The following is a 105,354-nucleotide window of genomic DNA, read 5'->3' as shown; positions in this document are numbered from 1 at the left end:
CCGAACTCAGAAGTGAAACGCGTTAGCGCCGATGGTAGTGTGGGAGGTCCCATGTGAGAGTAGGACATTGCTAGACTTCTAATTCAAAAAAACCAGCGACTGCTGGTTTTTTGATGTCCGGAGGGGTTCCCGAGTGGCCAAAGGGATCAGACTGTAAATCTGACGGCTCAGCCTTCGGTGGTTCGAATCCACCTCCCTCCACCATCTTTTCTTTCTATTCTTTTAGGCTTCCGCCTAAACAAATCATAAAATATATTTTTATAAAACAAGCGATTAGCCTTGTTGATTGGCTGTACCCGGTATTTTTGATACCCGGTAATCTTATACCTATTTTATTAAATATCTAACCATCTTCGATGGTCTAAATCTCCAAGTCCTGCGTTGTTTTCAATCACAATAGCTTGCTATTGCTCAATCAAACGCCTCGCCTACATGGATGCAGGTGCTTAGCTTTAGTCTGGAACGATAAAGCTGTGTTCTTGAAAATTTATCCTCACCGAATTTTGCTCATCTACTTAATGCAATTGGTATTATTCCATCATCTGTTCGTATAACTGGTTGTATTTCTCTTTCAGTTTTTCAAAACGTATGTAGGCACTGTCACCTTCACTAAGATCATCCAGGGCGTCTATGATGATTTCAGCCTGCTGTAAATGGGCGGTATTGCCCGGGTTGGTTTCATAAGAAACCAGCAGCACCTGCAACAGGTTTAATTTAATGCCCTGATGGGTTGGGAACAGTTTAAATGCGTCGTTCAGCTTCTCTATTGCCAGAGAGTAATTCTTCTCTTTATAGAGGCTGACACCCACTTCCAGCGCTTTTTGTGCTTCTTCTTTGTCGTCCTTGTTCATGGGCACATCTGAGAACTTATCGACTTCATTCATCAGTTCCAGATCTTCAGGATATTGTTGACTGAGCACTGCCAGCACACTTTGTGCTTTGTCCTTTTTATTTAACTTAACGAAGGACTTGGCGATTTCCACCATGCTATCGGGAGATATTTCTTCCAGCTTCTCTTCCAGCAAGGTTTCGGCTTTTTGTAACATATCCCGTGCCGAGGTCTGTTCTTTACTGTTGGTAAACAAACAGGCTGAAAGTAAATGAGACTGGATTTTAAATTCGCTTTTGGTGAACTCTCGGTTCATGACCGCCAGGGCTTTAAAAGCCTTGGTATTCATCTTTTTAATATCATGAGGCTCGAGCTCTGATGAATACTCCACCAGGGAGCGGGCAAGCTTTAAGGCATTTTCCGGCTTATGATGAATGGAATGATAAGCGAGATCATTGGTTTTTTGATAGGCATCGGTGGCCTTGTCAAAATGCTCATTCTCAAGGCATAAATCGGCATATTCTTTTAACCGTCCGACAGATCTCGGCGAGATCAATAATGCCCTTTCCAGTATCTCTTCGGCTTTTTCATATTGATGCTGTTTTTGATAGGTCTTCGCCAACCAGTCATAAGTTGACAGGTAGCGGGGACTTTCTTCTATCACAGCTTTGAAATATTGTTCGGCAACATCGAGTTCATCTTCCATCAGGGCTATTTTACCCAGGCCTATGGTGGCCCATTGACAGTTGGGACTGTTTTGCTGCGCCTGGTAAATTTCTTTTGCTTCTTCGTACTGCCCCAGTTCGAAATGTTGCCTGGCTTTAATGCCCAGACATTCTGAACGGTAGGAAAGGCTGCTGCGTAAGGTGAGCTCACATAATTCTATGACTTTTTCCGGCTCTTCATTATCCAATGCCGTATAGATATTTGCCATGGCCCGTTTCTTCAGGAAACAGCGATGCAAACGCTTGAGTAATTCACTCATGGCGAAGGGCTTGGACAGGTATTCGTCGGGTTTGTGCTCTAATGCTGCCAACACCATGGCCTGTGATACTTCGGCGGTGACTATGATCACTATGCATTGTCTGGAGATAATGTCGTTAACCCGTAACTCTTCCAGGATCTGCTGGCCGTTTCTCTGACCCTCGCCGAGATCATAACCGAGCAGGATAATGTCATAGTCCATGTTTTTACACATACTGACGACATGGCGTGGATGATGGCTGGTATCGGCCCGGGCCGCATTCAGACTTTGCGCCAGGTGTTTTAAGGTATCTCTTGATGGTTTGACATTATCAACAATCAAGAAACGTTTGTTTGAGTAATCAACTGCAGCCATGTCTTCCTAGTGCTTTAGTGAAAAGCAATTTAGTGTTGGAATGAATCTCACTCTTTGATCTTGAGCTTATGTTTTTAATGATTATATTGTACAACTTAATTACATTTAACCAAAACATAAGCGTAAAACAGTAAAAGATATATTAACCTGGTTTTGTTGGATATCATCTACTGAACAAAGCTGACGATTTGTTATTGTCTTATCCAGGCAGTGAGCACTGATTTCGCTTTGTTTTTTGCTTTATCCTTATATAGGCCTATGTGGTTAGTATAGGTGTTAACTATCTAAAAGATCTCGGAGAATTATCATTGAATTGGGATGACCTTAAGTACTTTTTAGCCGTGTGCCGTATGGGTTCCATCAGGGCCGCTGCCGCTGAGCTTAATGTTAATCACGCTACCGTATCAAGACGTATCAATAATTTTGAGAACTCGCTCGGACAGAGATTATTTGAGCGTTCGGCAAAAGGTTATATCCGGACCAAGATAGCCGATGAAATTTACCAGGAGTCTTCACATTTGGAGGAAAGGCTGAGCACGGTAGCGCGCCAGATTGCCGGCAAAGATACTTCCCTTTGCGGAGAGATCCGCATTACCTTACCCGAGCTGTTTGCCCGCGGTTTGCTAATGCCGGCTATTGCTGAGTTTTGTAAACAATACCCTTTGATCCAAATTGAAATAATCGATTCGGCAAGATTACTCAATTTAGCGAACCGTGAAGCAGATGTGGCTTTTCGGGTATGCGATCAACCGCCGGAATATCTGATAGGCAAGAAGTTAGCGGTTATGCACCGCTCTTGTTATATGGCAAGAAAGCTGCTGCCGGAACTGGCGCAAGAAGGCTGGCTGGAACAGCAAAACTGGATCGGCTGGAACGATAAAATGCGCCGACCCGTAGGCCAGATTGCCAGGGAGTATCCCAGGTTCGATTCAAAACATAAAATTACCAGCGCAATAGTCCAGGCAGAAGCCTGTAAAAATGGCATGGGGATCGCTATCCTGCCTTGTTTCTATGGTGATCTGGATCCTGAGCTGGTACGTGTGCCTCCATATCATTCAGAGGCTAAATATAATTTTTGGTTAGTCTATCATCCGGATCTCAGAAAAAATGCCAAAATTCAAACCTTTGTAAGTTTTATGCTTGAACATATGCGGATACAGCAGCCGTTAATTGAAGGTGAAAAACCTTTACCGGTTACCAGCTGAAGCAGCCAGGCTTAAAAAGCCGGCAGTCCCTGTATCGGTCCCAGGCTCTCCAGAGTCGCCTTTATTTTATCTTTGAGTTTCCCCCGGGTAAGTTCCGGGATCCGGGTTTGATCTGTTTGGTAATTGGCTTGCTGAAAATGTTCCGCCAAGTTTGCATTGTCCCTGATAGCACTATTATTGCGTAACCGGGAAGAAAACTCGGCAATGGCAAACACATTGACTTGCTGACTGAAACGGTTGAACTCCCGATAGCTAAAAAACTCATCGACATGACGATCACTTAATAGCAACAGCTTTTCAAATAGGCGATAGACAAGTTCATTAGCCGTTAGGCTATCAAGTTGCAGTAACAATGACTGCTCTGTGATTTCAGGAAGCTGAGTTTCCTTGCCGGGAGTAAGCAGGATATCCGCCAGATAAAGTCCCGATTGATGTTGTTCTACATGCCGCAAGGTAAATTGGGCGTGGTCATAACTGACAAAGTTCAGGCAATTTGCCAGTTGCTCTTGGTCATGTGCTGTTGATGTTAGTCCCGGCGTTTGAGCTGAGAATAAATCACTTTGTTGTGCCATCAGCGGCAGATCGTGATGATTATTAAAAGGCGTGGTAATGCTCCCCTGGTAGTTCAGGCGAAATAACTCCCTGACTTCATGCTCCCTGGCTTTTTTAATGGCCAGAAAAGCCGTCTGGATAATTTCAGATGTCGGTAGCTGCGGCTCTACCCGCCATTTTCTGCCGTAGACAATTTTCATTTCCCGGTCGGCTATTTGCTTATAGTTGTCATAACCGACTACGCCAACCTGAAGATAGATGCCGCTGTTATCCTGGCTGGCAAAGATCGGGTAACGGCTGGAATACTCGATATCCAGGATAAGCTGCTCCACCGACGCCAGGCTGTGCTGGTATAACAGGTAGTGCTGGGGAATACATAATGCTCCGTTGCTTAATTCAACTTTAGGGGCGTACTCAATTGCTGTTTCCCCCGGCTGCAAGTTAATAGGCTTAGTCATTAAAGGTTTTACTGGTTTAAACTTATTTGCCGATAAGTTAACGGTAAAATTAACCGCTGAGAAGTGGCAAAATTTGCAACCCGGCGTCACATTTTTGCACCACCTCGGTACTAAGGCAGAGATAGAGATAAATTTAAGCCGGCTTTAGCTCAGGATTTAGCGCCATCTCTGGTACACTGCGCGCTACAGTGTTTGATACATGTTTTATGCGTATTTTAGGGTGAGTTATGGGGTTTTCTTCTTTAGGTTTGCAAGCCACTCTGGTGAAGTCTCTTGCCGAGCAAGGGTACCAAGAGCCGACACAGGTGCAACAAGCCGCCATTCCGGTTATTCTCAAAGGGCAGGATATTATGGCGGGGGCGCAAACGGGCACGGGTAAAACTGCGGCTTTTGCTTTGCCGATATTGCAGCTCTTGTCCCAGGAGGAAAATAGCAAGGGTGACAGCACTCAATCAGCAGCGGCTGGAACAGCTACCCCGTCACCACGTGCGTTAGTGCTTACTCCTACCCGTGAGTTGGCACAACAGGTACATGCCAGTTTTGAAAAATACGGTGTTCACTTGCCTTTCTTTAGCCGACTTGCCTATGGCGGGGTCAGCATCAATGCCCAGGTTGAAGGCTTTAACGCCGGGCTTGATATCCTGGTGGCAACACCGGGGCGTTTGTTGGATCATCTTGCCAAAGGCTCCCTGACCCTGGCACAACTCAAATACCTGGTCTTTGATGAGGCCGACCGCATGCTGGATATGGGTTTTATCGATGATATCAGGCGTATTCTCAAACAGCTGCCGGAGCAGCGCCAGACCATGTTGTTTTCGGCAACCTTTGATGCTGCCACGCTTGGTTTGAGTAAAAAACTGTTAAACCAGCCGGAAATGATCCAGGTGGATGAAGCCAATAGCGCGGCGGAACAAGTGGAGCAGATCGTTTATACCGTAGATCCCGACAGAAAGCGGGAGCTGATCTCCCATGTGATCGGCGCCAGGAACTGGCATCAGGTATTAATCTTTACCCGCAGCAAGCAAAGCGCCGATATGTTAGCGGCGCAAATGAGTAAAGACGGCGTCAAGACCCAGGCCATCCACGGCGACAAATCCCAGGGGGCAAGAGAAAAAGCGCTGGAAGAATTTAAATCCGGTCAAACCCGGGCCTTAGTCGCCACGGATGTTGCTTCTCGCGGCCTGGATATCCGGCAGCTGCAATATGTGATCAACCATGAATTGCCTTTTAATCCAGAAGATTATATTCACCGCATTGGTCGCAGTGGCCGTGCCGGCAATAGCGGGTTAGCGATTTCCCTGGTATCGACAGAAGAAGAATACCTGCTGGCGGAAATCGAAGCGGTATTGGGACAAGCCTTGCCCCAACAATGGCTGCAAGGTTATGAGCCTGATTTGGATCGGGAAATAAAAAATAATAAAAAAACCAGCCGCTCGGGACAAAAGCGCAGGGCTAAGCAAAGAGCTGGCGGCGGTCGTAACCGCAGACGCTAGCCGGTTTTTTGTTCCCCCGGCTGTGATAAAACAAAGCGGGTTTCAGATAAGACCAGATACTAAGATGTTTCTTGATACATTAGGGCTAATCAGCCAAGGCTTGATTTAAACGGGGCAAATGTGTAAACAATCAGCAAATACGCTGATATCTATGGCTATTTTATCTTATTTACATAAGAATTATTGACAACCTTTACTTTTAAGCCCAGTTTGTTACTTTAACTGTACTGGCACTAAATCTAAAGCCGTATCAGATAAGAATAATTATTGTACAGCAGGGACTAATGATAGAGTATCAAGATTTATTACAGCCAATTTCACCCGAGTCCCCGACCGGAATCTATTTAAAGAGTGATCGGGCGGTATATCGCAACCTGCGTAACATTTTCAATGCCGCGCAGTCGTCCTTCAGGCGCCTGATTGAAACGCCTGATTCGTCGGAAGATGAAACCCTGTTTGAAGAAAACCAGCAGAACTGGCAAAAACTGTCTGATATTTGCTGGCAAACGCTGCAAGAAACCAGTAAGGATATTGAAGTTTATTGCTGGTGGCTGATGTCATTGTCTTTCCAGCGGGATTCCATCGCCAAGATCGCCGGCGGCCTGGAAACTTTAGTCCCCTTTATGGAAACTTTTTGGCCGGATGTACACCCGCGTATTCCCGATGAAAAACTAAAATCATCCGAGGCGCAGGAACAGGCCAAAGAAATAGCCGAATTACAGCTCAGACCTTTTATCCAGTTGCTGGGGGAAAGCGATAATAGCGGTTTGTTGTATATGCCGCTGCAAATGCTGTCTCTGGTGGGGGAAATCGACCATGGCGCCTACTTGTCTGCCAATAAAGGCGGCAAGTTGGCAGAATTAAAAGCCCAGGCCCAGCAAGTCTTTTCCGGGGTAAAAAATGACGTGACTGCCACCATCAAAGCCCTGGGCCTGGCCCTGGACTCGGTGGAAAAACTCGATGCCTGGATCGGCAAAACCTGTGGTGAACTTGCTATTCCCGCGGTGACTTGCCGTTTCCTCAGGGGCAACTTAAACGACTGCCTGAAAGCGATAAAATATCTGGTGGGCAATAACTACCAGGTATGGCCTTTGGATGTTGCCAAGCAGGAACAAATGCCGGCAGAACAGGCAAATCCGGGGCAGGCGGAAGAAAAAACAGAAAATTTAGCAAATAATAGCAACCAAAAACCGGCAGAGGTTACTCACTTGGTAAGCAATGTTGAAACCGTGCAGCAAGTGATGATCACCAATGAGCAAATTAACAACCGGGATCAGGCTTTTCAGGAGCTGCGCCGCCTTGCCGATTATTTTAATAAGGCTGAGCCCCATAGCCCGGTATCCTTCTTGTTGGAAAAAGCGATACGCTGGGGTTATATGTCGCTGCCTGAACTGATGCAGGAGCTGGTGGCGGGCAACGACAAGGTGTTAAGCCAGATTGCTATGGTCACCGGCATGGACGGTGAGAAAACCCAGTTACCGGAGAGTGCACCTGTTGCAGTTGCTCAGCCGGTAGCAGCAGCGGCCAGTAAGCCGCAGCAAGAAACCGCTTCAACGGCTGTAGTTTCTACCGAAGTAGAAAAGCCCGCTGAAAAAGAAGAAAGTAAAGTAAGTAAAGAAACGGCAGCCGATTCCGGGTTCCAATGGTAATTCGGATCGAAAGTTGATTTAAACGATAAAAATGGAGAAAAACTATGGCTTCAATTTACATGAGAATAGACGGCAACGACACAATCAAAGGTTCGGCAACCGTTACAGATATCGGCGGTAAGAAAGGATTTTTTGCTCTTGATTCAACGTCATGGAGCGCCATGCGTAATGTTAGCGTTGATATCGGTAATGCCGATAACAACGATGGCGGTATGGTTGCCTTGGGTGAAATCCAGTGTTCCAAGCAGTTAGACGGCGCCAGCCCATTCATCACCACCTTTTTATTCGCTCCGGGTGAAGAAGGTAAAACGGTTGAGATCGTTTTCACTAAGCCGAACCGTGCCGGTAAAGGCCTGATCCCTTATTTAATCGTGACCCTGGAAAATGCCCGTATTTCCAGCTACAGCGTTTCCGGTAGTGACGGCAGCCAGCCGGGTGAAAACTTTGCCATGACTTATGCTACTATCGCGCAAACCTACTATGTAGAAGCCGAAGGCGGTAAAGTTGAGAAAGCAGCTGAAGTTGCCTTTAACACCACCACGGCTGAAATTACTTCACAAGCAGATCTGAAGTAACTCCCGATAAAATGAATTCAGGAATATAACAATGGCTTTAAACTCACAACACAAACGAGTCAGTAAGAACCGCGTCAGTATTACTTATGATGTGGAAACCAATGGCGCTTTGGAAACAAAAGAATTGCCTTTTGTCGTCGGTGTCGTTGGTGATTTTTCGGCAGATAAGGAAGACAAGGTAGATGTTGCCGATCGCGAGTTTTTTCAAATAGACAAAGATAACTTTGATACTGTGATGAAACGTGTCGGCCCTGAGTTAAAACTTAAGGTAGACAATGTTTTAGCGGATGATAACAGTCAGATTGAAGCGAACTTAAGCTTTGATTCAATGAAAGACTTTACCCCGGAAGCCATTGTTGAAAAAGTTGATGCCTTGAAAAAACTGGTTGATACCCGTAATCAGTTAAAAGTGCTGCTTAGCAAGGCGGATCGTTCCAGGGATCTGGAAAAATTGTTAAAAGAAGTATTAACGGATGCCGAGACGATTAATTCTCTATCGGCTGAGTTAGGTGTTAATAGCGAGGGGGATGCGTAATGAGCACTGAACAAGAACAAGGTGCAGCACCGGAAGGTGAAGCGCAGGAGCTGAGTTTCCTTGATCGCGCCGTCGCCGCAACTACGCAAACGGCACCGGATACCACCAAAGAGCTGATGTCTGTATTGATGGACCAGGCACTTGACGGTACCGTTACCTGGGACAAAAACCTGACCAAGACCATAGAAAATGCCATTGCCGCCATTGACGGTAAGTTGTCCAAGCAGTTATCCGCCATTATGCAGCAGGATAAGTTCCAGAAGCTTGAAGGCAGCTGGCGTGGTCTGAACAAGTTGGTGAAAGAAAGTGAAGTTGGCGCTGATTTAAAAATTAAGATGGCTGACTTTAACCAGGATGATTTACTGGAGCAGTTTGAAGATGCCCCGGCCATCGACCGCAGCCCGTTATTCAATACCTTGTACCAGCATGAATACGGTACTGCCGGTGGTGAACCTTATGGTTTATTGCTGGGTGATTACCAGTTTGATGCCAGTGATGAGAGTGTTTCTCTGCTGCGCTACATGGGTGAAACGGCAGCGGCCTGTCACGCACCATTTGTGGCAGCAGCTTCGCCGAAAATGTTTGAATTAGACAGCTTTGATGTCTTTAACGAAGGCAAGCCGGTTGCACCTGCGTTTGACTCCCCGGCTTATGCCGCGTGGAATTCTTTCCGTGAAAGTGATGATGCCCGTTATGTGTCTCTGACCTTGCCACAAACCATCGCCCGTTTACCTTACGGTAAAAAAGGCGCTTCGGTGAAGTCGTTTGATTTTGAAGAGCTGGATCTGGATGCCGAAGGCAATCCGAGACCAACCGGCAATGATCAAATCGTCTGGTCAAATGCCGCTTACGACATGGGTCTGAAAATGACCCAGGCTTATACGGCGACCGGCTGGTGTACTTCTATCCGCGGCCTGGAAAACGGCGGTAAGGTGGAAGCCCTGGCAAACCTGACCTATAAGTCGGATGCCGGCGATATCCAGCAGCAATGTCCTACCGAAGTGAACTTAACCGATGAGCGTGAAAAAGAGCTCAGCGACTTAGGTTTCTTACCTTTGGTACATTACAAAAGCTCGGATTATGCGGTCTTCATCGGCGGTCAAACGACCCAGAAGCCAAAAACCTATACCGATCCGGATGCCACGGCTAACGCCGCCATTTCGGCGCGTCTGCCATTTATTATGGCCAGCAGCCGTATCGCCCATTACCTGAAAATTATGGGACGCGACAAGCTTGGCTCGAACCTGGAAGCAGCGGATGTTGAACGCGATCTGAACATGTGGATCAGCCAGTTCACCAACCCGGGTGCGATCGGTAACGAGCAAAGAGCGAAAACGCCATTGGCGGAATCTGCCATCAAGGTGGTAGAACAGCCGGGTAAACCGGGTGCCTACTCGGCCGTGGCTCATTTAAGACCTTGGTTACAGATGGAAGCGTTAACGACCTCTGTACGTATGGTTGCCAAAATACCAGGTTAATCCTGCGACGGGTGGCCTGACGGCCACCCGATATTCCTTATGACGATATCTATCAATTGCCTGAAAGAGTTACTGGCTTTAGACAGTAATAAGCCGGAATTTTTACACCAGGCGACGGCAATATTGATTAACACCGCCAGTGACAAGGCCGGTGACAGTCATTGGGATGTTCCAAAATTAACGGCATTGCTGATCAAGCTGATTTCCGTGATCGACCAGAAACTCAGTGAACAAATGTCGTTAATTTTGCAACATCCGGATTATCAGGATCTGGAAGCACGCTGGAGCAGTATCAGTAACCTGATCTCCGTGCCCTTTAATAAAAACCGTGTCAAAGTCAAATGTCTTGATTATGACTGGAGCGTTGTTTCTGCCGACGTCAACCTCTCACCCGGGCTGAAATACAGCCAGTTATACAACAAGATAGGCAATAACGAACTCAATACCTTAGGGGGAGAGCCCTTTGGCTTAATGCTGGTGGATCATCAGGTATCCGCCGAGTTGAATGACTTTTCCGAATATGACGATCTCTATACCCTGGAATTGCTCGGCGCCCTGGGACAACATTGTCTGTGCCCGATTATTATGTCGCCGGAAGATAATTTCTTCGGCGAAAGCGATGCCAAGTGGTTAAGTGATACCAGCCGGGTAAACAAGGTGATCAATGGCCCGGATTATCTCAGCTGGCAGAAATTACGCCGGGTGGACTCCAGCCGTTTTCTTGGCCTGACCCTGCCGAAAATGAAAATCCGCGAGCCTTATCAAAATCATACCTGTGGTTTTGTCTTTAACGAGGTGATGCCGGAAAATCCCGACCATTACGGTTTGTGGGGCAATGCCCATTTCGCCTTTGCCGCCACCAGTATTCGCGAGTTTAACCGCATCAGCTGGTTCGGCTTTTTAAAATCCCGCTGGAACGACAGGTTGCAGGGGGCCGTGGTTAATATCCCGGAATTGGCGACCCCTCATTGCTGGCAATACCCGGAGGCGAAAACCCGTTTCTTCGGCCACCTGGCGCAGTTTTATGCCGAGCAGGGCTTTATCCCCTTATCTCACAGCCCGCTGACGGATAAGTATTATTTTATGGACAACCATTCGGTGTGGCAGGGGCCGGGCAGCAACGATGACAAGGTCTTATCCTTAATCCAGACCACGCTTATCTGTTGCCGTGTTGCCCATTACCTGAAAGTGCAGATACGGGAGTTGCTCGGCAGTTTTGTTTCTGCGGTGGAGTGCGAGCAGTATCTGTCGAAATGGCTGAGTAAGTATGTTTCCAATGTCTCTTCCGGCAATGATGAAACCCTGGCGAAATATCCGCTGCGAAGTGCCCAGGTCAAGGTCAGGGAAGCGAAAACGTCGCCGGGGGAATATGTCTGTGAAGTATCGCTGCAACCCCAGTATCAGTTTGATATGTTTGCCGGACAAATCATGTTGACTACAGATCTGGCGGAGTCTGCCTGATGGTTTTTATCCGTACCTTTATCAAAGATCAGCAAGGGGGCGAAGACAGCCCCTTGCTGAGATCGATTAAATATAATTTAAAGCAGCTGCTGGAAAGCGAAGCGCCGCTGATGGTGCTGGACCGGGATCTTAAAGGGTGCCAGCACTCTATCCTGGCTTATGGCGTTGAAGATATCCAAAGCCTGAATTACCAGTTGGGCAAGGGCATTTTTATTACCCGCATCAAACAGCTGATCCAGGACTTTGAGCAAAGAATAGAAAACCTGGAAATTACGATTCTGGCCAATGAAGAAAAACAAAATGCCATCCGCTTTATCATTGCCGGCGACTTGGTTAACGGCCAGGATTTTCAGCTTAACAGCCTGCTTAATATCAGTGATTTTAGTATCACCCTGGAGGATGAACTTGTCTGAGTTGCTGATGCTATTAACAGATAAGCATGGAGAATTGATTTGTCTGAATTGCTAAACCGTTATTTCGAGCGGGAGCTGGCGCTGGTCAGGCGTTCCGGTGATAAATTTAAAGCCCGCCATTCGGCTGCGGGCAACAGCATGCACCTGAATGAAAAGCGCTATGAAGACCCTAATATCACAAGGTTGTTGGAGTCGGTGGCGCTGTTAAGCGCGAAAAACGAGATGAAGCTGGATCAGCAGCTGCCGCATTTATCCAATGCCTTATGCTCGGTGTTATATCCTTCCTTTAACCAGTTATTGCCCTCGGTGATGAGTGTCACTTTTGACGGCGAAGAAGAATTTGTTGAAAACATCCGTCTGAAAAAAGGCGAAGCCTTCAGTGTCGATAACGACAAGGGCCAGCCCTGTCAGTTCCGCTTATGCAACGATACCCTGCTTTCGCCTGTGACCCTGAAAGAGGTTTCCGCCCGTTTTGCGCCTTTCCCTTTTGATTTACCGGTGGCCCATGATGCCAATGCCGTGATCCAGCTGACCCTGGAAGCCAATGATGTCGAGGCGGTTATGGCAGAGCTGGCGCCGGAAAATTTAAGCCTGTATTTGCATGGCTTTGGCCAGGGGGCGGCGGGCCTGATTGAGCTGTTATTGTCCCAGCTGACCCTGATTTCGGTGTCGGACGAGCATTTTAGCGAGATGCAACTGTTGCCGGTGGAGAGTTTCCAGCCCAGGTGCATAGACGAGGACTTTTCGGTATTAACGCGCCAGGGCAATGAATTTTCCGCCTACCAGATGATGCTGGAATATTTTAACTATTCCGAGAAAAGAAAATATTTCCATATCCGGGACTTTAACAGCGCCTGTCAGGGGATCAGTGGTAATAAACTGGTGCTCAGTCTGTTTGTCAAAGATATCCCGGCGGAATATATCGGCCTGTTTGATACCAGTGTCTTTAAGCTCAATACCGCCCTGGTGATCAATCAGTTTACCAACCGCGCCGAGCCGATACATTATAACCATAAGCAATTATCTGCGCCCTTGGTGGCGGATGCCGTCAACCATAACGCCGATATCGATATTATTTCCATTGAAAGCGTCAGTGAAGTCAAACCCGACGGTGAATATCCGTTGCAGCCGTTATTTGCCAAGCGCTATTTCGATGAAAACAACGGCCTGCTCTGGTTCAGTGAAAGCCATGTCAATGATAAGAAAAAGTTCCAGCATCACCTGGTGCTCAGTTTTGAACAGGCAGCGGCGCACCAGCTGCAAAACGGCCATGAGCATTTATTAACGGCGCAGTTAAACTGCTGTAACGGCCGGGCGCCTTGCTCTATCAGTGCCGGCAGTGCGATGAAGCTTTCCGGGGCGCTTGAATTGCCGGGCAAACTTGTCAGCCATAATATTCCCACCGTGCCTTATTACCCTAACGAATCCCAGGCGATTCACTGGAAACTGGTGGAACTGTTAACCACTAACTTCAGCGCCTTGATCAATAGCGACAATCCGACGGAGAAATTAAGAAACCTGCTATCGGTTTTCAGCCGCTCTTCCCAGCAGCAGGTATTAACCAGCTCGATACAAAAGGTGTCCTACCAGAAAAAAGTGGCCCGTTTGTATATCGACGGGGTCAATATCTTTACCTCAGGTACTTTGGTGAGTTTGGATATTTCGGTGTTTGACAAGAAAAACTCCATGAATATCTGGCTGTTCACCCATTTGCTTAATCAGTTTTTTGCTGCCTTTTGCAGTTTTGACCGTTTTGTCGAGCTGGAAGTTAAGCTGTTAACGGGTAAAGGGCCGCGGGTGATCCACTTTGAAAAATATCATGGTAGCGGCCAATGTCTATAGTGCAGCAGGCGTTAAGCAGACCTGAGCAGTTTGACCTGGTGCAGCTTATCCGCATCATCAACCGCTATACCCAAACGGCGCAGCAGCCGTTTGAGCTGGTGCTTGAAGCCGATCCCATGCCTAACAACCGTTATGCCCAGATCAGTGACTTTAGCCTGTCAGGCAATCAGGCGAAGATCACCAGCTGTGAAACTTCCCTGAGTTCCGGCAATGCCGTGGTGCCGGTTTATATCTATGAAGAACTGCTTAAGGCGTTTCACAATGAAGAATATGCCTTATATGACTTTCTCAATATTTTTAACGACAGGTATTTCCACCTTTATGCCCGCACGGTGGAAAAGTCCTATTTACTGTTAACGGAAGAAAGCGACCGCTTTTTTGCCCGCGAGCGCCATAATGCCACCCGGCAGCAGGAACAGTTAGTAGATTGCATCGCCGCGTTAAGCGGACTACCCGCCGGCGAACAAACGAAAAAATGGCTCGGTTACGGTCTGATGCTGGGTATGCCGAACCGCTCCCGTCAGCAGTTGCAGCAGGTATTGCAGGATTATTTTGCCTTAACTTTGTCGGTGCGCAGCAAAGCCCTGAGTAAACACCAGTTAGCGGAAGAAAGCTGGACCCGTATCGGCGGCGATAAACCGCAGAATAACCGGCTGGGGCAAGGCTTCTTACTGGGGCAGAGATGTTACCTGGCGCAGCAGCGGCTGATCATCACCATAGAGCCGGAAAGTGCCGGGCAGCTGGCGCAGTTGTACCAGGATAATGTCTGGTATCTGGAAATGGCGGATATGGCCCGTTGTTATCTGCGGGATAAAACCGAAATAGAAATTTATTTAAAAGCACCGGATAACTGGTTTAAACGTATGGCCCTGAGTCCTGTACCGGGGGAGAGTGTCCGCCTGGGCATGGGGTTCCATATAAAAAGTTCGCAGCAACACCATGCTGTTGTTTATTTGATTCACCTAGTAAAGGATTAATTTTATGCCACAGGTAAACTTAACCAATTTAATTGCCAAACTCGATCCTGCTGCTAAGCGGGCATTAGAAATGGCCGCCGGCGATGCCATGAACAGCCACTGCCCGGCGATAGAAATTGAGCATTGGTTAATCCAGTTAGTTTATAAACCCGACGCCGAACTGAGCCAGTTTCTCCAGAGCCAGAATATCACCCCGGATCAGCTGGTGGCGGAATTATCCACCAAGCTGGAAAAACTCAGCAAAGGTTTTGAAGGTCAGCCGACCTTAAGCGGCGATTTAACCGAGTTGGTGAAAAATGCCTGGCTGATGGCCACGGTGGACTTTGGCCACAGCCAGCTGACTCCTTTACATCTGTTGCTGGCGAGCCAGCAAAAGAATGATTTTGGCGCGACGATTATGCCGTTAAAGGCCCTGGAAAATTATTCCGAGTCGGCATTAAAGGCGCAAATCTCGAAATTAAAAGTGGCTTCAGGCAGCGGCACGGTTGCCGGGCCTGCGACTGCCGGCGCCGTTTCCGGCGATGCCCTGGACAAATATACTTCCAACCTGACCGAGCTGGCGCGTAACGGCCAGCTGGATCAGGTACTGGGACGTAACCAGGAAGTACGCACTGCGATTGATATCTTATGCCGTAAGCGGCAAAACAACCCTATCCTGGTGGGTGAACCCGGGGTCGGTAAAACCGCGGTGGCGGAAGGCTTGGCAATACGTATTGCCTCCGGGGAAGTGCCGGCGGTGATCCGCGATGTCGAAATTCACAGCCTGGATCTGGGTCTGCTGCAGGCGGGCGCCAGTGTCAAAGGTGAATTTGAAAACCGCCTCAAGGATGTCATCAATGAAGTGAAAAACTCGGAAAAGCCGATTATTGTTTTTATTGACGAGGCCCATACCTTAATTGGTGCCGGTGGCGCCGAAGGGCAGAATGATGCTGCCAACCTGTTAAAACCGGCACTGGCCCGCGGTGAGTTCCGCACGGTTGCCGCAACGACCTGGGCGGAATATAAAAAATATTTTGAAAAAGACCCGGCACTGACCCGACGTTTCCAGGTGGTGAAAGTGGAAGAGCCGGGGGCGGAAGATGCTATCCAGATGCTCAGGGGCGTTGCCGAATCCCTGAAAAAACATCATAAAGTCTATATCCGCGAATCTGCGGTGGCGGCAGCGGTTAACCTTTCTATCCGTTATTTGCCGGCACGCATGTTGCCGGATAAGGCCATCAGTTTGCTTGATACCAGCTGTGCCCGTATCGCCCTGACCCAGGGGGCCAAGCCGGAGCCGATCGAGTCGCTGGAGCAGCAGCTGATGTACCTGAACAATGAGCTGGAAGTGATGGGGCGGGAAAATGCCATTTTTGACAATGCCGACTTTGAACTGGAAAAGCTCAAAGACACCATCAAAGATACCGAAGCGCAGTTAACCGCCTTAAACGAGCGCTGGCAGCAAGAGCTGGAGCTGGTGGATGAGGTGATTTCGCTGCAATCCGAAGTCAGCGACAATCTTGAGAACGGCAGCGAGGACGGCGAAAAGCATGCCCTGCTCAACAGCAAGTTGTCTGCGCTTGAAGCCCTGCAGGCGGGAGAGCCGCTGGTGAATGCCATGGTGGATGATATTACTATCGCCCAGGTGGTTGCCGCCTGGACAGGCATTCCTGTGGGCAACATGTTACACGATGAAGTGAAGAAGTTGCTGACCATAGAAGACGAACTGCATAAGCGGGTGATCGGTCAAAGCGCCGCCATCAGCGAGCTGGCCAAGAGCATTCGTATTTCCCGCGCCGGGCTGACCGATAGCCGTAAACCTATCGGCGTGTTCCTGATGTGTGGCCCGAGCGGGGTCGGTAAAACCGAAACCGCGGTTGCCCTGACCGACTTATTGTACGGCGGCAGCAATGATATGACGGTCATCAACATGACGGAATTCAAGGAAGAGCATAAGATTTCCATGCTGTTAGGGGCGCCGGCGGGTTATGTCGGTTTCGGCAAGGGCGGGGTACTGACCGAAGCGGTCAGGCGCAATCCTTATTCTGTGTTGCTGCTCGATGAAATGGAAAAGGCCCACCCGGGTGTGCATGATTTGTTTTATCAGATCTTTGATAAGGGCAGCATCCAGGACAGCGAAGGCCGCAGCGTTGATTTTCGCAATACCATTATTATCATGACCTCCAATGCCGCCGACCAGGCCATCTGTGATGTCTGCGACCAGGAGGAAGAGCGCCTGCCTAACGAAGAGCTGGTCACCCGGATACGTCCGGCGCTGCAGCAGTACTTTAAACCGGCTTTCCTTGGCCGCGCCACTGTGGTGCCTTATTATCCGCTCAATAACGAAGAGTTAAGCAAAATTTGTGATATTGCCCTTAACCGCATCCGCAAAAAACTGGCGGAGCAGTATAAGGCGAGCTTCAGCTATGACGAAAATTTTGTGCAATATGTCATCAGTAAAAACAGCGATCCGACTACCGGAGCCCGGGGTATAGAGCAAATTATCAACCGCTCGCTGATGCCGCGCCTGGCGGAGCAGTGTATTACCTTGCTCAGTGAAGGCAAAGCCATTAACTCGGTGCAAGTTAGCTGCTCTGATGTCGATGACTTTGAAGTGATAATCAACTAGTTGAGAAAACTATGGCCCAAAAAATATTTTTTAACATGTTAAAATTTACCCCCCTGTTGTTATGGCTGCACTCCCAGATGGCATGGGGGGTTGGGCCTGACAGACTGATGCTGAGCACCCAGGAGTGGCCGCCATACCAGAGTTATTCTGAAGATCAGATTTCCGGACTGGCGGTAAGTCGGGTAAAATGCGTGCTCAGGCAAATGGAGCAGCCGTATCAGCTGACCATGACCAATTGGGCCAAGGCGCAGCTGAACGTGCAAAATGGCGTTCAGCACGGTTTTTTTATTACCGAAAAAACGCCGGAGCGTGACCGTTATGCGGTATTCTCCAAGCCGATGATCAGCCATCATTGGTATTGGTATTATTCCAATGCCTTAACGGATACCAGTATTTCGGATATTAATAAGCTGAAATGGAAGGTCAGCGCCAAGTTTGGCTCGCAAAAATGGTTTTACCTGCATAACAATGGTTATGACGTGGTTAAAAAGCCACGTAATATGAAGAATTTACTGGATATGTTGTTACATAACGAAGTAGATGCCATTTTAGTGGACGAGCTGGCGATGCAAGTGGAATTAAAACGTAAGGGTATGACCCCCAACAGTTTTCGTAACCGCTTGGTAGCCACTAAACCTATGGGGGTTTATTTTAATAAACGCTTTGTCAATCGCTACCCCGGGTTTATGGAAGAATTTAACCAGGCGGTTGGCAGCTGCTCAGAACAATAATAATTATGGCAATTACAATACAACTGACAGAAGTCCCCGAAAACGAACAGGTCCCGAGCCGGGTCTTTACCGTACCGAAAACCGGCGGGGACTTTGGTAGCGCCTTTGATTGCGTATTACAACTGCCGGACCGTACCGGTAAGGTGGCCCCGAAACACGGCCTCTTTATCCCGGGAAAACATGGCATTTCACTGGCGGCAGTGAACGGCCATGCCCTTAAGGTGAACGGCAAAGCGCTGGCGTCCGGCAGGAATATCAAACTTGAAGACGGTTTGATGATCGAGGTAGCGGACTATATGTTACTGGTCAGTGAGCCGCTGGAGCAGGTAAACGGGCAGGCAGAAGATGACAGCAATCCTGAGCCTGTGGCGGCGAAGCAGGCGGATGTGCATTTTTCCCTTGAAGACGACTGGGATAACGACTTGGATTTAGTGATGGCGGATGACAACAAACAAAACCAGGCGGGACAAAAAGAACAGGCGCATTTTGCCTTTAACGGTGTGCTGGTGGATGATCCCTTTGATGAAGATCCCTTTGCCGATGCCGAACTGAGCCTGCAGGGTGAAAGTGACGGTTTAGTTTTTGAAGAAAGCGAGCCCGAGCCAAAAGTGGAAAGGGTGGCGCAACCGGACGACAGCGCGGATTTAGTGTTGCAACCCCTGGGGGAAGCACCCGCCAATGGCCAGGTGGACCGCCTGATGGCCTTGCTGGAATCTCAGGTGGCCAGTGCCAATGAGCAACAAAGCCGGTTGCAGCAGGCCCTGGATAAGACGCTGGATATCTTTCTTGAAGAGTTTTCCCCTTTACACCTGGAAGAAGGTTACAGTGATTTTGCCACGCCGCTGTTTACGCAAAAAGAAGCGCAATACTGGCGCCAGTACCGTAAATCCTTTAACCGCCGTTTAAATAAAGGAGAGTACCACCGTTTGTTTAAGGCTATCCTGCTGGAAAATATGCAGGGAGATATGAAAGATAATATGCAGGATTCTATGCAAAAAAGCAGGTCTAATAATATGCAGGGAAACAAAAGTTAATGTTCAGGAAAACCTTATCTTCTTATGTTGCTTTAACCTTTGGTTTGCTGGCGGCGGTCGTTTTGACCAGCGGTTGCAGTTCCATGTTTGGCTCGGACGAACCCGAAGTGGTGACTTATCCGCTGAACATAGTTGCCGGGGACGATATTAATCCGTCTGATTTGAGTCCGGCGAATCCGGTGATCCTGCACTTGTATCAGCTGAACAATTTGGAGCCGTTTCAAAGTGCGGAAGTGATCGACTTATACCAGCAGGATGCGACGTTACTGGCCGACAGCCTGGTTCATAAAACCTCTTTAGCCAGTGTCTTGCCGAAAGAAAACCGCAAGCTGGATGTCAATATTTTACCCGGCACCAAATATTTAGCCGTTTTTGCCGAGTTTGCTAGTTATGGCCAGGCGAAAACCCGGGCCTGGGTCGATGTCAGTAATTTAGAAGATGATGATATCGAAGGTTTTACTGTGGCGATAAATTTGCTGACTTTAAATATACAGGCAATTGAAGACTCGGGTTGGTGGTAATGTAAACCCGGCTTAGGCGGCTTTTGTCCGGTATGGTGCAAGTGCCGCTTTGATAAATTTTTTACAAGTAATATGATAATTAAGAATAATATTGGAGAAATACTTTGGAGCAATTAAAACAGGTTGTCTGGAAAGAAGGGATCTTTATTTCTCCGCAACATTTTCAGCAACAGGCGCTGCATTTCAAATCTTATATTCATAATTACGCCAGTACCGTAGGTTATACCAACCATTACGGCCTGGGGGATATCACGGTGAATACCGACTTGTTGAAGATCGGCAAAATTGCCATTACCTCCTGTTTTGGTTTGTTTCCCGACGGCCATTATTTTCACCTCGATGAAGAAATTGTCCTGGATGTGCCCCAGGATGCAGTGAAAAAAACCGTTTATTTGCTGCTGCCGCTGGCACTGCAGGGGGCTTTGGCCTACGGTCAGGAAAGTGCCCAGGCCAGCCGTTATCTGTGCCAGACCATGACCAGTTACAATAATACTTCCAGTGAAAGCGACAGCCTGGAAATAGAAGTGGCCCGGGATAATATCGGCTTAAGCATAGGCAAAAGCGATATGAGCGGTTTTGTTTCTTTCCCGATAGCCCGCATCCTGGAAACCCGGGAAACCGGTGAAGTGGTATTCGACAGCAGTTTTGTACCCGCCTGTATCCATTTCCAGGCCTCGGTTTACCTCTCGGACAAGGTGAAGATGCTGCAGAGTTTATTGCAGAATCGGGCGGAAGAAGTGCATAAACGTATTGCCCTGGGACAGGAAAACAAAAGCGAGCAGACCCTGTATAAAGATTATTTATGGCTGCAAACCCTTAACCGCTGGTTGCCCTGGGCCGAGTGGATCCAGCATGATATGCAGTATCCCACCCACCAGTTATACCGGGATTTAACCACTTTATCGGCGGATCTGGCGGCCTTGATGCCGAGGTTGCCGGAAGCCTTTAAACCTTTGCAGTATGATCAGCTCTATCAGGTGTTCAGTCCTATTTTTCTGATGCTGAGAAATCAGCTGAGCCTGGTATTGCAGGACTCTGTGATTGAATATCCCTGGGACAAGCAGTTATTTGAAAAGCGCCGGTTGTTGCGCAGCATTATTCAAAACCCGGATGCCATGGTGGAGCGGCGTTTTGTTTTATGTATCGAATCCAGCATAGGGGCCGAGGCACTGGCGCAAATTGCACCTCAGGCGGTGACCCTGGCGGGGAACAGCAATATTGTCGAGCTGGTGCGCAATGCTATGTCCGGCGTTGAACTTAAGCATCTGGCCGTCGCGCCTCATGAGCTTAAGCCGAAATCAACCGCGGCGTATTTTGAGATCAATAGTCATAATGAGCTGTGGCAGGATATGCTGGCGAAGGGGGAAATGCTCAATATGCATATCGATATCCGAATCCCGGATCTGGAAGTTATACTCTATGCGCTTTAAAACCCGGTGTTGTGTGCAAAAATTTAAATAAAGTTATGGAAGAATAAAGATAAAAAATAATGGCTGAATTTACCCAACCGGAGCAAGAGCCGGTCACTGTCCCTATCGACTTTAGCGATACCGTACTCAGGGAAGAACTGCATTTTGATTATGCGGATAACCCCTTGTATAACGTCAGTGTGCCTCTGCTTTCCGTTATCTTAACCTTGCCCCGGTTGCCTAAACCGGAAAATATCGAGCAATTTCGCCAGCAGCTGAAACGTGATGTGGTGGCGCTGAGCGAAGCGGGTAAAAAGCTCGATTATCCTTCTGCGGTGATCGACAAGTTATGCTGCCTGCATTGTATTGTTATCGATGAGTTTATTATTCACGGCCTTTGGGGTTATGACGCCGGCTGGGAAAACAATACCTTGTTAAGCGAATTATTTTCCATGAAAAATGGCGGTGAGCTGTTTTTCACCGTCGCGGAAAAGGCGATGCTGCAGCCGGCGAAAATGGCGGATCTGCTGGAAATTATTTATGTCTTCCTGCAAATGGGCTTTAAGGGGCGCTACCGCTCACGGCAAACGGATCGCCTCGGGCTGATCATCAAGGAAATCGCCGGTGCAATTAAAGCAAAAATAAACAAAGCCAATGTGTTAATTGAAGATATTCCGCAGGTGAAGTACCGCTCGCTGCGCAGCGGCGTACATTATTTTTCCCTGACCTTGCTGATTTTCTTTTTGTTGGGGCTGGCAACTTCCTTTGTCGATTATTGGTATGAACAAAACTATCCCTTAAGGGCGGCGGCCTTTCTTGATCTGGATAAGCTGACCTCCCGTTACGTGCTTAATGCCAAAACCGAGGATATCGTTTATGTCAGCACCAATGAAGATGTCCATGCCATACATAATTTAACCGCGCCCCATAGCGAGCGGGAAAAAGTGCCGGCAGTGCCAGTGGAGAAAAGCACAGCGGAAAAAACTGTACCGCAAGCAATAGCACCTGAAAAAAGGCCGCTACAAAAATCACCGGAAAAAGTGGCTCCCAAGCCCATCACCCCGCCTCCTGTATCCGCGGCAATAACCGGCTCGGCGGAATTTGTGCCGGAGGACAGAGTAGAGGACAAGGGTCCGGCAGTATCTGCATACCGGGTGCAGCTGGCGTCTTTTTCCAGTAAGAAAAATGCCGAAAAATACCTGCCCAGGTTTCAGGAAAGTGTCTATCCCGTAAGTTTAATGGCGGTGGGCAAATACTTTATTCTCTATAGCAATGCCGATAACTGGCAGGCGGTGAAACAACAACAAAGTTATTTTGACAATGAGTATCAGCTCGCGGTGAGTGTGATTGCGACCAAAAAAGCGGAGCCGGCACTATGATGACCTTTACCCTCACCAAAAAACACCTGATCGGATTTATTCTCGGCTTTTTGTTTACTGTTTTTGCCTTTGCCTGGTGGTTTGTCAGCAGCTATGCCTGGGTGTTTGCCCTGGCAGCCGGGCTGATCCTGGTGGTTTCTCTGGTATTGTGGTTTTTTAACCGTGATGAAGCGGAAACGAAACGGCAAAAACAGCTGGAAAAACAAGATTTGCAGCTGGTGAAAAAGCTCTTTTCCCGCTTTACCCAGGAATTAAAAGACAGGGGGCAAATCAGGCAAAAATACCGCCTGCCCTGGTACCTGTATATCAGCCACGATATGGCAGCCGATAAGGCCTTGCTCGGACAGATGGGGTTTAGAAATTCCAATGTTGTTAATGCTGCCGAGGTTTTGCCGGTACAGATCTGGTTAAAAAGCGATGCGGTTATGCTGACGGTGCAGGTTTCATCCAGCGACAGCCGCTCTCTCAATTGTTTAAAGCTGCTGTTAAAAGAGGCAAGAAAGTTTCGTTCGCGCCAGACCCTGAACGGCATATTGACCGGGCAGTCGCTACAAACCCTGATGGCAAACAACAGCAGCTCTTGTCTGCAACTGGCGGGTAATACCCGGCTGGCGATCGATGAAGCCCAGGTGATCTGTGGCCAGCACCTGCCGGTATATTGTTTGTTTAACCAGATGTCGGGATTGGCGGATCTGTGTCAGTTTTTTGCTTCCCTGGATGAACACGAGCTCGACGGTGCCTTTGGCGCCATGAATGTCGATAAAAAATACCAGGGGCATTATGACGGCGACTGGTTTGACAGTGCCTATGAAGATTTAAACCGGCGTTTGGGCCAGGCGGTGCTGTCGGCACTGGACAGCCAGCTCAATGAAAATTTCCGTCGCTCCGTGGTGGCGGCGCCGCTGCAATTTACCCAGTTAAAGCGGGATATAGGTTTTTATCTCGAGCAACTCTTTACCAGTAAAAGCTCAGCCGAGCAGTATTTGTTCCGCGGGTTCTTTTTTACCAATACAGAGCAGCACCTCAGCGTTGCCGATCCCCTGACCAAGCAGGTGGCCTATCAGCTTGGTTTTAATGAAATGCTTGCGCCGGAAGGGGTTAAATTGCCCCATAGCATGTTTGTCAGCCGCTTGTTTAATAAGTTCATCCGTCCGGAAGCCGGGGTTGCCGGCGTCAATAAAAGGCGCCGCCGTCTGTTCTGGTTTTTCCAGGGCAGCTATGCCTTTATGATTTTTGCCCTGGCGATCACCCTGGCGTTTTTATTAAAGGCGAACTTTGACTACCACAGCGAGCTGAATATCCAGGTGAATAAACAGCTGCTTAACTACAAAAGCGCCATCCGCCAGACCCCGTACGATATCGAGGATTTGGCGGTTAATGTCACTAACCTGAGACAGCTGCGTGATATTTATATGTTATATCAGCAGGATACCCCGGTTTATATTAATGAGCAGATCCCGGGCCCCGGCATTGGCGATGCGGTGAAGCAGGCCTATCACCAGGCATTAAGTAATATTTTACTGCCGTCGATGGTGCGTTACCTGGAAGAAGAGCTGTTTGTTTATGAAACTCTGGGGGAAAGCCTGGAAACGGCTAAGTTGCTGAACCTCAACGAAGAGTTACGACAGCACGATCTGCAAAACTGGCAACACCTGGAAATGTATTATCAGCAGTCTTTTATCAAAGAAGGTAATAACGATAAAGATCTGCTGCAAGGCCTGACCTTGTTGATGGATGACCTGTTTTATCTGGGGGTGCCGGAGGTTGAACTGGATCAGGCCCTGATTGCCCAGGCCCGCAGCAGCATCAGTGCCATCAATACTACGGAAGTGGTATTTCAGTATATTAAAGATCTGCCGCAGTTTTCCAGCCTGGTGGATATCAGCAATGACCTGGGCAATAACTTTGCCCAGCTTTATGAATTTGAAACCAGCCGCAGCGGCCACCTGGTGCCGTTTATTTTCACACCCCAGGGGTTTGCCGCGATGGACTTTACCCCGGATTCTGACTTGATGGTGAATGTCTTCAGCAGCAATAAAGCGCTGCTCGGGCATCAACTGACCAGTTATGAAGAAGAAAATATCAGCAATGGCTTACGCCGGTATTATCAGCGCCAATATGTCGATTTCTGGCAAAAATTTGTTGATGACATTGTGCTGAAACCTGTCACTGCCGAGAACCTGAATCACAGGTTGTCGATACTGGCGTCAAAAACCGATGCGCCCATGAATCGTTTATATCAATTGATTGCTTTTTATACCGAACCCCAGTTGCCGTCAGGGCAGCAGGCGGAACAGGCAAAAGCCGATAAAACAGAGGCCGCCGGGGATAAGCTGGCAAAAAATGGTGAAAAAAGTGCATCGGCTTTGGCCGGGTTAACCGGCGATAACAGCAACAGCGTCAATCACAAGCAGGCGATGATCAGTTTTATCAAAAATGAATTTTCCGCCTACCATCAATTTGTTCGCCTTGATGACAAAGGGATCAGTGAGCTGGCCAACCTGCATACCGTGGTGAGCGATGTCCATAAATGGCTGAGCGCATCTTATGCCAGCAATGCCACTTTGGGCGCCTATCACTTTCAGCAGCTGACCTCAGCCAATAAAGACACTAGCTTGCTGCATCTTCAGCAAACCCAGGTCTCTATTGAGCAAATTAGCGAGCAAATCGATACCCTAGTCGAGCTGGCCAATACCCAGGTTGCCCAGGCGGTGAGCCTGTACGTGAATCAAAAATGGCAGCAAGAAGTCAGTGACAATTTTAACCAGCAACTGGCGGGTAAATTCCCGTTTGCCCTCGACAGTGATCAGGATGCCAGCTTTGAACTGGTGAACCGTTTCTTTAAACCGGAAGGGGTTTTTGATCACTTCAGAACCCATACCTTGTCTAAGTTTAAGCATGTGGGCCAGCAATTGGTATTAAGCGGTTATACCCCAAATGCCGAGATCGCCATAGACGAACAGGTGGAAGGGCAGTTCACCGCCATTACCGGTATCCAGAAAACCCTGTACAGCCAGTCGGATAAGCAGTTGTCTATCCCTTTCAGGGTGAAAACCAAGTCTATGTCTGCCAATGCCATAGGTTTTGATATTTTCTCCGGCCGCACTGTGTTTAATTACCGTCACGGGCCGAAATTATGGAATGATTTTGTCTGGCCGGATCCCGATAACCATAGTGAGTTGCTGACTATTTTCCACACCACGGATAATAAAAAGCAAACGAAAAAGTATCAGGGGGACTGGGCCTGGCTCAAGCTGATTTACGGTTTCTACCAGCCGCGCCAGTTATCGCCGCAAATGAAGGTGGTATCGGATGAGCACGAGATCACTTTGCAGTTATCGGTCAGCAGTGATATCAACCCGCTAAACCCTGACTTCTTCAGTCAGCTGGCCTTGCCGGATCGCTTGTTATAGCCAGGTAAAGACCCGTGCTGTTGCATATTAACGGCAACAGCACATGGCTGATACCAGGCTGTCACATCAGTTATCGCCGCAAATGAAGGTGGTATCGGATGATCACGAAATCACTTTGCAGTTATCGGTCAGCAGTGATATCAATCCGCTAAACCCTGACTTCTTTAGTCAGCTGGCCTTGCCGGATCGCTTGTTATAGCCAGGTAAAGACCCGTGCTGTTGCAGATTAACGGCAACAGCACATGGCTGACATCAAGGGGTATGAAGGCAGCATAGCTTCTGTTATCTGTGTTGCCGCTCCGGCGGTATGCTAGCACCTGATTTGTGGATAAAATCAGAATTTGTACTAATCTGATTATTACTCTCCCAGCTGATATGGTTAAGAGTAACCCTAGTTAGTTTTGTATGGCTGCTATCTTCAATCGCATTGTTTACCTTTCTTGCTTATCTTTATTTTGCTGTTTAGTGCTGGCGGTATTAACGGGCTGCCAAACCACGGGTAACAATACCTCGGGTGCCGCTGTGAATGATGGCGATAACTTTACCGTGCTAAAGCACTCGATTGAGCAAAATGCCAGGCGCCAGGAGCAAATGCTCGAACAACTTGCTCATTTGTTGTCGGCAAATGAGGAAATCGCCCTGAATGTCAAAGCGATAAAAATACAGGTGGAAGCACAGCAAACCCAATTGCTGGCGCTGAGCAAAAAGCTCGCCAAAGCGGTGGTGCCTTATACCTCAGCAGACGAACAAGCGCCCGGTCAGCGGCAGTTATTGGAGCAAATGCTGTTGGTGATGGATGCGCTGAAGATCAGCCTGGGACAGCTGGAAGCTGAGCAGGCGGCGCTTTATCAGAAACTCTACGGTAAACCGAGCAGGCTCTTCTACCTGTGCCGGCCACCTAAATGTGAAAAGGATTATGAATCAGACCTGAATTTTTCGAATTAAAAATAAGCGCTTATTGGCATTTATCTGCATAGCAACTTTCGCTTGTTCCCCGCTAAATCATTATTTTTTGCTGTCACCTGTTTTTACACTTTCGCTTGCTATCGTTAAGACAAAAGACATTTAAACCAACTTATCAACCAGTTACCACGATGGCACATTGTTTGCTAAATGCGCCGGGGTAAATTCCTTAACGCTTTATTTACTGCCTGACAGTAAAATACGGAAAAATAATGAAAAATAAATTGAATCTCTTTTTGTCTGCTGTTTTATTTTTAATCACCTCATCAGTTCACGCCACCGTTATTGAAACCATCAGTTTCCTGGGGGATAACCAGGGAGTCGCCGAAAGTTTTGCCTTTGCAAGCGGCGGTGTCGATTTAACCGTGACTGCCTGGACCACCAATGTCAACGATGAACAAACCGAGCTTGCGCCCTGGCAACTATTGTCGGGCGATAACGGTGTTTATAACGGCAGTACCGGTTTAGGTGTGGTATCGTCCGATAATGACGGTGTCGACCTTGACGGTGGCAGCTCCTCGAGCTTTGCCCGGGATCCCGACGAAGGTCTGCTGTTTGTTTTTTCCGAGCAAGTGAATTTACACGCTTTTACCGCCGGTGATTTATCTTCCAATGATGATCTGAATTTTGCCTGGGTAAACTTGCTTTTACCCGATAGCCTGGACGCCAGCAACCTTTTTGTTGACCGCAATGATGGCAGTGATCACTATCAACTAGCGTCCGGTACTTTTGGTTATGCCTTTATGCTCTGGGTGGACGGCAACGATGATGATGTCAGGATTGAAAGCCTTGAATTTTCAACGGTACCTGAGCCCTATACCTTGCTGTTATTGGCGATAGGGCTGCTGTTGTGCGGCTTTCGCGGCATGAAAAAAGGGCGTTAATGCCTGCTCGCTGCTTTTTGCTGTAAAAGTCCTAAATGTTTGCCACTATTTAGGACGAAATTTATAACAAGCAGCTTATATCCTTTTGATCGCTTGCCTTAACCGATCAACACAGTCGGCATGCCTAATACGATAGATCCCCCGTGGGCTGTAGTATCTCCCATACGAATAGCGGGTTTGCCGCCGAAAAGTACGGTGGTGCTGCCCATCACTAAACTGTCCGGGGTGCCGACGCAAGTCACGCTGTCACCCACGACTGCCGCGGGCATACCGCCGATCAGTACTGTGGGCGCACCCGGGCCGATAATGGGACCGCCGACATGGGGAATGGGCGGTACGGCGGGAGTTTGCATCGGGCAGACATGCATATCGGTAATTCTGGCGGCGGGTTGTCCCATAATTAATTTCCTTCTGCTTGATTATCTGTTGCACTGTTGGCATCAAGTGTCATGGCTTGGGTATTGATGCCCTTACCGTTGGCAATAGCAATGCCTATCTCGATCACTTGCTGGTAAAATTTCTGGTAATGGTCCCATTGCGGTACGGCGGCGGCTATGGTGATGGCGGCGGCAGCAGCATGGCCGTATAAAAACGGCGGCGGCATGACCGCAGGTAAATCCGGCTCTACTATGCTGCCGGTACCGGACCAGAATACCGCTTTGGCCACCCAGCCGGGGGCGTATTCCAGGCCGACCCTGTCTGCCAGCTGGCTGGCGCGAACCCTCAGGGTTTCATTGGGCTGGCTTAGCCAGTTACGGGCGGCGTTAATTGCCATGACTTCCTGTTCGTTCCAGTCCGCCTGACGTAAATCCATGGCTTCGCTGGCCCAGCCGATAGCTTCCATCACAGGCAAGGCATGGGCGATAAACTGCACCACATCGTTATATAACGCCTGCTCCTGTAGCAGCACTATCGCGGCCTCTGGCGTCAGCTCCGGGGTGAGCAAAGCTGCTGCTTCATCGCTGAGCTGGTAGCGGCTGATGATTGAGGCGATATTTTTGTTGGGGATTTTTTTAAGCATCCTTTTTACCTATATAAGTCTACCTGTGGTTAGTTGACCTGCACCAGCGAGCCCTGGATCTGGGTGATACCGGAGGAAGATACCTTGGTCATGGCGGATGAGCTCAGCTCTGCCCCAGCGCTGCCGCTGACTTTGGCCTGGGCCGAGCTGCTGACGGTGGCCCCGGCGCTGCCGGATAATTCGGCATTGGCACTGGCGCTGGCGCTGAAATTGCCGCTGGCGCTGATCTCGGTATTGCCGGTACTGGAGGTACTGATCTTGCTGCCGCTCATCTCGATATTGCCGCTGGAATTTACCGTCAGTTTATCGCAATCGATGGCGATACCACTGGTGCTGATTTCTATTGAGTTGCTGCCGACGGTTAAGGTGATCTTGTCATCGGCGGTAATGGTAATTTCCTTGGCTTTTTCCGCCAGAGTTTCCGCTATGGTTAACGAGTAATTGTCATTGCCGGTTATCGTCATTGCCTTTTGCGTAGTGCTGCTGTATTCCGCGGTGATGGTTTCCGTTAAATTATTTTCTACTTCCACCACATAATCTTTGGCGGCATGGAAATAGAGCTGTTCATTGTCGGACTTATCGTCAAAGCGTATTTCGTTGGCGGTTTCCCCCAGCTGGGTCTTGATACCGCTCTGGGTACTGTTGAGCTCGGCGTAGGGCGGCGGATTCTTGCTGTTATAAACACTGCCGATGATCACCGGCTGGTCCGGATCGCTGTTGACGAAACTCACCAGCACCTCATCGTCTACCCGGGGAATAAACTGCATGCCCAAACTGCTGCTGGCCATGGGCTGGGCCACGCGGATCCAGCAGCTGGGGCTGTCGCCGCCGACCTGATCCCAGTGAAATTGTACCTTGATACGGCCACTGGCATCGTGCTGCGGCTGGCCGCTGTCGCCGCCGATGACGATGGCGGTTTGCAGGCCGCTGATTTGCGGTTTAGGGCTGGCTTTCGGGTAGCCGGGGTAAGCGGCAGGACGGCAGAAAAAGTCATTGGAATACACCACCGCCTGTTCGGAGGCGTCTATGTTATGGGTAATGGCTTCTATGGCATACTTGCCTACCTGGCTGCTGTCTGGATGGTTGGCCAGGCTGAACTGGGTTGCCAGGGTCAGTTCTTCGACCTTGCTGCTGCCTTCAACCGCGCTGTAATCCCCCTGGAGCTTGTTTAGTTCGTTATCTGCCACGGTGGAGTTAACATCGCTGATATCCCCTTTCACCGAATGGGCGCCAAAATGGTATTGGGTCAGTTTCTGGTTGTTGGCTATGGTATGGGACGAGCTTTTATCGCCGCTTTCAATCAACTGGCTGCTGGCGTAATCGTAATTGACGGTATTGACGGATTTACTGTGCACCCGCAGTTTAGGTTGCCAGCGGCTGATCAGCTGCTGCTCGCCGGAGCGTTCACTGATATAGTCCAGTTTACCTACTTCGGCGTCTTCATACGGGGACGCGGGATCATGCAAGGTCAGCTGGTGACTGTTGCTGCTGTGGCTGAAGTAATAATGTATGCCTTGCTCCGCCAGTAACCGGGTAACAAAATCAAAATCGCTTTCGTCGTATTGCACGCAATAGTTGCGCTCATCCGAGGGTAAAGTGCCCAGGGTATAATTGCCGGAAAATCCGGCGTCGTCGAACACGGAAGATAAAATGGCGCTCAGGCTTTGCTGCTGGAAAACCCGGTAGTTGCGGCGCAGGGTCAGCAGCCATAACCAGGGGCGCAGGGTAATGCGGTAGCTGGCGTAGTTATGCTCTGACTCGGGCTCGAGCTGCTGCACTTCGGTGAGGTAACCGTGAAAGACCCGCTTTTCTTTTTGCTTGTTATCGGCAATTTCATTCCAGTGGCAGGTGATTGGCTGGCCCAGCTGATCGGCACTGACAAAGCTGTTACTGACCAGAATGCCGGTAATGGTAAAAGGTGCGGATAATTGCTCCTCTATGGTCAATTTATGGCCGAGATGGAGGTCGCCGTTTGAATCGGTGAAATAGAGTCCGCGATTATCAAATTGATAAGAAACCGCCATAGTTAACCCTTAATCTTGATTGAATTCCCTAAGGTTTATACGCTGATTTGTATAAACCACAATTATAAGAAGACGTTATCATTAATGACGAAATTAAAGCAAACAAAACCCGCTGAAAAACCGGGTTTTATGTGCAGGAAGTACATATGCCGTGATCACAGGGATGTGAGTGAACGGCGATACGGAAGTACCGTCAGCTTATTTGCTCCCGGCATAAGCTAAGTACTTATGTCCATATAAGCAATGACGTGATCATAGGGTGAAATGAACGGCGGTACAGGAAGTAATGCCTTGCTTCCTTCTCCTGAAGCAAGGCAGATAGTCACTACCGGCGCAGATCAGGCGTAGAGCAATTGTGCCTGCCGGGATTTCGTGGAATATTCGCTGTGCAAGCGGCTGAGGTTATCCACTTCTTTATCGATCAGCTCCCTGAGCCTGGTCATAGCTGTAAGGCGTTTGCTGGTTTGATGTACCTTGTTTTTCGGATCCAGCCAGGTATGCAGGGGTTTAAGCAGCTGGTTCATCAGGTAATGGATACGTGCCTTGATGTCTTCCAGGCAGGCCTTGAGCTTATCCTTAGTTAATGCCCCCTGGCCGTATTTGCTCCGGTTGACCTGGAACAGCTGGCTATAGCCCACCAGGCCTTTATCTATACTCCTGGTAAATTCGTGACGGCGGCCAAAGCGTACCCAGCTGAGCTTTTTCCATTGTGACAGATCTATCACTTTATCTCCCAAGCGTATGCCGGAAAAGGCCTGATGATTAAGCCAGGTTTGCGCCAGGATCTGGTTGTTGACTTGCTTCAACGCCAGTTCAAATTTACGCATTTCCATCGCAGGATTTATTTCCCGGGTTGAGGCGGCGTTGAGTTTTTCTTTTTTGAACCAGGTTACTTCATCCAGTACCCCGGTGGTCTGGCCGGTGCGGGTGGTGGCTTTTTTTAACGCTTTTTGATTAAACCAGGTGATATCGTCCAGTAAACCTGTGGTTTTGCCCAAGTGGGGCGTGACCGGGGCCAGGCTACCGGTATCGGAGCGCCTGATGGCGGACAACAGCGCAGTCCTGGGGATGGCGGCCAGATAATCTTTAGATTTTTCATGGTGCTCCACCATGGCGGTGCGCATCAATTCGGTTTGTCCCGCCAGGTGCAGCCGGTATTCGTCGCCGATATTTTCTATCTTGCACGGATGTTCGTCGATAATGCGCCTGGCCTCCGCTTGCATCGGTTTGATGTGTTTATCGATCACTAAATGGGTGTATTTGATCCAGGTGGCAAAGCCTGTGGTATCGCCGGGCATCATGGCTACCAGCTGGCTTTGGCTGGCGCTGCTGATGACGTGGCTGGCGATCAACGGGCTGACGCCGAAAATAGACAGATCAAAACTGCTTGAGGTCATAGAAGCATTGATCTGGCGGAAAATTTTATTGGCTTTTTTCATTTCCATACACTGGCGTATGGTGGTGATAATGCTTTGCAGGGTTTTGCGAAAATCATCCGCCCAGGCCACTGCCTGTGACGCCATCGGCATTACCCCGTCTACCAGGGCCTTGATGGCGGAAGCAGACAGCTCTCCTGCCAGGGCATTACGTTCGCTTTTCAGCAATAAATGTAACTGGTCAAAAGCGCCCCTGGGATCGCCGTCACTGGCAAACCTTCTGGCGCGGTTGGAGTTAAATACCGATACCTGTTTTTTCACCAGGTGATATACCCCGGGGCCAAAGGTGGTGACAAATTCCAGTGCGTTGGCCATTGGCAACAGATGACCGATCAAGCGCTCCACCAAGGACAGGATTTCCTTTTTCACCAGTTCGATAAAGGTCTGCACCGGGATCGCCAGGGTTTTTACCAGCTGTTTAAAAAAGTCGATCACCCGGTTGATGATAGTATTGATGGGGGACAGGGCGCTGGAGATGGCTTTACCCACAGGGGCGAAATGGCCCAGGATCCCGTTGATGATGCGCCGTACTATATCCGGCACGCTAATACCCTTGATGCCCATTTGTTCTAACAGGGACTTCACATCGCTGATAAAGCCTTTTGCTGTTTCCAGCCGGCTTTTAAAGCGCATATTGCAGCCCCAGAACATCTGGGCGCACAAGCCCTGTTGCATGGCGCGCAATTCTGCCAGCTCCCTTAAGGCACTGGCGTCGGATCTGCCGGTCATAAAGAGTTTCAGATGTAGTTCCCAGGGGGCCTGGGAGCCGGTATTTCTCACCGACTGGGTGAAATCTTCTTTGGAGCGGCACCAGTAATAAAATTTTACCTTGAGGTCGTCCAAATTCTCCTGGTTACGTTCGTGCTCATAGGTTTGAATGGCGGTGTCGACTTCCACCAGGGCATCGCTTCTTCTGCAAAGCACACCGCCGGCGGTGCGTTTTTTCCATTCGTCATGGCTCATTAATACGGGAAATGGCATGGCAGGGCACTCCGATCAAGACAAAAACAGCTTGCCGTGTCCGGTGACAACTACTGAATGGACTAAAGAATAGACATCAATGTTTATCTGTTATCGAGCTATCTTAATGAAAATATTGGCGAGAGCAAATAATTCCTTGAAAGGCAGTAACGGCAGGTGAAGGCGATTATTACGAAATGTGTCGTTTTGTTGTTAAATGTAACTAAATGTAATTTTTTATCTTCTCTTTTGTAACTTGCTGTTCTATATTGATTTACGGCAGCGGATGTATCTGCCGGACAATAAAAAACTAATAATTTATGTCACATCATGGATGTTACAGGGAGAGTTTTATGTTTAAACAGACACATTTGGTGAACTCGGTTCGCCTGGGGTTAATTTTTTGTGTGACTGCTGCGCCTTTGAGTTTTGCCGCAAGCACTATCAAAGGTAGCGATGTTGAAGAAATTGAAAAAATAGAGGTGACGGGGTCGCGTATCAAGCGCACCGAACTTGAGGGGCCTTCGCCTATCGTGATCCTGACCGCGGATGATATCAGCGATAAAGGTTTCAGCAATATGTATGAAGCCATTCAAAACCTGACCGCCGGCACAGGCACCAACCAGGGCCAGGGCTATACCAATACTTTTACTCCTAATGCCGAAACCGTGAATTTACGCGGTTTGGGGGCAAACCGGACTCTGGTTTTGCTCAACGGCCAGCGGGTGGCCAATTATCCCCGGGCCTATAACAGTGAAAATAATGTTTTTAACCTGTCGACCATACCGACATCTGCGGTAGCCCGGATTGAAATTTTAACCGGGGGCAACTCGGCTATCTACGGCTCGGATGCGGTGGCGGGGGTGATGAATATCATTACCAAGAAAGGCATTGAAGAGACAACCGTTACCCTGCATCACAATACCTCGGATGCCGGCGGTGGCGATAACCGCAAGTTAACCCTTACCGGCGGTTTTAGCAGCGAAAATTTTTCCTGGAGTTATGCCGTGGATTATTCCGACCAGGATATGCTGCTTGGCAGCGAAAGGGACTGGCTGGATGATTTTAATGATGGCCCGGCCACGGATACCCAGCCGGAATATTACCGGGTTAACTCCCGGAGCATCATGGCCGGCGGCTGGGAAGGGGGTTTTATTTACCTGCACCCGGATGAGTTTGGCGATAACCTTTGTGATCAGTATCCGGACTTTGAGTTGTCTGAGCGTCCCAGCCGCGGCTTCTACTGCGGCCGGGATACCACAGGAGACTCTTCTTATATCAACGCGCGGGAAAACATTTCCGTGTACAGCAACTTTCAATGGGATTTTGCCGAGCAGCACCAGTTGACGGCAGATGTACTGTATTGGACCAGTGATGCCGCCCAGCGGGGAGGCTATGGTGCATCCTGGCGCACCGATACCATGACCTCGGGTTATCATGACGGCGGGGGCTTTGTCTGGGATGCCGAGAATGAGCGCTATCTGTTTCTGCAACGTACCTTCAGTAAAGAAGAGGTCGGCGATAATAAATCCTATTTCGAAGACGATATGTTGTATGTTTCCCTTGGGCTTAACGGCATCATTTTTGATGATTATGATTACCAGATCACCCTTTCCCACAGCGCCACCGATAACAGGGAGCATGAATTGCTGATCGCCTCGGATAAGGCGCGGGAATATTTTCTCGGTACCCCGGTAGGGGTTGAAGCCGGCGAGCCCGGTATGGACTATATCCCGAATTATGATCGCTTCTGGAGTCCGCTGGATGAAGCCGGGCGCGCCGCCATTGTCGAGAAAAATGATTCGACCGCAGATGCCAGCGTCACCACCCTAAACGGTTTTATCAGCGGCTCCCTTTATGAACTGCCCGCCGGTGAGCTGGGCTTCTCGGTGGCACTTGAGTATTCGAGTGAAGATTATGAAATCAATGTCGATCCCCGCACCCTGAATGAAAATACCGGTTGGGGCAATGGCCTTACCGGCACCGAAGGCGGCGGCGAGCGTGACAGGTACGGCATAGCCCTGGAATTTGAGGTGCCCATTACCGGGCAGGTGATTGCCAATATTGCCGGCCGTTATGATTATTATAATGATGAAACCGATGTCGACGGCGCCTTTACCTATCAATTGGGATTACAGTACCGGCCTACCGAAGATTTATTGCTGCGCACCAGTTATGGCACAACTTTTCGGGCGCCGGATATTCACCAGATCAATTCCGGACCATCCGGTTCTTATCTGGGGATCACTGACTACTACCTGGAAACCAAGTGTCTACAGTTGAGCCAGGGGCAGGATACCGGATTTAATGCGGTTGATCAGGCGGCGTTGCAGGTGCAGTGTAATCCGGATCTGCCGGGTGAGCTGAAGGAAGGACAGCGGGTGAAAGTGACGCAAACCGGTAATACCAAGCTGCATGAAGAAACCGGTTATTCCGCCTCGGTCGGTTTCTCCTGGGATGTGATGGATAACCTGAACTGGACCTTTGACCTCTATAAGGTCAAGATCAAAGATCAGGTGGAGTCCTGGAACAGCGACAACTATTTCCGCAAAGAAAGGGACTGTCGCGAAGGCATCAACACTCAGGGGGTGGATTGTGAGTTTATTTTAAGCCGCAGCACCCGCTTTGACGGCTCTATGCCCAACTCAGGTTTAACGGTGGAATCCTGGAACAGCACTTATGTTAACCAGGCGCTGAATGAGCAAACCGGTTTCGACATGCAGCTGGACTACCTCTACGATGCCGGTAACTGGGGGGAATTCAGTGCGGAAATCAAATATACCCATGTACTGGAAATGGTCAACCAGGAGTTTGCCGGTGAAGAAATCGATAAGGATTACCGGGACGACTATTTAAACAGTGCCTTGCGCTCGAAAGTGGACAGCACTTTTGCCTGGGCAAAAGACGATCTGCGTATCACCTTGACGCAAATGCGTTACGGCTCCAGCTGGAACTGGGAAGATCCGGATCCGACGCGTAATACCAATGACGAAAGGCGCGCGCTGGCGGGACGTTTAGCGCCCTGGTTGATCTATAACCTGGGGGTTAACTATGATATTACCGATGCCCATAGCGTACGTTTGGGGGTTAATAACCTGCGTGATAGCCGGCCCCGCAACGACAAGAGCTTTGATGGCACCGATCCCTGGTTTGACCGCAGCGTCTATCCGACCATGATAGGGGTGATGGGGCGTACTTTCTCGTTTGATTATATCGGGAGATTTTAGGAGAAACTTATTTAGTTAATTACTACCTGGACCTAAGGTCGCTTTAGAAAGCCAGTCGATACTCCCGACTGGCTTTTTATGTTTAAGAGTTTTAGCAGGTTGTTGACATGCAGGCACGCCATAGATTGGTCGGTAACGGTGTTTCATCACCATTGCGGCCGCCGGCTACCTGGCGGGTTATTTCGGCTGGAAGTGCTTGTTTGTCTTTAGACAGGTTTTTAAGCTTCTTTTTATTTAATTTTAATTTCATTATTATTTCCTTGATTGAGAAAAGGGCTGCTAAACGATGTAGTTTTTTTAGCCAAATAAATACTAGCCCTTTCATCTTGATTAAGACGTGATATAAATCAATATAAAATAGATAATGGAATGTTAACTTGTTGTAAGTGACCTGTGGTCATTGTTATGTATTTTTACCGTATAGGTAAACTTGCCCTCAGCACAGTAGAGCTGTGCTGGTGGGGGGCTGATAGAGATCGTTTCCCGGTTTGCCCTAAGGGGAAACCTTAGTGACTTCAAAGTATAAATAACAGTGATCGGAATAGTTTTCGATCCACTTGTCCTGCTCTTCAATGCTTGCCTGGTCGACCCAGCCGCGTATATCTACCTCAGACTGGCCGCTTTTAAAGGCGGGATTGCTTTCATTAACCGGCAACTTGTTATGCCAGAGCCGGGTTTTTAAATGCCTGGAGAGAAGTACCTGATCTAAGTCTGCCGCCGGATAGCGGCTGTTGGAACCGTTGGACCAGGTATTGGGGCAAGTTTTCGATAAGCGGCGCATGCTGACGGATTTGCGGTGCAGGTATTTGTCTAATCTGTCCAGTTCGGCAGCAGCGGGGATGTCGTGTTTTCTGCCGCTGTAATTCATGCCCATGGTATTAAAATCGCCGAGGACAATAAAATTTGCCTTTTGATTGCCTGGTGCGGCCTTATCCAGTTTTCTTTTTAACTTATAGATGCTGGCAAATTGTACGTCCCTGACCCCTAAACCGATTGGCGTACTCTGGCTTTTAAGGTGCAGGAACATCAAACTATAATCCCGTCCCTCTACCCTGACCGAGAGCATGGCGCCGGGTCTGAGGTAGCTGTAGGCAGATTTGAATTCAACCCGCTGGCTAAAAAAGGCGGTAAATTTATGTTTGACCGCCACCAGGATTTCCTGGGTTTGCGGCCCCTCGGTGATATGGAAGGAATACCCCGGAAGCTCGGTTAACAGGCTTTGGTAGACGGTTTTTCCTTCGACCTCGTACAGGGCAAAGATGTCGGGATTTTCAAACTTAATGGTGTTGACGATGCGAAAGAGACGGTCGGGACGTTTGCCTTTCAGGTGTTCAATATTCCAGGACAAAACAGAAAAAGCTTTCGGCATGGGGGTAACGCCAGTCGTTTACGTGTTGTTAAACGTTAGCATGCGTTGGGCGACTTTTCCTGTTTATTCATTATAAAGACGGTGGCGGCAACAGTAAAAGAACTTCATTTTGTTTGAGGTGAGCAGCAATGAGGCAGGAATGGTCCGGTTAAAAAATGTGGGGGCATAACCGGACCATAGAAACTTGTGGCGAGCTTTATTGCCTTAAGGCATTAACCTTGAAATTTACGGCGTCCCAGTAAACCGCACAGGGCTAAACCGAAAATGGCTAATGTAGAAGGCTCAGGTACTTCACTGACAACACCGTTACGCACTTCATAAACGTATAAACCGGCAACGCCGACATTAGAGTTTGACGGCATATTGAGCATACCGGCCTGGTCACCTGAGTGGTTGATTTCACTAAAATCTGTGCCATTGCCAGAGTTCCAGCCGGCACGGGCTACCGTGCCGCCAACGCCGTTACTGCCGCCACTGGAGTCGCCAGTGGTCCAGTTGATGGTTTCGTAGCGAAATTCAATGTTAAAGTCGCCATTGCCTTTATCGATCAATGCCAGCTGGAAGCTGTTTACCAGTTCATTATGTTGAGAAAAATAACCAACATCATCCCAGGTGACGGTGAAAATGTTATTCACATCATCCAGATCCCAGTATACCTGGTTGCTGCCGGTAGAATTGCCGCCGGGAGAGGCGGTTGTGGCGCCGGCGCGGGTGTCAACGTCGGCAAAGAAAGGAGCGATAATCGGGTTGTCGGTTGCACCGGTTAATGCATATGGCGTGAAAGTCCCGAGACGTTCGGCAAAGGTAACATTACCGTTATTGTTGACATAAAGGCCTGTGTAGTTGGTGCCGAAAAAGTCCAGTCCGCCGGACAGGGCCGGAGTAATATCAATTAACCCCGAAGAGCCGTCATCATTTGCCGGCAGGACATTTTCACCGAAACCGGCGCTACCGCCTAAACCGGATACGATAGGGGTAGCCAGTACCGAAGAAGAAGCAAAAACCAGGGCAGAACACAACAGAGACTTAAAAAGCATTAGTAAATCCTTAATATAATGGTGTTATTATTTTTTAATCAACAAGTTGTTACTTGATTGTTGTCGCTGTGTTAGCAACAGCTGTGCCTGTTTTTTTAACTGCTTATAATACAGTTGCTTAACTGTGTCTGGTCCGACCTTTTGTGCTTGGCTGTAAAATAATTAGACAGGAAAATTTTTGAGTTTTCTTTGGGTTATTAGAGAGATAGTAAGTCTGAAGGTTAGCGCCCGGGCCTGGTGTAGTAAGGAAAGCCGCTGCTGCAACCTTAGTGGAGCAACAGCTGTTACTGTTTGTTTTTGGAAAAATCGACCCGGATAACATTGTTTTTGTTTCCTTCAGCCGGTTTACCGTTAATCTGGCTCATCAAAATAGCCTCAACTTCGCTATTGATATGCTCGGTTTCAATGGTGTCTGCAACCACATCAAACATGCTGTTATGCATGGCCTGGTAACGGGCCTTTTCCTTTTCCTGCAATTCCTTGATGAGTGCATCTGCCTGCGTTTGGCTGACTCCGCTATATTGGCACAGCCATTGATGTAAAAAGGCCTGCAACGGCACAAAATAGCCTTTTTTTCCTTTTTGGTTTCTGATGGTGTTGTTGATATAACAGTCGAAAGCGATCAAGTCTATGCCTGCGGGCAGCTCGCCCATTTCATCTGCCGTCATTTCAATATGCCAGCCGACATCATTGATATGGCTTTGAACGCTGCGGTCTCCCCGCTGGTAAAAGGTGTTGGTGCTATGATCATGGCAGTATCGTTCAAGGCTGACATCAATAATAGAGGCGTCGGTGATCACTTGCGGCATCAGCTCCCGGATATGAAAATTTAAGTGCTGCTCAAACATCTGTAAAAAGCCGGTCTCATCGCCTTTTTTTAAACCGGTAAAAGTCATGGCGAAGCGGCTGTGATAATCCATTACTATCAGCACATTTTTGCGTTTAACCTTGATGGCGTGTACCAGCCAGTGCCATTGATTATTAGCCTGTTTTACCGCTTCAAGGGGGTTAACTGCAGTGATAGCTTGCCGGTTTTTTGCCTGCATCGATGCGGCGATGGTCTTTTCCGGGGGCGGCTTGAGGGGAGATCTTTTTGCGCCTTGGCGTATGGCGGTAAAAAACTCTGCTGCTGCCTTGGTGCAATTAAACACTAGCATATTGGATTATCCTTGTTAAACATGTCTGCTCAGTATGGCAATAAAACCGGGTTATTGTTTATGGCGGCAAACTTCATTGACGCCGATGTTGTCGCTGCCGGTTAATGTTATGTTTTATTATTTTTTATAACAGGTAGCAGACAAAAGCAGGCAAGGTATTAAGAATGCTATTATTCCGTGACATGTTTGCTAGTCATTACAAAGTGTATTGGCTGAATTTCTGTCAGTAAAGGGATATTTCAGCCATTAAGCGGCTTTACAGGGCAGGGGGTCGGCTGATTTGCTTGCGGTGTTTTGGCGAGATAGCTCCAGGGGGGGGCCGGTGATTAAACCTGATAAGTTTACTTTATCCTTTGTTTATACTTCGACATTTCAGGTTTTAGCTGTTTTAGTTTATTGGCCGGCTCTGGCAAGCGCGAAGATCACCGGGTATGGCTATAAAGTTTCAGGCCTGAAGCTTATTGACTGATCAGGGCTTACGGTATTGAGTACATAAGCGGCCCAGTAAAAAGGGTGATTGTAGGCCGGGATAACTCTCATATCATTTTGTGCGGCGCGCAGGGCTTGATCGACCTCACCAAGCTGTTTCAGGCGATGATAGAATAACTGCATGAATTTTGCGGAGGCCTTGTCGGCCACCGGCCATAAGGTCGAGATCACATGTTTTGCTCCCTGCGAGATAAATCCCCGCGACAGGCCCAGCATGCCTTCACCGTCCATGCTTTTTCCCATACCGGTATCGCAGCCGCTGATGACTACTAACTCATTATTAAAGCGGAAACTAAAGAGCTCGGTCAGGGTAATAAACCCCGGCTCATATTCTCCCTGTTGGTCATTTGCCGATAAGGCGAAACCTATGTTATCCGGATTAAGCGAATGAAAATATCCGTGTGAAGCTATATGTAAAATACGGGCATGTCGTACTTCTTGGCTTCTCAAATTTGTGCGGTTGGCCGCTGCGCCTGTATAAATCTGATAGCGCTCTTTTGCGAAGGTTTTTTCCAGGTTGCCGGCTTCACGGGCGGTCCAGGGCAAGGGAGGTAAATTACGTGACCAGCTTTGCAGGGGGGCTTTATTTTCCGGATATTCATATTGACTGTTTACTAGTGGCGAGAGTTGCGGATCGGCAAACATGGCAAGATCTAAAACATAGCTGTCGCCATTGCTCTTACTCATAAAATAACTGGAGATGGAGGGCACCACCTGTAAATTAAACTTTGAGCTTAAGGGTTTATACGCCGGTAAAGTACTGATAACAGGCAGGGCAGAAAAAGGGAGAGCATGTAAATTACGATGCAGCACCAGGATAAGATCTTGAGTGTCATCTGGAATAGGAAGTGGCGCCAGTAATAATTCCGATAATGCATTCAGTGTTTGATAGGGGGATGAGTTGAGATCTGATACCTGGCTTCTTGCTTGCTGAATTAATTTATTTAAATCCTCAGGGGCGCCGAGGTGGTGTAAGGCAATATTAGATTTGGTAATGACAAGCGCATATACGGCATTTTTTAAGGTGAGATAATAAAGTACCGTTTGTTGCTTTCCCAGCTTTTCCTGTATCTGTTTATGTTCAAGTACCGGCGGAATAGGAGCATTCTTTTTACCGTTTAACCGCGCAAAGTTTAATAATTCATGTTCATGATAAAAGCTAAGGGGCAAAGGGGTATAGGTTTTATTTGTGCTGTTAGTGGCATGGCTGTCGGCAAGTTCACTTAGTGTGATTAAATGATCTGTCGCCTTATTTTTGTGTTCTTGCTCATCAGAAATAGCAAACTCTCGCCTTAAGGTTATTGCACGGGATCTCTCTAACACATCAAGCGCTTGATATAACTGTATGGTATCGCCGCTTTTCAGGTATTGATTCAGAAAGATTTCGGCGACATTCAGAAATATGTCATGGGTGATTTTACTCCAGGCAGGGCCCAGACGCTCTGCCTCCAGGTGCTGGTGAAGCTGCTCTACCTCTTTCAGGGCTTTTTGTCCGTATGTTAACGCTTTTGGAGAATTACCAAGGGCTTTGTATATCTGCATGGCTTCATTGAGTATTTTTATATGCAGGCTTGGATTTCGTGAAGACAGAGAATATTTTAATGCCGTTTGAACATTCGCCAGTGCCTTATCGAGTTTACCTTCCCGATAATTAAGTTTGGCATATTGGTTGAGTACCAGAGAGTATAAGCCGCTGTCCTGGCCAATATCCGGTACTAACTCAGCTATGATCGACTCTGTGGTTTCCCTGGCATCCTGGATTCTGCCTAAATGGATATAGTCTTCAGCAAGTTCATATTGTGCTGTTAGCAACAGTTCCCGGTTGTTTTCCTCAATGGCACTACGGATACAGAGATTATGATGGATTAAAGCCGTTTGTGGCCTGCCCATTAGCCGCTGGCTATTGCCTAAACTGCATTGCAATTGTGATAAACGAAACCGTGATGACTGGCCTTGTCCCGCAATCTCTAACGCCTTCTTTAAAAAACTTTCAGACTTCTGGTAGTCGCCTAAGTGTTGATAAATTTTGCCCAGATTGGTGTATATGACCTGCAGCCTGAAGGGAGTGCCTTTGCGGGCGATTAAATCCAAAGCTTGCCAGTAATGCTCCCGGGCTTTTCGTAAACTGCCGATGCGTTGGTATAGGGTGCCCATATTGTTTTCAATATAAATTAACTCCAACCAGTCACCGGCATTTTTTGCATAATTACGGGCCAGTTCATGTTCATTAATGGAGGTGTTAATGTATTGTGCCCTTACTCGTCCGGTGGTGAGTTTGCTTGCCAGCAGGTAAACGTAACCTAAATTGTTATAAATGGCGCCTAACAGTTGTGCATCATTGCCTGCCAATATTCGGGCTTCGTTAAGCAGGGTTTCGCCGTTCTTGATTTGTCCGTCCATCAAGTAAGCTTCGGCGAGCCAGTTTTTCAGGTCGGCGATATCTTTTGCTGAGGCGGATTGTCCCGGAACCAGCAGCGATTCTGCTATGGTGACGGCATCGCTGAGGGGGGTTATGGCTGCTGTTTGTTTATTCTGTCTGATCAGGACCTTGCCTTTGCCCCAGAGGGCGGAGTAGCCCAGGAAGCTTTTTGTCGGCACTTTGGTCAATAGTGCCTGTGCTAAGGCCAGGGCACTGTCGTATTGGTAATTGACGATTTTGGCATTGAGGCTATAAAGGCGCGCATGGTTGGATAAATCAAACGCTGTGATGTCGAGCTTGGCCACCTGATCAAAGTAGGCGGATGCCAGTAATCTGGAGAGTTCAGTGTCTTCCGACCAGGCGCGGGCTGCTTTATCCATCAGCTCTATGGCATGGATAAGGTCGCTGCTTGCGTTTTTGACCTGGCTGATGTGATAGTTGCCTGTTGCAGCATCCTGGTATCGGCTAAAGAAACAAAGCTTGATGCCGGCCTTTTTTTCACCTGGCTTAATATAAATAAATTCATAACCATTGCGTCCGGAAGGCGTGTTGCTGCGGATTTCCCGGTTATCGAGCTTGCGGATAATGTGAATATCAAGATCATCTTGTTTTATGAGCAGCAGTAAAGGAGCATTTGCCGGCACCTGGCTTTGATATTCACCGAGTGGCTCTTGCCCCTGGCTATTGCTGGAGCAGGCAAAACCTGCTCCAGGATAGGTTATAACTACCCCTAATAACCAATAAAGCATGCCGGGATAACAGCCAGTCATAATCAATCGTCAGCAACTTTTTCCTTTATTGCTATTTTTCGCAAACCCAGGAACCGTGAACACCGTCGGAGAAGGTTAAATGATGGGTCATTTTTTTGCCGTCTTCGCTCAGGGTTAACCTTTCGCTCAGCGCCAGGCCGGGTACGCCGATTTGAATGATCATGGGACTTGAGATCAGCTCATTCCCCAGCACTCTGAAGAAGGCGCTTTCCATGGCGGTCCGGGATTCGAAAGGTTCACCCTCTAACACCTTGACTGTGGCATAGATATCACCATTTTTTTCGACCAGAGAAAATTTCAACCTTCCGCCTTTGCTGGGATAGTACCTGTCTTTGCTGCGATCTTCTGTTTTGGTGTTTTCGCCATTGGTGATCCATACCGTATCGGTAAAGCGCTTGATCACCTTTTTCTGGGTGGCAACAGGCGGAGGGAAATCCGGTAGGGGAGAGCCTTTGATTTCCCGTTTGCTGGTGACTTGTTTTGCTTGATTCATCAGTTTATTCCTCTATTACATAAGTAAAGTTCGGTATCGGTAACTGCTGTCGGTGTCAGGGTTTTGCCAGTTCAGGGTCGATGGCTGACAGTAAATCAATAAATTTAAAGTGTGTTTCTCCTGCATTGTTGCCTGTTTTTGTGGGGATATAGTCTGTCTTCCTGGCAGGTTTATCAAAAATTGACGGCTGGCTTAGTAAGATCAGCGAATAGATGACTTCGGCAACAATCAAGCTGCCCAGTGTGCCCAGCTTATGCCCGCTTCTGCGCTTTTTGGTTTGGCTTTGCGCCTCCGCCAGAATGTAATACCAGAGGGGAGTTTTTTTATCAAAACCATATTTCTTGCCGACATGATCCAAAATTCTTTTCTTTTTGGTTTTTCCGTCAATGACTATCTCTACTTTGGGGTTTAATTCACTTTTAGTGAGTAATTTCAATTTGAGGGCTTTAGTCAGCTTGGGATGCTCTTTTTTTATAAAAGCCATTAGCGTCTGGGTATCGGGCAAAGACAACTCATTGCCGCGCAATAAGTTCAGCAGGGGAATTTTCATCCTTCCCTTTCGAAAAGGCGGAATAAAAGAAAGGGAGAGGTTAATCTTTTCGGCAAGGTTAAAACCCACAGGTTTAGGGTCTTCCCTGGGAAGCTGGCTAAAGTAGAGCTTCCAGTCGATAACATAATCAGCCGGCAGGCCCGCATGACCGTTCATGCCGCCTTTGCCGGTCATAATAAATAAGGTTTTCAGGTCGACATTGCCGATAGTCTCGTTAACGGTATAGTCGCCCCTGACCATGGAATGGCCGAACCGGAAAGCTGCGGCTGAGAATTCCAGCGGCATACGGGCTTCTTCGGCGTAAGTGGTGTTCCACAGGTTCCTTTTTTTATCTCTGACAATGTATTTCCAGACCTTTTCGTCGATCATTTCATATAAAAAATCATATAACACCACCTGCTGGTAATGCAGGATGCAAAGTTTCCGGGCTTGTTCGTATAGTGCTTTGGCATCCGGTCTTTGCTTTCTTTTGGCCACTATTTTATCAACGAAGAAATTGTGCAGCTTTAAAAATTGTACATGCAGCTGGGCAATGATCAGGTTTTCATCATTACGGTTATCCTTGGTTTGGGCGAGCAAACCCTCTCCTCTGGGCAGGTCGTTTTCTGCCCTTAGTCTGCCGTCGGCATCATAGGTGGGCCCAAGGCGCATTTTGCCGGTTTGCTTATCGACGGCAACGTCAGGATCGTCAAAGCCTTCGCCGTAAACACTATCCAATTCCAGCGACGGTGTTCTCAATTGCTGCAATTCATTGATAGGGACTTCACCCGGTTCAAAATGATCGCTGTCGCCCCGCTTCATTCGGGTGGCATCGTGGGTGATAAACTGGCCCAAATAAACATAACCGGCATCAACCGGGCTGGGACCGTCTATCCTGACTTGTGTGATCACCTCACCCAGTTTGGTTAACGCCTCTTCCTTAAACCGGGTCGGCGGCAGGTTAAACAATGAGAAGAAGCTGCCTTTAATCTGTGACATTTGATTCATGTGTTGTCCTCCTGTGCTTATTTGGACTCTTGGTGGGTTAAGGTGATGTTTAAGCGTTTCGGCGCCAGCTTGTCATGACAGGGGATTGCTTCTATCAGATACAAGCCCGGTTGCAGCGGCTGACCTTCGAGGGTGATAAAGAAATATCCGGATTGATCCGCCAGGCGGCATTCGGTACTGAACTGCCCCTGAGGGATCTGCTTGTGGCTGACTTGTATTTTGTATTTTACCGTCGGATAGTCCGGCTCTGCTGGGATGCCGATACTGATGCTGTTTGTGCCCGCTGACAAAGGTATGGTGCGGGAAACGTGTTGTTCATTGGCGCTGCCGCGAAAAGTGTCAAGAAAAACTACCTGGGACTGTTTGGCCACCAGGCCCTCGGGGGAGGCCGGTATGCCGCCTTGGTATAAGGTAAACAAATAAACTCCCAATAAACAGCTAACTCCGGTGGCAAAACTGGCCCGCAGCGGCGTCATTAAGAAATCAAGCAGGGAAGTTTTGCTTTCATTCTTACTGTAATCTACTTCGGGTAAAGCTTTCATAAGCTGGTTATCTATCTCAAGTTGTTCAATTAACTCGGGTTTATCTATCAGGTATTCTTCAAATTCGATGCTTTCTTCCGGGGTGAGTCCACCGCGTAAGTACCTGGCAATGACATTTTTGTCTTTAATATATTTTGAGTCCATAATGCTTCACTTCTTATTAACGGTAGACCCGAGCACCTCAGTGATTAAGCTTAAACCGGTTTATTGTGCTGATTTACTAAGTGTCGCTAGGTTTGAACTTCTCTCACTAACATTAAATAAATTGCTATCTTGGTGTTGTCCGCAGGTAAGGGAGCTGTATTCACCTGGGCCAAAGTGATGCCGATAAAAATTAGCACTTCCAGCAGATCGGGCAGAGAGTTGTCTGAACCCAGCTTTATTTGTACCAGCTGTTTCAACCGGTTTCTGGCGCGATACAATACCTTGTCAAAATGCTCGGCAGATAAATCCATGGCTGCACAGATTTCCTGTTTGCTTTTGCCGTAGACAAAATAATCCCTTAATAGCTGCTTATCTCTTGGTACTGTCATTTCATCGACAAGCTGCTGTACCTTGTTAAATATTTGTTGAGAGCTGAGTTCTCTGAATAAACCGGGAATTTGATCGTCGCTGTAAATTTGAATGTCTTCACTGGCCGTGGTGGCGCGGCGTTTTTCTTTGCGGAAATGGGCAATCAGTAAATGAACGCCTACCTGGCGGATATAGCGGGCAAGGGCTGCCGGATTTTCGATGAGGTTTTCCCGGGCTTTATTGATAATGACAACGAAGCTGTCTTGGAGTAAATCATTGGTGAGTTCGGGATCCTGGCACTTGCTTAGTAAAATAAAGTGTAAGCCGCGCCAATAGTGCCTGACCAGGGCCCTTTCTGCTGAGCGGTCGCCTTCTTTGATTCTTTTCAGGATAGTTTCAGCAGAAAATTCAACGGTTTCGTTTTCTTTTCTCGCCATATAAACCTTATTGCGAGCATATACCTGTGAAATAGTAGCTACATTATAGACGAAGCTTTACCGGACCGAGGAAGAATAGCTGCCGGGAGGAGAAAAGTTATCGGTTTTATTTGCTATAAAGCCAGCCATTCGAAAGTGACATACGTCAAAAGTAACGTACGTCACTTTTGACGTATTAGCGAGGTGTTAAGCAGGGTTATTCTGCCTTGAGCTACAAGGCAAAAAAGATCACCAGGGCTACACTGATCGCCACAGCGCCTTCAAGCAAGGCAACGGCGACGTTGTGCTCTTTTTTAATGGCGTAGTCGATATTGACCGAGGGAATAAGCAGCTTATCTACCAGCACCCTGACCACAGGCAAAATGATAAAGGCGATCAGCGCATCAAGGGCAAATGAGGCAATACTCGACTGCCAGGAAACAAATTCCCCGCCCAGGGCATGCAACAGAATGATACCCAGTGCGATCACCGTGGCAGAGAAGCTGGTGCCGGCAGCGATATTGCCGCTTTCCAGCTCCTGTATCAGGCAAAAGTTGGTAAACAAGTCATAAATTTTCGTAAACAGCACCAGGGAGACCTGGCCCAGGGCGTAAAAGACCAGGGCGGAGAATATATCGCCATCCCTCATCAGCACGCCGCCGATAATCAGGCCGGAGGTGATATAACAGCTTGCCTGGGCCATGCCGACGGACAGGCTTTGTTTGGTGATGATTTGCCTGTGGTTGCAACACGAATGCAATAAAATCTTGTCATTAACCTGGCGCGATACCAGCAACAGCAGCATGCCCAAAGCCGTATATTGGCAAACCGTAATCAAATCTGCCTGCACTTCCTGGCCAAGACCGGTGATCACCGAACTGTAAATGATAGTATTCGCGGTGATAAAGCCCATAATGGAAACGCCCAGGGCCAGATTTTTTTTATCTATGATTTCGCTGAAGGTGTTGTAGGGGGTGGACAAGCTGTAAAGCCACCTGGAAGCAAATATTACAATCAAAAATACACCGATAAAGGCTAAATTAGACAAGTAGGTTAAGATTGAAATACCCATGTTTATTGTTCTGATTTTTAAAGGGGGCAGGAGTCTAGCACAAGGATAAATGAAGCTCCAGAGCAAGCTGGCGCTATCATCAACACCCGGTAAAGCGCCGGATATCGGCCCCAAAAGCAAGAGCAGACTTTTACCCTTGGATTTATTATACTGGCCACTGGATTTAAAATGGAAATTATCCAAATGAGGCAAATAGTTAGCGGATTTTTATTTCTAATTTCAGCGGTGCTGGCAACACCTTGCTCCGCTTCGCACTTTGAACGGCTGGATTATCTGACCGAAGAATATCCGCCGCTGAACTATACCGAACATGGCAAGCTCACTGGTTTGTCTGTGGTGCTGCTGGAGAAAATCTGGCAGGAACTTAACGTAAAACCACAAAAAATCCGGGTGTTACCCTGGGCACGGGCCTACCGCAACCTGGAGCAGCAGGATAATGTGGTGTTGTTTGCCATTGCCAAAACCAAGCAGCGCAAAGATAAATTCCAATGGGCCTGCCCGATAGAAACCACAGACACCAATGCGCTGATCGCCCTGAAGTCCAGCCGTATTAAAGTTAGCAGCTTTGACGAACTAGCCCAGTATGCCATAGGCACAGTGCGCTTTGATATTGCCGAACAGCTGCTGATGGAACAACTCTCTTCTACCATTAATATCGTCAGCAATGTCACCATGAAACCCAACCTGGAATTGATGGCCAAAGGTCGTATTCAAATGATCGCCTACGACCAGCAGGCGGCCAACAATATGATTATTCAATGGGGAGGGGACTTAGATGATTATGAAACTGTGTTTGTATTCCCGACAGCCTTTACCTGCTTTGCCTTTAGTAAACAAGTTGATCCGGCGTTGGTAAGACAATTTCAGCAGGCGCTGACTAAGATTGTCGCCACCGAAGAATACCGGCAATTAATGAAGCAGTTCTACTCCCGTGCGGTTGAGCAATAACGGCTGTCGATGCCCCCGTTTGTTTTGCCAAAGACACAGCGCTGATCGGTTCGGCCAGCTTAACCATAGCGGCAACAATTTTTCGTTTTTAGTGTATTATTAATATACAAAGTTTACTTTTTTTACTAATATGTAGTTGTAAAATACGTAAAGGTGGTGGTATGAGTAACTTGGCGCTGAAAGCAGATAATGCTTTTTTATATAAACGGGTAGAAAACATCTTACATCATTTAGAAAGCGATAATGTGTTAGACATCAATGTCAACGATGCCTCCACCCTGACCGACCAGCAGTTGCTTGAACAGTTGTTGTCTATTCATACCCGTAGTACCTATAAAAACGACAAACTGATAAAACGCCTGGAAATGCAGCGGGAAGGGCAAAAAAAGTTTATCAGTTTTTTAGGCACTTATGGCGGCACCGTCACCCAAACCAAATACGCGGAACTTGCCGGGGTCAGCAGGCAACACATCAGCGGCAAGATCAAAAAAGGCAGTTTAATCGCCATCAACGAAGGCTCCACCCCGCGCATACCGGTATTTCAGTTAGACGATAAAACCGGCGCTGAAATCTTTGGCCTGGACACGGTTAATTTAGCGCTGCAGGCACAGCAAGTAGGGCCGTCGATGATGTGTACCTTCTGGTTAAACCAACACGGCGGCCTGGACAACTTATCTCCCCGTAACTTCCTGCAAAAAAATCCTAATAAAGAAGCCGTTCAACAAGTTATCAAGTACGCCAGCCGGGTAGGGCAGCCGGGTTATTAATCCCTAAGTGTGATATTCCCCGTTATTTTTACGGCTTGTATTAACCGGTAAAAGCAAAATTAAGCTGTTCGCACAGTATTTCATAGCTATCATATCCCTGGTACTCAAAGTCATCAAGGGGCGTTTGTTCTGTTTGCTCGATAGCTGGATGAGACCAGATCGCGGCGCAGTCGAGCAAATCTCCCGACCAGCGGGAAGAATAAAGGATGCCGTGGCAATACCCGGAAAAGTTCTGGTAAAGGGCATCTGCCAGGGGTTGGGTGATATGATAAACATCATCACCCTCAATGTCCTGGGCGCTGAGTTTGAGCTGGGGCAGTAAAGCGCGTACATCGATTAGGGTTAACGGCCCGGTAAAAACCACCTTGCTGATTTCCCGCGGCGTCAGCATCTGGCTGTCAAAAAACCTTTCCTCTTTGGGGTCGGGCGTAACATGGGAAAATGCTTCGGCAAAGGCGCCTTTGGGGCTGTTGGCAAGATAGGTCATGCCAAAGTCTTGCTGACGGCCATTCCAGCGGCCTTTTTGCTGTTCGTTCTCGGGGCAAAACAGACTTAATGCAGCACTTTTTTGCTGGTTGTAAAACTGTTGCTGGACCCGGTAGGTGACGGCCATTTCAGCTGTTTTTAGTTTGCCGGGCGCTAGAGACGTCACCAAGGCGGTGAGCGCTTTGGCATCAAAATTATCCCTTGCTTGCTGCTTCCCTGTCTGACTCATGGCTGTGCTCTTGAAATTCCTTAAATTTACCCTGCTGTTAAATGCTGATAGGCTGTATTTGCCAGGGCAGGGGAATTATCATCAAATGCCCTGTGATAAGCAAACCCGTTTTGGACTTTCGTTATATTTAGCTCCTTATTCTTGTTTTTATTGCAAATAGCCTCATTGATAGCTGAGGTGATAACAACATCTGTAGTGCAAAAACAAAAGAGTATCTGTTTTTATGAGTAAGCTGAAATTAAGAAAGCCCTTTGCAAGCCCGGCAAGCAAAATTTATGTGTTTAACTTTCTCGATGAAAGCGAAAGCGGCGTGGTGCGGCGGCTGCAGGAGGATATGGTGATTGCCGCCAACTACTCGTCAGCCAAGGGAAGGTCGCCGTCAGAAATAATTGAAACCTTTGTTATCAATAATATCGAGCAGTGTTATGACGCTTTTCTTAAGGTGATTATAGATGCAGAAATGGGCCAGCTGCCCTTGATCCACCTGCTGGGCCACGGCAGCAAAGACAAAGGGCTAAAATGCACAGACGGCAGCTTTGTGCCTTGGCTCAAGTTAATCGACTTGTTTGAAAAAGTGATTTATACCGCCCGAGGCCAGTTGACCGTGATCGCTGCCGCCTGCCACTCCTTTGAACTTACCCGGCATCTTGAGCAATACAGCAAAACCCCATATGCCTTTTATTATGGTTATGACCGGGCGATAAGCTTAGGGGAAATGGAACAAGACCTAAGTGCCCTGTATCGGAATTTTATTGTCAATAAAGCGGATATCAGCGGCTCAACTTTAGCCATCAAGGTGCATTCAGAATACGATAACCTTGAAGCGGTTCGCGGTGCATTGCTGGTGCTGACCAACCCGGAACAGGCAAGAAAAGAAGGGCTTTCCAAAAGCGCATTAAGAAAGAAATTAGACCTTGATTTACCAGCCTCCGAGGCGCGAAAACGCTTTAATCAGATAGTGCAGTCCAAGGATTTTGTGATCCGGCTGATTAATGACTTGTTTCACCTGACTGAGCGTAGGCAGTTTATTCTCGAGGATGTAATAAATTACTGTGACAGCATGGAATTTGACCAGGAAAGCAACGAAAACTCCGCCAGATAGCGGCATTGCCAAAACGTTAACCAGCCAGAGAAAAGCTCAGCGTAAATAGCAGCCGGTTAGAGGCTTGCTTTGTTGGTTTTTTGAACATACGTGTCGTATGATGGTTAATGTTGCAGGTATCCCAGAAGTATTTCACAATCTGCCGCTATGTTATAACCCGTGAAAAGACAGGCTATTGTGACTGCCCTTCGGCTTAGCATAAGCTGCTTTTGCTTTCGGCAAGAAGGTCATTACTTTATCTATTTTCAATACATGCAGGGAAAGCAATGTTTGGCTTCTTTAAAAAATATGATGCACACCTATCGCCTGAAGTCTCAGGAAAAATATTGTTAAACGGCCAGCCCCTTGCAGGGGTAAAAGTTGAGCGTGAGCTGTGTTACATCGATGAAAAAAAAACGTATCGACAGCACTTTAACAGATGAACAAGGCTGTTTTAACATGCCAGCGGTCAACATACGATCTAAAGCTCCCGGTTGGGTTTTTGCCGAGCAAAGAACAAAACAAATTATCGGCATTGAGTATCAAAAAAAATTTCATGTACTCTGGAGCACCGTCTTAGCGGGAATAGAACCAGTTGAAAGCTATAACCAAAAGCTGGCCCAGTTAAATGCGGACCTGGCTAACCCATGTGTTGTTTTTACTTTTATGAATAAACACAACCCCAACAATCCGCATTGTGCCCGCAGTATTTGCCGCTGGCCTGAAGACTTTGAAATTTTCAGAACGGTTGAAGAAACATAGGTAAGAATTTCAATGTTTAGCTTATTCAAAAAGTATGATGCCCACCTGTCGCCTGAAATAGCAGGCAAAATATTATTAAACGGTAAGCCCCTGGTTGGAGTAAAAATTGAACGTGAGCTGTATTATATCGACGAAAAAAAACGTTTCGATACAACCTTCACCGACGAACAGGGATGTTTTAGCATGCCTGCGGTTAATGTAAGAACTAAAGCCCCAAGCTGGAACTTTGCCGAGCAATTTACCAAGCAGGTTATAGGCATTAATTATCAAAATAAGTTTTATGAACTCTGGAGCACTTTCTTGCCCGGTATCCAACCAATAGAAGCCTACAATAAAAAGCTGGCTTAGCTAAATGCGGATTTAAACAATCCATGTGTTGCATTTATGTTTGCCAATAAGCAAGATCCCAATAATCCCCATTGCGACTATAGCATTTGCCGTTGGCAAAACGATTTTGAAATAATAGATGAGTAGTTAATCATCATGGTCGATCTGCCATTAAGTGCTTGAAATATAGCGAGCTTTCGTCGATTGGTATTGCTGCCAATCCAGCTACTCTTCCAGGCAAAGCATGGCTAAGTTATTCCAGCACGCCTGTTGCCATTAACGCTAACCAAACCAGTATTAGTATGCCTGTTATTGCGAATGTCCAATAAAATACCCTTGCTAAAATGCGATCAAATTTACTGGTATGTTGAATAATTAAATCGGCATCGCTGTAAAAAAAAGACATCTGTGTTTTTCTAAACTTTCTTATTAGGTAACTCGGTAGAGCAATTGACTGGGCAACATTGATAATGTCCCAGCCGCTGACCAATTCCATACCCAACTTATGCATTGTTTTCGGGTTTTTTCTTAGTTTTCTTACTGTTAGTTGGCCAAAGAGGACGAAAAGAAGCCAGGATATTATTGTACAGCAAAGAATAAAAACGAATATTAATGTCGAGTAACTCATTATTTGTTAATCCAAGCCATTATTTCATCATAGTATTTACCACTGTTATTGGTAAGCTTGTAGTTGCCATACATAGAAGCTCCGGCGGCAGCACCAACAACAAAAGCCCCGCCAATTACTAATCCGACCCAACCTATCGGAGTTGCTGCTAGTAATAAACTTAGCCCATGAACTCCCGCATTTATTGTTACTGTGCCTGCTATAGCACTTATTGTAAAAGCACTTGATTCAATAAAAAGTTGACGGTGCCAGTTACCGCCAGCTCTGTGGGTATTTTGAATATTGCCTACACGGCTGGTAAAGTCGATCACCGCCAGGCCATTACCTAAGAACTTGGTGTATTTAGTAAGCTGGACTAGCTCACTTGCTTGTGCTTGGCTGGTAACATCCAGTTTAGTGACATTTCGGCTGCTTCTGGCTATATTTTTCCCTCTTTCAATATTACTGAGTGCTGTACCGCGCCGAGATTTTACCTGAGCCGTTACCGACTCCATTTCATACTGAAACTTCGTTTGTAACTCTTTATAGGCATGATTGACTTTTTGCTCTGCGGCTAGCCTATGGGGAGACTTGGCTTCTATAGCAACCCGGTATTGCATTAAGGCATCTTGGTATTTTTGTACTGCTTTGAGGAAAGCGCTGGCATTGTTACCATGAAAGCTGGTGGCAGCGCCGATAGAGCCAACCCCAAACTCGTATAGCTTTTTTCTTATTTCAGCCAGGGCCAAAACATTCTCACTGCCAAAAGACAGTGAAAGGTTGGCAAGATCCCGGGAAATATACATAGGTGCAAGCTGGTTCAGGGCACTTAAACCGGCGGCAGACTGATGAGGGGAAGGAGGCTCCAACAGATAAGGCGTATTACCTATAGCATATTCAGGTGTACGGCCATGAATATCCCTGAGTTGGTTCAGCTCTATACCGCATTGATCTTTAAAGGCCTGGCGGCCCAGTAATTGGTTGGTGAGGACAATTTCACTCATTTTAAAATCCTTTTCAAGCTGAGTTAGCAATTATGAGCAGTTTTGTGTTTTTGCTTAGTATAGTCGCTCAATTTTGATTGCTTGCTTTTCTCTTATCCGTAAAAGTATAAAGCTGTGCAGGCGCTGGTACTATTAAAGCATATCTGTTTGATAAATGAACACCTTATCAGAAGTAAAAAGCAGCAGGGGGAGTTGCTGTTTTGCCGGGCGCTCACGATTAAACAGGAATATCATCAGGTAAATGCTAAAAAGCTTCTTTTGCAACAGCGTCCATAATTCGTGATTCACTTAAAAGCCTGTTGGCTTGTTGAATTACTATCAACTTTAGTTCTTCTATAACCGAGGTATGCTGTTCGCTTAGCTCATAATTATCGAAATTGAGTTGTTCAACTCTTTTTAAAACAAAGGTTGTTAACTTATCTATGCGTTTTTTTAAAAAGTTAAACGGAATACCTGTTTCATCGGCCAGCGTTAATAAATCGTAAGCGGTAATTGTATGAATATCAAAATTATCACCGATAGCCATAGCCAATGAGGTATCGAGCTTGTTATTTTTTGATGCTTCATAAGTTATTGATACCAAGTCATAAAGTGGGGCTATTGTTATTCCGCTTTTTCCAAGATAAAAGCTCATATTTTTGCCATGTGCATCGCTATTACCAATAATTAGATTAAATATAAGCCAATCAACCAAATGCCGGGTTACTGCTGCAGGAATAGCGCAGTGCTGTGCGAATGAAAAGAGCTTGTTAAAGCTTACGCCGTCTCTTAAATGTTGAACATCACGGCCGCTACCGAATTGTTGTTCGTATTTAAATTCAGGTGGTAGATCCAATGCCTGGCAGGCATCTATAATATGGCGTTTTTCTACGCCGTCAGTTGTTCTTTTTCTGTCAAACCTTTCAACAACCAGGGCGCTGTGTTCCCCAAATTTTTTAAAGGATACGTTTGCAACTTTCAACCCTGCTTCGCGCGCTAGTGACATGCAAAATAATTCATTGATAACGATGGTTTTATATTTGTCAGAGGCAAACTTTAATATATGAGTGCTTGAATATTTACCATCGGCAAGCATAAATTTGTTTGCCGGATCTATATATACATTGAGTTTATTTTGGACCCCGGCAACGGATAAGCGATATTTTCCATCCCATGTAGTTAATTCCTGGATATCACCCGATGACAGCTTTTTTATTAGTTCTTCTGCTGTTACTTCTCTTAGTTGGGTTTGTTCTGCTTTATATTCATCGGGGAAAAAAGACAAAATTCCCGCAGTATCCATGCCTATAGTTTTCAATATGGCATAGAGATTTTTTTGAGATATATTTTGGCTATGCAGTAAGGTGTCAAAAGCATCGCCTTCGGGAAAAAGGTTTTTCAAAAAATTAGCGATAGTTTTCGGTGCGTAGTCTTCATTAAATGGGATAGCAGGAGATATCGGAAATCTGTGTTCTCTCCAATATTCAGAGTAGATAAATGTACATAAGCCAGGTTCAGAGAACACTAAGTCACCGACTTTTTCTGATTGACTATATACCGAAAGTTTGGGTAATGAATCAGAGCCAGTCATCATTATCTTCCTGAGTGTTCTCTGCCACTTTATTATCAAACCAAAGACTGATGCCCAGGTTATTAAGGATTTTAAATACAGTCGCCAACTTTACACTTTCCAGCCCCAACTCAAGGTTATGAAAAGCCTGTTTTGATACCCCACAGAGACTTGCTGCATTTTCAATGGATAAGTCTAAGGAGGTTCTTTTGAAGCGCACAAATTCTCCCAAACGTTCCATATTTATGGGAAGGGAAGAGTCCGGTGCTTCTGTTGGTATAACTCGTTTGGCCATCAACTTAAATCCTAATTAACTAGGATTAATATATCCAATATTTTCATATATAACAATAATCCTATTATAAGAGGATTATTGTTAAGTGTTAAAAGGCTAGTTATTAAAATCCTCCTTTATTAGGATTTTATATGTAGTATTGGAGGAGGTGTGCTCAGAATCTCTTTCGAATAAGATAAAGCTTAAAGTCATTAAATGACTAATGTGCAGGAGTATTAGTTATTGTACATTAAGTAAAATTGCAACAATGATTAATGTTCATAATCATTGTTAAATGTATCGATTTTGACTTTATTGTATACCTCAACCTAAACTGTTTTGGCTCTTACTCCATCAGACAGTTTTATCACTAAATCTCGATATAGCCGTAAAGTCCGGGTAGTGCATTACGGACATTAGCTATACAAATTTCGCCATATATTTTCTAATAAATTGTAAAGTTTATTTATGGCCCCATATCGAAATTAAGGGATATCAATTTGTGGATGCCTCACATTAATGCTTGGTGGCGATCAAGTAACTTTTTGTTCTTTTGGGTTCATAATACAGCTCCCGATAACTCGGTTACATTTATTATGAGTCAATTCAATGTCAACTCTAGCTAATTAATTCCTCCCCTAACCAATAGCTCATTTATACTCTATTCTTTAATAGCTGCATTGCTAGCTATGTCACAATGCTTGAAGTCAGAAATCAAAGGAATGAAAAATGACTACTGCAAACCTGGATCCTACGCCTATACCTGAAGAATACGCTATTCATATCGTTGAGAAATCAATGCCGGTGGATCAACTGATTATGATTCTCTATAACTTTCCTGAGCCATTAGTTTACGAGCATTTTAAGCTGGTTAACTCTCACATAAAAAATGACACTGTATGGCCTGGGCAGGTGGTACTGCTTTCTCCTGCGGATGCCACTCAATGCACGATAGAAGAGCAAGAGTTTTTAACCCTTGCCAAGCAAGTTGATCTTACCCTACTGAAGCTTGATGCATCAGAACGAGAAATATTGGCAAAACGCTATGATCTGCTCTCTAGTATCGGAACTTATTCCGGGTTATTGCTCGGAGTGGCCAATACATCATGGTCTGCTCATGTAGAGCAGGTGAAAGCCATTTTGGAAGATATAGAAGAAACTTATGTTACCAGTTATAACCGACAGGGAAATTTAAATAATCAGATATTCTTTCAACGTCGTAGAACACATTTTAATCGGCTAGATGCTGCTTTAGGCCGATTAGTTCAACCCGAAATTAGTGGCAGAATAGTTGCCGGTGATATCCGTTCTAATCTCGGGCTTAGCTCTAAAAGTACGATTCGCCAGTGGAAAAAATTAGGGGGTATTGCCGAAACCATACCTAACTTTGCGAGAAATTATGAGGCCATCGCAAAGATGTCACAGAACTTGAAACGTGTTGGTTATGTTGGCATGGCATTGACGGGACTGGATGCCAGCATCAATATTCGGAAAGCTTGTACAGCTGGTGAAGATGTAAAGTGCCGCCAAACCAAATACAATGAAACCGGAAAAGCGGTAGGTAATGTGTTAGGTGGAATAGGGCTTGGTTATGTAGCTACTGTGGGTGCTTGTTCTTTAGTGTTCAGTTTACCAACGGGTGGTACAAGCATGTTTTGGTGTGCTTTAGTTGTTGGTGCTGGTGGAGGTTATGCTGGAGGATTGGCTGGAGGGCTTGGCGGAGAAGAGATAGGTAAAGTAGTATACGAGATGAATACCAAGCATTAACATGGAGTTAGGTAACAATGAGTAATGAAAGCATTATCTATATTGCAGCAATGTTTTGTGCTGTTGCTTTTTTAGGTATCTTTATTTGGGTGTGTTTTGCTTTTTATTTAAAATCCAAATGGTTGCCTTATGTTGAGAACATACTTGATGGGCATCGATTTTATTCTTTAAATATTTTTCTGGCAGGCCATGGTATTTTAAGTTACGCAATCGTATTTTGTAGCAAATGGCATGCTCATCGTATGCGCATGTTAGAAAAAAGAGATCAAGTTCCCAAAAAAGTACAGCGTTTGTTTATCTTTAGCTTTTATTTTTTCATGGCAAGTGTTGCTTTATTTATTGGATCGGTTGGAGTTATTTATCTATTAAGAAAGATGGAGGCATAAACACACTCATTTAATGTTCGCGCTTTCTTAATTACAAATGGCTTTAATACTAAAAATAATTATTACTCTGTTGCTTTTTAAGGGGAATTACTTCTTAAGTGAATTGGTAATGAAAAGGGTGGTGGTTTATAACAGCCCTGCATTGATTCAAGCTACCAACCTGTTCTTCTTTATAGTGACGTTACTTCTACTGTTTTTCGGCTTTTTTGAGTTCTTGGCCTATATAGGGCTGCTTTTGTTGGGGTTTGTACTTTTCTCTCGTGCACTTGGTGATACGTTTTATTTTCTCTATGGCGTGTTTATTTTTGCCAGTGTGGTAGTGCCGTACGCATTGGGTTATGACGTAATGAGTTATTTGTTAGGGCCGGTTTTTGTTTATAGGGAATATTTACATAATGCGATCTTAGGGTATTAGTTTTATCCGTGGTAATGACATTGTGCATTGATGTACTAGGTTGGTTTATATATCAATGAATGAATTAAAAAGCCTATCTGTAAAACAAACTAAGCTGGGCTTTAGATAACTAAAAATCAATTTCTTGTTTATTCCCTAATTTTCCCATATTCTCCCATCAAGCTTTTGAGAGTAATAAAATGACCGATCAAATCATGACCTTGAAAGAGGTTGCTGAGTATTTAAAACTGACAGAAAAAACAGCCTACCGTTTGGCTGCCGAGAAAAAACTTCCAGGTTTTAAAGTAGGTGGTAGCTGGCGCTTCAAAATGACTGACTTAGAAGCATGGATAGAACAGCAAAAGAATAAGGTGGCAGATAATGACTGAATTAAGAGCAGAAGCTGTGCTACTGGCTGACATCCAAAATTTAATTACTCAAGCTAAACAGCAAGCTTCGGTTGCGGTCAATGTTGCGTTAACTATGATGTACTGGCAAATTGGCCAACGTATCAACCAGGAAGTATTACAGGGCGAACGTGCAGCATATGGCAAACAAGTTGTAGTTACCTTGGCTCAGCAGTTAGCCAATGAATTTGGTAAAGGATTTTCAGAGAAACAACTGCGCAGGATCATGAAGTTTGCCGAGGTTTTTCCCGACGCAGAAATTGTCGCTACACTGTGGCGACAATTAAGCTGGAGTCACTTTAAATTACTTATTTCAATAAAAGAGCCATCTGCCCGTGAATTTTATGCGCAAATGTGTGCCAGTGAAAATTGGAGCGTTCGTACTTTACATGAGCGTATCGATAGCATGCTATTTGAACGCACGGCTTTATCTAAAAAACCAGAAGAGTTAATCAAAGCAGAACTACAACAATTAGCCGAACAAGGGCGTGTTACTGAAAATTTAGTACTTAAAGATCCCTATGTATTAGATTTTTTAGAACTCAATGACCACTACTTGGAAAAAGATTTAGAAGACGCTATTTTACGAGAATTAGAGCAATTTATTCTGGAATTAGGCGCAGGATTTTCTTTTATTGCCCGGCAAAAGCGCATTCAATTAGACGGTGACGACTTTTATATCGACTTATTGTTTTATAACCGGCAGCTCAAACGTCTGGTCGCTATTGACCTTAAATTAGGTAAATTCAAGCCGCACTATAAAGGCCAAATGGAATTATATTTACGCTGGTTAGATAAATACGAGCGCCAGGAAGGTGAGCAGCCGCCATTAGGCATTATTTTGTGTGCCGAAAAGAATCAAGAACAAATAGAACTGTTGGAAATGGACAACGCCGGTATTCATGTTGCTGAATATTTAGCGGTATTACCAAAGCGTGAAGTATTACATCAGCGTTTACAGCAAGCTATTAGCCACGCTCAAGAAAAATATAGTAATAACAAATTAAAATAGCATTTATTTATCAGCTGATTTTTATAACAAAATTAAATCAGCAAAATCATAGTTTTGAGAATTAAGTATATAACCAATGACCCAAAAACTAACACTACAAAAATTATCCTCCGCCTTATTTGAGGCCTGCGACATACTGCGCGGCAAAATGGATGCCTCTGAATATAAAGAATTTATCTTTGGTATATTATTTTTAAAACGTATGTCTGATCAGTTTGAAAAAGACTATAACGACAAAGCACAAGCATACCGGGACAAAGGTGCCAGTGAAGAAAAAATTGCTAAGTTATTAAAACCTTCGGCATTTGATTACTTCGTCCCGGAAAATGCCCGCTGGCATAAAATTGAACATTTAAAAGAACGTGTTGGTGACGGCTTAAATAAAGCACTTTCAGCCCTTGAAGATAAGAATAAAGGCCTGGAAGGTGTACTTAAACATATCGACTTTAAAAAGAAAGTCGGTAAAAACACCATCAATGATAAAACGCTGATCCGATTTATCCAGCACTTTAATGATATCCCCCTCACTAACGACTGTTTTGAATTCCCTGACTTATTAGGGGCTGCTTACGAATACTTGATTAAATATTTCGCCGACAGTGCCGGTAAAAAAGGCGGTGAATTTTATACGCCTTCTGAAGTGGTACGTTTATTGGTTGAGATATTAGAACCACAAGAAAATATGGAAATTTACGATCCCACTTGCGGCTCAGGCGGTATGCTGATCCAGAGTTTACGTTATGTGCAAGAATCCGGTGGTGATATTAGCAAAATAGATTTATTCGGCCAGGAAGACAATGGCGGTACCTGGTCTATTTGTAAAATGAACATGATACTACACGGTATTACCGGAGACGGTATCGAAAATGAAGATACCCTGCTACGACCTCAGCATCATGATGAAGACGGTACCCTACAAACCTTTCACCGGGTTATTGCTAATCCGCCATTTTCACAAGATTACACCGAAGCCGATATAGAGTCAGACAAGCAACGTTTTAATACTTTTATGCCGGAAAAAGGCAAAGCTGATTTTATGTTCTTACAACATATGATCGCCTCGCTTAAAGGTAATGGTAAAGCCGCGGTTATTTTACCCCACGGCGTTCTATTCCGTGCCGGTGAAGAAGCCAGCTATCGTGAGCGTTTAATTACTAACGGTTTGTTAGAGGCGGTGATCGGCTTACCTTCTGGCTTATTTTACGGTACAGGTATTCCTGCCTGTGTTTTAGTGATCAATAAGCAAAATGCCGATAAACGCAAAAACGTTTTGTTTATTAATGCCGACCGGGAATATAAAGAAGGCAAAAATCAAAACAGCCTACGTCCTGAGGATATCGAAAAAATAACCAGCGTATATAAACAGTTGTTAAGTGATGACAATAGTGAAAGCAAAGTAGCAAAATATGCGCAACTCATTCATCAAGACACGCTGAAAAAAGAAAAATACAACCTCAATATTCGCCGTTATGTTGATAATAGTCCGGCGCCAGAGCCGCAAAATGTTCAAGCACATTTAAATGGTGGTATTCCTAGCGATGAAATTAATGCCCTGGAAAAATACTGGCATGACTATCCCACGCTAAAAGACGAATTATTCACTGATCAAGCGGCTGATGCTATTAATCTGTCGCCGGAGTTTCAACAATTTAGTAACTTGATTAGCGATAACAGCGACATTAAAAACATGATTGAACACTCAGCCAGTGTTATCAGCAAACATCAAAAATTTATTGGGCAACTGGAAAGCTGGTGGCAAGCAGAACAGGTCTTATTTGCTAAAATTGGCGATGAAAAACAAGGTAATAGTGGCGTGTTTCAAACCCGTAAACATGCCTTAAATAGTATTGAAAAACAATTAACACCGTTAGCATTACTTAATAAATACCAAGTCAGGGGAGCACTGGCCAACTGGTTTAAAAACCGTGAAGCAGACTTTAAATCAATTGCTGCCAGTGGCTGGAATGCCGATTTGATCCCTGATGATGTGTTATTTAATAGCCAATGCCCTGAGATTATTGAGCAATTACAACAAAATCAGCAACGTATTGACCAGTTAACCGCCTTATTTACACAAGTGGAAAGTAAGGAAGAAGGAGAAGTAGAAGAGCAAGCTGCAGACGAAACAGAAACCTTTGATGTTTTATCTAAAGCACCGTTATCGAAAGTAATGGCAAGCCAGTTAAAGCAGCAGCAAAAACAGCTAAAAGCGGAAATAACCGACACGATTAAACGCTTAAAAAGCCAAATTTCCGATGCTCTGGTTGAATATACAACCAACCACACTTTACCTAAAGGCACTAAAAAAGGGGATTTAACCAAAGGCTTAAGTGCAAAAGAAATGCACTTTGCTGTTAGCCAACAAATCATCAATATTGCTAAACAGCAGCAAGTTCAATTAAGTAATCAAGCACGTATTGAGGAGCTGCAACAGCTAGGTGAAAGTAAACAAAAGCAGTTGCAAATCATTGAAAAACAGCTTGAGCAACACTTGATGTTAGAAAGTGAACTTAAAACCTTAAAGCAGCAAAATAATGCCATAGAAAAACAAAGAGATCAGTTAATTGCCGCTGCCCGAGAAAAAATTACTCCAGTAGAAGCAAAAGCGTTAATTTTAACAGATGTTAAAGAAGTCCTATTTACTGAATACCAAGCCTATATCCGTAGCAATACCCTAAAACTAATTGCAGCTGTTGAAAATTTGTTTACTAAATATTCCGTTACCTTAAAACAGATAGTGCAGCTGCGTGATCAACAAGCGCAGTTGCTGGCTGAGTTTATGACGGGGTTGGATTATGAGTAACACCATTACTATAAGTCAGGCTTGTACAATCCTAGACAATCTAAGAGTTCCGTTAAATTCTGAACAAAGAGCAACTATGAAAGGGGCAATTCCTTACTACGGTGCTAACGGTATTCAAGGTCATATAAATGATTATTTATTTGACGAAGATTTAATATTACTGGCTGAGGATGGGGGATACTTTGATGAGTATCAATCTCGTCCTATTGCATATAATATTTCGGGTAAATCTTGGGTAAATAATCATGCTCATGTGTTGAGGGTTAATTCTAATTTTTGTTTTAGTTATGTTTTTTATTGCTTGCAACATAAAAATATTATGCCTTTTATTAAGGGAGGAACAAGATCGAAATTAAATAAAAGTGAGTTATTAGAAATTACAATCTGGAATCCTCCTTTAGCCACTCAACAAAAAATAGCTATGGTTTTATCAACCATAGATAATCAAATTGAACAATCCCAAGAATTAATTGAAAAGTATACTGCGATTAAACAAGGACTGATGGCGGACTTATTTAGTCGAGGCATTGATGTTAAAACTAAAAAACTGCGTCCTAGCTACCAACAAGAACCTAATGCTTACCATAAAACCGAGTTAGGTTGTATTCCTAAAGGTTGGCAACTAAAGCCTATCGAACACTATGCAGGCGTAATTGATCCAAATCCAAGTCATCGTAATCCGATTTATATAACAGATGGTTTTCCTTTTATATCAACGGTTGAGTTCGTTGAAGGTGACAATATAGAAAAAAATACTAATAGGCGTGTAGATGAAAGTACGGTGATAGAACAAGAAAAACGCTGTAACTTTAATGAAAACTCGATTGTTTTTTCACGAAAAGGCACTATTGGTGAAATACGCTTCTTACCTACAGATATCAGGTTTGCGTTACTTGATTCACTTTGTGTAATTAATCCTAAACATATAAACGAAAATTTTTTGTTTCATATCCTTAAAAGTGAGTATGTTCTCAGCCAAATTCGACATATGACCATGGGGCAAGCATTGCCTCAAATGAGTATTGGTAGGGTGAGAGATATTTTATTAGCAGTGCCTGAAGATAGTACAGAGCAGAGACTTATAGGTGATAAAATTGAAAACCTTTCAGAATTAATTAGAGTAGAGATAAATATATCTAAAAAGCTCAAGGCTCAAAAAAAAGGCCTAATGCAAGATCTATTAACAGGTAAAAAATCCGTTGATAGCCTGCCAGATAGTATTTTAGCACCCGTATCCTCACCAGAAGAAATAGCACAAAAATAAGGAAAGTCCGTGTCAGAGTATCAGTTTGTCGAAAAACCATTATTAGCCCAATTGGCTACATTAGGCTGGAAGGTATTAGATTTAGGGGAAGGAATACCACAAGACCCAGCTACTAGCTTACGCGATAACTTTCGCCAAACGATATTAAAAGCGGTATTTATTAAAGCGGTTTCTCAGTTGAATCTAGTTGCTGAAGGTGAACATAAGGGCAAGCCCTGGCTTACTGATGAACAGCTTGAAGCCATTTATGAAGACTTTACCCGTTTTGGTACTGACAAACTGTTGGCAGCGAATCAACAATTCTTAAAATGGTTGGCCGATTATCAAGTCGATAAAAACCATTTAACCGGTGAGAATAACCCGCGCGTTACCATTATTAATTTTGAACACTGGCAAGCCAATAGTTTATACGCTATTAACCAATTCAGGCTCGATACTCCCGGCAGTAGTAAAACCCAGATCCGCCCTGATATTGTGCTGTTTGTTAATGGCTTACCTTTAGTGGTTATTGAATGCAAAATTCCCGATGCCAATAGCGCTAATCCTATTTATGAAGGCATAGAACAACTACGCCGTTATGCTGATTTACGTGAACCTGCCCATAGTGTTCATCGTGAGGGAGAGACTAAGCTTTTTTATACCAACCAGTTAATGATCAGCACCTGTGGTGAATACGCAAAATATGGCTCGATAACGTCCAGGCAAGAACACTATTTTGATTGGAAGTTAGAAGATGCAAAGCAACGAAAACTAACACCGCAACAAGCCTTAGTCGAAGGTATGTTGCACCCGAAACAATTGCTTGATATTACCAAAAACTTCACCTTATTTATGGGGGCAGCGGGCAAGCAAGTTAAAGTGATTTGCCGTTACCAACAATACCGTGCAGTGAATAAAATATTAGCCCGCATGCACCAAGGTGAAACGGGGATAGCGCGCTCAGGTGTTGTTTGGCATACCCAAGGTAGTGGTAAAAGTTTAACTATGGTATTTTTAGTGCGTAAATTACGCACCGATAAAACCTTGCAGCAGTATAAAGTGTTAATGGTGAATGACCGACGTGATCTAGAGGCGCAACTCGGTGAAACCGCGTTATTAACCAACGAATACATCACCAAAATCACCACACTGGCACAAGCTAAAAAAGAGTTGGCCAATACCAGCTCTAATGTAAATTTGGTGATGATGCATAAGTTCAGGGACGAAGCGGCTAAACACCTACCACCAGCCATTAGAAAGCAATTAGCTAAGCTGGAAGAAAAAGGTGAGTATGATGCTGAATTAGATATTCAGTTATTCAAACCCTTTGATGTTATCAACAACGACCATCGTATTCTTATTTTGGTTGATGAAGCACATCGAACCCAAAGAGGCGGTAAAGAAAAACCTAGCCTGTCAGACAACCTGATGGACGCTTTCCCGCAGGCAACCCGCATTGCTTTTACCGGCACGCCATTAATTGCCGAGCATCACAAAGAGCCGACATGGAAACGCTTCGGTGTTGATCAAGACTCGGCTTATATCGATAAATATAAACTAAAAGATGCCGTAAGCGACGGCGCAACCTTGCCGATTATCTACGAAGGTAAAACCGCTGATAACGCGCTTGAAAACAAAGCTGAATTTGATCGTAAATTTGAAGATTTATTTAAAGAACGTAGTGAGCAGGAGCTACTCGAAATACGGCGTAAATATGGCGCCGAAGGTGATATTTTAGAAGCTGAAAAACGTATAAAAGCGATCTCGCAAGATATTGTTGAGCACTACACCAGCCGTATATTACCGGCTGGCCTTAAGGCGCAAATTGTCTGCTCAACCAGGCAGGCGGCAATTTATTATCAAGAGTCTTTCGAGCAAGCATTATCTGAATTAATCGAACAAAAGCAGCAAAGTGTTACCAGTGATACAGAAATAGAACAACTTGCATTATTAAAGTTTGTTAAAACTGCGGTTATTATTTCATCGGGCGAAAATAATGAAACAGCAACGCAGATTGCCGCCAGAAAATACAGTGCAGATCATAACGCTATTGAAAACTTTAAACGGCCGATAGATTTTGAACAACCCGATACCGGTATTTGTATTTTAATTGTTTGCGATATGCTGTTAACCGGTTTTGATGCACCTATTGAACAGGTGATGTACATCGACAAAAAAGTAAAAGAGCATAATTTATTGCAGACTATTGCCAGGGTTAACCGAACCTATGCCAATAAAACTCACGGCTTTATTGTTGACTATATTGGCTTAACCAATGCGCTAGATGATGCCTTGAAGCTTTACAATGCTGATGACCAAGCCGATATCCGCTCAGAGCTGGGCAGTATTGAAGACGAAGAGCCAATTTTAGCACAGCGATACCAGCGTATTTTACAGTTATTTATTGAAAATAAAGTCACTGATATTGAATTGCTGGTAACACAAGCGCTTGATAGCGAACCGCACTACAAAATACAAACGGCTGCGATTGATTTGCTGGAAGATATTCGCTTAAGGGAGCAATTTACGGTTTTTTATAAAAAATTCCTGCAAAGCATGGATGTTATTATGCCGCACCCACAGGCGAATAAATATAAAATACCCATGTACCAGTTTGCCCGTCTTCAGCAATTGGCAAAATTACGCTATCGAGACGACAGCCTTAACTTTGCGGGTGTCGGCGCTAAAATACGACAGCTAACCAATGAGCATTTAATTAGCTTAGGGATCAATCCGACCATACCGCCAGTTGATTTATTAAGTGAGCAGTTTGAAAGCAATATAAAAACGCGCGTGCTTAGTGAAGATAAAAAATCAACCGCCAGTGAAATGGAACATGCTATTCGTAAACATTTAAAAGTTGAAATGGATAGCGATCCGGTTTTTTATAAAAAAATGAGTGACAAGTTAGAGGAAGTCATACGTAAGCATGCAGGTAATTGGGAGCAAATGTCATTATTACTTGGCGATTTACGGGTTGAAGTAATGCAAGGGCGAGGCCCAAGCGCGGGACAGGATGAACCTTTTTACGATTTAATTACTGATATTGCTTTCAAAGAGGGCGGTTTAGCTGAGCATATTATAGAGGTGCAGGCTATCAGTAAGGACATTATGCAGGATATTATTCAGCATATTAATGGTGTTAATTTTTGGAAGAGAGAAGAGCAACTTGTTAAACCTCTTTTGCAGAAATTCAGAGAGCACTTTATTTTAAGTGACGTACCCCAACTAAATGAGCATGCCGAGTTACTTGCGACAGAAGTTTTAAATTTAGCTAAGAAACGCGATCAGAAAATCAAAGAATTTATTAACTTGCCTGAGATGGATAGTAACACTTCGGTTGATTGGGATAGTTTAAAAACACATGTTAATGGTACTGACTTATATTTTGTTGAAGAGTTGGCTCAGCATATTCCTTACATATCTATTGGTGAACTAAAAGTTAAAACAGATATTGAATATGATGCACCACATCAGTCTCGTCAATTAGTGCCTGAAAATTTTGCACGTTATGGCATTCATAACGAGAGTGTCCTTAAGGGCTGTACTGATTTAATTAAATTGTGTAATCAACATTTAATTGTTGGTGATAAAATGGGGGTTGAGCAAATAACAGAGTTAGATGGTCAACCTGTTAAATTGGTATGGGCTATTCGTAAGGCTGAAAAAGGCTCTACAGACATAAATATAGAGTTAATATTCCAAGCTCTTTCTGCTTATGCTGGGGCTGTATTAATTGCGACACATGTATGGAAATCTTTGCAATATGCACTTAAGTCTATCAGTAATTATTTACCGGCGTTAAAAGAAAATAAGGATATCAGAGAGCGTATAGAGCCTACTCTTGATGAGCATTATAATATTTTGGCAACCAGTGACTCTATTGATAGTAATCAGTCACCTGAAGAATCGAGAGAAAAAGCGGTTAGAGAATCCAAAGCACGTTATCAGGCCAAGGTGTTAGATGATGGGAGCACTGCTTATATTCCTGCTGCTTCCACAAAGAAAATTGATGATGAAGGTTGATGACAAAGCAGCTGAGTTATAAAGATATAAGCTACTCATTAAAAAAGAGTAACCGTAAAACCATCAGTATTTTTATTGAACGTGATGGCTCTGTCAGCATTTTAGCGCCTGCGCCCTATCAGTTAGAAAAAATAGAGCAGGTAATAGAGGCAAAACGTAGTTGGATTTATCGTAACCTTGCCGAATGGGAAGACTTAAATCGTACTCAATTACAAAGAGAGTTTGTTAATGGCGAAGGCTTTGTCTATTTAGGCCGAAGTTATCGCTTAAGTTTGGAAGAAAAGCAAGATACCGACTTGTTATTGAAACGAGGACGGTTTTTATTAAGAAGAGATAAAATTCACAAAGGCGCTGATATTTTTAAAGCCTTTTATAAGCAAAAAGGTTTGAAGAAAATTAGTGAGCGTATAGCGTTATATGCCCCAAAAATTGGCGTGAAAGTTAAAAATGTTAAAGTGCTGGAATTACAAAATCGGTGGGGATCTTGTAGTGAAAATGGTAACTTAAACTTTCATTGGAAATGCTTAATGGCGCCTGTTTCTGTTTTAGATTATATCGTGGTTCATGAACTTGTTCATTTGTTGCATCGTAATCATGACAATAACTTTTGGAATACTGTTGATAAAGTTATGCCAAATTATGCTAAGCATGTGAAGTGGCTAAAGCATAATGGTGTGGATATGAGTCTATAAAAAAGAGACAAACTTAACTTTGTCTCTTTTAACTAGAGAGTGTCTAACCCAACATTTCGATATTTTTAACAAACACCACCACAAGCCCAGCCACTGCTCCAGGCAAACTGAAAATTGTACCCGCCGAGCCAGCCGGTAACATCGATTACTTCACCGATGAAATAAAGACCCGGTGCTTTTTTCGCTTCAAAGGTTTTTGACGATAATTCATCGGTATCCACCCCGCCCAAGGTAACTTCCGCAGTACGATAGCCTTCAGTGCCGTTGGGTTTTATGGTCCAGTTGTGGATGTAGTCATGCAGGGCTTTTATTTCGCTGTGGCTTAGCTGCCCCAGGGTTTTATCCGGGATTTCATTTGCGTTGATCATGGCTTCAATAAAACGTTTCGGCATTAGCTGTGCCAGAGTGTTTTTTAGTGATTTTTGGCCGTGCTCTTTGCGTCCTTGTTCAATTTCTTCACTTAAGTTGTGATCCGGTAGCAGGTTGATGGTTACTGCTTGGCCTGCGCGCCAGAAGGAGGAGATTTGCAGTATTGCCGGGCCGGATAGGCCTCGGTGGGTGAAGAGGATGTTTTCTCTGAATTCTGTGCCGTTTTCGCTGTTGACTACCGTTGGCAGGCTGATGCCGGATAGGCCTTCGAAACGTTTTTTGTCGTGGTCGTGCAGAGTTAGCGGTACTAATGCTGCCATGGTGGGGTGGATGTTCAGGCCGAATTGTTCGGCGACTTTGTAGCCTATTGAGGTTGCGCCCAGTTTTGGCATGGTTAGGCCGCCAGAGGCTATTACCAGGGATTCGCATTGGTAGGTTTGTTCTGTGGTTTTTACCTGGTAGCCGTTGTCATTTTTTTCAACGCTCAGTACTTCGTTGCGTAGTTTGGTTGCTACGCCTGCCCATTCGCATTCTGTTTGCAGAATATCCACTATGTCTTGGGCGCTTTCATCGCAGAATAGCTGGCCCAGGGTTTTGTGGTGGTAGTTCAGGCCGTGTCTGTCTACCAGGTCGATGAAGTCTTGCTGGGTGTAGCGGCTTAGGGCGGATTTTACGAAGTGCGGGTTTTGGCACAGGTAGTTTTCCGGGCTGGCGTTTTCGTTGGTGAAGTTGCAACGGCCGCCGCCGCTGATGAGTATTTTACGTCCGGCTTTTTTGCCCATGTCTACTATGGTGACCTGGCGGCCGCGGTAGCCTGCGGTGGCGGCGCACATCAGGCCGGCGGCGCCGGCGCCTATGATCAGGACATCAGTTTTTACTATATTCACGGGTTATTACTCAAACAGCTGGGATCGGTTATGGCGGGTATTATAAAGCGATCAAAACCGGGGAGCTATCGGCGTAGGGCAGTTTTATTGATTAAAAACAATTTATACTCGGCGGGGCTGTGCTGGCTGCTTGAATCAGGGGCTTTTTCAAGGTAGAGTTCCACCGTAAACAGCCTTACCCTGTAGGGCGATACGGATATTTCAAATAATAACAATGGATGCTTTATGTTTAATCTTTTAATGACAGGCGATGACCTGCGACGTATCAGGCTTTCTGTCAACCGCTCCACTGAAGAAATGGCTAAAGTAGCTGGTGTACACCGCACCACTTATGAGAAGTGGGAAAAAGGTGTCGGCTTTCCCCGTGGCGATCAGCTTTTGCTGCTGATGCTCTATTGCCAGTTTGATATTTCCCAAATAATCAATGGACTCGATGCTCTCAAAAAAGAATTCTCTCAATACAAGGATAAAGACGATGATTATCAACCTAATAGCTGCCGTGCTTCAAAGAAGAAAAACCACCTCAGGTCTGCTGGAGGAGACGAAGCATTTGAAACTGAGTCTTGAAGACGTTAAAGAGGTTGCCGCTGGATCTGGTACTGATAATGGGACGAAACCAAGAGCCTTAGCTGCTGATGAACTTAATTCTATTATTGGCAGTAGTAGCGGGCAAAACGGGATTAAACCAAATACTCTGAAGATTGATGACCTTAAAGCTGTTACTGGTGGTTCTGGTGGTGGTAAAGGTGTTCATCCAAAAAACACGGCCTTTATAGTTCCAAAAGTTGATAACTTCACCCTATTAAAGCAAGAAGAAACAACCCCGTAAGCCGGGTGTGGATAGATAAGGATTAAATGTACATGGCTAAGTTAGTTTTAATACTTTTGGCTGTAATATATGCCATTGTCAGTCAAAATAATTTGCATGTATATCTCATTATTAATACCTCGTTACTGCTGATTATGTTGATGAATCGGGACAATATAAATGTGGTGCATCTTTGCGGTGCTTTACTTGTGGTTTATACCGCAGAAATGATTATTTTCCATAATTTCATCGTAGTGGAAAGTGATACGCTTAGCCGAATGTCTATAAATGCTATTATCTTTTCGTTTCATTTTATCGTAGATCTGGTGTTATTCATTTTAGTGGCTTTACGGGCACCGTTCACCAGAGGCCGTCTGGCAGCACAGGGGAAATCTCATGATCATGTGTTTATCTATAACAGTGAATTTGGTTTAAAAGCTTTATTTGTTGTTTTTATGATCGTTGATTTTCTGGCGCTTGCGGAAAACTTTATCAGGCATCTGGATGAGTTTGGCATAAGCCCTGAAATTGCAGAATTCTTTGCCAACTGGACCATTATTTATTACAGCTATAGTCCGGCTAAATTCGTTCTGTTAGGTATCACATTCCTGTTGATTTGGTCGATGACAACTGACATAGGCAAAGATAAATACAAGAAAACAGCGGTAATCTCATAGGTGCTTTTTCTGCGGTATTTCTAAAGTCATAACAGAGAGCCTTTATCGGCTCCCTTTTTGTTTTTAAAGGGTTGTGCCATCGTCCCTGATGGCCCCTTACAGCATCCGGGTAAAAGGAGTAAGTAAAACCCCGGCTCTGGTATGCGTCCATGCCTAGTGTTTGATTATCGGCTTTGTCGGTTGTGGGGGCGTGTATGCCAGATAATCAAAGTATGCTTTATTGCCTATTTTTTCCCTTGCTGCGAGTTGCTTGAGCACCGTTTTTCTCTGCATAAACTTCGGCTGCCAAACGGGTTCGTTTTCTTCCGGTAGTTTCTTCGCAACATAACTAAGTTCGTACAAAGCATTGAGTACAGCTCTTTCTTTATCGCCGGGAAAATAAAAGCGCAGTTCACTGATGCGGAAAACCGGGTGATCAAAGATGAACCCTTGCAGCTGCCGTTTGAGCGTACCGGGAGCACACATACCTAAGCCGAGGTTTTCATACACCTCGGCGCGCACTTCTACCATCACCTGCACCGGCATCTTGTATATACCGGCGTCATTCAATATTTGCTCAATAGTAAGCTTCTTTTGTTGGGGCTGGTGTTCCTGCTCTTTAAGCTTTTGTCTGACAATACGGACTAATTGGGGGATCTGAGGTTTGTTCAAGGTTGATGTCGTCCATGTTGATTTTAAAGAAGCATGATTATATTGGCCAGGTTGTGTGAAATCGTTTCATTAACAAAATGGCGAGAAAAATTTCAGTTTTTTTTTAATGGTGCGATTTCACACAACTTGCCCGATATACTCCGGGAGCATCAGGGAAGCTAAGTATTAACAGGATGCTATGGACAAATTTAATAACAGTGACGAGCTGATAAAGGTGCTGGTGAATATTGTGACCAGCGAACTGGGCCAGGGAAAAACATTAGAGCGAATTCTCAACGAATCTGGCATGGCCGGTGTCAGTATTTATTCCAGGGTCGAAATCCGGGCCAGGGTGTTATACCAGCTGGGTGAAAAGGGCACTTCAAGCGAGCAATTAACAGCAGCCCTGGCAGGTTTTATTGCTGCCTACCCGGTATTTAGATGGAGTGAATTGCGCTACCGCTTTAACAGCAATATCGAGCATGAAATTGAAGCGATTTTACATCGGCTCAAATACACCAGCCGTTACCTCGAACAAGAGCAGGAATATGTTTGGGCGCCTAAAAGAATGTGGACCGCTACGGTTAAAAAGTATTTGCAGCAGCGGGTACCGTTAGGCGACCCGGCCTATTTTGATTTCCTGTACAAGCAGCCGGAATACAATTTACTCGACAATCTACGGAAGCAATAACATGACAAAGCAAAAAGTAAGGAAGCGTAAGCCGCTAAAAGTCAGAAAAAAGATTGTGGTTAACACCAGCTCACGGCGTAATTTCATCATGCCGATGTCGGTAAAACCCTACCATATCAGATTTATAAGCGCCGGGGTGTCAGCCCCCATTGTGCCTGAAAGTGCAAAAGGCAAAAGATTGATGAGCATTGAAGCCTTACCTTGTGTTTTCGGACATTTGCCTAAGGTGAAAGTGCTCAGCAAGCACAGTTATGTCATGGTATGCCAGCAGGTGCAGTGCAATTGCCCGGGAAATAGTGGGGTGACAGCGCAAAAAAGTTATCGCGAGGCAGTATTGGAGTGGAATAAATTCACCCCGGTATACAGCACCCGAGACTTATTTCATCCAACGGTGAGGGTAAAGGGGTTGCCGCTAAAAGAAGTCCGGCTCAACTTGCAGGTAGAGTGGATGTTCATTAATAAGTTTCTCGCTTCATTCAGCCGAGACGACTTAATGGCCGACGACCGGGAGGTTTTTATTATCCGTGAAAAATGGCTGGCGCTGCTCAGGCACCAGTTGTACTTGCTGGAAGCGGCCGGGGCGGTAACAAAACACCCTGCTAAGGCAAGTGCCCCAGTTAAACAAACAAGACAACAGCAGTCCCGGCCAATGGTAGGGCCGCTGCTGAGCAAAGCTTTGGCTTAGTTGGGGCTATTTGGTTGATGTGGGCAGGCACTGTGCTGGCTGAAGACCCGGACCTTTGATAGTAAATATGAGCAAGCTTTGTACTTGCAGGTAGGGGTAATCTTCTTATTTTTATCAATATAAAGTATTAAAAAGGGGCCACCAGGCCCCTTAAGAACATTGCTAAGTCAGTAATTAACCCGCTTCGGTCATAATGCTGGGTGAGCCGGTCTTTGCCAGTTCAGCCAGATCTTTATCAATAAAGAACAATGCCTTGCCGTCGTTACCGACAAGTTCGATCTTATCAAGAATACCTTTGAACAACTTCTCTTCTTCGTGCTGCTCGGCAACATACCATTGCAGGAAGTTAAAGGTCGAGTAGTCCTGGGTAGTGAAGGCGGCATGGGCCAGTTCGTTGATTTTCCGGGTTACCAGGCATTCGTGCTCATAGGTGGCTTCAAACACCTGCCCTAAAGAGGAAAACTCGTGCGGCGGCGCTTCAATGGCACCCAGCACAGGCATAGAGCCGGTTTCACTGACATAAGTGAATAAACGGTTCATATGGGTCATTTCTTCCACCGCATGCTTGCGCATAAATTCTGCGGCGCCTTCAAAACCTTTTTCTTCACACCAGGCACTCATTTGCAGGTACAGGTTGGAAGAATAAAACTCTAAATTAATTTGAGCATTTAATAACTGAACCATTTCCGGTTTTAACATAGTTTTGCCTCGTGCTGCTGTTCGACATGCTTTTTTTCAAAGCGTTAATGGCTGCGAATTTTGCCTGTTTCATCGGTTGTTATCAAGCTTTTATTGATGTAAATCAAAATAAAATCATTAAAAAACAACAAGATAATTAACGCTAATTGTTTTCATTCAGGTTTAGACTTAGATTTAATCGCGCTTTTACAACAGTGCCAGTACCGACTCTGCCGAGCTTACCTTAAATTCTTTTGGCTGTTCAACCTGTAAGCTGGTGACAACACCGTCTTCGACTATCATGGCGTAACGCACCGAGCGGTAACCGCCGAAGCTGCCGGTGTCTTTGCCAAGGCCCATGGCTTTGGTGAAACTGCCGTCGCCGTCTGCCAGCATCATCACTTCATCGGCATTTTGCGCCTGGCCCCAGGCACCCATCACAAATGCATCGTTAACCGACAAACAGATAATGCTGTCTACGCCTTTGGCTTTTATGGTGTCGGCATTAACAACAAAGCCGGGTAGGTGGGCGGCAGAGCAGGTAGGGGTGAAAGCGCCGGGCAGGGCGAATATCACTACTTTTTTGCCGTTAAACAAGTCGCTGGTGCTGTGGCTGGTGACACTGCCGTCAACTAGTTGCTGTAATTCACCTTGGGGCAGTTTGTCGTTTACTTTGATCATAAAAATCCTTATCGGGCTGTGATGTCAGGATTCTTATAGTAGGGGATATAAGTGACAGATCACAGAGGAATTTCCAGCTATTTTATTCACCTGCCTATTCTCTTGGCTATTGAAGCTGACCGGGTTTGTCCTTAAGGCATCACCCGGCGAGTTTTAAGGTGGTGCTGATATCATTGACCTGGCCGGAAACATCCAGGGAGATATTTTCAGCCAGTTCACTCGACTGCTGCACTTCGTCATTAACCCTGGCCATGGCCTGTTCAAAAGCCCGGTAGTGGCCGCGCTGATCTTTGATTTGCGCCAGGGTATCCTGGGCAACCGTGGCGGAAGCCTGGGCCTGTTTTACCACGTCGGCGGCATTGCCGGTCAGCTGTTGGGCGATGTTCTGCTGTTCTTGCGACGCCTGTTCAATGCCTGAGATGGTGCTGTTGATGGTTTGGCTGGCGTGTTGTAATTGGGCTAAGCGACCGGTGATCTGTTGCAGCGAGCTTTGGGTTTTGCCCGCCAGCTGGCGCACCTCATCGGCCACCACAGAGAATCCGCGGCCATGTTCGCCGGCGCGTGCCGCTTCTATGGCGGCGTTGAGTGCCAGTAAATTGGTTTGATCGGCAATGGCGCTGATAACATCGACAATAGTGCCGACACTGTCTACCGACTGCCCCAGTACTTCTATCGCTTCTTTCCCCGAGCGGGCGGCGCTGCCGGTGGACTCGGTAGCCTGCAATACCTGCTCAACTTTTTCCTGGCTGTCGAACATCGCCTGCTCGGTGGCGCGGGCATTTTCCGCCACCTGTTGCGACAGGTCGTTTACTGTGTCTGTGGCCTGTCCCAGGGCGTTCATGATCTCCCTGACCGACTGCACCTGATCATGGGTATTGGCGGATGAACGGTGAATATTGTCCGCCTGTTGCTGCATATTGTTGAGGGCGTTATGTACCAGGTTGAGTTGCTCGGCTTTTTGTTTGTCTTCAAAGCGCAGTTTTTCCACCATTTTGTTGAAGCTGACGGAGATCTCTCCCAGTTCGGTGCGCTTCTTGATGCCGGTAATATTGCTGATTTTGCCCTGCTCTACCAGCAGCACAAAGCTATTGCGTAATAAACGCAAAGGTTTAAGCACTATTTTGTGTTGCAGGTAGTGGTTGCTGACAAGGTAGATAAGCAAACACAGTCCCAGGGTATAAACGATTTGTTTCAGTTGCTGGTAAATATCCTGCTGTTCTACATCTATCGCCTGTTCACCGTGGAAAATCTCTTGCTCCAGTCCGGCCAAGGTGGCTTTGAGTAACTGGCGTCCTTCCGTTAGTTGTTGTTGCTGTAAGGCAATCTTTTTGACTTCATCGCCGTAGCGCTTGATCAATGAGTTCAGCTCGTCCAAGGCTTCTTCGCTGAGATCTGCTGCTTCATCCTCATCGAGTAATAAATTGTCTTCTGCCAGCAGCTCATCCTGGTCTTCTTGCTGCGGCATTATTGCCAGCGGGGGAAATGCTCTCAACCGCTGGTAATTGCTTTTGATGTCTTTAAGGGCTGCTTCAATGCCTGAACTCGAGCCCAGTTCCCGGCCGTGGATTAACCGGGCAAGATTGCCTGCCAATTGCTGGCTGGTACCGATATAGACCTGTTGCTGAGCAGTGGTTAACTGCTGGCTTTGTCCGGCATAGGCGGCCAGCTGATCGTTTATTGCCAGCATGCCCTGTTCGCTGTTGCGCACCAGTATTTGCGGATCGCCGCTGAGTTTGCCCAGGGCGCGAAAGCGGGTGTCGAGCAATTGCTGCAACCGGCTGTTTTGCTGTTTAATGCTGAGGTTTAATTCACTTTTCGGCAACTGCTCGATGGCGGCGTCTACTTTGGCGAATACCAGGGAAGACTCGCTCAATAATGCGGCATCACCGGTGAGTAAATAATCACTGATTAAGCGGTTGATATCCACCACCACCAGGGATTTTAATTTCTGGTAGTCCTGGTAATGTGCCCGGCTGGCATTAAGGGTCGTGGCAACCCAATATAAGGTTGCCAGAAAAACAACGGCAAAGACGACGATGGCAACCGTCGATAATTTGAAAAAGCTGGAAGCGCGCACCTGATGCATCCGGTGGGTTTAAGATGGATGGATTCTGCCTGCTTAATATGACACTTGGGTGACGCTAAGGTTACGAATTTATGACGCCCGTATGACAGGGCGTCATGTGGTTGACCAGCATGTTTGGATGTTATTGAAAGTTAAGCTATTAGCCTTAAACAAGCCGGTTTGGCTTTTTGTGTCAGCTCCCTATCTTAACTTTCTACCTTGGGGATGCCCTGGTTGACATAAACGTCAAAACGGTTCTTTTTCATCTTGATGCTGGTGGAAGGCTTTTTCCCGGCTAACGGCGGCGCATAGCTGGGGCGTTTGACCACCACCCGGTATTTTGCCAGTGCCAGCGCCGGTGCCAGCAAGCCGTCGGCATCGAGATCTTCGCCCACCAGGGTCTGGAAGATACGCATTTCTTTTTTCACCTGGGCCGACTTTTCCCGGTGCGGGTACATGGGATCCAGGTAAATGACATCCGGAGCCTGTGCGCTGTCGAGGTTTTCCAGTGACGAGGCATGGATCAGCGCCATGTTTTCGGCAATCTCACCGACATCGCTGTTGAGTTTGGCGCGCTCCAGGCCGTCTTCGAGCAGGGCCGCCACGATCGGCATGCGTTCGAGCATAGTTACTTTGCAGCCGAGGCTGGCCAGTACAAACGAATCGCGGCCAAGGCCGGCGGTGCCGTCGACCACGTGCGGGGTAAAGCCGTGTTTTAAGCCTATGGCCTTGGCGATATCCTGGCCGCGGCCGCCGCCGAATTTACGTCTGTGGGCGACAGCCCCTTCGACAAAGTCGACCTTGATCGCGCCTAATTTCGGCTCGTCCAGCTTGCTCAGCTCCAGCTGGTGGCAATTTACCTGCAGTAAAAACGCCAGCTGCGGATGCTGTTTGGCGGCATTGGCATCGCCGATATATTGCAGCTGCCATTTGGCGGCAATTTTTTTCGCCACCGCGGCATCTTCGCTGTGAATATAGGCGACGGCGGTTTTATCAAGCATGTCTTGTAGTGCGGAGTTGGCTGACATAAGGGTTATTCTGCCTGGATATGGTTATCGCCGGTGGCCATGGCGACCAAACGGCTGAGCTGGCCGAAGGAGCGCCCGCTTTCCTGGTGCCACTGGTTAAAGCTGTCCTGAATCGCCTTGAGGCTGGATTTGCTTTGTACGCCGCCGGTAATAATGTCGTGGGCGCGGAAATAGGCTTCGACGTCGCGGGTAATTAAAAAGGTGTCTTTACCCATGGCGCGCAGGGCGTAGGGGCCGGTATTGCCGCCGAGGCGCTGGCCGTGTTTTTTAAGAAAAGCCCACAGGCCGATAATGTCTGTGCAGGGCCATTGGCGGATAAATTCGGCAAAAGAGCAGTCGGGGGTTTGCTGCTCAAAGATCATCTGGGCATTGCCCTTGATGGTTTTTACCTTGTTGTAGTTGCGGATAATGCCGGGATCGGCGGCTTTGCGCTCAAGCATTTCTTCCGGCATCATCAGGATTTTTTCGATATTAAAATTGAAAAAGATCTCTTCAAAATTCGGCCATTTGTTTTCCACTACCCGCCAGACAAAACCGGACTGGAACACTTTTTTGGTGAAGGCGGCCAATACCCTGTCGTCGGTGAGTTGTGCCAGCGGCAGTGCCGGGCTATCAATGTCGATCAGTTGCTTGAGGCGTTTTTCTCCGCCCTTGCGTTCCAGGGCGCGCTGATACAGGGAGTCGAAACTTTCTAAGGTCATAATTTTTATATTCTTTTAAAAAAGAAAAGATAACCGCTTTAAACGGTTATCTTTCCGGTTTAGTTACTGCCGGGAAAAACCCGGGGTTTTCCCTTGTCTGATTAACCAGTTAAGTTAACCTGTGATGCCGCTGTGGCGCAGCAGGGCATCAATTTCCGGATCCCGGCCGCGGAAGGCTTTAAACAGTTCGCTTGGCTCCTGTGAGCCGCCTTTTTCCAGGATATTGGTTAAAAAGTCCCGGCCGACCTGCTCGTTGAAAATGCCTTCGTCTTCGAAACGGCTAAAGGCGTCGGCAGACAATACTTCCGCCCACTTATAGCTGTAATAACCGGCAGCATAGCCGCCGCCGAAAATGTGGCCGAAGCTGTGCTGGAAGCGGTTAAATTCCGGCGCTTTGATCACGGCGTATTTTTCCCGTACCTGATCCAGTACCTGCTGAATTTCGTCCCCTTTGGCAGGGTCGTAACTGGCATGCATGCTGAAGTCGAAAATACTGAATTCCAGCTGGCGTAACATCTGCATTGCCGACTGGTAGTTTTTCGCTGCCAGCATCTTGTCGAGCATTTCCTGAGGTAGGGGCTCGCCGGTTTCATAGTGGCCGGAAATAAACGCCAGTGCCTCAGGTTGCCAGCACCAGTTTTCCAGGAACTGGCTCGGCAGCTCTACCGCATCCCAGGGCACACCGTTAATACCGGCAACATCGGCGGCATTGATCTGGGTCAGCATATGATGGATACCGTGGCCGAACTCATGGAACAGGGTGACCACTTCGTTATGGGTAAACAGCGCCGGTTTATCGCCTACCGGCTGGCTGAAGTTACAGGTCAGATAGGCGACAGGTAACTGTACCGCGTTATCGCTCAGGGCACGGCGGCCGACACAGTCGTCCATCCAGGCGCCGCCGCGTTTTTTCGCTCTGGCATAAAGATCCAGATAGAAACTGCCGCGCAGGTTATGGTCTTTATCAAAGACATCATAGAATTTTACGTCTTGATGCCAGACATCAACGCCGCTGCGCTCTTCTATACTCAGACCGAACAGGCGGTGCACCACTTCAAACAAACCTTTGACTACGGTGGCTTCCGGGAAGTAGGGGCGCAGGTCTTCATCTGAGATGGCGTAGCGGCTTTGTTTTAATTTTTCGCTGTAATAGGGCAGATCCCAGGCTTGGAGCTCGCTTTTACCAAATTCTTTTTCGGCAAATTCATGCAGTTCTTTAACATCCTGCTGCCCCTGGGCTTTGGATTTGGTGGCGAGATCTTCCAGGAATTGTAATACTTCGCCGGTGGAAGTCGCCATTTTCGTGGCCAGGGACTTTTCCGCGTAGTTGTTAAAGTCTAATAATTGCGCCAGTTCGTGACGTAATTTCAGCAACTCCGCCATCACCTCACCGTTGTCAAATTCGCCGCCGTTGGGGCCGAGTTCTGATGCCCGGGTCACATAAGCGCGGTATAGTTTTTCACGCAAGTCACTGTTATCACAGTACATCATTACTGGCAGGTAGCTGGGAATGTCCAGGGTAAATAACCAGCCAGACTTGTCATGGGCTTCGGCCAGGGCTTTCGCGGCATCCAGGGCGCTTTGCGGCAGGCCTGCCAGTTCTTTTTCGTCAGTGATCAAGACATCAAAGGCATGGGTGGCATCTAAAACATTATTGCTGAACTTGGAGCCGAGTTCCGACAGCTGGGTGGATATTTCACCGTAGCGTTTTTTGTCCTCTTCATTTAAGGCAATACCGGATAATTTAAAGTCCCGTAAGGCGTTGTCGATCACCTTGCGCTGGGCGGTATCGAGCTGTTGATATTCATCGCTTTGTGAAATTTGCTGGTAAGCCTTGAACAAACCTTCGTGCTGGCCGACAAAAGTGCCGTATTCCGACAGCAGCGGCAGGCAGGATTCATAAGCTTCACGTAATTCATCGCTGCTGATCACTGAATTCATATGGGAGACGGGCGACCATAAGCGCCCGAGCAGATCGTCTGCTTCGTTGATCGGCGCTACCAGGTTATCCCAGCTGTAGCTGGTGTTCTCGCTTAAGACCCGGCTTATTGTGTCTTTACATGTTGTTATCGCCTGCTCCAGGGCCGGTTTTACATGCTCAGGTTTGATTTTGGAAAATTCGGGAAGTCCTTTTAGTGACAATAATGGATTGCTCATAATCTTCAGTTTTTAGCGAATGTTGTCTTAGATGTAATACCTCTTGCGGCGTTATTCAAGCTTTGTCTGTTATTTGCCCGTTATTTACTGTTAATCCGGCTTTTTTTATAAAATTACCAACCAGATCAAAAAAAATAGATGTTAATGCAAGGTAATATATTTTTTTTGTCTTAAATATTGTTTGTAAATTTACAGTAAATAAGAGAAATTATTAACCTGAAAGATATATCCGTGGCACAGGCCACGCCACTGTGCAAGTGCTGTTCAAAGCGCTTGGACTTGAGGGCTGCCTTATCCACCAGGTGTTATTCATGGATGAATCGGTAGATTTAACCTTTTGTCATCGCCCGAGACCCGGGAGCGGCTTAGTTATTAACGACTACTGATATTTATCATCCTTTTGCCAGATAAATGTTAGATATAGTGTGAATATGAGCCAGTCAGTTGTACCTAAAATATCGATCAAATATCGTCTGCTTCAAATACTGAAGTTTGTTTGCTATTCCCTGCTGCTTGGCGGCGGTTATGGCTTTTTGGTGGTGGCACAAGATCAGCAGACGGGCGTCACTCAGCCGTTAGGTGCCGGTTTAGGGCAATTTAACAGCTTATCGGTTTATATTGTTTATACCCTGGTATTATTGTTGTTGGTGGGGATATGGCATTACCGCAGCCAGAGGCAAAGGCAGCGGTTGCTTGAAGCCCATGAGCAGGTAAAATTTCGCGAACAAAGGTTACAGCTGGCGCTTCGGGGCAGCGACAGCGAAGTTTGGGACTGGCTGTCGGCGCAAAACCAGATGTTTGGCAAACGTTTTACCGCCGAGCTGCATTATAGCCAGGACAGCCCGTTTTATGCTTTTGAGCAGCATATCAGCTTGATCCACCCCGACGACAAAGACACCTTTTTAACCATGTGGCAGCTGTTTATCGATAACGGCGATCTCAATGCCACCTTTTCCTGCACCTATCGTTTGCAAAGTCGCGGCGGCCAGTGGCTCTGGTATAAAGATCTCGGCAAAATTGTCGCGGTCAATACCCTGGGGGAGCCGACCCGGATCACCGGCTCTTATACCAATATCACCCAGTCGCGGGCGGATGAAGAGCGTGCCCAGTATTATGGCGATGCCTTTAAGCTCACCAAGGACTGGGTCTTGATCATCGATGAAAACTTTAACCAGGTGACCGCCAACCAGTCGCTGAGAGATGTGTTTGGCTGGGAAGCGGAAGAATTTGCCTTTGAACCCAATACCTTGGGCATTACCCCGAAACGGCTGGCATTCTACCGGGAGTTGTTTTCCACCCTGCATGAAAACGATCACTGGCGCGGCGAAGAATTGATCGCCACCAAAACCGGGGAAGAATATCATGTGATCATCAATATCAGTGTCAGCCGCAACCGCACCAATAACCGGCTGCATTATATTCTGGTGCTGACGGATATCAGCGCCCAGAAAAATGCCGAAAAAGAGCTGCGTTACCTGGCCAATTATGATCACCTGACCGAGCTGCCCAACCGGGCGTTATTGCTGGACAGGATCAAGCATGCCATCGATTATTCCATCCGCAAAAAAGACTCTATTGCCCTGTTTTTTATCGATTTGGACCGCTTTAAACAGATCAATGATTCTTTGGGTCATGAATGCGGGGATTTATTGCTCAAGGAAATTTCCAACCGGCTGACGGAGATCTTGCGCGGCGACGATACCGTGGCCCGGATCGGCGGTGATGAATTTGTGGTGTTGCTGGAGTCTTTTCGCAGCAACAGCCATCTGGGGCGGATCGCGGAAAAAGTGATCCGCGAGGTGGAAAAGCCGATCATGCTCAATAACAACGAGGTGTGTATCGGCGCCAGTATCGGCATCGCCCTGTATCCGGAAGATGCCGGCAATTCCAGCGAGCTGTTAAGAAACGCCGATGTCGCCATGTATCACGCCAAGCAGATCGGCCGCAATACCTTCCAGTTTTTCACCCCGAGGATGAATTTTGAGGCCAAAGAAAGGCTGAGGAGAGAATCCGAGCTTAAAACGGCGGTGGCCAACAATGAGTTGATTAACCATTACCAGCCGGTGGTGGATGCCTTTACCGGCAAGGCGATTGGCGTCGAGCTGTTGATGCGCTGGCGCACCGATGAAGGCCTGGTGCCGCCGATGGACTTTATTCCCATTGCCGAAGAGCTGGGGCTGATCATCCCGATGACGGAAAACGTGTTGTGTAAGGGGCTGGCAGATCTCAAACGCTGGCATGCGGTACGTCCGGGGATCTTTTTGTCGGTGAACCTGGCGCCCCAGCATTTTGCCCAGGATAACTTGTTGCCCTATGTGAAAAAGCTGTTGGAAGAATATGATTTACCGCCGGGGGCGTTAAAACTGGAAATCACCGAAAGCGCCTTTATTTCCGAGCCGCAAAAGGCGATCCGCACTATGAATGCCTTGTCTAAACTCGGGGTGAAGCTGGCGCTGGACGACTTTGGCACCGGTTATTCTTCGCTGTCTTATTTAAAGCAGATGCCGCTGGATATCATTAAAATCGACGGCAGTTTTGTTTCCGGTATCGGCCGGGATAAAACCGACGAGGCGATAGTCGATGCTACCTTAGTGCTGGCGAAAAGCCTGAATATGTCCTGTATTGCCGAGGGGGTGGAAACCAAGGAGCAGATGCTTTACCTGGTGGATCGCCAGTGCCATTTTATTCAGGGATATTTATACAGTAAACCGGTGGAAGCGGATGAGTTAATGGAAATGCTGATGATCAACAACATAGAAGTGACCGCGCCGGAATTGGAGTTTGTCTGATCGCTGTCAACTCATTGATACAAATACCGGCCGGGTTAAATTTCCTCAAATGCTTGAATCCTGACCCGGCTGCGCCCACATTATACCTCTAAAGAACAAGTGAAAGTGATATCTGCCCCAGGCGGTCTTTTCATTTTCTACTATTGCTACAACCATAATATCCGATAAATTTTAAGGGCTACCAGATGACACAACATTTTGATTATATCGCCATAGGCGGCGGCAGCGGTGGTATCGCCTCTGCCAACCGGGCGGCGAAACACGGTAAAAAAGCCGCGGTGATTGAAGCTAAATACATTGGCGGTACCTGCGTCAATGTCGGTTGTGTGCCGAAAAAAGCCATGTGGTATGCCGGGCAGATTGCCGATGCCATGGCTTACGGTCCCGATTACGGTTTTGCCGATTACTTAAGCCAGGAAAAGCCGAGCTTTGACTGGGCCCGTTTGGTGAAAAATCGTGAAGCCTATATTGAACGTATCCATGCCGCCTACCAGCGCGGTTTTGATAATAACGATGTCACCGTGATCCGCGGCTTTGCCAAATTTGTCGATAAAAATACCGTGGACGTGGACGGCACCTTATATACCGCAGATCACATTACTATCGCCACCGGCGGTCGCCCGCAGATCCCTGAGATTGAAGGGGCGGAATACGGTATCGACTCGGACGGCTTTTTTGCCCTGACCGAGCAGCCACAGTCGGTAGCCGTGGTCGGCGCCGGTTATATCGCCGTTGAACTGGCGGGCGTATTCAATGCCTTGGGCACCGAGACCCATTTGCTGGTGCGTAAGGAAGGGCCGCTGCGCAATTTCGACCCTGTGTTAAAAGAGACCCTGGTGGAGCAGATGGCCAAGCACGGGCCGACCCTGCACACCCACAGCATTCCTGAGCGGGTGGAAAAGCTGGCCGACGGCACTTTAGTGATCCACCTTGCCAACGGCAACAAGGTGGGACCGGTACAGCAGCTGGTCTGGGCCATCGGCCGCGAACCGGCTACCGATAATATCAACCTCGAAGCCGCCGGGGTGGAAGTGGATGAAAGAGGTTTTATTCCCACCGACAAGTACCAGAACACCAATGTCGAAGGCATTTATGCCGTCGGCGACAATACCGGCCGTGCCCAGCTGACCCCGGTTGCCGTGGCGGCGGGCCGCCGTTTATGTGAGCGTTTGTTTAACAACAAACCCCATGAGCACCTGGATTATTCCAATATCGCCACGGTGGTATTCAGTCACCCGGTAATCGGTACCGTAGGTTTGACCGAGCCGGAAGCCATTGCCGAATATGGCGAAGACCAGGTGAAGGTATATAACTCCCAGTTTACCGCCCTTTACCAGGCGATCACCGAAGAGCACAGGGATCCGACCCGGATGAAACTGATTTGTGTCGGCAAGGAAGAGAAAATTGTCGGTATCCACAGCATAGGGTTTGGCAGCGATGAATTGCTGCAGGGCTTTGCCGTGGCAATGAAGATGGGGGCGACCAAAAGCGATTTTGATAATACCGTTGCTATTCACCCCACTTCGGCGGAAGAGTTCGTCACTCTGACCTAAGAACTGTGCCGTCGTTATTTTATCCCCCTCCGCTCAAGCGGCAGGGGGAAAGCTTAGCTGCTGTTTCAGGATGCTGACTTAGGTCTGAGCGCCTCAATCATTCGGGCATCCGCCCAATAGATATCCCCATTTCCCTGGCTGTTGTAGCTGTTAAAGAACAGGTATTTTCCGTCCGGCGTGACATAGGGACTGGATTGCTCGCCATCGGTGTTGACCTTATCCCCTAAGTTAATGGCAGTACCCCATGAGCCATCTGGCTGCCTGAAACTGATATAAATATCATTACCGCCAAAGCCGCCGTCTCTTTCACCATCCCACATGAGGTAGGACTCGTCCGGTGCAATGAAAGGGTGAGCGTTCCACTTGCCGGTGTTAATCGCCTTGCCGAGCGGTTTTGGCTGTTCACGCTTGCCGTCGGTTACGCGTGAATAGCGAAGCACACCTTTACCGTCCCTCGTCCCTTCGTCAAAAACATAGGTGCCTGCTGATGACGCGGTAAGACGCATGATGCGGATATCCTCGTAAGGAGAGCCAAGGCTCTTGATCTCTGACCAGCCGGCAGGGCTGCGCTGCCGGTATTTTTTGCCCAAGTGCAGGGTGTTACCATCCGGCGAGATAAAAGGGCGGCCTACCCTGGGGACTACGGCAGATTTGCGCCACCTGTTATTTTCTAAAGTAAAAGTGATTAACGACCACTTTTTGCTGTTGTTCTCTTTCCTGGTGAAATAGAGGGCTTGCATGTCGGGTGTGAAGAAAGCGCTCAAGTCACGATGTTTTGTCGAGACAATGCCGGGGGCGAACACTTCAGGTATTAATCCCGGCGGCTTTTGTCCGAGATAAGGGCCTTCAAGGGCTGGAAGCTTGTTATCTCCGTAACTTTTGTTACCTAAGGTGAGAAAAGGCAGCAACAGGAGCCAAAAGATATAAAGCGGTTTCATGATTTAGCCCCTTCTTTGCTTAAGTTTGATAACCAGGTCATGCTGCGTACGCCGGTCATAGGAAAAGCTGTCTGGTGGCTACCCTCAATCACCGGATGCTTTAAAGACAGGCTGTTATCGTTTCTGCTTTTCAGCAGCTGAGTAAATTCCCTGATATGTTCGCCCAACTCCTTTTCCTGGGTGCCGTATGAAATAAAAACGTTGGCATTGAGGCCCTTATGTTTTAAAGCTGATTTAGCGCCAAGCTCAGAGAGCTGGGGAATATTTCTCCAAAGTGACGGGCTGCCAAGAATGTAGTTTTTAAAGGTATCGGGTTGTGCCATTAAGATATAAGTGCCGAATAAACCTCCGGCGGAATAGCCAAAATAGCTGCGATTGTCAGGCTGGGTTCGGTAGTTTTTTTCTATATGTTTAATGACATCTTGACGAATAAACGCCAGATGATTACTGGCCTGGCCGAACTGATATTTCGCCTGGCGTTCCGGATTGCTTGATTTGTTTATCGAATAATCTCTATAGCGACTGACATGTGCCCCAAGTTCTTTCTGTAAGTCTTTATTGATGTCCTTCTGCCAGGAAATGCCCACTAAAATAACTTCTTCCATCAGGAATTCGCTGGTTGCGGATAATAATTCAACATGCCAGATGGCGTCGGTAAAATAGAGCACCGGATAGGTCTTATCCTTATGTTTTTCGTATTCCTCAGGCAGCTTGATATACAGCTCATACTGCCTGTCTTCCCGGGTGTCTTTGATAGGGACAACTTGTATTTTCGGTAAGGTAAAATCACTTGTCTCGCTTGCCTGGACTGTCAGCAAAGGTAGTAACAATAACAGCACCAGGATTAAACTCTTGGTCATCTTTTTTCTCCGAATAAGGTCAGGTTCGTTTTTAAATAATGTCAGAGGGTTAAAGTTAACGAATCGAAATTAAAATACTTGAAGTTATGATGATTTTTCGCTGACGTCTTGCTGATAAGATAAAAGGTATTTGTTATCAGGTGGTTATCTTGTTGTCTTTAGTTGGCCTCAGGCTTGTGCTAAGGTGTTTCCTTTTAGTTAGACTCACTGTTAGCACAGGTTTTCATCCAAAATAGAGGTTACATGGCAGAGCAATATTGGATTGGTGGTTTTTTTATTGATTTATCCAGAAATCAAATCACTCAAAATAATCAATCTCAAATCATTGCCCCGAAAGCTTTGGCGGTGCTTACCTACCTGGCTGAAAACCAGGGAAAGGTGGTTAGCCAGGATGCACTGTTAGCGAATGTCTGGCCAGACACTGTGGTTTCACCCAATACCTTGCAAAGAAGCATCGCCCAGTTAAGAAAAGCACTGGGTGACGATAGCAAGGTCCAAATCTATATTAAGACCCATGCTAAACAGGGCTATAGCCTGGAGTGTGATGTCAGGTGGCATGATAAAGTCAGTCCGGGTACGGCTGAGCCGACAGGTATCGACAGCGCCGGGCAAGATGTCGTTCAAGCAAGCCTGGTGAATGAGGCCGGTAACGAGACGAAGTCTGCCGCTGATACAACAGCCAAGCCGCTATCTTCACAACCCGGCTTAGCTCTGATCGCCATTGTGCTTGGCATTATTTTTCTGGCTGTTATGGGCGCCGGTTACCTGATACCCGAACAAACCTCGAAACTGTCCTTTGGGGAGTTACGCTCGCTGACCGCAACAGACAACAAAGAGCTCGCCGGTATTTATTCTCCCGACGGGCAATACGTGGTTTTCCTCCGTTATTCGGGGGAATTTTGTCAGAATAATATTTGGGCAAAGAACATTAACACCCAGGAGGAAACCCGGCTCACCGAAAACCTGGGATCATACGGCAGCCATAGCTTTTCCAAAGATGGCAAGCAGCTGGTTTTTATCGAGTCTGCAGATTGCAATAAGCCGATCACCCAGAAGCAATGTTATAAATTAATGAGCTTTGATTTTCACAAGGCACTTGAGGCGCCTCAGTCTCCGAGGCTGTTGATGGAATGCAAAAATTCAACAATCATCAAGCCCAAGTGGTTAAACAACAATAACGTTGCTTTGTTGCAGGAGTTTTCTAATCGCTGGAAGTTAGCCAGCTATTCGATAGCGGATAACAAAAGCACTGTGATATATGAGCGGCAAGATGGCAATATCATCGACTATGACTATTCGGTCGCAGACGATTTGATTGCACTTACCAGCATCCATCATGACGGCCATTATTATATTGAAGTGCTTAAACCGGATGGTCAGCTGCTATCCAGTCACCGGATAAAATATCCGCAAGAAATCGCCAACTTCAAGTTGATATATCCCAATTTTTCTCCGTTAGAAAATCAGCTTATTTTTAGCACCGGCAGGCAGTTGTTTACCCTGTCTTATGACGGACAGGTAAGCAATATCAGCTTGCCGCTTGACGAACCTATGGGATCGCCGGTATTTCATCCTGACGGCAAGCGAATGCTGGTGATTAAAGGGCACTATGACAGTGATATCGTGTCAGTGCCCCTTTCACAGATAAAACAGACGCAAAGTCAAAATTTCCCCGTACTGGAGCGCTCGATACTCGGTGAAGACAGCGCCATATTACAACCAAACGGCGAGTTAATCGCCTATGAATCGGAACGTTCGGGAGATGAACAGCTTTGGATAACCGGCGGCAAAGGTTCACAGCAGCTCAGCCGCTTTCCTATGGATACGTATATAAGTGGCATGGAGTGGGCGGCAGACGGTGCAAGCCTTTTAGTCAATGCCAATTATGCGTTAACCCGGGTATATCTGGATGCAAGGCAGCAATCTTTTCCGTTGCCATATCCTGTGGCCGAACTGTTCCAATGGGACAGTAAAAATAACAGCGCTTTATTGCTTGTGCGTATCAAAGGGGTGTTAACATTGGCCGAGCTCAATTTAGCCAACTTAGAGCTGCGCATTATTAACGACAAGAAAGTTAACTGGGCGGATAAAAGTGAAAACGGCGACTTAGTTTACATTGATGATATGGACAGGTTTTGGCAGTCAGGACCGGCTGAAGATCTGCATATTGAAGCGCTGGATGGCCAGGGAAGATCTGAGCGGCGGTTTTTGGTAAAAGACAATGTTATTTATGGTATCAATGATGATTTTCAATTGTGGTCGTATGCGCTTAACGGCGGGCGATTTGAGATCATCGGCGAGTTACCAAACAACATAGATTATTTAACCGACATTGATCAGACGCAGCTTTTGATGACGGTCCGGGTTTCCGCAAAAAAAGAAGTGGCCGAATTTTCTTTAAGTGAATAGTCTAATTAGAAAAATTGCTTGTCGATTGCTGGCTAGATCAGCAAGAGCATGTGCTGATGTTAACCGCTTTTACTATGCCCGTGGCCTTTTTCGGGACGGGCATTCGTAGCTGTTTAGAGTGTCTGTTGCCAGGCGCTAAAGCCTCCGCTGAGGGAATATATCCGCTCAAACCCCATTTGTTGTAAAGACAAGGCTGCCAGTGCCGAACGCGCCCCCGACTGGCAATAGAGGTAAATATCCTGCTGCGCCAGCTTAGCCAGCGGCTCGGCTTCGCCGGCGACCATAGGATGAGTGGCTATTTGCATTTCCAGTACCCCCCGGGGAATATGCACCGCGCCGGGAATCGTGCCCGATGCCAGCTCTGCGCTTTCGCGGATATCGATAATGACGGCAGTCTGCGTTAACTGGCGGACAAGTTGTTGGCAGCTGATTTCTTTGATGTGTTTTCTGGCTGCTTGCGCCAGGGTCTTACCATTGATGATCATATTTCCTCACTTATCGGGTTTGTTTCTTTAGTTGAAATTTACACTGTTAAATCGTATATTGTAAATATACGATATTTAAGGCGGCGCTAACAAGAAAAACTTGTTGCTGCCCAAAGAGGCCGGAGTAAAAATGACGGAGTTTACACCTTATAGCGCTATTTTCGGGGGCGCACTTTTGGGGCTGTCGGCCCTGTTGCTGTTAGTGCTTAATGGCCGGATAGCCGGTATTTCCGGGATTATCCGCACAGTGTTGATGACAGGCGATGGTGGGGGAAGCTGGCGTTGGTTTTTTTTGCTGGGCCTGGTGCTGGCGCCTTTAGTTGCGCCTTATCATGCTGAGTTACCTGAAAGTATCCACGTTAGCTGGTACTTGATTTTACCGGCGGGCTTCCTGGTGGGGCTGGGCAGTGCTTTGGGAGCCGGCTGTACCAGCGGTCATGGTATTTGCGGTATAGGGCGCTTGTCGGGGCGCTCTCTGACGGCAACCTTCACTTTTATGGCAACGGCTATGGTGGTGGTGTATTTGCTCAGGCAGCTGATGTCTGTACTGACGGCTTAAGGGGAGGTGAATATGCAATTATTGATTGCCTTGTTTTGTGGTGTGCTTTTTGGGTTGGGGTTACTGGTTTCGCAAATGGCCAACCCGGATAAGGTGCTGAGCTTTCTGGATATCAGCGGCCATTGGGATCCCAGTTTATTGTTGGTGATGGCCAGCGCCTTGTTTGTCTATATTCCCGGCTATTTCTTGCTGGTCAAGCGGCGGGAAAAACCGCTTGTGGCGGAGGGGTTTTCTTTGCCTCAAAAGCAGCAGATCGATAAACCTTTGCTATTGGGGGCGGTTGTTTTTGGTGCGGGTTGGGGACTGGCCGGGATCTGTCCCGGCCCTGCGATGGTGAATTTATCCGGCGGTGATGTTAAAATTTTTGCCTTTATTGCATTTATGCTGGCGGGAATGTGGTGTTCCGGATTGATTTCCCGCTGGAAACCTTGAGTTTTATACCCGGTTGAGAGGCCAGCATAATACCTCAAGCGCTTAAGCGGATCCGGGGCTTGCAACAATGGCATCGGAGGTAAGTGTGCGGGATTATAGTCAGCTGGAAGCCAGCGCCGGGCAGGCGGTTGCCCTGTTAAAAGCCATGGGCAACCAGCACCGGCTGATGATTTTGTGTGCCTTGCAGGACGGGGAGTTATCGGTATCTGAGCTGAATGCGCTGTTTCCCATCCCCCAGTCTTCGCTGTCGCAACACCTGGCCTGGCTGCGCAATCAGGGTTATGTTAAAACCCGGCGTCAGGCACAAACCATTTTTTATGCTTTAGACAGTGAGGAAGTGGTGGAGGTGATCGCCGTGCTGTACCGGTTTTATTGCAGTCAATAATTCCCTCATCGTTCTTAATCGGGCATTGCTCTGGCTGGTCATTTGCTTCTGGCTGGATTTTCTACGCCATTTTGCCCTTAATCTGCTTTTTCTCCGATCCGGCTAATTCCCGGTTGCTTATCACCTTGGTTATGGTAGAACTAATAGGGTAGAGCGCATAAGGTCGGGCGGAGATGGCCGCTTGCATGAAGGCGGTTTTTAACAAGGAAAGTTAAAGCTATGTACAATAAAATAAAAAATGTACTGATTAATGGCAAAAGCAATGACCTGCACTCGGATGTGGTGACTAAGGTTTTAACCGAAATGGCTTGCCGGGTTACCTTATACCAGAGTGAAAAGCTGGCGATAAATTCAGCCGTTAATTTTAGCCTTAACGGGCAACCTCCCCAGCTGGAATATCAGTGTGCTGAACAGCTCACCGACTTGTCTGATATTGAAGTGGTCTGGCATCGCCGGCTGCAAACCCCCTTGGTGCCGGGTTATATCGTGCCCGAAGATAAAATGTTTGTGCAACAGGAGTTGTGCAGCAGCAACCTGGCGTGCCTGGCCTTGCTTGAGCATGCTTTCTGGCTGAATCCGCAGGCGGCGGCTACCCGGGCCAATGTTAAACCGCTACAGCTTACCCTTGCCAAAAAAGTGGGGCTGTCTATCCCGCAAACCCTGATCAGCAATGATCCTCAGGGTATTAAGGCATTTATCAATTCCGGGCAAGACACCCTCTATAAACCCCTGAATGCCCTGGCCTGGCATGAACAGGGGAGAAATTATGCCACCTATAGCGCCCGTGTTACGGCTGAGCATTTGCCTAATGATACCTTGCTCAGTGCCTCTCCCGGGATATACCAGCGACTGGTGGACAAGCAATATGAGGTGCGGGCGCAGTTTTTTGGCCGTAGTTATTTTGCCGTCAGCATAGACTCCAACCGTTTGCAGTACGGGGAGCTCGACTGGCGGCTGCATCAGCATCAGGGCACTTTGTCGGACCCGGTGGAGTTACCGGATGAAATATACCGGGCGGCCTGCGCCTTGATGGATGAACTGGATCTGGTGTGCGGCGCTTTTGATTTTATCGTCACCCGGGATAACGAGTGGGTATTTTTGGAAGTGAATGAATCGGGACAGTTTTTGTTTCTTGAGCAATGGTGCCCGGAATTGCCGCTGCTGGATGCTTTCTGCAAATGTTTAGTCGCTAAGGACAAAGAGTTTGCTTATCAACGGGTTCTTCAGCCGAGAAAGCTTGCCGATGTTCTCGATGATTATCAGTTTGATTTACAGCTTTATACCGTTTGAGTGAGCTTATATCGTGCAGCCGGTTGTGCTATTTTTATGATTTGCTTTGATTTAAAGCAGGTTTGTGTGGGCTTGATTGGTTTGCCTGTATCGCTTTTTTGATAAAATTGACGTATTATCCACCATTAATGAACTTAGTTTGTTCATTGTTGTGGGGTTTTAAACCCGGCTTAATCAATATTCAGGAAACGTTTTTAATGTTACGAGTTTGGATGTCTTATCTGTTTGCTACCTTGATTGCCTTGCAGTCTGTGGTTGCGATCGCCGATAGTCATCAGGAGCACCAACAACAAAGCGAACATCTTGCATTAAGCCAAGCCCCTGACTCTTCTTTACATCAGCATGCTGATGGACTTTCACACCAGGACTCATTCTCCTTTTCTGGCCAGCACCAGGATCATGAGCAAGAGAATGAAGCGGCGCACCCGGATTGTCATCATGGCCATTGCCACCATCCGGTTCAGGTATTTCTAGCGTTGCAATCGGATAAGCTTAAACTTGTGGTGACTTCACAACAACTGACGGAAACCACTTCAAGTTATCTTTCAGCCTTGCTGCCACAAGATCAGCGCCCTCCGATAGCTTAATCCTCTTTCCGGAACTTTCTTCTTTTCCGGAATATTCTTGTTTTCAGGAATAAACAACAATCAGTTACCGGGTTAAATCTCTGGATTCGACCTGCATTATTTTGATTTTTGAGGATGAAATTCGATGAAATTTCACAAAAAGACGACGTTAGCTTTGCTGCTGGCGGGGGCCTTGGTTCCTGTCTATGCCACAGCTTCGGCTTCAGCATTGGAAAACCGTGCAGCACAAACATTCAGCTCAGCCGAAAAAGGCGGGCAGTCCCGGGTCTCCTGGGGATTATGGTTACAACAACAAATTGAACAGCACCCGGATATTATTGCCGCCAAAGCAGCGGTAAACGCCCGGCTGTCAATGGCCGACGGCAAAGACAAAAGGTTATACAACCCTGAGCTGGCCACGGAATTTGAACAGGAAGGAGCCAATGACAATTTTGCTTTGGGTATCAATCAAACCATAGACTGGTGGGATAAGCGCAGCGTGCGCATGAAACAGGGGGATTATGACCGCCTGGCGGTCGGGCAGGAATATAAGCAGTTGCTGCAGGAAAAAACCGCCGAGGTACTGCATAGCCTGGTTAAGTGGCAGTCGGTGAATTCTCTGGCGGAGCTGGCCCGCTCCCAGGAAGAGCAGCTCAATACCTTGCTCAACCTGGTGGAACAGCGGCAGTTATCCGGTGATTTAAGCCAGGTGGATGCCGAGCTTGCTTACCTTAGCCTGTCGCAAAAACTGAATACCACGGCACAGGCACAGGCACAGTTGCAGCAGGTGGAAGCCGATTTAGGTCAGTTATTGCCTGGCTGGAGTGCTGCCAGCGGCCAAATTCCCGAGCGCCTCTGGTCCTTGGGGGATGTTAACAATCCGGTGAACCTGGATAATCACCCGGGCATAGTCGCGGCCAAGGCCAGGTGGCAGGCCTTAAAGCAGCAGGCTGTTATCGCCCGGCTGGAAACCAGGGCCGATCCTACCTTTGGTCTCAGTGCCGGTAAGTCTGGCGGTGATGATGTGGTGGCGTTAAGTTTTTCCATGCCGCTTAATATCAACAATGATTTCAGCGATGAGGCCCGCGCCGCCAATCAAGAGGCGGCTTCAGTGGAAGCCTTATATCGCAGTGTTATTCGTAAACAACAATTTTCTTTACAGGCATCACAAGCGGTTTTTCTTGAATATCAAAAGAAATACCAACGCTGGTTAGACGTGATGCAGGGGCGTGCCGAGCGCACCAGCCGCTTATTGGCGGCGCAATGGCAAAGTGGTGATATCAGTACCTCGGAATATTTACTGGCGTTGCAGCAACGCAGTGAAGGTTTGCAGGCGGGTATTGAATTACGCACGGCCTATCAGGGGGCGAAAATCGACTGGTTATTACAAACCGGAGAAATCGATCTTGTTATCAAGCAGCTTCCTGCCGTTAGCCCGCTACTGATCCCCTATAAATAAGTAAAGAATTTTGGAAGATTAATCATGAAGATAAAACTAATTACCCTGATCCCGTTATTGACCTTATTCACTTTGACGGCGGGGGCTAATGTTGCAGCCCAGGAACATGATCACGAGCACGGTAAAAGCGAACAGGCTGAAAAAGATAACCACGACGGGCATGAGGCTCATGAAGAAAATGGTCATGATCAAGCGCATGCAGATCATGATGAAGGCCACGACGGTGAGCATGATGATCATGAAACATCCGGCGGTGATGAACACGGGGAAGAAGACGGCCACGGCCATGGAGAAGAAAGTGAAGGCAGCGAAGTCAGCCTTTCCGGTCAACAAATAAAATTAGCCGGTATTGAGGTAGAAACCGCCAACGCCGCTATCATGGACTACCAGTTATACGCCCCGGGTGAAGTTAAAGCCAACGGTTATACCAGTTATCTGGTCTCTCCGCGGGTGGATTCCGTGGTGTTGCGCCGCCATGTCGGGCTTGGCGCTCATGTCGAAAAAGGCCAGCCTTTGGTGACCCTGTTCAGTGAAACCGTGGCAGAAGCCCAGGCAAGCTTTCGTGTTGCCAGCTCGGAATGGCAACGCATCCAACAACTAGGCAAGAAATCCGTGGGTGATAAGCGTTATATCAGCGGCCAGTCGGCTTATGATGCTGCCCTTGGCCGTTTGCAGGCCTATGGTTTATCCAAAGCGGCTATCGCTTCGCTGGCAAAAAGCGCCCAGCCGTTAGGGGAATATACCTTGTCTGCCATCAGTGACGGGGCGATTTTATCGGATGATTTCCAGCAGGGGCAAAGGGTAGAATCCGGAGAGTCCCTGATGGTGGTCGCGGATGAACATACCTTGTGGATAGAAGCCCGCCTGGCCCCCAATACCCAGCTGGATTTGCCGGTTGGTACCCTGGCGAAAGTGAAAGTCGGCGATAATTATTTTACCGCCAGGGTGACCCAGGAAGCCCATACCATAGATCTGGTTACCCGTACCCGTATCGTGCGCCTGGAAGTCGCCAATGATAACCACCTGCTGCATTCCGGCATGTTTGCCGATGTCTATTTTTCTTTAAAAAGCCGGGAGCCGGTGGTGGCTGTGCCTGAAACCGCGCTGATGCGCAGCAGTGACGGCGACTGGGTGGTGTTTATTGAAGATGAGCCGAAATCGTTTGTGATGCAGGAGGTGGTGTTGGGGCGTTCTTTTAATAATGTGGCCGGTCAGTGGCGTGAAATTAAAGGGGTAGCGGCCAACAGTCGTATTGTCACTAAAGGGGCGTTTTTTATTGCATCACAGCTGGCGAAAGGCGGTTTCGACCCGCATAACCACTAAGTTATAACCTAAGGAGACAGCTAATGTTGAATCGTTTGATCGACTGGGCGGTCACCAACCGGTTATTGGTGGTGATTGCCTTACTGACACTGATTGTGGGCAGTGTTTTTATTATTCCCAAATTAAACCTGGATGCCTTTCCGGATGTCACCAATGTCCAGGTGGCGATAAATACCGAGGCGCCGGGACTGGCGGCTGAGGAAGTGGAGCAGCTGATCACTTTCCCGATTGAGTCGGTGATGTATGCCCTGCCGGATGTGGAAGAGGTACGTTCTATTTCCAAAACCGGCTTGTCCGGTATTACCGTGGTCTTTAGGGAAGGTACCGATATTTATTTTGCCCGCCAGCTGGTGTTCGAGCGTTTGCAGGCGGCAAAAGAGCTGATCCCGCAAGGAGTCGGTACGCCGGAAATCGGCCCCAATACCTCGGGCCTGGGGCAGGTATACCAGTACCTGTTACTGGCGGATCCTGACTCGGGTTATGACGCCATGGCGCTGCGCAGCCTGAATGACTGGGTGGTAAAACTGCTGCTGATGCCGGTAGACGGTGTGACCGATGTCTTGTCTTTTGGCGGTGATGTTAAGCAATACCAGGTGAATGTGAATCCGGCCCGCATGCTCGCCTATCAACTGACCCAGGAGGATGTCGTGGCGGCATTGGAGCAGAATAACCAGAATGCCGGCGGCTGGTATATGAACCGCGGCCAGGAGCAGCTGGTGATCCGTGGTATGGGTTGGTTAAGTCCGCAGCAGGAGGGGCTGGCGCAAATCCGCCAGATACCGTTAAAAACCGTTGATGGTGTTGTCGTGACCGTCAATGATGTCGCCAATGTTACCCTGGGCAGTGAAATTCGCCAGGGGGCGGTGACCATGACCCGGCGCGGGGCAGATGGCACTGTTTCTCCATTGGGAGAGGTGGTTTCCGGCATCGTATTAAAACGTATGGGGGCCAATACCAAGTCGACCATAGACGGCATCAAGGCCAGGGAAACCCTGATAAACCAGGCCCTGCCGGAAGGAGTGCGCTTTGAAGTCTTTTATGACCAGGCGGATCTGATCACCCAGGCGGTGGATACGGTCGTCAATGCCCTGTTGCTGGCCTTTGTTTTTATTATTGTTGTGCTGGCGCTGTTTTTAATGAATCTGCGCGCCACTTTCCTGGTGCTGATTTCCATCCCGATTTCCATCGGTATTGCCTTGATGATCATGGCCTGGAGCGGCTTGTCGGCAAATCTGATGTCCCTTGGCGGTATCGCAGTTGCCATAGGTATGCTGGTGGACGGCTCTGTGGTGATGGTGGAGAACATGTTTAAACACCTGACCCGGGAGGAAAATGCCTTACACAGCAATAACGCCATGGGCTTGCGTTTAAAGGAAGCCGGACAGGAAGTGGTGCGGCCGATTTTTTTTGCCGCCGCCATTATCCTGGTGGTTTTTATGCCGTTATTCAGCTTTGAAGGGGTTGAAGCCAAGTTATTTCAGCCGATGGCGGTCAGTATTATGCTGGCGATAGTGGCGGCGGTACTGGTTGCCCTGCTCGTGGTGCCGGCCCTGGCCACTTACCTGTTCAAAAATGGCGTAACCGCGCGGGAAAGCCTGTTGTTAACCCCCTTGGATAAGCTGTATAAGAAGACGCTGGCCTTAGCCTTAACCAAAACCAGGGTAGTGGTCGGTTTTGCCCTGGTGTTACTGGTATCGGCTTTAGCTGTGTTACCCAGGTTGGGCACAGAATTTGTGCCTGAGCTGGAAGAGGGCACCATTAACTTAAGGGTGACGCTGGCGCCGTCTTCTAGTCTGGATACTGCACTGTCGGTGGCGCCTGAGCTGGAAAAGATGTTGCTGGAATTCCCGGAAGTTAATTATGCCCTGAGCCGGATTGGTCGGGCTGAAATTGGCGGCGATCCCGAGCCGGTCAATAATATCGAGATTTATCTTGGCCTTAAGCCGGTAAGTGAGTGGACCAGTGCCGATAACCGCTACCAGCTGCAAGCCTTGATGGAAATAAAGCTGGAGCAATACCCCGGCTTATTGCTGAACTTCTCCCAGCCGATAGCCACCCGGGTGGATGAGTTATTATCCGGGGTTAAGGCACAGCTGGCGATCAAGTTATTCGGCTCAGATCTTAAGGTGCTGGCGGTCAAAGGCCAGGAAATCGAACAGGCGGTGAAAACCGTGACCGGCGCTAAAGATGTAGCCATGGAGCAGATTGCCGGTGAAGCCCAACTGGTGATCAAACCCAAGCGCCAGCAACTGTCCCGCTACGGCTTATCGGTGGGCGATGTTATGGAAGTGGTCAGTGACGGTTTGGGGGGACGGGAAGCCGGGCAGATCATCAATGCCAATGAAAGATATGATATCTATGTGCGCCTGCAGGAGAGCTTCAGGAAAGATCAGCAGGCAATATCTGAACTCAGGTTACAGTCGCCTACCGGTGCCTGGGTACGCCTGGCGGATGTTGCCGAGGTCAGCATAGAGGCGGGGCCGCCGCAGGTGCGCCGCGATGATGTTCAGCGCCGGGTGGTGGTGCAGGCAAATGTCCAGGGCCGTGATATGGGCAGCGTAGTGGCGGATATTCGTCAGGCCATCGCTGCCCGGGTGCAGCTGCCGCCGGGTTATTCGGTGGATATCGGCGGTCAGTTTGAAAGCCAGCAGAGGGCGCAAAAACGCCTGTCGCTGGTAGTGCCGGTGTCGCTGGCACTGATTGCCTTGCTGCTGTATTTTGCTTTCAGTTCTTTTGGCCAGGCGATGCTGATCCTGGTGAATGTGCCGCTGGCGGTGATCGGCGGTATTTTCTCTTTATATGTGTCCGGCCAGTATTTGTCGGTGCCCAGCTCGGTCGGTTTTATTACCTTGTTCGGTGTTGCCGTGCTTAACGGTGTGGTGATGGTGGAGAGCATCAACCAGAGGGTTAAGGACGGCCTGGCAGTGAAAGATGCGGTATTTGACGGCGCCAGCTCACGGTTGCGTCCGGTATTGATGACGGCGATCACTTCGGCATTGGGTTTGATCCCTATGTTGCTGTCCAATGGGGTCGGTGCGGAAATACAAAAACCCCTGGCCACGGTTATTGTCGGCGGTTTGGTAACCGCCACCCTGTTAACCCTGTTCGTTTTGCCGGTATTGTATCGCTGGTTTTCCAAAGGTAAGTTAGCGGATATGCGTTAACCTGATAGATAAGTGTTAACTAACTTCTTATAAACTCCCCTTTAATGGTTAATTAAAGGGGAGTTTATTATTTCCACTGCGGCTTTATAAAAAAAAGTGTAACCGATTACACTGAAGAATTTCTGTGCCTTGCCGACATATAAGCATTCAATAAGAGTCTTTGTCTTATCCGGTATTTAATGAAAAATTATAATGACAGGGTAGTTTTTGCCCATGTGGCGCAATCGGGCAGTTTTACCGCCGCCGCCAAAACGCTTAATCTCACCAAATCCAATGTTAGCCAGCGTATCAGCCGTTTAGAGCAGGAAATAGGTGTCAGGTTGCTGGAGCGCACCACTCGCAGCATTGCTCTCACCGAAGCGGGGCGCTTATATTTTGAATATTGCCAGCAAATTATTCACCAGCTGGCACAAGGGGAAAATAAGCTCCTGCAAATGCTGGAAAAGCCCATGGGGGAGTTGAAAATTACCACCAGCCTTACCCTGGGAGAGCAATTGCTGCGGCCAATTTTGGCGGAGTTTATTTTTAAATTTCCCGAAGTTAAATTAAACATGTTTTATGATAACCAAAGGCTGGATTTGATCCGTCATGGCTTTGATGCCGGGATCCGTATAGGTCCCCTTGATGATTCTTCCCTGGTGGCGAAAAAGCTGGGTATTGCCAGGATTGCGGCTTATGCCTCACCCGAATATATTTCGGCGCATCCCGGGCGTATAGACTTATTGGTGATGGAGGCAAATCGGGAGCGGGTTTATCAGGCCTATGGCCATAACAAGAATACCGTGATTAAGGCCAGTGCCAATGAATTGTCTACCATACATGAGTGGACCCTGGCGGGGTTAGGCATAGGGGTATTGCCCCATTATATGATCCGGGAAAGTGTCAAAAGCGGTCGTTTGCTCAGGGTGTTAACGAACTTCCCCCTGATGGACGGTGAAATTAACCTGGTTTATCCGAGCCGGGTCGGGGCGACCCCCAAACTCCATGCCTTTATTGATTTTATCCAGCCACGCCTGTCCCAACAGTTATTGTGATTATCGCCGATTGTTAATGAGCATAAACTATGTGTTCACATCTTAGCTATCCAGTTTTTCTTCCGGTGACCGCTATTTAACAGGGTCGGGCCGTTTTTTGAATTTGGCTTTGACGGATAACTTTCACACAAGGATAAAAAAAGATGAAGTATAAATCTGGTTTTATGGGAATGGGCGCTAAGGCATTGGCGCTGGTATTGCTGGTTGGCGTTGGTAATAGCGTACTCGCTGCCAATAAGGTCGTGGCCTGGGGAAACAGCCGTTATGGCGGCGATAATAACGCCGTGCAAAATCTTACGGACGTCGAGCACATCTACCATACCGAACTGGCGTTTATGGCACTGAAAACCGACGGTACTGTCGTGACCTGGGGCCATGAAAATAATGGCGGAGACTCCAGTGCCGTTGCAGATCAGCTGAAGAACGTCAAGAGTATTACCACCTCTATGGGGGCCGCGGCAGCGCTGAAAGCGGACGGCACTGTAGTGACCTGGGGACCCGAGTGGTATGGCGGCGACAGTTCAGCCGTGCAGGAAAAACTCACCGGCGTGAAAAAGATTATCTCCTGTGGCTATGCCTTTGCGGCATTAAAAAGCGACGGTACTGTGGTGACTTGGGGAATGGACGACAGTGCGGTGGCAGCGCAGCTCACCAATGTCAGGGAAGTATATGCCTCTGGCGGTGCTTTTGCGGCATTAAAAGCCAACGGCACTGTGGTTACCTGGGGGGATAGTAATTATGGCGGCGACAGCAGCGCTGTGAGTGGTGAGTTGAAGTTTATCAAGAATATCTACAGCAACCACCGTACTTTTGCCGCAGAAAAATATGACGGCAGCCTGGTGACCTGGGGACTGGATTATTACCTGGGTGATACTTCCGGATTGGCTGGCCTTACCAATATCAAACAGGTGGTGGCTAATGATGATGCTTTTGCGGCGCTGACCAGTGATAGTAAGGTGGTGACCTGGGGGCTGGCCCCTAAGGGAGGGGATTTTAGCCAGGTGTCCGGTTATCAGCAGCATGTCCGGGCTATTTATCCGTTAACCGGTGGTTTTGCCGGCATAGAACATTACGGCAGCGTCTTTGCCTGGGGTACGGTAACCACGGGTGACTACAGGGAAAAGAACTTTGTGCCTTCGAGTTCGTCGGCGATTGCTGTTAATGTTAATAGCAAGGCGTTTGCCCTGCTGGAAGCCGGTGGCACAGTAAAATCGATGGCAAAGGCCAATGGCGGCGCCATTACCGAGTTTGATAATGTCATTAGCCTTTCGGCAACCTCTTCGGCATTTGCGGCCATAAAAGCCGATGGCAGTGTTCACACCTGGGGCTCAAGTTTTACCGGCGGGGACAGCAGCAGTGTTGCCGCGCAGCTGGTGAATGTTAAAACCATAGTGGGCAATAATACCGCCTTTGCCGCCATAGTGCTGGATGAGGCTAACTAGGCCGTTATCAGCCAGGGAAGAAGGCAATTTTTTTCGATAAAGCGTATTGCGGCAGGTGTTGGTACTTGCCGCTTTTTTTGTTGACCGTTTAGTGAATTTATTATGATTGAAATCAACGATTAATTATCTGTTTACGGTGAAAATAATCCACAGGATAAAACATCTTGTTATGTATATTGTATATCTTTTGGTGGGAAATAATCCCTGTTTACTTAACCAACTGGTCAAACAGTTATGCAAGCCCGTCATGGCTGACTTATGTTTTTTTGTTATTTCAGAAACGGATTTGTTGCTAAAAAATAATTTAATAATTTGCTGGTAATAACAGCGTTATCTGGTAATCTTTAGCTCGCCCGAACTCACTTTGAATGTTTTTTATACAGCTCGGGCCTGAAGCAAATCGGAAGCATTAAGTTTTTATCCACATACAAGAAAGAATAATAATTGTGCGTTAAAAGGCTGACCTAACCACCTTTTATCAACAAAATCATGCCTTTAATTTATAAATAAACATATCAGTTTTTAATTGATGTGGATTTCCCTGCATCTTTTCAACAAAGTTATCCACAGGTGATGCCTAGAATATTGAGCTAATTCCTCGCTGCCGGTAGAGACAAATTCCGGAATATGGCATGCTAGCGTCACTTTTATTTTCAACCGTAAAAAAATCATGACAACGTCTTCATTATCTCCGCTTATTCTCGTCGATGGCTCCTCTTATTTATTCCGTGCTTATCATGTTCCTTACCTTCAGGCACTATCGACTGCCGACGGTCAGCCTACCGGGGCCATTACCGGGGTGTTGAATATGATCAACAGCCTGAAAAAAGACTATCCCCAGGGTAATGTCGTGGTGGTTTTTGACGCCAAAGGAAAGACTTTCCGTAATGATCTTTATCCGGAATATAAAGCCAATCGTCCGCCGATGCCGGAAGACCTGCGCAGCCAGATAGCACCTATCCACGAGATCATCGGCGCCATGGGGCTGCCTTTACTGGTGATTGAAGGGGTGGAAGCCGATGATGTTATTGGCACTCTGGCGCGCCAGGCTTGTGAGCTGGGCATAGAAACGGTGATCTCCACCGGCGATAAAGATATGGCCCAGCTGGTGAGCCCGAATGTCAGGCTGATCAATACCATGACCAATGTCGAGATGGATGAAGCCGGGGTTGTGGAAAAGTTCGGGGTGAAACCGGACCGCATCATAGATTATCTGGCACTGATGGGGGATAAGGTGGATAACATCCCCGGGGTGGAAAAATGCGGCCCGAAAACCGCGGTGAAGTGGCTGACTGCCTACGACAGTTTAGACGGGGTCATTGCCAATGCCGACCAGGTAAAAGGCAAAGTAGGGGAAAACCTGCGGGCGGCACTGACCCAGCTGCCGTTATCCTATGAACTGGCCACCATTAAGCTCGATGTCGAGCTGGAGCAGGGGGTCAGCGAGTTACAGCCGAAAGAGGCGGATGTTGAAGCCCTGACGTCTCTTTATCAAAAGTTTGAATTACGCCGTTTATTGGCGGATTTGACATCCGGCAAGGGTGATAAAAGCGCTGCCGGTGAGGAAGATGAAGTAGAAGCCGAACAACAGGTAGAAGCCGATTACGACATTATTTACGAGCAGGCGGCTTTTGAAGCCTGGCTTAAAGAGTTAACCGCGGCGGATTATTTTGCCTTTGATACCGAAACCACCAGTATTGATTATATGAAAGCCGAGCTGGTTGGTTTGTCTTTTGCGTGCCAGCCGGGTAAAGCCGCTTACGTGCCGTTAAAACATGACTATGAAGATGCCCCCGAGCAACTGGATATCGACTTTGTGCTCGGCAAGTTAAAGCCTTTGCTGGAAGATAAAGACAAAGCCAAACTTGGCCAGAACCTGAAATATGATGCCAATGTGCTTTCCCATTATGATATCGAACTCCAAGGTGTCGCTTTTGATACCATGATAGAGTCCTACTGTTTAAACAGTGTTGCCACCCGCCATAATATGGATGCGTTGGCAGAAAAATATCTGGGTTATAAAACCGTGCATTTTGAAGACATTGCCGGTAAAGGGGCCAAGCAGTTGACCTTTAACCAGATAGAGATTGAAAAAGCCGGTTTTTATGCCGCCGAAGATGCCGACATTACCTTGCGCCTGCACCAGGCCATTTACCCGCAGTTGGAAAAGTCCGCCAATCAGTTAAGTGTTTATAATGACATTGAATTACCCCTGATGCCGGTGCTGGCGAAAATGGAGCAGCACGGGGTATTGATTGACTGCGATCTGCTGGATCAGCAAAGCCAGACCTTAGGCAAACGCCTGGAAGAGCTGGAAGTGGAAGCCCATAACCTGGCGGGTAAATCCTTTAATCTCGGCTCGCCGAAGCAGTTGCAGCAAATTTTATTTGAAGAGCTGAAAATCCCGGTGATCAAGAAAACTCCCAAGGGAGCCCCTTCTACCGCAGAAGAAGTGTTACAGGAACTGGCGCTGGATTATCCGTTGCCGAAACTTATCCTGGAAAACCGCGGTCTGAGCAAGCTTAAATCTACCTATACCGATAAGTTGCCGTTAATGGTTGCCGGTAAAACCAACCGGGTACATACCTCCTATCATCAGGCGGTAGCGGCCACCGGCCGTTTGTCTTCCACGGATCCTAACCTGCAGAACATTCCGATCCGCAGTGAAGAAGGGCGTAAGATCCGTGAAGCCTTTATCGCCCCGCAAGATCATAAAATTGTCGCCATCGATTATTCGCAAATTGAACTACGCATTATGGCGCACCTGTCCGGCGATCCCGGCCTGGTAAGCGCCTTTGCCCAGGGACGCGATGTTCACCGGGCAACGGCGGCAGAAATTTTTTCTGTAGAGCTGAACCAGGTGACCAGCGATCAGCGCCGCAGCGCCAAGGCCATTAACTTTGGCCTGATTTACGGCATGTCGGCCTTTGGTTTGTCCAAGCAGCTGGATATCGGCCGCCATCAGGCGCAACAATATATGGATAAGTATTTTGAACGTTATCCTGGGGTATTGACCTATATGGAAGATACCCGGGCGCAGGCCACCGAACAGGGGTATGTTGAAACCTTGTTTGGCCGTCGCCTGTATCTGCCGGATATCAAATCAAAAAACCAGATGCGCAAAAAAGGCGCCGAGCGTGCCGCTATCAATGCCCCTATGCAGGGCACGGCGGCAGATATTATCAAGAAGGCGATGTTGGCGGTTGACGCCTGGATCACCGAGCAAAATGATCCGCGCATTAAAATGACGATGCAGGTGCACGATGAACTGATTTTTGAAATTCATCAGGATATCGTTGAAGAAACCACTGCCAGTCTGGTGGAGATCATGAATAATGCCGTTGCGCTCGATGTGCCGTTAATTGCCGAAGCCGGTATCGGCGATAACTGGCACCAGGCCCATTAGGCTGTGATAACAGGTTGTGGATTTTACTGGAAGAGAAAATATTTTATCCCCTGGTGAAATTATCTCAGTGGAGAGCGGTTCCTATTAAGTGAACTACCTTTTATCTCTGAAGTTTTTAAAGCCCCGCTTTGGGTAATGCCAGTCAGTTAAGCTGACTGGCATTTCTTTTATTCTTCGGATACTTAGAAGGCTTTGTTTTTACCCACCTT

The 105,354-nt window shown here is 47.0% G+C and carries 86 protein-coding genes and 1 tRNA gene; 55 read left to right on the top strand and 32 right to left on the bottom strand.

The genetic code is table 11. The features are described from left to right. Positions 1-119 precede the first annotated feature (119 nt). A tRNA-Tyr gene (locus QL234_RS28925) sits at positions 120-204 on the top strand. A gap of 326 nt (positions 205-530) precedes the next feature. On the opposite strand, the gene QL234_RS28920 is transcribed toward QL234_RS28925, so the two are convergent. Further along, positions 531-2,168 (bottom strand): tetratricopeptide repeat protein, encoded by a 1,638-nt coding sequence (locus QL234_RS28920; RefSeq protein WP_281561212.1) that lies wholly within the window; start codon positions 2,166-2,168, stop codon positions 531-533. A gap of 308 nt (positions 2,169-2,476) precedes the next feature. Here QL234_RS28920 and QL234_RS28915 point away from each other — a divergent pair, with 308 nt between their 5' ends. Beyond that, positions 2,477-3,373, top strand: a complete 897-nt coding sequence (locus tag QL234_RS28915) for a LysR family transcriptional regulator (protein ID WP_281561211.1) — start codon at positions 2,477-2,479, stop codon at positions 3,371-3,373. Between the two features lie 11 nt (positions 3,374-3,384). On the opposite strand, the gene QL234_RS28910 is transcribed toward QL234_RS28915, so the two are convergent. After that, positions 3,385-4,383: a hypothetical protein gene (locus tag QL234_RS28910; RefSeq protein WP_281561210.1), complete on the bottom strand. Its 999-nt coding sequence runs from the start codon at positions 4,381-4,383 to the stop codon at positions 3,385-3,387. Between the two features lie 227 nt (positions 4,384-4,610). Between QL234_RS28910 and QL234_RS28905 the strand changes: the two genes are divergently transcribed. The 19 genes from QL234_RS28905 (at position 4,611) to QL234_RS28815 (ending at position 27,748) form a co-directional block, all read left to right on the top strand. Beyond that, a complete protein-coding gene (locus QL234_RS28905) occupies positions 4,611-5,876 on the top strand; it encodes a DEAD/DEAH box helicase (RefSeq protein ID WP_281561209.1) in 1,266 nt (421 codons plus the stop codon). Positions 5,877-6,160: 284 nt separating this feature from the next. Then, positions 6,161-7,525, top strand: a complete 1,365-nt coding sequence (locus QL234_RS28900) for a type VI secretion system ImpA family N-terminal domain-containing protein (protein WP_281561208.1) — start codon at positions 6,161-6,163, stop codon at positions 7,523-7,525. A 44-nt stretch (positions 7,526-7,569) separates the two neighbouring features. Next, the gene (locus QL234_RS28895; RefSeq protein ID WP_281561207.1) at positions 7,570-8,100 is read left to right on the top strand and encodes a type VI secretion system tube protein Hcp; all 531 of its coding nucleotides are present in this window, start codon (positions 7,570-7,572) and stop codon (positions 8,098-8,100) included. A 31-nt stretch (positions 8,101-8,131) separates the two neighbouring features. Next, the gene (gene tssB, locus QL234_RS28890) at positions 8,132-8,635 is read left to right on the top strand and encodes a type VI secretion system contractile sheath small subunit (protein WP_281561206.1); all 504 of its coding nucleotides are present in this window, start codon (positions 8,132-8,134) and stop codon (positions 8,633-8,635) included. Beyond that, positions 8,635-10,113, top strand: a complete 1,479-nt coding sequence (tssC, locus tag QL234_RS28885; protein ID WP_281561205.1) for a type VI secretion system contractile sheath large subunit — start codon at positions 8,635-8,637, stop codon at positions 10,111-10,113. The genes tssB and tssC overlap by 1 nt, the downstream gene beginning before the upstream one ends. Positions 10,114-10,152: 39 nt before the next feature. Further along, on the top strand, positions 10,153-11,574 hold the full coding sequence (locus QL234_RS28880) for a type VI secretion system contractile sheath large subunit (RefSeq protein ID WP_281561204.1): 1,422 nt from the start codon (positions 10,153-10,155) through the stop codon (positions 11,572-11,574). Further along, positions 11,574-11,987 (top strand): GPW/gp25 family protein, encoded by a 414-nt coding sequence (locus QL234_RS28875; RefSeq protein ID WP_281561203.1) that lies wholly within the window; start codon positions 11,574-11,576, stop codon positions 11,985-11,987. The genes QL234_RS28880 and QL234_RS28875 overlap by 1 nt, the downstream gene beginning before the upstream one ends. A gap of 39 nt (positions 11,988-12,026) precedes the next feature. Then, positions 12,027-13,829, top strand: coding sequence for a type VI secretion system baseplate subunit TssF (gene tssF / locus QL234_RS28870; RefSeq protein WP_281561202.1), 1,803 nt, complete (start codon positions 12,027-12,029; stop codon positions 13,827-13,829). Beyond that, positions 13,820-14,806, top strand: a complete 987-nt coding sequence (locus QL234_RS28865; RefSeq protein ID WP_281561201.1) for a type VI secretion system baseplate subunit TssG — start codon at positions 13,820-13,822, stop codon at positions 14,804-14,806. The genes tssF and QL234_RS28865 overlap by 10 nt, the downstream gene beginning before the upstream one ends. A gap of 4 nt (positions 14,807-14,810) precedes the next feature. After that, on the top strand, positions 14,811-17,414 hold the full coding sequence (gene tssH / locus QL234_RS28860) for a type VI secretion system ATPase TssH (RefSeq protein WP_281561200.1): 2,604 nt from the start codon (positions 14,811-14,813) through the stop codon (positions 17,412-17,414). Between the two features lie 35 nt (positions 17,415-17,449). Beyond that, complete coding sequence (locus QL234_RS28855) at positions 17,450-18,145, top strand: transporter substrate-binding domain-containing protein (RefSeq protein WP_281561199.1); 696 nt, start codon at positions 17,450-17,452, stop codon at positions 18,143-18,145. A 5-nt stretch (positions 18,146-18,150) separates the two neighbouring features. Next, a complete protein-coding gene (locus tag QL234_RS28850) occupies positions 18,151-19,179 on the top strand; it encodes a type VI secretion system-associated FHA domain protein (RefSeq protein WP_281561198.1) in 1,029 nt (342 codons plus the stop codon). Further along, complete coding sequence (tssJ, locus tag QL234_RS28845; protein WP_053043345.1) at positions 19,179-19,700, top strand: type VI secretion system lipoprotein TssJ; 522 nt, start codon at positions 19,179-19,181, stop codon at positions 19,698-19,700. Before QL234_RS28850 ends, tssJ begins: the two co-directional genes overlap by 1 nt. A 104-nt stretch (positions 19,701-19,804) precedes the next feature. Beyond that, positions 19,805-21,130 (top strand): type VI secretion system baseplate subunit TssK, encoded by a 1,326-nt coding sequence (gene tssK, locus QL234_RS28840; RefSeq protein ID WP_044835219.1) that lies wholly within the window; start codon positions 19,805-19,807, stop codon positions 21,128-21,130. A gap of 59 nt (positions 21,131-21,189) precedes the next feature. Beyond that, positions 21,190-22,488: a type IVB secretion system protein IcmH/DotU gene (gene icmH / locus QL234_RS28835; RefSeq protein WP_281561197.1), complete on the top strand. Its 1,299-nt coding sequence runs from the start codon at positions 21,190-21,192 to the stop codon at positions 22,486-22,488. Continuing rightward, positions 22,485-25,901 (top strand): type VI secretion system membrane subunit TssM, encoded by a 3,417-nt coding sequence (gene tssM, locus QL234_RS28830; protein ID WP_281561196.1) that lies wholly within the window; start codon positions 22,485-22,487, stop codon positions 25,899-25,901. The genes icmH and tssM overlap by 4 nt, the downstream gene beginning before the upstream one ends. 43 nt (positions 25,902-25,944) lie before the next feature. Continuing rightward, complete coding sequence (locus QL234_RS28825) at positions 25,945-26,100, top strand: hypothetical protein (RefSeq protein ID WP_281561195.1); 156 nt, start codon at positions 25,945-25,947, stop codon at positions 26,098-26,100. A 206-nt stretch (positions 26,101-26,306) separates the two neighbouring features. Then, complete coding sequence (locus tag QL234_RS28820) at positions 26,307-26,846, top strand: hypothetical protein (RefSeq protein WP_281561194.1); 540 nt, start codon at positions 26,307-26,309, stop codon at positions 26,844-26,846. 230 nt (positions 26,847-27,076) lie between these two features. Next, positions 27,077-27,748, top strand: a complete 672-nt coding sequence (locus tag QL234_RS28815; RefSeq protein ID WP_281561193.1) for a PEP-CTERM sorting domain-containing protein — start codon at positions 27,077-27,079, stop codon at positions 27,746-27,748. Between the two features lie 98 nt (positions 27,749-27,846). Here QL234_RS28815 and QL234_RS28810 read toward each other — a convergent pair whose 3' ends face one another. From QL234_RS28810 to QL234_RS28795, 4 genes are all read right to left on the bottom strand, one after another. After that, complete coding sequence (locus QL234_RS28810; RefSeq protein ID WP_044835223.1) at positions 27,847-28,146, bottom strand: PAAR domain-containing protein; 300 nt, start codon at positions 28,144-28,146, stop codon at positions 27,847-27,849. A gap of 2 nt (positions 28,147-28,148) precedes the next feature. Further along, positions 28,149-28,769, bottom strand: coding sequence for a Twin-arginine translocation pathway signal (locus QL234_RS28805; protein WP_281561192.1), 621 nt, complete (start codon positions 28,767-28,769; stop codon positions 28,149-28,151). Between the two features lie 29 nt (positions 28,770-28,798). Further along, the gene (gene tssI, locus QL234_RS28800) at positions 28,799-30,793 is read right to left on the bottom strand and encodes a type VI secretion system tip protein TssI/VgrG (protein WP_281561191.1); all 1,995 of its coding nucleotides are present in this window, start codon (positions 30,791-30,793) and stop codon (positions 28,799-28,801) included. Positions 30,794-31,131: 338 nt separating this feature from the next. Next, positions 31,132-33,210, bottom strand: a complete 2,079-nt coding sequence (locus QL234_RS28795; RefSeq protein ID WP_281561190.1) for a hypothetical protein — start codon at positions 33,208-33,210, stop codon at positions 31,132-31,134. A 332-nt stretch (positions 33,211-33,542) separates the two neighbouring features. Here QL234_RS28795 and QL234_RS28790 point away from each other — a divergent pair, with 332 nt between their 5' ends. Further along, positions 33,543-36,416 (top strand): TonB-dependent receptor, encoded by a 2,874-nt coding sequence (locus QL234_RS28790; RefSeq protein WP_281561189.1) that lies wholly within the window; start codon positions 33,543-33,545, stop codon positions 36,414-36,416. 91 nt (positions 36,417-36,507) lie between these two features. On the opposite strand, the gene QL234_RS28785 is transcribed toward QL234_RS28790, so the two are convergent. The 10 genes from QL234_RS28785 to QL234_RS28740 all read right to left on the bottom strand — a co-directional run bounded on the left by QL234_RS28785 (position 36,508) and on the right by QL234_RS28740 (position 48,230). Continuing rightward, the gene (locus tag QL234_RS28785) at positions 36,508-36,666 is read right to left on the bottom strand and encodes a hypothetical protein (RefSeq protein WP_281561188.1); all 159 of its coding nucleotides are present in this window, start codon (positions 36,664-36,666) and stop codon (positions 36,508-36,510) included. Between the two features lie 243 nt (positions 36,667-36,909). After that, positions 36,910-37,785, bottom strand: coding sequence for an endonuclease/exonuclease/phosphatase family protein (locus tag QL234_RS28780; RefSeq protein ID WP_281561187.1), 876 nt, complete (start codon positions 37,783-37,785; stop codon positions 36,910-36,912). A 212-nt stretch (positions 37,786-37,997) separates the two neighbouring features. Beyond that, complete coding sequence (locus QL234_RS28775; protein WP_281561186.1) at positions 37,998-38,822, bottom strand: nidogen-like domain-containing protein; 825 nt, start codon at positions 38,820-38,822, stop codon at positions 37,998-38,000. Between the two features lie 284 nt (positions 38,823-39,106). After that, positions 39,107-39,979, bottom strand: a complete 873-nt coding sequence (locus QL234_RS28770; RefSeq protein ID WP_281561185.1) for a hypothetical protein — start codon at positions 39,977-39,979, stop codon at positions 39,107-39,109. A 435-nt stretch (positions 39,980-40,414) separates the two neighbouring features. After that, entirely contained in the window at positions 40,415-43,657 is a 3,243-nt protein-coding gene (locus tag QL234_RS28765; RefSeq protein WP_281561184.1) for a CHAT domain-containing protein, read from the bottom strand. A 31-nt stretch (positions 43,658-43,688) separates the two neighbouring features. Further along, positions 43,689-44,150 (bottom strand): hypothetical protein, encoded by a 462-nt coding sequence (locus QL234_RS28760; RefSeq protein WP_281561183.1) that lies wholly within the window; start codon positions 44,148-44,150, stop codon positions 43,689-43,691. A gap of 55 nt (positions 44,151-44,205) precedes the next feature. Next, entirely contained in the window at positions 44,206-45,687 is a 1,482-nt protein-coding gene (locus QL234_RS28755; protein WP_281561182.1) for a peroxidase family protein, read from the bottom strand. A 17-nt stretch (positions 45,688-45,704) separates the two neighbouring features. Next, complete coding sequence (locus QL234_RS28750; protein WP_281561181.1) at positions 45,705-46,373, bottom strand: hypothetical protein; 669 nt, start codon at positions 46,371-46,373, stop codon at positions 45,705-45,707. 86 nt (positions 46,374-46,459) lie between these two features. Beyond that, complete coding sequence (locus QL234_RS28745; RefSeq protein ID WP_281561180.1) at positions 46,460-47,179, bottom strand: sigma-70 family RNA polymerase sigma factor; 720 nt, start codon at positions 47,177-47,179, stop codon at positions 46,460-46,462. A gap of 211 nt (positions 47,180-47,390) precedes the next feature. After that, positions 47,391-48,230 (bottom strand): DUF350 domain-containing protein, encoded by an 840-nt coding sequence (locus QL234_RS28740; RefSeq protein ID WP_281561179.1) that lies wholly within the window; start codon positions 48,228-48,230, stop codon positions 47,391-47,393. Between the two features lie 183 nt (positions 48,231-48,413). Between QL234_RS28740 and QL234_RS28735 the strand changes: the two genes are divergently transcribed. After that, entirely contained in the window at positions 48,414-49,178 is a 765-nt protein-coding gene (locus tag QL234_RS28735) for a transporter substrate-binding domain-containing protein (RefSeq protein ID WP_281561178.1), read from the top strand. 161 nt (positions 49,179-49,339) lie between these two features. After that, positions 49,340-49,945, top strand: coding sequence for a hypothetical protein (locus QL234_RS28730; RefSeq protein WP_281561177.1), 606 nt, complete (start codon positions 49,340-49,342; stop codon positions 49,943-49,945). A 40-nt stretch (positions 49,946-49,985) separates the two neighbouring features. Here QL234_RS28730 and QL234_RS28725 read toward each other — a convergent pair whose 3' ends face one another. Then, positions 49,986-50,660 (bottom strand): RES family NAD+ phosphorylase, encoded by a 675-nt coding sequence (locus tag QL234_RS28725; RefSeq protein ID WP_281561176.1) that lies wholly within the window; start codon positions 50,658-50,660, stop codon positions 49,986-49,988. Positions 50,661-50,883: 223 nt separating this feature from the next. Between QL234_RS28725 and QL234_RS28720 the strand changes: the two genes are divergently transcribed. The 3 genes from QL234_RS28720 to QL234_RS28710 all read left to right on the top strand — a co-directional run bounded on the left by QL234_RS28720 (position 50,884) and on the right by QL234_RS28710 (position 52,851). Next, the gene (locus tag QL234_RS28720; protein WP_281561175.1) at positions 50,884-51,762 is read left to right on the top strand and encodes a hypothetical protein; all 879 of its coding nucleotides are present in this window, start codon (positions 50,884-50,886) and stop codon (positions 51,760-51,762) included. Positions 51,763-52,146: 384 nt separating this feature from the next. Then, complete coding sequence (locus tag QL234_RS28715; protein ID WP_281561174.1) at positions 52,147-52,503, top strand: DUF6795 domain-containing protein; 357 nt, start codon at positions 52,147-52,149, stop codon at positions 52,501-52,503. 12 nt (positions 52,504-52,515) lie between these two features. Further along, positions 52,516-52,851: a DUF6795 domain-containing protein gene (locus QL234_RS28710; protein WP_281561173.1), complete on the top strand. Its 336-nt coding sequence runs from the start codon at positions 52,516-52,518 to the stop codon at positions 52,849-52,851. A gap of 232 nt (positions 52,852-53,083) precedes the next feature. Here the strand turns inward: QL234_RS28710 and QL234_RS28705 are convergent, their stop codons facing one another. The 4 genes from QL234_RS28705 to QL234_RS28690 all read right to left on the bottom strand — a co-directional run bounded on the left by QL234_RS28705 (position 53,084) and on the right by QL234_RS28690 (position 56,285). Further along, positions 53,084-53,326, bottom strand: coding sequence for a hypothetical protein (locus tag QL234_RS28705; RefSeq protein WP_281561172.1), 243 nt, complete (start codon positions 53,324-53,326; stop codon positions 53,084-53,086). Positions 53,327-53,457: 131 nt separating this feature from the next. Next, positions 53,458-54,441: a hypothetical protein gene (locus tag QL234_RS28700; RefSeq protein ID WP_281561171.1), complete on the bottom strand. Its 984-nt coding sequence runs from the start codon at positions 54,439-54,441 to the stop codon at positions 53,458-53,460. 244 nt (positions 54,442-54,685) lie between these two features. Beyond that, positions 54,686-56,014 carry a HipA domain-containing protein gene (locus tag QL234_RS28695; RefSeq protein ID WP_281561170.1) on the bottom strand — a complete coding sequence of 443 codons (1,329 nt, stop codon included), beginning with the start codon at positions 56,012-56,014 and terminating at the stop codon, positions 54,686-54,688. Next, positions 55,998-56,285 carry a helix-turn-helix transcriptional regulator gene (locus QL234_RS28690; protein WP_281561169.1) on the bottom strand — a complete coding sequence of 96 codons (288 nt, stop codon included), beginning with the start codon at positions 56,283-56,285 and terminating at the stop codon, positions 55,998-56,000. Before QL234_RS28690 ends, QL234_RS28695 begins: the two co-directional genes overlap by 17 nt. 708 nt (positions 56,286-56,993) lie before the next feature. On the opposite strand from QL234_RS28690, the gene QL234_RS28685 reads away from it, so the two are divergent. The 9 genes from QL234_RS28685 (at position 56,994) to QL234_RS28645 (ending at position 68,994) form a co-directional block, all read left to right on the top strand. Continuing rightward, positions 56,994-58,031: a hypothetical protein gene (locus QL234_RS28685; protein ID WP_281561168.1), complete on the top strand. Its 1,038-nt coding sequence runs from the start codon at positions 56,994-56,996 to the stop codon at positions 58,029-58,031. 17 nt (positions 58,032-58,048) lie between these two features. Beyond that, a complete protein-coding gene (locus QL234_RS28680; protein WP_281561167.1) occupies positions 58,049-58,417 on the top strand; it encodes a hypothetical protein in 369 nt (122 codons plus the stop codon). A 109-nt stretch (positions 58,418-58,526) separates the two neighbouring features. Then, positions 58,527-58,832 (top strand): hypothetical protein, encoded by a 306-nt coding sequence (locus QL234_RS28675; RefSeq protein ID WP_281561166.1) that lies wholly within the window; start codon positions 58,527-58,529, stop codon positions 58,830-58,832. 179 nt (positions 58,833-59,011) lie between these two features. After that, positions 59,012-59,200, top strand: a complete 189-nt coding sequence (locus QL234_RS28670) for a helix-turn-helix domain-containing protein (RefSeq protein ID WP_281561165.1) — start codon at positions 59,012-59,014, stop codon at positions 59,198-59,200. Beyond that, positions 59,193-60,230, top strand: coding sequence for a PDDEXK nuclease domain-containing protein (locus tag QL234_RS28665; RefSeq protein WP_281561164.1), 1,038 nt, complete (start codon positions 59,193-59,195; stop codon positions 60,228-60,230). The genes QL234_RS28670 and QL234_RS28665 overlap by 8 nt, the downstream gene beginning before the upstream one ends. Before the next feature lie 76 nt (positions 60,231-60,306). Next, positions 60,307-63,033 (top strand): N-6 DNA methylase, encoded by a 2,727-nt coding sequence (locus tag QL234_RS28660; protein ID WP_281561163.1) that lies wholly within the window; start codon positions 60,307-60,309, stop codon positions 63,031-63,033. Then, positions 63,026-64,297: a restriction endonuclease subunit S gene (locus QL234_RS28655; protein ID WP_281561162.1), complete on the top strand. Its 1,272-nt coding sequence runs from the start codon at positions 63,026-63,028 to the stop codon at positions 64,295-64,297. The genes QL234_RS28660 and QL234_RS28655 overlap by 8 nt, the downstream gene beginning before the upstream one ends. Positions 64,298-64,306: 9 nt before the next feature. Further along, positions 64,307-68,302, top strand: a complete 3,996-nt coding sequence (locus tag QL234_RS28650; RefSeq protein WP_281561161.1) for an HsdR family type I site-specific deoxyribonuclease — start codon at positions 64,307-64,309, stop codon at positions 68,300-68,302. Then, the gene (locus tag QL234_RS28645) at positions 68,302-68,994 is read left to right on the top strand and encodes a SprT family zinc-dependent metalloprotease (protein WP_281561160.1); all 693 of its coding nucleotides are present in this window, start codon (positions 68,302-68,304) and stop codon (positions 68,992-68,994) included. Before QL234_RS28650 ends, QL234_RS28645 begins: the two co-directional genes overlap by 1 nt. A gap of 65 nt (positions 68,995-69,059) precedes the next feature. Here the strand turns inward: QL234_RS28645 and QL234_RS28640 are convergent, their stop codons facing one another. Continuing rightward, on the bottom strand, positions 69,060-70,244 hold the full coding sequence (locus QL234_RS28640; RefSeq protein ID WP_281561214.1) for an NAD(P)/FAD-dependent oxidoreductase: 1,185 nt from the start codon (positions 70,242-70,244) through the stop codon (positions 69,060-69,062). A 231-nt stretch (positions 70,245-70,475) separates the two neighbouring features. Between QL234_RS28640 and QL234_RS28635 the strand changes: the two genes are divergently transcribed. Genes QL234_RS28635 through QL234_RS28625 form a run of 3 tightly spaced genes read left to right on the top strand, consistent with a single transcriptional unit; the run spans position 70,476 to position 71,735 of the window. Beyond that, a complete protein-coding gene (locus tag QL234_RS28635; protein WP_281561159.1) occupies positions 70,476-70,817 on the top strand; it encodes a helix-turn-helix transcriptional regulator in 342 nt (113 codons plus the stop codon). After that, positions 70,801-71,079: a hypothetical protein gene (locus tag QL234_RS28630; protein WP_281561158.1), complete on the top strand. Its 279-nt coding sequence runs from the start codon at positions 70,801-70,803 to the stop codon at positions 71,077-71,079. The genes QL234_RS28635 and QL234_RS28630 overlap by 17 nt, the downstream gene beginning before the upstream one ends. Before the next feature lie 32 nt (positions 71,080-71,111). Further along, complete coding sequence (locus QL234_RS28625; RefSeq protein ID WP_281561157.1) at positions 71,112-71,735, top strand: hypothetical protein; 624 nt, start codon at positions 71,112-71,114, stop codon at positions 71,733-71,735. A 153-nt stretch (positions 71,736-71,888) separates the two neighbouring features. Here QL234_RS28625 and QL234_RS28620 read toward each other — a convergent pair whose 3' ends face one another. Further along, complete coding sequence (locus QL234_RS28620; protein ID WP_281561156.1) at positions 71,889-72,386, bottom strand: hypothetical protein; 498 nt, start codon at positions 72,384-72,386, stop codon at positions 71,889-71,891. 178 nt (positions 72,387-72,564) lie between these two features. On the opposite strand from QL234_RS28620, the gene QL234_RS28615 reads away from it, so the two are divergent. Together QL234_RS28615 and QL234_RS28610 are read left to right on the top strand one after the other, a co-directional pair. Further along, positions 72,565-73,056, top strand: a complete 492-nt coding sequence (locus QL234_RS28615) for a hypothetical protein (RefSeq protein WP_281561155.1) — start codon at positions 72,565-72,567, stop codon at positions 73,054-73,056. A gap of 1 nt (position 73,057) precedes the next feature. Beyond that, entirely contained in the window at positions 73,058-73,741 is a 684-nt protein-coding gene (locus tag QL234_RS28610; RefSeq protein WP_281561154.1) for a hypothetical protein, read from the top strand. 174 nt (positions 73,742-73,915) lie between these two features. On the opposite strand, the gene ftnA is transcribed toward QL234_RS28610, so the two are convergent. From ftnA to prlC, 6 genes are all read right to left on the bottom strand, one after another. Further along, positions 73,916-74,440 (bottom strand): non-heme ferritin, encoded by a 525-nt coding sequence (ftnA, locus tag QL234_RS28605; protein ID WP_281561153.1) that lies wholly within the window; start codon positions 74,438-74,440, stop codon positions 73,916-73,918. Positions 74,441-74,626: 186 nt separating this feature from the next. Then, entirely contained in the window at positions 74,627-75,100 is a 474-nt protein-coding gene (locus QL234_RS28600) for a peroxiredoxin (RefSeq protein ID WP_281561152.1), read from the bottom strand. Positions 75,101-75,239: 139 nt separating this feature from the next. Next, the gene (locus tag QL234_RS28595) at positions 75,240-77,177 is read right to left on the bottom strand and encodes a methyl-accepting chemotaxis protein (protein WP_281561151.1); all 1,938 of its coding nucleotides are present in this window, start codon (positions 77,175-77,177) and stop codon (positions 75,240-75,242) included. Between the two features lie 194 nt (positions 77,178-77,371). After that, on the bottom strand, positions 77,372-78,166 hold the full coding sequence (locus tag QL234_RS28590; RefSeq protein WP_281561213.1) for a class I SAM-dependent methyltransferase: 795 nt from the start codon (positions 78,164-78,166) through the stop codon (positions 77,372-77,374). 32 nt (positions 78,167-78,198) lie between these two features. Further along, positions 78,199-78,894, bottom strand: a complete 696-nt coding sequence (locus QL234_RS28585; RefSeq protein WP_281561150.1) for a DNA-3-methyladenine glycosylase I — start codon at positions 78,892-78,894, stop codon at positions 78,199-78,201. Between the two features lie 114 nt (positions 78,895-79,008). After that, complete coding sequence (prlC, locus tag QL234_RS28580) at positions 79,009-81,051, bottom strand: oligopeptidase A (RefSeq protein WP_281561149.1); 2,043 nt, start codon at positions 81,049-81,051, stop codon at positions 79,009-79,011. Between the two features lie 431 nt (positions 81,052-81,482). Between prlC and QL234_RS28575 the strand changes: the two genes are divergently transcribed. Both QL234_RS28575 and gorA read left to right on the top strand, forming a co-directional pair. Next, a complete protein-coding gene (locus tag QL234_RS28575; protein WP_281561148.1) occupies positions 81,483-83,840 on the top strand; it encodes an EAL domain-containing protein in 2,358 nt (785 codons plus the stop codon). A 185-nt stretch (positions 83,841-84,025) separates the two neighbouring features. Further along, positions 84,026-85,393: a glutathione-disulfide reductase gene (gorA, locus tag QL234_RS28570; protein ID WP_281561147.1), complete on the top strand. Its 1,368-nt coding sequence runs from the start codon at positions 84,026-84,028 to the stop codon at positions 85,391-85,393. A gap of 65 nt (positions 85,394-85,458) precedes the next feature. On the opposite strand, the gene QL234_RS28565 is transcribed toward gorA, so the two are convergent. Together QL234_RS28565 and QL234_RS28560 are read right to left on the bottom strand one after the other, a co-directional pair. Beyond that, a complete protein-coding gene (locus QL234_RS28565) occupies positions 85,459-86,331 on the bottom strand; it encodes a hypothetical protein (RefSeq protein ID WP_281561146.1) in 873 nt (290 codons plus the stop codon). Continuing rightward, on the bottom strand, positions 86,328-87,191 hold the full coding sequence (locus QL234_RS28560; RefSeq protein WP_281561145.1) for an alpha/beta hydrolase-fold protein: 864 nt from the start codon (positions 87,189-87,191) through the stop codon (positions 86,328-86,330). Before QL234_RS28560 ends, QL234_RS28565 begins: the two co-directional genes overlap by 4 nt. A gap of 243 nt (positions 87,192-87,434) precedes the next feature. Here QL234_RS28560 and QL234_RS28555 point away from each other — a divergent pair, with 243 nt between their 5' ends. Next, positions 87,435-89,600, top strand: coding sequence for a winged helix-turn-helix domain-containing protein (locus QL234_RS28555; RefSeq protein WP_281561144.1), 2,166 nt, complete (start codon positions 87,435-87,437; stop codon positions 89,598-89,600). Positions 89,601-89,713: 113 nt separating this feature from the next. Here the strand turns inward: QL234_RS28555 and QL234_RS28550 are convergent, their stop codons facing one another. Further along, positions 89,714-90,085, bottom strand: coding sequence for a rhodanese-like domain-containing protein (locus QL234_RS28550; RefSeq protein ID WP_281561143.1), 372 nt, complete (start codon positions 90,083-90,085; stop codon positions 89,714-89,716). A 130-nt stretch (positions 90,086-90,215) separates the two neighbouring features. Between QL234_RS28550 and QL234_RS28545 the strand changes: the two genes are divergently transcribed. The 11 genes from QL234_RS28545 to polA all read left to right on the top strand — a co-directional run bounded on the left by QL234_RS28545 (position 90,216) and on the right by polA (position 105,145). Next, positions 90,216-90,644: a YeeE/YedE family protein gene (locus tag QL234_RS28545; protein WP_281561142.1), complete on the top strand. Its 429-nt coding sequence runs from the start codon at positions 90,216-90,218 to the stop codon at positions 90,642-90,644. A 12-nt stretch (positions 90,645-90,656) separates the two neighbouring features. Beyond that, complete coding sequence (locus tag QL234_RS28540; RefSeq protein ID WP_281561141.1) at positions 90,657-91,076, top strand: YeeE/YedE family protein; 420 nt, start codon at positions 90,657-90,659, stop codon at positions 91,074-91,076. Between the two features lie 67 nt (positions 91,077-91,143). Beyond that, on the top strand, positions 91,144-91,461 hold the full coding sequence (locus QL234_RS28535) for a metalloregulator ArsR/SmtB family transcription factor (protein ID WP_281561140.1): 318 nt from the start codon (positions 91,144-91,146) through the stop codon (positions 91,459-91,461). Positions 91,462-91,680: 219 nt separating this feature from the next. Beyond that, a complete protein-coding gene (locus tag QL234_RS28530) occupies positions 91,681-92,751 on the top strand; it encodes a hypothetical protein (protein ID WP_281561139.1) in 1,071 nt (356 codons plus the stop codon). A 197-nt stretch (positions 92,752-92,948) separates the two neighbouring features. Continuing rightward, on the top strand, positions 92,949-93,338 hold the full coding sequence (locus tag QL234_RS28525) for a hypothetical protein (RefSeq protein ID WP_281561138.1): 390 nt from the start codon (positions 92,949-92,951) through the stop codon (positions 93,336-93,338). Positions 93,339-93,462: 124 nt separating this feature from the next. Continuing rightward, positions 93,463-94,776 (top strand): TolC family protein, encoded by a 1,314-nt coding sequence (locus tag QL234_RS28520; RefSeq protein WP_281561137.1) that lies wholly within the window; start codon positions 93,463-93,465, stop codon positions 94,774-94,776. A gap of 24 nt (positions 94,777-94,800) precedes the next feature. Further along, complete coding sequence (locus tag QL234_RS28515) at positions 94,801-96,099, top strand: efflux RND transporter periplasmic adaptor subunit (protein WP_281561136.1); 1,299 nt, start codon at positions 94,801-94,803, stop codon at positions 96,097-96,099. 23 nt (positions 96,100-96,122) lie between these two features. After that, a complete protein-coding gene (locus QL234_RS28510; RefSeq protein ID WP_281561135.1) occupies positions 96,123-99,263 on the top strand; it encodes a CusA/CzcA family heavy metal efflux RND transporter in 3,141 nt (1,046 codons plus the stop codon). 179 nt (positions 99,264-99,442) lie between these two features. After that, a complete protein-coding gene (locus tag QL234_RS28505) occupies positions 99,443-100,297 on the top strand; it encodes a LysR family transcriptional regulator (RefSeq protein WP_281561134.1) in 855 nt (284 codons plus the stop codon). A 143-nt stretch (positions 100,298-100,440) separates the two neighbouring features. Beyond that, positions 100,441-101,739 (top strand): hypothetical protein, encoded by a 1,299-nt coding sequence (locus tag QL234_RS28500; RefSeq protein ID WP_281561133.1) that lies wholly within the window; start codon positions 100,441-100,443, stop codon positions 101,737-101,739. Positions 101,740-102,409: 670 nt separating this feature from the next. Beyond that, the gene (gene polA / locus QL234_RS28495; protein ID WP_281561132.1) at positions 102,410-105,145 is read left to right on the top strand and encodes a DNA polymerase I; all 2,736 of its coding nucleotides are present in this window, start codon (positions 102,410-102,412) and stop codon (positions 105,143-105,145) included. The last annotated feature ends 209 nt before the right edge of the window (positions 105,146-105,354 follow it).

It is taken from the genome of Thalassomonas sp. RHCl1 (assembly GCF_947387555.1).
Lineage (GTDB): Bacteria > Pseudomonadota > Gammaproteobacteria > Enterobacterales > Alteromonadaceae > Thalassomonas.
Note: the sequence above shows the minus strand (reverse complement) of the source record. Positions and strands in the feature narration are given on the sequence as shown.

What these genes read in the sequence shown, in the direction of transcription:
- QL234_RS28920 (WP_281561212.1), bottom strand. Translation starts at nt 2,168, where the DNA reads ATGGCTGCAGTTGATTACTCAAACAAACGTTTCTTGATTGTTGATAAT.
- QL234_RS28910 (WP_281561210.1), bottom strand. Translation starts at nt 4,383, where the DNA reads ATGACTAAGCCTATTAACTTGCAGCCGGGGGAAACAGCAATTGAGTAC.
- QL234_RS28905 (WP_281561209.1), top strand. Translation starts at nt 4,611, where the DNA reads ATGGGGTTTTCTTCTTTAGGTTTGCAAGCCACTCTGGTGAAGTCTCTT.
- QL234_RS28900 (WP_281561208.1), top strand. Translation starts at nt 6,161, where the DNA reads ATGATAGAGTATCAAGATTTATTACAGCCAATTTCACCCGAGTCCCCG.
- QL234_RS28895 (WP_281561207.1), top strand. Translation starts at nt 7,570, where the DNA reads ATGGCTTCAATTTACATGAGAATAGACGGCAACGACACAATCAAAGGT.
- tssB (WP_281561206.1), top strand. Translation starts at nt 8,132, where the DNA reads ATGGCTTTAAACTCACAACACAAACGAGTCAGTAAGAACCGCGTCAGT.
- tssC (WP_281561205.1), top strand. Translation starts at nt 8,635, where the DNA reads ATGAGCACTGAACAAGAACAAGGTGCAGCACCGGAAGGTGAAGCGCAG.
- QL234_RS28880 (WP_281561204.1), top strand. Translation starts at nt 10,153, where the DNA reads ATGACGATATCTATCAATTGCCTGAAAGAGTTACTGGCTTTAGACAGT.
- QL234_RS28875 (WP_281561203.1), top strand. Translation starts at nt 11,574, where the DNA reads ATGGTTTTTATCCGTACCTTTATCAAAGATCAGCAAGGGGGCGAAGAC.
- QL234_RS28865 (WP_281561201.1), top strand. Translation starts at nt 13,820, where the DNA reads ATGTCTATAGTGCAGCAGGCGTTAAGCAGACCTGAGCAGTTTGACCTG.
- tssH (WP_281561200.1), top strand. Translation starts at nt 14,811, where the DNA reads ATGCCACAGGTAAACTTAACCAATTTAATTGCCAAACTCGATCCTGCT.
- QL234_RS28855 (WP_281561199.1), top strand. Translation starts at nt 17,450, where the DNA reads ATGTTAAAATTTACCCCCCTGTTGTTATGGCTGCACTCCCAGATGGCA.
- QL234_RS28850 (WP_281561198.1), top strand. Translation starts at nt 18,151, where the DNA reads ATGGCAATTACAATACAACTGACAGAAGTCCCCGAAAACGAACAGGTC.
- tssJ (WP_053043345.1), top strand. Translation starts at nt 19,179, where the DNA reads ATGTTCAGGAAAACCTTATCTTCTTATGTTGCTTTAACCTTTGGTTTG.
- icmH (WP_281561197.1), top strand. Translation starts at nt 21,190, where the DNA reads ATGGCTGAATTTACCCAACCGGAGCAAGAGCCGGTCACTGTCCCTATC.
- tssM (WP_281561196.1), top strand. Translation starts at nt 22,485, where the DNA reads ATGATGACCTTTACCCTCACCAAAAAACACCTGATCGGATTTATTCTC.
- QL234_RS28825 (WP_281561195.1), top strand. Translation starts at nt 25,945, where the DNA reads ATGGCTGATACCAGGCTGTCACATCAGTTATCGCCGCAAATGAAGGTG.
- QL234_RS28820 (WP_281561194.1), top strand. Translation starts at nt 26,307, where the DNA reads ATGGCTGCTATCTTCAATCGCATTGTTTACCTTTCTTGCTTATCTTTA.
- QL234_RS28815 (WP_281561193.1), top strand. Translation starts at nt 27,077, where the DNA reads ATGAAAAATAAATTGAATCTCTTTTTGTCTGCTGTTTTATTTTTAATC.
- QL234_RS28810 (WP_044835223.1), bottom strand. Translation starts at nt 28,146, where the DNA reads ATGGGACAACCCGCCGCCAGAATTACCGATATGCATGTCTGCCCGATG.
- QL234_RS28805 (WP_281561192.1), bottom strand. Translation starts at nt 28,769, where the DNA reads ATGCTTAAAAAAATCCCCAACAAAAATATCGCCTCAATCATCAGCCGC.
- tssI (WP_281561191.1), bottom strand. Translation starts at nt 30,793, where the DNA reads ATGGCGGTTTCTTATCAATTTGATAATCGCGGACTCTATTTCACCGAT.
- QL234_RS28795 (WP_281561190.1), bottom strand. Translation starts at nt 33,210, where the DNA reads ATGCCATTTCCCGTATTAATGAGCCATGACGAATGGAAAAAACGCACC.
- QL234_RS28790 (WP_281561189.1), top strand. Translation starts at nt 33,543, where the DNA reads ATGTTTAAACAGACACATTTGGTGAACTCGGTTCGCCTGGGGTTAATT.
- QL234_RS28785 (WP_281561188.1), bottom strand. Translation starts at nt 36,666, where the DNA reads ATGAAATTAAAATTAAATAAAAAGAAGCTTAAAAACCTGTCTAAAGAC.
- QL234_RS28780 (WP_281561187.1), bottom strand. Translation starts at nt 37,785, where the DNA reads ATGCCGAAAGCTTTTTCTGTTTTGTCCTGGAATATTGAACACCTGAAA.
- QL234_RS28775 (WP_281561186.1), bottom strand. Translation starts at nt 38,822, where the DNA reads ATGCTTTTTAAGTCTCTGTTGTGTTCTGCCCTGGTTTTTGCTTCTTCT.
- QL234_RS28770 (WP_281561185.1), bottom strand. Translation starts at nt 39,979, where the DNA reads ATGCTAGTGTTTAATTGCACCAAGGCAGCAGCAGAGTTTTTTACCGCC.
- QL234_RS28765 (WP_281561184.1), bottom strand. Translation starts at nt 43,657, where the DNA reads ATGACTGGCTGTTATCCCGGCATGCTTTATTGGTTATTAGGGGTAGTT.
- QL234_RS28760 (WP_281561183.1), bottom strand. Translation starts at nt 44,150, where the DNA reads ATGAATCAAGCAAAACAAGTCACCAGCAAACGGGAAATCAAAGGCTCT.
- QL234_RS28755 (WP_281561182.1), bottom strand. Translation starts at nt 45,687, where the DNA reads ATGAATCAAATGTCACAGATTAAAGGCAGCTTCTTCTCATTGTTTAAC.
- QL234_RS28750 (WP_281561181.1), bottom strand. Translation starts at nt 46,373, where the DNA reads ATGGACTCAAAATATATTAAAGACAAAAATGTCATTGCCAGGTACTTA.
- QL234_RS28745 (WP_281561180.1), bottom strand. Translation starts at nt 47,179, where the DNA reads ATGGCGAGAAAAGAAAACGAAACCGTTGAATTTTCTGCTGAAACTATC.
- QL234_RS28740 (WP_281561179.1), bottom strand. Translation starts at nt 48,230, where the DNA reads ATGGGTATTTCAATCTTAACCTACTTGTCTAATTTAGCCTTTATCGGT.
- QL234_RS28735 (WP_281561178.1), top strand. Translation starts at nt 48,414, where the DNA reads ATGAGGCAAATAGTTAGCGGATTTTTATTTCTAATTTCAGCGGTGCTG.
- QL234_RS28730 (WP_281561177.1), top strand. Translation starts at nt 49,340, where the DNA reads ATGAGTAACTTGGCGCTGAAAGCAGATAATGCTTTTTTATATAAACGG.
- QL234_RS28725 (WP_281561176.1), bottom strand. Translation starts at nt 50,660, where the DNA reads ATGAGTCAGACAGGGAAGCAGCAAGCAAGGGATAATTTTGATGCCAAA.
- QL234_RS28720 (WP_281561175.1), top strand. Translation starts at nt 50,884, where the DNA reads ATGAGTAAGCTGAAATTAAGAAAGCCCTTTGCAAGCCCGGCAAGCAAA.
- QL234_RS28715 (WP_281561174.1), top strand. Translation starts at nt 52,147, where the DNA reads ATGAAAAAAAAACGTATCGACAGCACTTTAACAGATGAACAAGGCTGT.
- QL234_RS28710 (WP_281561173.1), top strand. Translation starts at nt 52,516, where the DNA reads ATGTTTAGCTTATTCAAAAAGTATGATGCCCACCTGTCGCCTGAAATA.
- QL234_RS28705 (WP_281561172.1), bottom strand. Translation starts at nt 53,326, where the DNA reads ATGGAATTGGTCAGCGGCTGGGACATTATCAATGTTGCCCAGTCAATT.
- QL234_RS28700 (WP_281561171.1), bottom strand. Translation starts at nt 54,441, where the DNA reads ATGAGTGAAATTGTCCTCACCAACCAATTACTGGGCCGCCAGGCCTTT.
- QL234_RS28695 (WP_281561170.1), bottom strand. Translation starts at nt 56,014, where the DNA reads ATGATGACTGGCTCTGATTCATTACCCAAACTTTCGGTATATAGTCAA.
- QL234_RS28690 (WP_281561169.1), bottom strand. Translation starts at nt 56,285, where the DNA reads ATGGCCAAACGAGTTATACCAACAGAAGCACCGGACTCTTCCCTTCCC.
- QL234_RS28685 (WP_281561168.1), top strand. Translation starts at nt 56,994, where the DNA reads ATGACTACTGCAAACCTGGATCCTACGCCTATACCTGAAGAATACGCT.
- QL234_RS28680 (WP_281561167.1), top strand. Translation starts at nt 58,049, where the DNA reads ATGAGTAATGAAAGCATTATCTATATTGCAGCAATGTTTTGTGCTGTT.
- QL234_RS28675 (WP_281561166.1), top strand. Translation starts at nt 58,527, where the DNA reads ATGAAAAGGGTGGTGGTTTATAACAGCCCTGCATTGATTCAAGCTACC.
- QL234_RS28670 (WP_281561165.1), top strand. Translation starts at nt 59,012, where the DNA reads ATGACCGATCAAATCATGACCTTGAAAGAGGTTGCTGAGTATTTAAAA.
- QL234_RS28665 (WP_281561164.1), top strand. Translation starts at nt 59,193, where the DNA reads ATGACTGAATTAAGAGCAGAAGCTGTGCTACTGGCTGACATCCAAAAT.
- QL234_RS28660 (WP_281561163.1), top strand. Translation starts at nt 60,307, where the DNA reads ATGACCCAAAAACTAACACTACAAAAATTATCCTCCGCCTTATTTGAG.
- QL234_RS28655 (WP_281561162.1), top strand. Translation starts at nt 63,026, where the DNA reads ATGAGTAACACCATTACTATAAGTCAGGCTTGTACAATCCTAGACAAT.
- QL234_RS28645 (WP_281561160.1), top strand. Translation starts at nt 68,302, where the DNA reads ATGACAAAGCAGCTGAGTTATAAAGATATAAGCTACTCATTAAAAAAG.
- QL234_RS28635 (WP_281561159.1), top strand. Translation starts at nt 70,476, where the DNA reads ATGTTTAATCTTTTAATGACAGGCGATGACCTGCGACGTATCAGGCTT.
- QL234_RS28625 (WP_281561157.1), top strand. Translation starts at nt 71,112, where the DNA reads ATGGCTAAGTTAGTTTTAATACTTTTGGCTGTAATATATGCCATTGTC.
- QL234_RS28615 (WP_281561155.1), top strand. Translation starts at nt 72,565, where the DNA reads ATGGACAAATTTAATAACAGTGACGAGCTGATAAAGGTGCTGGTGAAT.
- QL234_RS28610 (WP_281561154.1), top strand. Translation starts at nt 73,058, where the DNA reads ATGACAAAGCAAAAAGTAAGGAAGCGTAAGCCGCTAAAAGTCAGAAAA.
- ftnA (WP_281561153.1), bottom strand. Translation starts at nt 74,440, where the DNA reads ATGTTAAAACCGGAAATGGTTCAGTTATTAAATGCTCAAATTAATTTA.
- QL234_RS28600 (WP_281561152.1), bottom strand. Translation starts at nt 75,100, where the DNA reads ATGATCAAAGTAAACGACAAACTGCCCCAAGGTGAATTACAGCAACTA.
- QL234_RS28590 (WP_281561213.1), bottom strand. Translation starts at nt 78,166, where the DNA reads ATGCTTGATAAAACCGCCGTCGCCTATATTCACAGCGAAGATGCCGCG.
- QL234_RS28585 (WP_281561150.1), bottom strand. Translation starts at nt 78,894, where the DNA reads ATGACCTTAGAAAGTTTCGACTCCCTGTATCAGCGCGCCCTGGAACGC.
- prlC (WP_281561149.1), bottom strand. Translation starts at nt 81,051, where the DNA reads ATGAGCAATCCATTATTGTCACTAAAAGGACTTCCCGAATTTTCCAAA.
- QL234_RS28575 (WP_281561148.1), top strand. Translation starts at nt 81,483, where the DNA reads ATGAGCCAGTCAGTTGTACCTAAAATATCGATCAAATATCGTCTGCTT.
- gorA (WP_281561147.1), top strand. Translation starts at nt 84,026, where the DNA reads ATGACACAACATTTTGATTATATCGCCATAGGCGGCGGCAGCGGTGGT.
- QL234_RS28565 (WP_281561146.1), bottom strand. Translation starts at nt 86,331, where the DNA reads ATGAAACCGCTTTATATCTTTTGGCTCCTGTTGCTGCCTTTTCTCACC.
- QL234_RS28560 (WP_281561145.1), bottom strand. Translation starts at nt 87,191, where the DNA reads ATGACCAAGAGTTTAATCCTGGTGCTGTTATTGTTACTACCTTTGCTG.
- QL234_RS28555 (WP_281561144.1), top strand. Translation starts at nt 87,435, where the DNA reads ATGGCAGAGCAATATTGGATTGGTGGTTTTTTTATTGATTTATCCAGA.
- QL234_RS28550 (WP_281561143.1), bottom strand. Translation starts at nt 90,085, where the DNA reads ATGATCATCAATGGTAAGACCCTGGCGCAAGCAGCCAGAAAACACATC.
- QL234_RS28545 (WP_281561142.1), top strand. Translation starts at nt 90,216, where the DNA reads ATGACGGAGTTTACACCTTATAGCGCTATTTTCGGGGGCGCACTTTTG.
- QL234_RS28540 (WP_281561141.1), top strand. Translation starts at nt 90,657, where the DNA reads ATGCAATTATTGATTGCCTTGTTTTGTGGTGTGCTTTTTGGGTTGGGG.
- QL234_RS28535 (WP_281561140.1), top strand. Translation starts at nt 91,144, where the DNA reads ATGGCATCGGAGGTAAGTGTGCGGGATTATAGTCAGCTGGAAGCCAGC.
- QL234_RS28530 (WP_281561139.1), top strand. Translation starts at nt 91,681, where the DNA reads ATGTACAATAAAATAAAAAATGTACTGATTAATGGCAAAAGCAATGAC.
- QL234_RS28525 (WP_281561138.1), top strand. Translation starts at nt 92,949, where the DNA reads ATGTTACGAGTTTGGATGTCTTATCTGTTTGCTACCTTGATTGCCTTG.
- QL234_RS28520 (WP_281561137.1), top strand. Translation starts at nt 93,463, where the DNA reads ATGAAATTTCACAAAAAGACGACGTTAGCTTTGCTGCTGGCGGGGGCC.
- QL234_RS28515 (WP_281561136.1), top strand. Translation starts at nt 94,801, where the DNA reads ATGAAGATAAAACTAATTACCCTGATCCCGTTATTGACCTTATTCACT.
- QL234_RS28510 (WP_281561135.1), top strand. Translation starts at nt 96,123, where the DNA reads ATGTTGAATCGTTTGATCGACTGGGCGGTCACCAACCGGTTATTGGTG.
- QL234_RS28505 (WP_281561134.1), top strand. Translation starts at nt 99,443, where the DNA reads ATGAAAAATTATAATGACAGGGTAGTTTTTGCCCATGTGGCGCAATCG.
- QL234_RS28500 (WP_281561133.1), top strand. Translation starts at nt 100,441, where the DNA reads ATGAAGTATAAATCTGGTTTTATGGGAATGGGCGCTAAGGCATTGGCG.
- polA (WP_281561132.1), top strand. Translation starts at nt 102,410, where the DNA reads ATGACAACGTCTTCATTATCTCCGCTTATTCTCGTCGATGGCTCCTCT.